Annotated in this window: 119 protein-coding genes, 4 tRNA genes, 1 pseudogene and 1 riboswitch (2 of these 125 only partly in view); of the genes and pseudogenes, 94 read left to right on the top strand and 30 right to left on the bottom strand. The window is 70.0% G+C overall.

The window, feature by feature from the left end; genetic code table 11:
* Window positions 1-463, top strand: partial view of an HAD family hydrolase gene (locus IE142_RS06565; protein ID WP_191884789.1) — the 3' portion only. It extends 347 nt beyond the left edge of the window; 463 of the gene's 810 nt are visible here — the last part of the coding sequence; its start codon lies off the left edge, out of view; the stop codon is at window positions 461-463.
* A gap of 16 nt (window positions 464-479) precedes the next feature.
* On the opposite strand, the gene IE142_RS06560 is transcribed toward IE142_RS06565, so the two are convergent.
* Entirely contained in the window at window positions 480-971 is a 492-nt protein-coding gene (locus IE142_RS06560; RefSeq protein ID WP_191884788.1) for a transglycosylase SLT domain-containing protein, read from the bottom strand.
* Window positions 972-975: 4 nt separating this feature from the next.
* Window positions 976-1143, bottom strand: a riboswitch (cyclic di-AMP (ydaO/yuaA leader).
* A gap of 698 nt (window positions 1144-1841) precedes the next feature.
* On the opposite strand from IE142_RS06560, the gene IE142_RS06555 reads away from it, so the two are divergent.
* From IE142_RS06555 to IE142_RS06535, 5 genes are all read left to right on the top strand, one after another.
* The gene (locus IE142_RS06555; RefSeq protein WP_043381182.1) at window positions 1842-2852 is read left to right on the top strand and encodes a polyprenyl synthetase family protein; all 1011 of its coding nucleotides are present in this window, start codon (window positions 1842-1844) and stop codon (window positions 2850-2852) included.
* A gap of 411 nt (window positions 2853-3263) precedes the next feature.
* A complete protein-coding gene (locus IE142_RS06550; protein WP_191884787.1) occupies window positions 3264-4478 on the top strand; it encodes a LolA family protein in 1215 nt (404 codons plus the stop codon).
* 40 nt (window positions 4479-4518) lie between these two features.
* Window positions 4519-5538: an ABC transporter ATP-binding protein gene (locus IE142_RS06545; RefSeq protein WP_191884786.1), complete on the top strand. Its 1020-nt coding sequence runs from the start codon at window positions 4519-4521 to the stop codon at window positions 5536-5538.
* The gene (locus IE142_RS06540) at window positions 5525-6409 is read left to right on the top strand and encodes an ABC transporter permease (RefSeq protein WP_191884785.1); all 885 of its coding nucleotides are present in this window, start codon (window positions 5525-5527) and stop codon (window positions 6407-6409) included. The genes IE142_RS06545 and IE142_RS06540 overlap by 14 nt, the downstream gene beginning before the upstream one ends.
* 424 nt (window positions 6410-6833) lie before the next feature.
* Window positions 6834-8192 (top strand): tetratricopeptide repeat protein, encoded by a 1359-nt coding sequence (locus tag IE142_RS06535; RefSeq protein WP_191884784.1) that lies wholly within the window; start codon window positions 6834-6836, stop codon window positions 8190-8192.
* A gap of 30 nt (window positions 8193-8222) precedes the next feature.
* Here the strand turns inward: IE142_RS06535 and IE142_RS06530 are convergent, their stop codons facing one another.
* Window positions 8223-9197 (bottom strand): M28 family metallopeptidase, encoded by a 975-nt coding sequence (locus IE142_RS06530; RefSeq protein WP_191884783.1) that lies wholly within the window; start codon window positions 9195-9197, stop codon window positions 8223-8225.
* Window positions 9198-9374: 177 nt separating this feature from the next.
* Complete coding sequence (locus tag IE142_RS06525) at window positions 9375-9845, bottom strand: VOC family protein (protein WP_191884782.1); 471 nt, start codon at window positions 9843-9845, stop codon at window positions 9375-9377.
* Between the two features lie 21 nt (window positions 9846-9866).
* Here IE142_RS06525 and IE142_RS06520 point away from each other — a divergent pair, with 21 nt between their 5' ends.
* Window positions 9867-10490, top strand: a complete 624-nt coding sequence (locus IE142_RS06520) for a CGNR zinc finger domain-containing protein (protein WP_191884781.1) — start codon at window positions 9867-9869, stop codon at window positions 10488-10490.
* A gap of 38 nt (window positions 10491-10528) precedes the next feature.
* Here the strand turns inward: IE142_RS06520 and rarD are convergent, their stop codons facing one another.
* The 7 genes from rarD to IE142_RS06485 all read right to left on the bottom strand — a co-directional run bounded on the left by rarD (window position 10529) and on the right by IE142_RS06485 (window position 19905).
* Window positions 10529-11587 carry an EamA family transporter RarD gene (gene rarD / locus IE142_RS06515; RefSeq protein ID WP_191884780.1) on the bottom strand — a complete coding sequence of 353 codons (1059 nt, stop codon included), beginning with the start codon at window positions 11585-11587 and terminating at the stop codon, window positions 10529-10531.
* A gap of 133 nt (window positions 11588-11720) precedes the next feature.
* The gene (locus IE142_RS06510; protein ID WP_191884779.1) at window positions 11721-12575 is read right to left on the bottom strand and encodes an SDR family oxidoreductase; all 855 of its coding nucleotides are present in this window, start codon (window positions 12573-12575) and stop codon (window positions 11721-11723) included.
* Between the two features lie 192 nt (window positions 12576-12767).
* Window positions 12768-13826 carry a 2-oxoacid:ferredoxin oxidoreductase subunit beta gene (locus tag IE142_RS06505; protein WP_191884778.1) on the bottom strand — a complete coding sequence of 353 codons (1059 nt, stop codon included), beginning with the start codon at window positions 13824-13826 and terminating at the stop codon, window positions 12768-12770.
* A complete protein-coding gene (locus IE142_RS06500) occupies window positions 13819-15747 on the bottom strand; it encodes a 2-oxoacid:acceptor oxidoreductase subunit alpha (protein WP_043381165.1) in 1929 nt (642 codons plus the stop codon). Before IE142_RS06500 ends, IE142_RS06505 begins: the two co-directional genes overlap by 8 nt.
* Before the next feature lie 271 nt (window positions 15748-16018).
* On the bottom strand, window positions 16019-16690 hold the full coding sequence (locus IE142_RS06495; protein ID WP_191884777.1) for a response regulator transcription factor: 672 nt from the start codon (window positions 16688-16690) through the stop codon (window positions 16019-16021).
* Between the two features lie 458 nt (window positions 16691-17148).
* Window positions 17149-18519 (bottom strand): sensor histidine kinase, encoded by a 1371-nt coding sequence (locus IE142_RS06490; RefSeq protein ID WP_191884776.1) that lies wholly within the window; start codon window positions 18517-18519, stop codon window positions 17149-17151.
* A gap of 147 nt (window positions 18520-18666) precedes the next feature.
* Window positions 18667-19905, bottom strand: coding sequence for a sensor histidine kinase (locus IE142_RS06485; protein WP_191884775.1), 1239 nt, complete (start codon window positions 19903-19905; stop codon window positions 18667-18669).
* Window positions 19906-20176: 271 nt separating this feature from the next.
* Here IE142_RS06485 and IE142_RS06480 point away from each other — a divergent pair, with 271 nt between their 5' ends.
* The 13 genes from IE142_RS06480 to IE142_RS06420 all read left to right on the top strand — a co-directional run bounded on the left by IE142_RS06480 (window position 20177) and on the right by IE142_RS06420 (window position 32404).
* Entirely contained in the window at window positions 20177-20611 is a 435-nt protein-coding gene (locus IE142_RS06480) for an NADH-quinone oxidoreductase subunit A (RefSeq protein ID WP_191885053.1), read from the top strand.
* Window positions 20602-21261, top strand: a complete 660-nt coding sequence (locus tag IE142_RS06475) for an NADH-quinone oxidoreductase subunit B (protein WP_191884774.1) — start codon at window positions 20602-20604, stop codon at window positions 21259-21261. Before IE142_RS06480 ends, IE142_RS06475 begins: the two co-directional genes overlap by 10 nt.
* Window positions 21258-22511, top strand: coding sequence for an NADH-quinone oxidoreductase subunit C (locus IE142_RS06470; RefSeq protein WP_191884773.1), 1254 nt, complete (start codon window positions 21258-21260; stop codon window positions 22509-22511). Before IE142_RS06475 ends, IE142_RS06470 begins: the two co-directional genes overlap by 4 nt.
* Complete coding sequence (locus tag IE142_RS06465) at window positions 22508-23476, top strand: complex I subunit 1/NuoH family protein (protein ID WP_191884772.1); 969 nt, start codon at window positions 22508-22510, stop codon at window positions 23474-23476. The genes IE142_RS06470 and IE142_RS06465 overlap by 4 nt, the downstream gene beginning before the upstream one ends.
* Before the next feature lie 2 nt (window positions 23477-23478).
* The gene (locus IE142_RS06460) at window positions 23479-24189 is read left to right on the top strand and encodes a 4Fe-4S binding protein (protein ID WP_191884771.1); all 711 of its coding nucleotides are present in this window, start codon (window positions 23479-23481) and stop codon (window positions 24187-24189) included.
* Window positions 24186-24830 (top strand): NADH-quinone oxidoreductase subunit J family protein, encoded by a 645-nt coding sequence (locus IE142_RS06455; protein WP_191884770.1) that lies wholly within the window; start codon window positions 24186-24188, stop codon window positions 24828-24830. The genes IE142_RS06460 and IE142_RS06455 overlap by 4 nt, the downstream gene beginning before the upstream one ends.
* Window positions 24830-25222 carry an NADH-quinone oxidoreductase subunit NuoK gene (nuoK, locus tag IE142_RS06450; protein ID WP_043381149.1) on the top strand — a complete coding sequence of 131 codons (393 nt, stop codon included), beginning with the start codon at window positions 24830-24832 and terminating at the stop codon, window positions 25220-25222. The genes IE142_RS06455 and nuoK overlap by 1 nt, the downstream gene beginning before the upstream one ends.
* Window positions 25219-27213 (top strand): NADH-quinone oxidoreductase subunit 5 family protein, encoded by a 1995-nt coding sequence (locus tag IE142_RS06445; RefSeq protein WP_191884769.1) that lies wholly within the window; start codon window positions 25219-25221, stop codon window positions 27211-27213. The genes nuoK and IE142_RS06445 overlap by 4 nt, the downstream gene beginning before the upstream one ends.
* Window positions 27214-27219: 6 nt before the next feature.
* On the top strand, window positions 27220-28794 hold the full coding sequence (locus IE142_RS06440) for a complex I subunit 4 family protein (protein ID WP_191884768.1): 1575 nt from the start codon (window positions 27220-27222) through the stop codon (window positions 28792-28794).
* Window positions 28791-30338: an NADH-quinone oxidoreductase subunit N gene (locus tag IE142_RS06435; RefSeq protein ID WP_191884767.1), complete on the top strand. Its 1548-nt coding sequence runs from the start codon at window positions 28791-28793 to the stop codon at window positions 30336-30338. The genes IE142_RS06440 and IE142_RS06435 overlap by 4 nt, the downstream gene beginning before the upstream one ends.
* Window positions 30339-30651: 313 nt before the next feature.
* Window positions 30652-31515, top strand: coding sequence for a zinc metalloprotease HtpX (htpX, locus tag IE142_RS06430; RefSeq protein WP_191884766.1), 864 nt, complete (start codon window positions 30652-30654; stop codon window positions 31513-31515).
* The gene (locus IE142_RS06425) at window positions 31512-31928 is read left to right on the top strand and encodes a YccF domain-containing protein (RefSeq protein WP_191884765.1); all 417 of its coding nucleotides are present in this window, start codon (window positions 31512-31514) and stop codon (window positions 31926-31928) included. Before htpX ends, IE142_RS06425 begins: the two co-directional genes overlap by 4 nt.
* A gap of 209 nt (window positions 31929-32137) precedes the next feature.
* Complete coding sequence (locus tag IE142_RS06420) at window positions 32138-32404, top strand: GlsB/YeaQ/YmgE family stress response membrane protein (protein ID WP_043381134.1); 267 nt, start codon at window positions 32138-32140, stop codon at window positions 32402-32404.
* A 79-nt stretch (window positions 32405-32483) separates the two neighbouring features.
* On the opposite strand, the gene IE142_RS06415 is transcribed toward IE142_RS06420, so the two are convergent.
* Entirely contained in the window at window positions 32484-32972 is a 489-nt protein-coding gene (locus IE142_RS06415; protein ID WP_043381130.1) for a YajQ family cyclic di-GMP-binding protein, read from the bottom strand.
* A 148-nt stretch (window positions 32973-33120) separates the two neighbouring features.
* Between IE142_RS06415 and IE142_RS06410 the strand changes: the two genes are divergently transcribed.
* A tRNA-OTHER gene (locus IE142_RS06410) sits at window positions 33121-33253 on the top strand.
* Window positions 33254-33357: 104 nt separating this feature from the next.
* Window positions 33358-33576: a hypothetical protein gene (locus IE142_RS06405; protein WP_191884764.1), complete on the top strand. Its 219-nt coding sequence runs from the start codon at window positions 33358-33360 to the stop codon at window positions 33574-33576.
* A gap of 82 nt (window positions 33577-33658) precedes the next feature.
* On the opposite strand, the gene IE142_RS06400 is transcribed toward IE142_RS06405, so the two are convergent.
* Window positions 33659-34315 carry an NAD(P)H-binding protein gene (locus IE142_RS06400; RefSeq protein WP_191884763.1) on the bottom strand — a complete coding sequence of 219 codons (657 nt, stop codon included), beginning with the start codon at window positions 34313-34315 and terminating at the stop codon, window positions 33659-33661.
* A gap of 296 nt (window positions 34316-34611) precedes the next feature.
* Window positions 34612-35865 (bottom strand): amidohydrolase family protein, encoded by a 1254-nt coding sequence (locus IE142_RS06395; RefSeq protein WP_191884762.1) that lies wholly within the window; start codon window positions 35863-35865, stop codon window positions 34612-34614.
* A 212-nt stretch (window positions 35866-36077) separates the two neighbouring features.
* Between IE142_RS06395 and IE142_RS06390 the strand changes: the two genes are divergently transcribed.
* The 10 genes and pseudogenes from IE142_RS06390 to IE142_RS36335 all read left to right on the top strand — a co-directional run.
* A tRNA-Thr gene (locus IE142_RS06390) sits at window positions 36078-36150 on the top strand.
* Window positions 36151-36196: 46 nt separating this feature from the next.
* Window positions 36197-36269, top strand: a tRNA-Met gene (locus tag IE142_RS06385).
* A 91-nt stretch (window positions 36270-36360) separates the two neighbouring features.
* Window positions 36361-36525 (top strand): 50S ribosomal protein L33, encoded by a 165-nt coding sequence (rpmG, locus tag IE142_RS06380; protein ID WP_003948671.1) that lies wholly within the window; start codon window positions 36361-36363, stop codon window positions 36523-36525.
* A gap of 139 nt (window positions 36526-36664) precedes the next feature.
* Window positions 36665-37117 (top strand): MaoC family dehydratase N-terminal domain-containing protein, encoded by a 453-nt coding sequence (locus IE142_RS06375; RefSeq protein WP_191884761.1) that lies wholly within the window; start codon window positions 36665-36667, stop codon window positions 37115-37117.
* Between the two features lie 8 nt (window positions 37118-37125).
* Window positions 37126-37554 (top strand): MaoC family dehydratase, encoded by a 429-nt coding sequence (locus tag IE142_RS06370; RefSeq protein ID WP_191885052.1) that lies wholly within the window; start codon window positions 37126-37128, stop codon window positions 37552-37554.
* Between the two features lie 105 nt (window positions 37555-37659).
* Window positions 37660-38235 carry a TetR/AcrR family transcriptional regulator gene (locus IE142_RS06365; protein ID WP_191884760.1) on the top strand — a complete coding sequence of 192 codons (576 nt, stop codon included), beginning with the start codon at window positions 37660-37662 and terminating at the stop codon, window positions 38233-38235.
* Window positions 38236-38353: 118 nt separating this feature from the next.
* Window positions 38354-39853 carry a DHA2 family efflux MFS transporter permease subunit gene (locus tag IE142_RS06360; protein WP_229830179.1) on the top strand — a complete coding sequence of 500 codons (1500 nt, stop codon included), beginning with the start codon at window positions 38354-38356 and terminating at the stop codon, window positions 39851-39853.
* A 30-nt stretch (window positions 39854-39883) separates the two neighbouring features.
* Window positions 39884-40264: a DUF3291 domain-containing protein gene (locus tag IE142_RS06355; protein ID WP_191884759.1), complete on the top strand. Its 381-nt coding sequence runs from the start codon at window positions 39884-39886 to the stop codon at window positions 40262-40264.
* An 80-nt stretch (window positions 40265-40344) separates the two neighbouring features.
* Window positions 40345-41400: a UDP-N-acetylmuramate dehydrogenase gene (locus tag IE142_RS06350; protein WP_191884758.1), complete on the top strand. Its 1056-nt coding sequence runs from the start codon at window positions 40345-40347 to the stop codon at window positions 41398-41400.
* 112 nt (window positions 41401-41512) lie between these two features.
* A pseudogene (locus IE142_RS36335) lies at window positions 41513-41699 on the top strand (TetR/AcrR family transcriptional regulator); the annotation flags it as partial.
* A gap of 350 nt (window positions 41700-42049) precedes the next feature.
* On the opposite strand, the gene IE142_RS06340 reads toward IE142_RS36335, so the two are convergent.
* Together IE142_RS06340 and IE142_RS06335 are read right to left on the bottom strand one after the other, a co-directional pair.
* Window positions 42050-43081: an adenosine deaminase gene (locus tag IE142_RS06340; RefSeq protein WP_043381104.1), complete on the bottom strand. Its 1032-nt coding sequence runs from the start codon at window positions 43079-43081 to the stop codon at window positions 42050-42052.
* Between the two features lie 123 nt (window positions 43082-43204).
* On the bottom strand, window positions 43205-44431 hold the full coding sequence (locus tag IE142_RS06335; RefSeq protein WP_191884757.1) for a pyridoxal phosphate-dependent aminotransferase: 1227 nt from the start codon (window positions 44429-44431) through the stop codon (window positions 43205-43207).
* Between the two features lie 225 nt (window positions 44432-44656).
* Here IE142_RS06335 and IE142_RS06330 point away from each other — a divergent pair.
* The 11 genes from IE142_RS06330 to IE142_RS06280 all read left to right on the top strand — a co-directional run bounded on the left by IE142_RS06330 (window position 44657) and on the right by IE142_RS06280 (window position 58815).
* A tRNA-Trp gene (locus IE142_RS06330) sits at window positions 44657-44729 on the top strand.
* Between the two features lie 108 nt (window positions 44730-44837).
* Window positions 44838-45125 (top strand): preprotein translocase subunit SecE, encoded by a 288-nt coding sequence (secE, locus tag IE142_RS06325; RefSeq protein WP_043381098.1) that lies wholly within the window; start codon window positions 44838-44840, stop codon window positions 45123-45125.
* A gap of 80 nt (window positions 45126-45205) precedes the next feature.
* A complete protein-coding gene (gene nusG / locus IE142_RS06320; protein WP_191884756.1) occupies window positions 45206-46039 on the top strand; it encodes a transcription termination/antitermination protein NusG in 834 nt (277 codons plus the stop codon).
* Between the two features lie 181 nt (window positions 46040-46220).
* The gene (rplK, locus tag IE142_RS06315; RefSeq protein ID WP_191884755.1) at window positions 46221-46655 is read left to right on the top strand and encodes a 50S ribosomal protein L11; all 435 of its coding nucleotides are present in this window, start codon (window positions 46221-46223) and stop codon (window positions 46653-46655) included.
* Between the two features lie 83 nt (window positions 46656-46738).
* Window positions 46739-47464, top strand: coding sequence for a 50S ribosomal protein L1 (gene rplA, locus IE142_RS06310; protein WP_100044830.1), 726 nt, complete (start codon window positions 46739-46741; stop codon window positions 47462-47464).
* Between the two features lie 146 nt (window positions 47465-47610).
* Complete coding sequence (locus IE142_RS06305; RefSeq protein WP_191884754.1) at window positions 47611-48405, top strand: SCO4651 family lipoprotein; 795 nt, start codon at window positions 47611-47613, stop codon at window positions 48403-48405.
* A 126-nt stretch (window positions 48406-48531) separates the two neighbouring features.
* Window positions 48532-49380, top strand: coding sequence for an SCO4651 family lipoprotein (locus IE142_RS06300; protein ID WP_191884753.1), 849 nt, complete (start codon window positions 48532-48534; stop codon window positions 49378-49380).
* Window positions 49381-49695: 315 nt separating this feature from the next.
* On the top strand, window positions 49696-50226 hold the full coding sequence (gene rplJ, locus IE142_RS06295; RefSeq protein WP_052839547.1) for a 50S ribosomal protein L10: 531 nt from the start codon (window positions 49696-49698) through the stop codon (window positions 50224-50226).
* Window positions 50227-50344: 118 nt separating this feature from the next.
* The gene (gene rplL / locus IE142_RS06290; protein ID WP_191884752.1) at window positions 50345-50731 is read left to right on the top strand and encodes a 50S ribosomal protein L7/L12; all 387 of its coding nucleotides are present in this window, start codon (window positions 50345-50347) and stop codon (window positions 50729-50731) included.
* Window positions 50732-51319: 588 nt separating this feature from the next.
* The gene (gene rpoB / locus IE142_RS06285; protein ID WP_043381080.1) at window positions 51320-54805 is read left to right on the top strand and encodes a DNA-directed RNA polymerase subunit beta; all 3486 of its coding nucleotides are present in this window, start codon (window positions 51320-51322) and stop codon (window positions 54803-54805) included.
* Between the two features lie 110 nt (window positions 54806-54915).
* Window positions 54916-58815, top strand: coding sequence for a DNA-directed RNA polymerase subunit beta' (locus tag IE142_RS06280; protein ID WP_100044826.1), 3900 nt, complete (start codon window positions 54916-54918; stop codon window positions 58813-58815).
* 77 nt (window positions 58816-58892) lie between these two features.
* Here IE142_RS06280 and IE142_RS06275 read toward each other — a convergent pair whose 3' ends face one another.
* Window positions 58893-60197 carry a putative hexosyltransferase gene (locus IE142_RS06275; protein WP_191884751.1) on the bottom strand — a complete coding sequence of 435 codons (1305 nt, stop codon included), beginning with the start codon at window positions 60195-60197 and terminating at the stop codon, window positions 58893-58895.
* A gap of 101 nt (window positions 60198-60298) precedes the next feature.
* Between IE142_RS06275 and IE142_RS06270 the strand changes: the two genes are divergently transcribed.
* The gene (locus tag IE142_RS06270) at window positions 60299-61345 is read left to right on the top strand and encodes a glycosyltransferase family 2 protein (RefSeq protein WP_229830177.1); all 1047 of its coding nucleotides are present in this window, start codon (window positions 60299-60301) and stop codon (window positions 61343-61345) included.
* Between the two features lie 413 nt (window positions 61346-61758).
* Here the strand turns inward: IE142_RS06270 and IE142_RS06265 are convergent, their stop codons facing one another.
* Window positions 61759-62736, bottom strand: a complete 978-nt coding sequence (locus IE142_RS06265; RefSeq protein ID WP_191884750.1) for a hypothetical protein — start codon at window positions 62734-62736, stop codon at window positions 61759-61761.
* The gene (locus IE142_RS06260; protein WP_191884749.1) at window positions 62663-62944 is read right to left on the bottom strand and encodes a hypothetical protein; all 282 of its coding nucleotides are present in this window, start codon (window positions 62942-62944) and stop codon (window positions 62663-62665) included. Before IE142_RS06260 ends, IE142_RS06265 begins: the two co-directional genes overlap by 74 nt.
* Before the next feature lie 735 nt (window positions 62945-63679).
* Between IE142_RS06260 and rpsL the strand changes: the two genes are divergently transcribed.
* From rpsL to IE142_RS06235, 5 genes are all read left to right on the top strand, one after another.
* A complete protein-coding gene (gene rpsL, locus IE142_RS06255) occupies window positions 63680-64051 on the top strand; it encodes a 30S ribosomal protein S12 (protein ID WP_003948652.1) in 372 nt (123 codons plus the stop codon).
* A 2-nt stretch (window positions 64052-64053) separates the two neighbouring features.
* A complete protein-coding gene (gene rpsG / locus IE142_RS06250; RefSeq protein ID WP_003974303.1) occupies window positions 64054-64524 on the top strand; it encodes a 30S ribosomal protein S7 in 471 nt (156 codons plus the stop codon).
* Between the two features lie 39 nt (window positions 64525-64563).
* Complete coding sequence (gene fusA / locus IE142_RS06245) at window positions 64564-66690, top strand: elongation factor G (RefSeq protein ID WP_043381067.1); 2127 nt, start codon at window positions 64564-64566, stop codon at window positions 66688-66690.
* A gap of 172 nt (window positions 66691-66862) precedes the next feature.
* Window positions 66863-68056: an elongation factor Tu gene (gene tuf, locus IE142_RS06240; RefSeq protein WP_043381065.1), complete on the top strand. Its 1194-nt coding sequence runs from the start codon at window positions 66863-66865 to the stop codon at window positions 68054-68056.
* A gap of 194 nt (window positions 68057-68250) precedes the next feature.
* Window positions 68251-69135 carry a hypothetical protein gene (locus tag IE142_RS06235; protein ID WP_191884748.1) on the top strand — a complete coding sequence of 295 codons (885 nt, stop codon included), beginning with the start codon at window positions 68251-68253 and terminating at the stop codon, window positions 69133-69135.
* A gap of 272 nt (window positions 69136-69407) precedes the next feature.
* Here the strand turns inward: IE142_RS06235 and IE142_RS06230 are convergent, their stop codons facing one another.
* On the bottom strand, window positions 69408-71870 hold the full coding sequence (locus IE142_RS06230; RefSeq protein WP_191884747.1) for an FtsX-like permease family protein: 2463 nt from the start codon (window positions 71868-71870) through the stop codon (window positions 69408-69410).
* On the bottom strand, window positions 71864-72610 hold the full coding sequence (locus IE142_RS06225; protein ID WP_191884746.1) for an ABC transporter ATP-binding protein: 747 nt from the start codon (window positions 72608-72610) through the stop codon (window positions 71864-71866). Before IE142_RS06225 ends, IE142_RS06230 begins: the two co-directional genes overlap by 7 nt.
* A gap of 179 nt (window positions 72611-72789) precedes the next feature.
* Here IE142_RS06225 and IE142_RS06220 point away from each other — a divergent pair, with 179 nt between their 5' ends.
* The 3 genes from IE142_RS06220 to IE142_RS06210 all read left to right on the top strand — a co-directional run bounded on the left by IE142_RS06220 (window position 72790) and on the right by IE142_RS06210 (window position 76182).
* A complete protein-coding gene (locus IE142_RS06220; RefSeq protein WP_191884745.1) occupies window positions 72790-74151 on the top strand; it encodes a sensor histidine kinase in 1362 nt (453 codons plus the stop codon).
* The gene (locus tag IE142_RS06215) at window positions 74121-74783 is read left to right on the top strand and encodes a response regulator (RefSeq protein ID WP_191884744.1); all 663 of its coding nucleotides are present in this window, start codon (window positions 74121-74123) and stop codon (window positions 74781-74783) included. The genes IE142_RS06220 and IE142_RS06215 overlap by 31 nt, the downstream gene beginning before the upstream one ends.
* Before the next feature lie 205 nt (window positions 74784-74988).
* Window positions 74989-76182: a hypothetical protein gene (locus tag IE142_RS06210; RefSeq protein WP_191884743.1), complete on the top strand. Its 1194-nt coding sequence runs from the start codon at window positions 74989-74991 to the stop codon at window positions 76180-76182.
* 135 nt (window positions 76183-76317) lie between these two features.
* Here IE142_RS06210 and IE142_RS06205 read toward each other — a convergent pair whose 3' ends face one another.
* The 6 genes from IE142_RS06205 to IE142_RS06180 form a co-directional block, all read right to left on the bottom strand.
* Window positions 76318-77703, bottom strand: coding sequence for a carbohydrate-binding protein (locus IE142_RS06205; RefSeq protein ID WP_229830174.1), 1386 nt, complete (start codon window positions 77701-77703; stop codon window positions 76318-76320).
* Window positions 77704-77818: 115 nt separating this feature from the next.
* A complete protein-coding gene (locus IE142_RS06200; protein WP_191884742.1) occupies window positions 77819-78766 on the bottom strand; it encodes a LysR family transcriptional regulator in 948 nt (315 codons plus the stop codon).
* 76 nt (window positions 78767-78842) lie between these two features.
* The gene (locus IE142_RS06195; RefSeq protein WP_191884741.1) at window positions 78843-79100 is read right to left on the bottom strand and encodes a hypothetical protein; all 258 of its coding nucleotides are present in this window, start codon (window positions 79098-79100) and stop codon (window positions 78843-78845) included.
* Window positions 79097-79444: a hypothetical protein gene (locus tag IE142_RS06190; RefSeq protein ID WP_029394273.1), complete on the bottom strand. Its 348-nt coding sequence runs from the start codon at window positions 79442-79444 to the stop codon at window positions 79097-79099. The genes IE142_RS06195 and IE142_RS06190 overlap by 4 nt, the downstream gene beginning before the upstream one ends.
* 110 nt (window positions 79445-79554) lie before the next feature.
* Window positions 79555-80361: a helix-turn-helix domain-containing protein gene (locus tag IE142_RS06185; protein ID WP_370466303.1), complete on the bottom strand. Its 807-nt coding sequence runs from the start codon at window positions 80359-80361 to the stop codon at window positions 79555-79557.
* 135 nt (window positions 80362-80496) lie between these two features.
* Entirely contained in the window at window positions 80497-80928 is a 432-nt protein-coding gene (locus IE142_RS06180; RefSeq protein WP_191884740.1) for an ATP-binding protein, read from the bottom strand.
* Window positions 80929-81084: 156 nt separating this feature from the next.
* Here IE142_RS06180 and IE142_RS06175 point away from each other — a divergent pair, with 156 nt between their 5' ends.
* Together IE142_RS06175 and IE142_RS06170 are read left to right on the top strand one after the other, a co-directional pair.
* A complete protein-coding gene (locus IE142_RS06175) occupies window positions 81085-81933 on the top strand; it encodes a helix-turn-helix domain-containing protein (protein ID WP_191884739.1) in 849 nt (282 codons plus the stop codon).
* Window positions 81930-82145 carry a DUF397 domain-containing protein gene (locus IE142_RS06170; RefSeq protein WP_191884738.1) on the top strand — a complete coding sequence of 72 codons (216 nt, stop codon included), beginning with the start codon at window positions 81930-81932 and terminating at the stop codon, window positions 82143-82145. The genes IE142_RS06175 and IE142_RS06170 overlap by 4 nt, the downstream gene beginning before the upstream one ends.
* On the opposite strand, the gene IE142_RS06165 is transcribed toward IE142_RS06170, so the two are convergent.
* Window positions 82093-82998 (bottom strand): helix-turn-helix transcriptional regulator, encoded by a 906-nt coding sequence (locus IE142_RS06165; protein WP_191884737.1) that lies wholly within the window; start codon window positions 82996-82998, stop codon window positions 82093-82095. The two genes, IE142_RS06170 and IE142_RS06165, sit on opposite strands and share 53 nt — an antisense overlap.
* Window positions 82999-83075: 77 nt before the next feature.
* On the opposite strand from IE142_RS06165, the gene IE142_RS06160 reads away from it, so the two are divergent.
* From IE142_RS06160 to IE142_RS06135, 6 genes are all read left to right on the top strand, one after another.
* Window positions 83076-83879: an SDR family oxidoreductase gene (locus IE142_RS06160; RefSeq protein ID WP_191884736.1), complete on the top strand. Its 804-nt coding sequence runs from the start codon at window positions 83076-83078 to the stop codon at window positions 83877-83879.
* Window position 83880: 1 nt separating this feature from the next.
* Window positions 83881-84090 (top strand): 4-oxalocrotonate tautomerase family protein, encoded by a 210-nt coding sequence (locus IE142_RS06155; RefSeq protein ID WP_043381037.1) that lies wholly within the window; start codon window positions 83881-83883, stop codon window positions 84088-84090.
* Between the two features lie 260 nt (window positions 84091-84350).
* Window positions 84351-85709, top strand: a complete 1359-nt coding sequence (gene gdhA, locus IE142_RS06150; protein WP_191884735.1) for an NADP-specific glutamate dehydrogenase — start codon at window positions 84351-84353, stop codon at window positions 85707-85709.
* Window positions 85710-85976: 267 nt separating this feature from the next.
* Window positions 85977-86180 (top strand): cold-shock protein, encoded by a 204-nt coding sequence (locus IE142_RS06145; RefSeq protein ID WP_019329653.1) that lies wholly within the window; start codon window positions 85977-85979, stop codon window positions 86178-86180.
* Between the two features lie 229 nt (window positions 86181-86409).
* A complete protein-coding gene (locus IE142_RS06140; protein ID WP_191884734.1) occupies window positions 86410-87900 on the top strand; it encodes a DEAD/DEAH box helicase in 1491 nt (496 codons plus the stop codon).
* Between the two features lie 80 nt (window positions 87901-87980).
* On the top strand, window positions 87981-88268 hold the full coding sequence (locus tag IE142_RS06135) for a CBS domain-containing protein (RefSeq protein ID WP_191884733.1): 288 nt from the start codon (window positions 87981-87983) through the stop codon (window positions 88266-88268).
* An 81-nt stretch (window positions 88269-88349) separates the two neighbouring features.
* Here the strand turns inward: IE142_RS06135 and IE142_RS06130 are convergent, their stop codons facing one another.
* Window positions 88350-88709, bottom strand: a complete 360-nt coding sequence (locus tag IE142_RS06130) for a hypothetical protein (protein ID WP_191884732.1) — start codon at window positions 88707-88709, stop codon at window positions 88350-88352.
* Window positions 88710-88757: 48 nt separating this feature from the next.
* The gene (locus tag IE142_RS06125) at window positions 88758-89114 is read right to left on the bottom strand and encodes a MerR family transcriptional regulator (RefSeq protein WP_043381031.1); all 357 of its coding nucleotides are present in this window, start codon (window positions 89112-89114) and stop codon (window positions 88758-88760) included.
* Between the two features lie 1176 nt (window positions 89115-90290).
* Between IE142_RS06125 and rpsJ the strand changes: the two genes are divergently transcribed.
* The 31 genes from rpsJ to truA all read left to right on the top strand — a co-directional run bounded on the left by rpsJ (window position 90291) and on the right by truA (window position 107662).
* A complete protein-coding gene (gene rpsJ, locus IE142_RS06120; protein WP_003948644.1) occupies window positions 90291-90599 on the top strand; it encodes a 30S ribosomal protein S10 in 309 nt (102 codons plus the stop codon).
* A 16-nt stretch (window positions 90600-90615) separates the two neighbouring features.
* The gene (gene rplC, locus IE142_RS06115) at window positions 90616-91260 is read left to right on the top strand and encodes a 50S ribosomal protein L3 (protein WP_019329642.1); all 645 of its coding nucleotides are present in this window, start codon (window positions 90616-90618) and stop codon (window positions 91258-91260) included.
* An 8-nt stretch (window positions 91261-91268) separates the two neighbouring features.
* Window positions 91269-91925 (top strand): 50S ribosomal protein L4, encoded by a 657-nt coding sequence (gene rplD / locus IE142_RS06110; RefSeq protein ID WP_043381026.1) that lies wholly within the window; start codon window positions 91269-91271, stop codon window positions 91923-91925.
* Window positions 91925-92344, top strand: coding sequence for a 50S ribosomal protein L23 (rplW, locus tag IE142_RS06105; protein WP_019329640.1), 420 nt, complete (start codon window positions 91925-91927; stop codon window positions 92342-92344). Before rplD ends, rplW begins: the two co-directional genes overlap by 1 nt.
* A 40-nt stretch (window positions 92345-92384) precedes the next feature.
* On the top strand, window positions 92385-93221 hold the full coding sequence (gene rplB, locus IE142_RS06100) for a 50S ribosomal protein L2 (protein ID WP_019329639.1): 837 nt from the start codon (window positions 92385-92387) through the stop codon (window positions 93219-93221).
* 12 nt (window positions 93222-93233) lie between these two features.
* Window positions 93234-93515, top strand: coding sequence for a 30S ribosomal protein S19 (gene rpsS, locus IE142_RS06095; RefSeq protein WP_003974263.1), 282 nt, complete (start codon window positions 93234-93236; stop codon window positions 93513-93515).
* A 44-nt stretch (window positions 93516-93559) separates the two neighbouring features.
* Complete coding sequence (rplV, locus tag IE142_RS06090) at window positions 93560-93907, top strand: 50S ribosomal protein L22 (protein ID WP_019329637.1); 348 nt, start codon at window positions 93560-93562, stop codon at window positions 93905-93907.
* Window positions 93907-94737: a 30S ribosomal protein S3 gene (gene rpsC / locus IE142_RS06085; protein WP_019329636.1), complete on the top strand. Its 831-nt coding sequence runs from the start codon at window positions 93907-93909 to the stop codon at window positions 94735-94737. Before rplV ends, rpsC begins: the two co-directional genes overlap by 1 nt.
* Before the next feature lie 5 nt (window positions 94738-94742).
* Window positions 94743-95162 carry a 50S ribosomal protein L16 gene (rplP, locus tag IE142_RS06080; RefSeq protein ID WP_019329635.1) on the top strand — a complete coding sequence of 140 codons (420 nt, stop codon included), beginning with the start codon at window positions 94743-94745 and terminating at the stop codon, window positions 95160-95162.
* Entirely contained in the window at window positions 95162-95386 is a 225-nt protein-coding gene (gene rpmC, locus IE142_RS06075) for a 50S ribosomal protein L29 (RefSeq protein WP_003974259.1), read from the top strand. Before rplP ends, rpmC begins: the two co-directional genes overlap by 1 nt.
* Complete coding sequence (gene rpsQ, locus IE142_RS06070) at window positions 95386-95673, top strand: 30S ribosomal protein S17 (protein WP_019329634.1); 288 nt, start codon at window positions 95386-95388, stop codon at window positions 95671-95673. The genes rpmC and rpsQ overlap by 1 nt, the downstream gene beginning before the upstream one ends.
* A gap of 131 nt (window positions 95674-95804) precedes the next feature.
* A complete protein-coding gene (gene rplN, locus IE142_RS06065) occupies window positions 95805-96173 on the top strand; it encodes a 50S ribosomal protein L14 (RefSeq protein ID WP_003992364.1) in 369 nt (122 codons plus the stop codon).
* Between the two features lie 2 nt (window positions 96174-96175).
* Window positions 96176-96499, top strand: a complete 324-nt coding sequence (gene rplX / locus IE142_RS06060) for a 50S ribosomal protein L24 (RefSeq protein ID WP_003992365.1) — start codon at window positions 96176-96178, stop codon at window positions 96497-96499.
* The gene (rplE, locus tag IE142_RS06055) at window positions 96499-97056 is read left to right on the top strand and encodes a 50S ribosomal protein L5 (RefSeq protein ID WP_019329632.1); all 558 of its coding nucleotides are present in this window, start codon (window positions 96499-96501) and stop codon (window positions 97054-97056) included. Before rplX ends, rplE begins: the two co-directional genes overlap by 1 nt.
* Before the next feature lie 5 nt (window positions 97057-97061).
* On the top strand, window positions 97062-97247 hold the full coding sequence (locus IE142_RS06050; protein ID WP_003948630.1) for a type Z 30S ribosomal protein S14: 186 nt from the start codon (window positions 97062-97064) through the stop codon (window positions 97245-97247).
* Between the two features lie 209 nt (window positions 97248-97456).
* The gene (gene rpsH, locus IE142_RS06045; RefSeq protein WP_007384075.1) at window positions 97457-97855 is read left to right on the top strand and encodes a 30S ribosomal protein S8; all 399 of its coding nucleotides are present in this window, start codon (window positions 97457-97459) and stop codon (window positions 97853-97855) included.
* Between the two features lie 24 nt (window positions 97856-97879).
* Entirely contained in the window at window positions 97880-98419 is a 540-nt protein-coding gene (gene rplF, locus IE142_RS06040) for a 50S ribosomal protein L6 (protein ID WP_043381017.1), read from the top strand.
* A gap of 3 nt (window positions 98420-98422) precedes the next feature.
* A complete protein-coding gene (gene rplR / locus IE142_RS06035) occupies window positions 98423-98806 on the top strand; it encodes a 50S ribosomal protein L18 (RefSeq protein ID WP_043381015.1) in 384 nt (127 codons plus the stop codon).
* A 43-nt stretch (window positions 98807-98849) separates the two neighbouring features.
* A complete protein-coding gene (gene rpsE / locus IE142_RS06030) occupies window positions 98850-99455 on the top strand; it encodes a 30S ribosomal protein S5 (protein WP_004927232.1) in 606 nt (201 codons plus the stop codon).
* Between the two features lie 2 nt (window positions 99456-99457).
* Window positions 99458-99640 (top strand): 50S ribosomal protein L30, encoded by a 183-nt coding sequence (rpmD, locus tag IE142_RS06025; RefSeq protein ID WP_003974250.1) that lies wholly within the window; start codon window positions 99458-99460, stop codon window positions 99638-99640.
* 2 nt (window positions 99641-99642) lie between these two features.
* Complete coding sequence (gene rplO / locus IE142_RS06020; protein WP_043381011.1) at window positions 99643-100098, top strand: 50S ribosomal protein L15; 456 nt, start codon at window positions 99643-99645, stop codon at window positions 100096-100098.
* A 241-nt stretch (window positions 100099-100339) separates the two neighbouring features.
* Entirely contained in the window at window positions 100340-101653 is a 1314-nt protein-coding gene (secY, locus tag IE142_RS06015; protein ID WP_043381009.1) for a preprotein translocase subunit SecY, read from the top strand.
* Window positions 101653-102306: an adenylate kinase gene (locus tag IE142_RS06010; RefSeq protein ID WP_043381007.1), complete on the top strand. Its 654-nt coding sequence runs from the start codon at window positions 101653-101655 to the stop codon at window positions 102304-102306. The genes secY and IE142_RS06010 overlap by 1 nt, the downstream gene beginning before the upstream one ends.
* Window positions 102307-102433: 127 nt before the next feature.
* Window positions 102434-103270, top strand: a complete 837-nt coding sequence (gene map / locus IE142_RS06005; RefSeq protein ID WP_191884731.1) for a type I methionyl aminopeptidase — start codon at window positions 102434-102436, stop codon at window positions 103268-103270.
* Between the two features lie 150 nt (window positions 103271-103420).
* Window positions 103421-103642, top strand: coding sequence for a translation initiation factor IF-1 (infA, locus tag IE142_RS06000; protein ID WP_003948620.1), 222 nt, complete (start codon window positions 103421-103423; stop codon window positions 103640-103642).
* Between the two features lie 69 nt (window positions 103643-103711).
* Complete coding sequence (rpmJ, locus tag IE142_RS05995; protein ID WP_003974245.1) at window positions 103712-103825, top strand: 50S ribosomal protein L36; 114 nt, start codon at window positions 103712-103714, stop codon at window positions 103823-103825.
* A gap of 188 nt (window positions 103826-104013) precedes the next feature.
* Window positions 104014-104394: a 30S ribosomal protein S13 gene (rpsM, locus tag IE142_RS05990; RefSeq protein ID WP_004984507.1), complete on the top strand. Its 381-nt coding sequence runs from the start codon at window positions 104014-104016 to the stop codon at window positions 104392-104394.
* 66 nt (window positions 104395-104460) lie between these two features.
* Entirely contained in the window at window positions 104461-104865 is a 405-nt protein-coding gene (gene rpsK / locus IE142_RS05985) for a 30S ribosomal protein S11 (RefSeq protein WP_003948617.1), read from the top strand.
* A gap of 114 nt (window positions 104866-104979) precedes the next feature.
* On the top strand, window positions 104980-106002 hold the full coding sequence (locus IE142_RS05980; protein ID WP_003966937.1) for a DNA-directed RNA polymerase subunit alpha: 1023 nt from the start codon (window positions 104980-104982) through the stop codon (window positions 106000-106002).
* A 157-nt stretch (window positions 106003-106159) separates the two neighbouring features.
* Window positions 106160-106666 (top strand): 50S ribosomal protein L17, encoded by a 507-nt coding sequence (rplQ, locus tag IE142_RS05975; protein WP_191884730.1) that lies wholly within the window; start codon window positions 106160-106162, stop codon window positions 106664-106666.
* Between the two features lie 141 nt (window positions 106667-106807).
* Complete coding sequence (gene truA / locus IE142_RS05970) at window positions 106808-107662, top strand: tRNA pseudouridine(38-40) synthase TruA (protein WP_191884729.1); 855 nt, start codon at window positions 106808-106810, stop codon at window positions 107660-107662.
* Window positions 107663-107789: 127 nt separating this feature from the next.
* Here truA and IE142_RS05965 read toward each other — a convergent pair whose 3' ends face one another.
* Window positions 107790-108686, bottom strand: coding sequence for a hypothetical protein (locus IE142_RS05965; protein WP_191884728.1), 897 nt, complete (start codon window positions 108684-108686; stop codon window positions 107790-107792).
* A gap of 74 nt (window positions 108687-108760) precedes the next feature.
* On the opposite strand from IE142_RS05965, the gene IE142_RS05960 reads away from it, so the two are divergent.
* The 3 genes from IE142_RS05960 to rpsI form a co-directional block, all read left to right on the top strand.
* A complete protein-coding gene (locus IE142_RS05960) occupies window positions 108761-109969 on the top strand; it encodes a glycosyltransferase 87 family protein (protein ID WP_191884727.1) in 1209 nt (402 codons plus the stop codon).
* 207 nt (window positions 109970-110176) lie between these two features.
* Window positions 110177-110620, top strand: a complete 444-nt coding sequence (rplM, locus tag IE142_RS05955; protein ID WP_043380986.1) for a 50S ribosomal protein L13 — start codon at window positions 110177-110179, stop codon at window positions 110618-110620.
* A 42-nt stretch (window positions 110621-110662) separates the two neighbouring features.
* Window positions 110663-110734: the beginning of a 30S ribosomal protein S9 gene (gene rpsI / locus IE142_RS05950; protein ID WP_043380984.1), read on the top strand. 441 nt of this gene lie beyond the right edge of the window; the window shows 72 of its 513 coding nt (coding positions 1-72); it begins with the start codon at window positions 110663-110665; its stop codon lies beyond the right edge, outside the window.

Genomic DNA, 110734 nt, shown 5'->3' with positions numbered 1-110734 from the left:
CGACGGCCTCACGCTCATCGAGCCCGGGTACCTGATGCCCCACCCGACGCTGCCCGCGGTGCGCGTCGACCGGCGCGACGAGCTGTGGGGCAAGCCGATCAGCAAGGTGCTGCTGCGCCACCCGGACCTGTCCGACGACGAGTTGGCGGCGACGGCGCGCGCGGTGGTCGGCTCCCTCGCCACGGTCACCATGTCCGGTCCGGGGACGGTGGAGCTCCAGCCGTGCGGCATCACCAAGGCGACCGGGCTGGCGCTGGCCGCCGAGCGCCTGGGAGTGAGCCGACGGCGGACCATCGCCTTCGGGGACATGCCCAACGACATCCCCATGTTCGACTGGGCGGCCCACGGCGTAGCGATGGCCGGCGCCCACCCCGAACTCAAGGCGGTCGCCGACGAGATCACCACGACGAACGAGGACGACGGCGTGGCCGTCGTCCTCGAACGGATCTTCAGTACCTCGTAGTACGGCTCGCCGCGGCTCAGTACGCGCCGAAGACGTTGTCCATCGAGCCGTACCGGTCGGCGGCGTAGTTGCAGGCCGCGGTGATGTTGGCGACCGGGTCGTACGGGTCCCAGGAGGTGCCGGGTACGTGGTACGCCTGGAAGGTCGGGTCGATCACCTGGAGCAGGCCCTTGGACGGGGTGCCGTTGACGGCGTTGATGTCCCAGTTGTTGATGGCGAGCGGGTTGCCGGAGGACTCCCGCATGATGTTGCGGTGGATGCCCTCGTACGACCCGGGGATGCCGTGCTGCGCCATGATGTCGAGCGACTCGCGGATCCAGCCGTCGAGGTTGTCGGGGTACGTCTTCGCCGTCGTGGTGGCGGTCGTGGCGGCCGCCGGGGTGGCCGCGGAGGCGCTGGTGGCGCCGATGAGCGGCAGGGCGAGCACCGCGGCGCCGGTGCCGGCGACGGCCAGCTTGCGGGCGAGGCGGCTGGTACGGGCGTGTCGGTTCAGACCGTTGGCAGACATGCTGAGTCCCTCTCCTTACGCCTGCGAGGTGAGCTGTCGGGTTCGGGCGGGGAGGTGCCCGGCCGGGCCCTGACGGGCACGGCTTCACCCCTAGCCGTTCCGGTGGTGACCGGTACGGCGACTTACCTGGGTCCCCCGCTCCTGCCTGCGAGTGTGTTGGCGGATGGCTGTGCGTCCGGGCGGTGGCAGGATTCGGCGTCCGCCCGACAGGCCGGGAACGTATGCGAGAGCACATGTCCGGAACAAGTGCAGGAATCACCCAACGCGCCTGTTGACCTTGGTCTGGGGTATTTGCGGTGCTTGATCCTTTGCGGCTGCCAAGCTTCAACTGGCTTGCGGGGCAAGGGAGGGCGCAGTCGGAGGCGGGGTTGCCTGCAGGTGGCGCGAAGTGAGCCAACTCACTGGACTCAACAAGAGTGCCAAAACGGGCATTAGGGTCAAGTGTGGGTCAATCGTCCGCAGGCGGTGAGGGCTTCGGGGTTTGGCTTCGGGATTGGCCGGCGGTCGGCCGGGTTGCCGCCGGGCGGCTCGAGGTCTCGGCCGTCGCCCCGTCCGGTGTTCGCCTGCTCGCCACGCGGGCAGGCGCTCGTGCGGGAGGGGCGGCCGAGTGGGTGACTCGCTCGGAGTGCGGGGCGTCGGGAGGGGTGATGTGATCTCCGGTGGCGACTTCTGGTCGCGGCGATGTCGGTCAATATCCGCTCATATCGACTGATCAAAAACATACCGCGCATGATCCGATACCGACCGGCCTGTAACGGTGGGCGCTAGCGGTGATCGAAACGTGACCGGATACGCTGACTTGAGTGGTGGCAGCGACCTATCGACAAACCAGGTAATCGCCAGTAGACACCAGCAGACAGGAGACCCCTCGTGACCGTCGTCGGGCCGTTCGGGCTGAGCGTGCGGGACCAGGCTCTGGAAGCCGATGTCCAGGCCGGATTGGTTGCGGTCGAGGAAGGGTTGCTTGAGGCAACCAAGAGCGAGGTGCCCTTCATCACGGAGGCCGCCCAGCACCTGGTGCGGGCGGGCGGAAAACGGTTCCGGCCACTGCTGGTGATGCTCTCGGCCCAGTTCGGCGACCCCTACGCCCCCGGCATCGTGCCCTCGGCCGTCGTCGTCGAGCTGACCCACCTCGCGACCCTGTACCACGACGACGTGATGGACGAGGCGGCCGTGCGCCGCGGAGTGCCCAGCGCGAACACCCGCTGGGGCAACTCGGTCGCCGTCCTCACCGGCGACTTCCTCTTCGCCCGCGCCTCCCAGATCCTCGCCGACCTCGGGCCCGAGGCGGTCCGCGTGCAGGCCCTGGCGTTCGAGCGGCTCGTCACCGGTCAGATCCTGGAGACGGCCGGCCCCCAGGACGGACGGGACCCGGTCGACCACTACCTGGACGTGCTGGGCGGCAAGACGGGGTCGCTGGTGGCGGTCTCCTGCCGGTTCGGCGCGATGATGTCCGGTGCCGACGAGACGGTCGTCGACGTACTCACCCAGTACGGGGAGCGGCTCGGTGTCGCCTTCCAGCTCGCGGACGACGTCCTGGACATCGCCTCCGACTCCCACGAGTCCGGCAAGACGCCCGGGACCGACCTGCGCGAGGGCATCCCGACCCTCCCGGTGCTGCGGCTGCGCGAGCGCGCGGAGCGGCTGGGGCTCGCCGAGGACGTCGCGCTGTCCGAGTTGCTCGACTCCGATCTGAGTGACGACGCCCGGCACGCCGAGGCGCTGCGCCTGCTGCGCGCCCACCCCGCACTGGAGCAGGCGCGCAAGGACACCGTCCGGTACGCCAGGGAGGCCCGGGCGGCGCTGGCCCCGCTGCGGGAGTGCGAGGCGAAGTCCGCGCTGGTGGAGCTGTGCGACGCCGTGGTGCACCGGGCGGGCTGAACGCCCGGTCTGAGTGACGTGCCTCATGGTGTGTGGTGGCCATCGCCACGGCCCGGTGTGTCCTGCGCCGCGATCATGGCCTCGGGTCTCGGGTCTCGGGTCTCGGGCCTCGGGCCTCGGGCCTCGTGTCTCGGTGCACTCGACGCCCTCGGCCCTGCCGGGCGGCGCGCCGGTGCGGGGGTCGCACCCCACCCCCTACGGGCCGGGGGAGTCGCCGCCCGTCCGTGTCATCCCGCAGGAGTACGCGGAGTTGAGCCCGCGGTCTGACGCTTCTTCCCGGCCGATTTGGTCAGATGGACACCACGGCAAACACCAATCCTCACCGATTCGGGTGAGAATGGCGGCTTACGGGTGAGACGACGAGTGCGAGGTCGCGAGACAGCCGCCGCCGACGACGGAGGTAGGGCACAGATGGCACCGATCGATTCCGACGACAACAGGACCGCCGGGGAGGGCGAGGATCTGCGCTCCGGACGGCGCAGGGCCGCGCGCTACGTCGTCCCGGTCGCGGTGATGGGAGTGGCGGCCGCGACGATCGGGCTCGTCCCCGCGATCGCCGACTCCGGGGACCCCGACCTTCCGAAGGTCACGGCGGAACAACTCATAGAGAAGATCGCCAAGTCGGACGTCGAGCAGCTGTCCGGCACGGTGAAGATCACCACGGACCTGGGTCTGCCGGACCTCGGTGGCCTGGAGAGTGGCCTGATGTCCGGCATGTCCGGTGCGCCGGGCGCGGCTGGTGGCGGGGACGGCTCCGCCGCGGACCCGTCGGCCAAGCTCACCGAGCTGGTGTCCGGCACGCACACGCTGCGGGTCGCGGCGGACGGCCCCGACCGGCAGAAGCTGTCGCTGCTGGAGAACGCCGCCGAGTACAGCCTGATCCACGACGGCAAGGACGTCTGGGGCTACGACAGCAAGTCCAACGAGGTCTACCACTCGACCGCCTCCGAGTCCGCCGGGCAGCCGGAGAAGGAGGCGCCGGCCACGCCGAAGGACTTCGCCGACCAGGCCCTCAAGGCGGTCGACGACACCACCTCCGTGACCGTCGACGGCACCGCGCAGGTGGCCGGCCGGGACGCGTACCGACTGGTGATCAAGCCCAAGCAGGAGGGCTCCACGGTCGGCGCCGTCAGCATCGCGGTGGACGCGAAGACAGGCATGCCGCTGAAGTTCACGCTCACCCCGAAGAGCGGCGGCGCCGCCGTCGTGGACGCGGGCTTCACCCAGGTCAGCTTCGCGAAGCCGGACGCGTCGACCTTCGACTTCACGCCGCCCAAGGGCGCGAAGGTCACCGAGGGCGACGAGATGACCGGGGCCCCGGAGCACGAGCGCGAGGCGGCCCGCGGCGACGTGGCCGAGGAACTGGACGGCCTGGAGGTCATCGGCGAGGGCTGGGATTCGATCGCCACCTTCGACACCGGTGGCCAGGGCCTGCCCACGGCCTCCGCGGGCGGTGACCTCGGCGGCTTCCTCGGCTCCTTCGGCGACCAGGTCAAGGGCGACTTCGGCTCCGGCACGGTCTTCAAGACCCGCCTGGTCAACGCCCTGATCACGGACGACGGCAGGGTCTACGCCGGTGCCGTCACCAAGGACGCGCTGGTGAAGGCGGCCGACGCGGCGCGGTAGACGCCGGCACGGAGCGGGGAGCGACGAGGAGAGGGAGCCGATGGCCGAACCGGCCGCCACGAAGCGGGAGCGCCCGGAGCGCACGGAGCCCCCCGGGCGCTCGGAGCACCGGGAGCGGGGGAGCGTGGAGGACGCGGTCATCGCCACCCGCGGGCTCACCAAGCGCTACCGCGGCGGACAGCTCGCCGTGGACGGTCTCGACCTGACCGTCCCGGCGGGCAGCGTCTTCGGCTTCCTCGGCCCCAACGGCTCCGGCAAGACCACCACCATTCGCATGCTGATGGGCCTGATCGAGCCGACCTCGGGCACCGCCCGCGTACTGGGCAGACCGATGCCGCGCGAAGCCCGCGCCGTACTGCCCGGGGTCGGCGCCCTCATCGAGGGCCCGGCCCTGTACGGCTTCCTCTCCGGCCGCGACAACCTGTTGCGCTACGACGCCGCCGACCCGGGCGCCGACCCGCGCACCCGGCGCGAACGCGTCGCGGAGGCGCTGGATCGCGTGGGCCTCTCGGCCGCCGCCGGCAAGAAGGCGAAGGCGTACTCGCTCGGCATGAAGCAGCGCCTCGGGCTCGCCGCTGCGCTGCTCCAGCCCCGTCACCTGCTCGTCCTGGACGAGCCCACCAACGGACTCGACCCGCAGGGCATGCGCGAGATCCGCACGCTGGTGCGCGAACTGGCCTCCGACGGCACCACCGTCTTCCTCTCCTCCCACCTGTTGGACGAGATCGAGCAGGTGTGCACGCACGCCGCCGTGATGGCGCAGGGGCGGCTGATCACCCAGGGCCCGGTCGCCGACCTGTCGGCCGGGGCGCGCGGCCGGCTGGTGGTGACCACGCCGGACGTGGCGGACGCGGCCCGGGTGCTGAAGGAGCAGGGGGCCGGTGACGTGGTCGTCGCCGAGGACCGGGTGACCGCGGAGCCCCCCGACCGAGACCTCGCCGACGTGAACACCGCGCTGGTCACGGCCGGCGTCCGGGTCCGCGGCTTCGCGGTGGAAAGGGCATCCCTGGAGGACGCGTTCGTGGCGCTGACCGGGGAGGGCTTCGATGTCGCGGGCTGAGACGCGGCGGCCGGTGCGCACCCCGAGCCCGCTGTGGACCTTCGGACTGCTCCGCAGCGAACTGTCGATCACCTTCCGGCGCTGGCGCACCCTCGCCCTGCTGGGTGTGCTGGCCGCCGTGCCGGTCCTGGTGGGCGTCGCCGTGAAGATCGAGACGAGCGACGGCTCCTCATTCGGCGGGGGAGGAGGCGGCGGCGAGGGGCCGGCCTTCATCTCGCAGATCAGCAACAACGGCCTGTTCCTGGTCTTCACCGCGCTCGCCGCGACCCTCCCGTTCTTCCTGCCGATGGCCGTGGGCGTCGTCGCGGGCGACGCGATCGCCGGCGAAGCGAGCGCGGGCACCCTCCGCTACCTCCTGGTCGCCCCGGCGGGCCGCACCCGCCTGCTGCTCACCAAGTACGCCACCGTGATCGCCTTCTGTCTCGCCGCGACCCTGGTGGTCGCCGTCTCGGCGCTCGTGGTCGGGGCGCTGCTGTTCCCGGTCGGCGATCTGATCACCATCTCCGGCACCCGGATCGGTTACGCCGAGGGCCTGGGACGCGCGTTCCTCATCGCCCTCGTCGTCGCCGCCTCACTCGTCGGCGTCGCGGCCCTCGGCCTGTTCGTCTCCACGCTGACCGGCAGCGGCATCGCGGCGATGGCGACCACCGTCGGGCTGCTGATCACCGTCCAGATCCTCGACCAGATCCCGCAGCTCGACGCGCTCCAGCCGTACTTCTTCTCGCACTACTGGCTGTCCTTCGCCGACCTGATGCGCGAACCGGTCTACTGGGACGACCTGACCAGGAACCTCGGCCTCCAAGCCCTCTACGCGGCGGTCTTCGGCTCCGCGGCGTGGGCGCGGTTCTCGGCGAAGGACATCACGGCGTGACGGCCGACGGCGCGACGCCGGGCGAGTTCGTGTGGATCAGTGACCAAGTCTCCATCGACTCCGGGCGGTGACCGGGTCCCGGAGGAACGCTTCCTCGTGGAGCGCGGTCGTGCCCTGTACGCCAAGGGCCCGGAGCGGGCGCATCAGCGCCGACGGTGTCCGGCAGGCCGGGCCGGACGTCCGCAGCAACGTGACTTCCACGCCGGCCCGGCCGGGAGCGGCCCGCCGGTGAGCGAGCCGTTCAGGGCGCCCCGGCGCGTGACACCGGGGCCTCTTGCAGCTGGAACGAGCCTGTGACACCCCGGTGACGCGAGAATCGCGGGCGAGCGGCGAAACTCGACGGTAGGTGTACGACAGGCATGACAGGCTCTGGACGGTACGGGCACGAAGCCGCCGACGGAAGCCGCCGATGAGTGGGGGAACGATGTCTCGACTCGGCCGCGACAGGCAACGGGAACACGACGGCGCCGAGCGTCCGCCCGGCCCTGCGGCGACGCCGATCGACGTCCGTGTGCCGGAGGCCGCCTCGGCCGATTCCGGCGCGCGCAGTGCTTCGGTCGACGGCTCACCGGTCTTCGCGGCGCCCGGCGAGGAGATCCACAACGCCGTCCTCGACCGCCTCCATCGCCTCGCCGTCGCCGCCGGTCACCCCGTTCTCGCCACGATCCGCGACGAGCGCATCGGATGTTCCGTTCCGCTCCGGGTCGACCCGGACGGCTCCAGCCACCTCGCGGGGGAGCCGCTGACGACGGCCTCCGAGCACAACGCCGTACGGCAGGACCGGCCCACCCACGTCCTGCGCTCGGTGGAACCGGTGCGGGAGGCCGCCTCCACGTTCCGCCTGGCGGCGGTGCCCGAGCCGCAACCGACGCCGGTCGGCGATTCCTCGCCGACCTTCACGCTGCGGGCCCTGCCCGGGGCTACGGGGACTGAGGAGAGGGCCGCGGCGCCCGGCACGGTGGTTCCTCCGACGGGGGAGTTCGGGCCGCCGCCCCGGATGGACGGTGGCGCCGCGACCGACGCTCCGGCGGACGAGGGAGCGCAGCCCACGACTGGGGCCGGCACCGGGGCCGACGCGTCGGCCGGACCCGAGGTGGCAGGCGCCGGCGCTCCGATGGCCGCCCGTGAGCCGATGGCGCCCGTTCCGGTGGCGGCCCGTGAGCCGGTGGCGCCCGTTCCGGTGGCCGCCCCCGTTCCACTCGTCGGCATCGATGCCGGTCCCGGACCCAAGCCCACCCCCACCCCCGCCCGCGGCTTCGACGCCGTGGCCGAGGCGGTGCTCGGCGACGAGCCGCTGACCGCCCCCGGTGACGCCACCGCCCCCGCGCTCCTCGCGGAGCCGACGGCCCGTATCAACGAGGCCGTCAAGGAAGGGCGTACGGAAGCCGCGGCCGCGCTGGCGGAGCAGGCCGTGGCGGACGCCTCCGAAACGCTGGGGCCGGAACACCCCGAGGTGCTCCGGCTCCGCGAACTCACCGCCTACATCGCCTACTTGTCCGGCGACCCCGACCGTGCGTTCCGCCTCTCCCTGGACCTGGCCCGGATCCACCGCCGCGCGGGCGACGCGGAGGCCGCGTACGGCAACGTCCAGAGCGCGGCCACCGCATGGCGCGCCGTACGTGACCCGGCGCGCGGCCTGGAACTCGGTCACGACCTGGTGGGCCTGTGGAGCGAGCTCGCCGCCGAGGACGGCCCGGCCGCCGAGGACGCCGAGGAACTGGCGTCGGCCCGCACCCGTATGGGCCGCCTCACCGAACGAGCCGCCCGCGTCCAGGCCGGCTGACCGGGTCCTGACCGGACGTCGACGTCGGCCCTACTGCGACAGCTCCCACATCGCGTACGCGATGGCGTCGCTGTTGCGGTCCAGGGCCGTGTCGTCGATGTTGGCCGTCGTGTCGCACGACGAGTGGTAGCACCGGTCGAACGGCTGGCCCGCGGCGCCGCCCCACTTGGCCGCCTGCGCGGCCGTCTTCCGGTAGTCGGCGCCGCTGAAGAGGCCGCCGACGGGAACGCCCGCGTTCTTGAAGGGGGCGTGGTCGGAGCGTCCGTCGCCCTGGGTCTCGATCTCCGTCGCGATGCCGAGGCCGGCGAAGTAGTCCTTGAAGGTCTTCTCGATGGTGGGATCGTCGTCGTAGACGAAGTAGCCGGGGTTGGGCGAGCCGATCATGTCGAAGTTCAGGTAGCCGCTGATCTTCGCGCGGCCGGCCGAGCCGAGGTTGCCGACGTAGTGGCGGGAGCCGACCAGCCCCAGCTCCTCGGCGCCCCACCAGGCGAAACGCAGGTGCTTGGCGGGTCGGTGGCCCGAGCGGGCGACGGCGAGCGCGGTCTCCAGGACGGCCGCCGAACCGGAGCCGTTGTCGTTGATGCCGGGACCCGAGGAGACGCTGTCCAGGTGTGACCCGGCCATGACAACCTGATTCGCGTCGCCGCCGGGCCAGTCGGCTATCAGGTTGTAGCCGGTGCGGCCGGACGCGGTGAACCGCTGGACGGAGGTGGTGAACCCGGCCGCGTCCAGCTTCGCCTTCATGTAGTCGAGCGACGCCTGGTAGCCGGGCCGGCCGTGGGCGCGGTTGCCGCCGTTCGCCGTGGCGATCGACTGCAGTTGCGCCAGGTGGGCCTTGACGTTGCCTATCGGTATGTCGGGCGCGGCGGCCGTCGAGGCGGGGGCGGTGGACTCGACGGGGTGCCCGGCGGCGGGTTCCGCACCGGCCACCGATCCGCCGGCCATCAGTGTGGCCACGGCGACGGCGCCGGCCGTCAGCGCACGCCCGGAAAGAGGGAGCTTCATGTGGGGGGCTCCGGATTCCTGGGGAGTCCCTGGGGAGCGGACTCCGCTGTGAATGGGGTGCCTGGATGGTGTGGCCGGGACTGACTTGCCGTCAAGACCGTTATCCGGCCACGCTGTTGCGCATACCGGAAGGCAGTGGTCGTGCGGCCGCGCGACCAGGCACCCTCCCCCGTCTCCCTAGTGCACGCAGAATTCGTTCCCCTCGGGATCCGCCATCACCACCCACTCCCCGCCGGGCTCCTTCACCTGCCGCAGCACGCTCGCCCCCAGTGCCTCCAGCCGGGCCACCTCCTCCTCGCGCCGCCCCCCGGCCGAGTGCACGTCGAGGTGGACCCGGTTCTTGCCGGTCTTGGCCTCCGGCACCCGCTGGAACAGCAGGCGCCGCCCCAGTCCCGTGCCGCTCTCCTCCTGGTACGGGTCTTCGGGGTGCCGTACGGCGGCCAGGTCCCGCCAGGCGCGTCGGCCGTGGGACTCGACGGTCAGCTCGGCCGGTACGGCGCCGAAGCCCAGCAGCTTCTCGATGAGCGCGCTGTTGTCCTCCACCTCGTAGTGCAGGGCGGCGGCCCAGAAGTCCGCCTGCGCGTGGGGTGCGGCAGCGTCGATGACGATCTTGAAGTGCAGGGGGGCGGGTCCCGAAGTCGATGTCATGTAACCAGTTATAGTGGTTACATGAGTGAGCGGGCAACGAGAACGCCGAAACCGTCCCCCGGACTGACGCTGCTGTCGTACGACGGCAAGCCGTACCGCTTCGACCCGGGGGCGCTCTGCCTGGAGTTGCTGACGACGGGCGGGCCGGGCGCCTATGCGCGCTGGGAGGTACTGCACGAGCCCGCGGACCTGGCGGCCTGGGTGGACCGCAGCCGGCTGCCGGACGGGCTGGACCTCGTTCTGGAACAGGCCGATGTGCGGCGGGCCCGGTCCCTGCGAGACGCCCTCTTCCTGCTCACCGCGGACCGCGCCCACGGACGTCCGCTGCGGCCCGAGCACCTGGACGCGGTCAACGCCGCAGCCGACGAGCCGCCGCTCGCCGCCCGTATCGAGGCCGACGGCACCCGCGGCTGGGCTCCCGGGGCCACGGGGGGCCGCCTGCTGTCGACGGTCGCGCGCGACGCGATCGAACTGTTCACCGGCCCGTACGCCGACCGCATCCGCGAGTGCGGAGCCCACGACTGCCGGTTGCTGTTCGTCGACACCTCACGCCCCGGGCGCCGCCGCTGGTGCGCGATGGAGCACTGCGGCAACCGCGAGAAGGCCAGGGCACACCGCGCCCGGCAGGCCCCCGAAGCGCACTGAAGCAGGCCGGAGTAAGGGAGATCCGGGGAAGGGGGGCGCTAGGACTTCCCCGCCGCCGGGGCGTCGAGTTGTTCGTTCTGTCCGTTCCCGGCGGAGTCCGGAGCCGGCACCCCGGAGGCCACGATCCCCGTATCCCGCCCGGTGCCGTCCTTGGCCGGCGGCACGCCGGCGCCCGCCCGGTCCAGTCCCGCCCTGAGTGCCCGGGCGTTCCAGCGGGCCGTACGCAGGGCGTCCCAGGTGAGCAGGGAGAGCGCCAGCCAGACCAGCGCGAAACCGGCCCAGCGCTCGGGCGGCATGGCCTCGCCGAAGTAGAGGATGCCGAGCAGGAACTGGAAGACCGGGGCCAGGTACTGCAGCAGTCCCAGCGTGGACAACGGCACGCGGATCGCCGCCGCGCCGAAGCAGACCAGGGGGATGGCGGTGACCAGACCGGTCGCGGCCAGCAGCGCCGAGTGCCCGAGGCCCTCGGAGGCGAACGTCGACTCGCCCTGCGCGCCCAGCCACAGCACGTAGCCGAGCGCGGGAAGGAACTGGATCGCCGTCTCGGCGGCCAGCGACTCGACGCCGCCGAGGTTGACCTTCTTCTTCACCAAGCCGTACGTGGCGAAGGAGAAGGCGAGGCAGAGGGAGATCCACGGCGGCCTGCCGTAGCCGACGGTCAGGACGATCACCGCCGCGAAGCCGGTGCCGACCGCCGCCCACTGCACGGGCCGCAACCGCTCCTTCAGCAGCAGCACGCCCATCGCGATGGTGACCAGCGGGTTGATGAAGTACCCGAGCGAGGCCTCGACGACATGGCCGCTGTTCACGGCCCAGATGTAGACGCCCCAGTTGACGGTGATGACCGCCGCGGCCACGGCGACCAGACCGAGCCTGCGCGGCTGCCGCAGCAGTTCCCCGGCCCAGGCCCAGCGACGTACGACCAGCAGTGCGACGGCGACGAACGCGAGGGACCACACCATCCGGTGGGCGAGGATCTCCCCGGCGCCCGCGGGCTTGAGCAGCGGCCAGAACAGTGGGACCAGGCCCCACATCCCGTACGCCGCGAAGCCGTTCAGCAGGCCTATGCGCTGCTCACTCCTGGACGACCCGGCCACGGGCACCTCCTTCTCGCACTCGGCATGCCGGGACGGATGCATGCCAGGACGAAGGTAGCGCCGCACCCGGCCTCCTGTCATGCCCGTATCGGTATACGGTCATGACAGGAGGGTGTGGGGCCTGCGGCGCAGGTCAGCTCTTGAGCGCTTCGGCGACGGCCTCGGCCAGCGGTGTGGTCGGGCGGCCGGTCAGCCGCGACAGGTCGCCGGTGGGGACGACGAGCTCACCCTCCTCGATGGCGGCGTCCACTCCCGCGAAGACCTCGGCCAGCGGGGCGGGCACTCCGGCGCCGGTGAGGATGCCGGTGTAGGCCTCGGTGGAGACGGGGGTGTAGGCGATCTCCCGGCCGGTCTGCCGGCTCAGCTCGGCGGCGTACTCGGCGAAGCTCCACGCTTCGTCACCGCCCAGCTCGTACGCCTTGTTCTCGTGGCCCTCGCCGGTCAGGACGGCGACCGCGGCGGCCGCGTAGTCGGCGCGGGAGGCGGAGGAGACGCGTCCCTCACCGGCCGCCTGCACGACGGCTCCGTGTTCCAGGACCGGGGCGAGCTGCTCGGTGTAGTTCTCGTGGTACCAGCCGTTGCGCAGCAGTACGTACGGCACGCCGGAACCGACCAGCACCTCCTCGGTTGCCCGGTGGTCGTCGGCGAGCGCGGCCGTGAGGCTGCTGGGGGCGCTGGTGTAGGCGAGCAGGGCGACACCTGCCCTCTTGGCCGCGTCGATCACGACCGTGTGCTGGCCGACGCGGCCCTTGTCGAACTCGTTGCCCGAGACCAGCAGCACGCGGTCGCCGGCCGCGAACAGGCCGTCGAAGGTCTCGGGGGCGTTGTAGTCGGCGACGGCGAGCCGTACGCCGCGTGCGGCGAGGTCGGCGGCCTTGTCGCGGTCGCGGACGACGGCGGTGATCCGGTCGGCCGGCACCTTTTCCAGCAGCTGCCGTACGACGTGGCGGCCGAGGTGTCCGGTGGCTCCGGTGACGACGATGCTCATGGCCTCGGTACTCCTTGTGGGGGTCGGTACCACTAACCATAAGTGGTGCGCTAACTGAGGGTAAGTGCCCACTTCAAGGTAAGGTACTTACCTCCACGTAACCCACAGGTCTCCATCGGGGCGTACGGAAGGGGCCCGGGCAGAACGCCCGGGCCCCTTCCGTACGCCGTGCACCACGGCCGGACTTCAGCCTCAGCCGACGACTGTCCAGGTGTCTCCGCCGGCGAACAGCGCGGCCAGATCGCCCTTGCCGTTCTGTTGGATCGCGGTGTCGAGCTGGTCGGCCATGAGGGTGTCGTAGACGGGCCGCTCGACGGAGCGCAGAACCCCGATGGGAGTGTGGTGCAGGGTGTCGGGGTCGGCGAGCCGGGACAGGGCGAAGGCAGTGCTGGGGGAGGCGGCGTGCGCGTCGTGGAGCAGGACGTCCGCCTCGTTGTCCGGGGTGACGGTAACGACCTTCAGGTCACCGGTTCCCGCGTCCCGGACGACGCCCTTCGCGCCGTCCGCGCCGAAACGGATCGGCTGCCCGTGCTCCAGGCGGATCACCGCCTCCTCGGCCTGCTGCTTGTCCTTGAGGGCGTCGAAGGCGCCGTCGTTGAAGATGTTGCAGTTCTGGTAGATCTCGACCAGGGCCGTGCCCGGGTGGTCGGCGGCCTGGCGCAGGACCTCGGTGAGGTGCTTGCGGTCCGAGTCCACGGTCCGGGCGACGAAGGACGCCTCGGCGCCGAGGGCGAGGGAGACCGGGTTGAAGGGGGCGTCCAGCGACCCCATCGGCGTCGACTTGGTGATCTTGCCGACCTCGGAGGTGGGGGAGTACTGCCCCTTGGTCAGACCGTAGATCCGGTTGTTGAAGAGGAGGATCTTGAGGTTGACGTTGCGGCGCAGGGCGTGGATGAGGTGGTTGCCGCCGATGGACAGGGCGTCGCCGTCGCCGGTGACGACCCAGACGGACAGGTCGCGGCGGGAGGCGGCGAGGCCGGTGGCGATGGCGGGGGCGCGGCCGTGGATGGAGTGCATCCCGTAGGTGTTCATGTAGTACGGGAAGCGGGAGGAGCAGCCGATGCCGGAGACGAAGACGATGTTCTCCTTCGCCAGGCCGAGCTGGGGCATGAAGCCCTGCACGGCGGCGAGGATGGCGTAGTCACCGCAGCCGGGGCACCAGCGCACTTCCTGATCGGACTTGAAGTCCTTCATGGATTGCTTGCCCTCGGCCCTGGGGACGAGTTGGAGCAGCGCGTTGGCGTCAGCCATCGATGGCCTCCTTCAGGACGGTGGCGAGCTGTTCCGCCTTGAACGGCATGCCGTTGACCTGGTTGTACGACTCGGCGTCGACCAGGTACTTCGCCCGGACGAGGGTGGCGAGCTGTCCGAGGTTCATCTCGGGGACCACCACCTTGTCGTACTTCTTGAGCACGTCGCCGAGGTTGTGCGGGAAGGGGTTGAGGTGACGCAGGTGGGCCTGGGCGATCGCCTCCCCGGCCGCGCGCAGCCGGCGCACGGCCGCGGTGATCGGCCCGTAGGTGGATCCCCAGCCGAGCACCAGGGTCTTCGCCCGGTCCGGGTCGTCGACCTCGATGTCGGGGACGGTGATGCCGTCGATCTTGGCCTGCCGGGTGCGGACCATGAAGTCGTGGTTGGCCGGGTCGTAGGAGATGTTGCCGGTGCCGTCCTGCTTCTCGATGCCGCCGATCCGGTGTTCCAGGCCCGGCGTGCCCGGTACGGCCCAGGGGCGGGCGAGGGTGTGCGGGTCACGCTTGTACGGCCAGAAGACCTCGGTGCCGTCGTCCAGGGTGTGGTTCGGCCCTTGCGCGAACTGCACCGTCAGGTCCGGCAGTTCGCCGGTTTCCGGGATGCGCCACGGCTCGCTGCCGTTGGCCAGGTAGCCGTCGGAGAGCAGGAAGACCGGGGTGCGGTAGGTCAGCGCGATCCGCGCGGCCTCCAGGGCGGCGTCGAAGCAGTCGGCCGGTGTGCGGGGGGCGACGACCGGGACCGGGGCCTCGCCGTTGCGCCCGTACATCGCCTGCAGCAGGTCGGCCTGCTCGGTCTTGGTGGGCAGGCCGGTGGACGGGCCGCCGCGCTGGATGTCCACGACCAGCAGCGGCAGCTCCAGCGAGACCGCGAGCCCGATCGTCTCGCTCTTGAGCGCCACACCCGGACCGGACGTCGTCGTCACGGCCAGCGAACCGCCGAACGCCGCGCCCAGGGCCGCCCCGATCCCGGCGATCTCGTCCTCGGCCTGGAAGGTGCGCACACCGAAGTTCTTGTGCCGGCTCAGCTCGTGCAGGATGTCCGACGCCGGCGTGATCGGGTACGAGCCGAGGAACAGCGGCAGGTCGGCCTGGCGGGAGGCGGCGATCAGGCCGTAGGCCAGGGCCAGGTTCCCGGAGATGTTGCGGTAGGTGCCCGGCGGGAACGCCTTCGCCGCGGGAGCCACCTCGTAGGAGACCGCGAAGTCCTCCGTGGTCTCACCGAAGTTCCAGCCCGCCCGGTACGCGGCGATGTTCGCCGCCGCGATGTCCGGCTTCTTCGCGAACTTCGACTTCAGGAACTTCTCCGTGCCCTCCGTGGGCCGGTGGTACATCCAGCTCAGCAGCCCGAGCGCGAACATGTTCTTGCTGCGCTCGGCCTCCTTGCGGGTGAGGTCGAACTCCTTGAGCGCCTCGACGGTCAGCGTCGTCAGCGGCACCGGATGCAGGTGGTAACCGTCGAGGGACCCGTCCTCCAGCGGTGAGGTGTCGTATCCCACCTTCTGCATGGCCCGCTTGGTGAACTCGTCCGTGTTGACGATGATCTCCGCCCCACGCGGCATGTCGCCGATGTTCGCCTTCAGCGCCGCCGGGTTCATCGCCACCAGCACGTTGGGGGCGTCACCGGGGGTGAGGATGTCGTGGTCGGCGAAGTGCAGCTGGAAGGACGAGACACCCGGCAGTGTGCCGGCGGGCGCCCGGATCTCGGCCGGGAAGTTCGGCAGCGTCGACAAGTCATTGCCGAACGACGCGGTCTCCGAGGTGAAACGGTCACCGGTGAGCTGCATACCGTCACCCGAGTCCCCCGCGAACCGGATGATCACCCGGTTCAGCCGGCGGACATCCTTCGCCCCGGCCGGTTGGCGCTGCTCTCCTACGACGGTTCCGTCGGCCTGCTCCGCTGGGCTGCTGACCTGGCTGGTCACTGAACTGGACCTCCCTCGAGGCGGCTGTCCGGCCAGTGGTCTCCCACCGACCATCCCAGGATCAACCCTACGTCCGCCGGGCTTCACTTCCGGTGGACATTCGCATGATGGACACGACCACGAGATGGCCCCCCGCCCCGATATCACACGGTTTTCCCGCCTCCCGGCGCCTGTGAGGACGCTCCCGGCCCGTGCTTCGGTTTCTCTCTCCGTCGGATGACCGGCCGGGTCGGCGGCCCGGCCGGTGCTTCCGGGGCGTGGGCAGCCGGTGTCAGGAATTGAGATACGTGAGGACGGCGAGCACCCGCCGGTGATCACCGTCGCTCGGGGACAGCCCCAGCTTCAGGAAGATGTTGCTGACGTGCTTCTCCACCGCCCCGTCGCTCACCACCAGCTGCCTTGCGATCGCCGAGTTCGTCCGGCCCTCGGCCATGAGCCCCAGGACCTCCCGCTCCCGCGGGGTGAGCCCGGCGAGCACGTCCTGCTTGCGGCTGCGCCCGAGCAACTGCGCGACTACCTCCGGGTCCAGAGCCGTACCGCCCCCGGCCACCCGCACCACGGCGTCCACGAATTCCCGCACCTCGGCCACCCGGTCCTTGAGCAGATAGCCGACGCCCCGGCTGGAACCGGCCAGCAGCTCCGTGGCGTAGCGCTCCTCCACGTACTGGGACAGCACCAGCACGCCGAGACCGGGGTGTGCCTTGCGCAGCTGGACCGAGGCGCGCACGCCCTCGTCGGTGTGTGTCGGCGGCATCCGTACGTCCGCCACCACGACGTCCGGCAGCTCGCCCTGCGCGTCCAGCTCGGTGATGACCTTGATCAATGCGTCACCGTCGCCGACGCCGGCCACAACCTCGTGCCCCCGGTCGGTCAGCAACCGGGTCAGCCCCTCTCTGAGCAGCACTGAATCCTCGGCGATGACCACCCGCACCCTGTCCTCCACGATTCTCGGCCCCCCACAGCCCGTCCACCGCACGGCCCGCGCGGCCCATGCCGCGTCCACCAACCCGTCCGTGTGAGGGGACCAGCATTCCAGCATCGGAGGCCGAATGCGTTCGAGCAACGGGAAGAGGCCGGGAAGCACGGACGGTAGGCCCGGTCCGGCTGCCCGGCGGCCGGTTTCCGATCATGTCGTCCGGGACTTTCTCCTCCTCCCTGACCGGACCCGGCCCGGTCAGGGAGGGGGAGAACCGGCGAGGGCCGGGTCGGTCGGGAGCGAAAGGGGCCGAAGAGGGCGACCAGCCGATGCCGGGAAAGCGCGGGCGACCAACCGATACGGCATCCGCCCGCACCGCACCGCCCGGCCCCGCCCGGCACGTGCGGCCCCGCCCGGCACGTGCGACGCGGGGCGTTCCGGTGGCCGGCCACTGGCTCGTTCCAGCGGCCGGCCACCGGCTCGACTCAGTGGCCGGTCACCGGCTCGCTCCGCCACGGCAGTTCCGCCGTCACCCGTGTCGGGCCTCCGGCCGGCGAGTCCACCACGAGGATTCCGTCCACGGCGTCGAGCCGTTCCGCCAGGCCGGCCAGCCCCGAGCCGGCCGAAACGTCCGCGCCGCCCACGCCGTTGTCCACGACCTGGAGCATCAACCGGTTCTCCACGCGCCAGACCTCGACGAAAGCCGCCGTGGCCCGCGCGTGCTTGCTGACGTTCTGCAGCAGTTCCGAGACGGTGAAGTAGGCGATGCCCTCGATCGCCGACGCCGGTCGCTCCGTCAGGTCCACCTCCACCCGCACCGGAACGGTGCAGCGCGAGGCGACCGAGGAGAGCGCCGCGTCGAGGCCGCGGTCGGTCAGAACCGCGGGGTGGATGCCCCGGGCCAGATCCCGCAGCTCCTGGAGCGCCGTCTTCACCTCTCCGTGCGCCTCGTCCACCATGACGGCCGCCGCCCGCGGGTCCTCCTTCAGCTTCTCCTTGGCCAGTCCTAGATCCATGGCCAGGCTGACCAGGCGGGCCTGGGCCCCGTCGTGCAGGTCGCGCTCGATGCGCCGCAGGTCGGCCGCGGCCGTGTCGACCACGACCCCGCGGTCCGATTCCAGCTCGACCACCCGAGTGGCCAGCCGCGACGGTCCGAGCAGCCCGTGCACCATCACCCGGTCCACCATCGTCAGTGCCCGGACGATCCACGGCGTCGCCAGCGTGAACAGCAGGCCGACCAGCGCGGTCATGGTGATTTCGAACGGGTTGTCCAGGTAGATCCGGTGCGTCTCGTCACCGTAGAGCTGGAGCCCGTCCTGACCGGCGTACATCGGGAACACCCAGAACCACAACGGGTACGTCAGCATGGCCCACCCGAACGCCCAGACGTTCACGGCGACGACGAACGAGAACACCGACCACGGGAACTGCAGCACCGCGTACAGCAGGCTCCGCCAGGACGCGCCGCTCTTCAGGACGGCCCCCATCCGACCCATCGCGCCCTGCTTCTTCATCCGCAGCGGCTCCGGGTCGGACACCCGCAGCCCCAGCAGGGCACGGGCCCGCGCCCGCTCCATCGCGCCGAACCCCCGGCAGCCGGCGAGCGCCGCCGCCAGCACCGGCACCCCAAGGAACGTCACCAACAGGCCCGCCCCCAGCGACACCATCGTGACGGCGTAGGTGAAGAGGAGTATGCCGATCGGCAGGCTCAACAGCACATAGCCGAACTCCCGCCAGCTGCGCGCCTCGAACGGCGCCCGCAGCCCCGCCGGCAGCCGGCGGCGCCGCTCGGCGGTGTCCTCGGGAAAGCCGGACCCGCTCCCGAACCCGTAACTGTGTCCGTAATCCGTGGCCATCGGTGCCGTCCTTCTCCTCGTCCTAGGGCTGTGCTGTCGTAACTCCACCCTCCTCGACCGCACGCCCCCGGGCCATGGAGCCCGTCGGCGTCTCGAAAGGGGGGTTTTCCCCACCTCCGGAGCGCGTGCCGGCCCTGCCGCGCTCCTTCAGAGCCTGCGGACGGCGCCGGAAGCGCGCGCGGTGGTGTCGACGTCGGTGCGGTCGCGCCACGGCAGCTCGGCGGTGACCGTCGTCGGGCCGCCCTCCGGCGAGTCGACGACGAAGAGACCGTCGACCGAGGTCAGCCGGTCGGCCAGGCCTTTCATCCCCGTACCGCCGTCGAGGCGTGCGCCCCCGCGGCCGTCGTCGCCCACCTGTATGAGCAGCCGGTCCGAGGACCGCCACACCTCCACGGAGGCGGACTTCGCCCGACTGTGCTTGCTGACGTTCTGCAGCAGTTCCGAGACGGTGAAGTAGGCGATGCCCTCGATGGCCGCGGCAGGGCGCTCCGAGAGGTCGACGGTCACCCCGACCGGCACGGTGCAGCGTGAGGCGACCGAGGAGAGCGCCGCGTCCAGGCCGCGGTCGGTCAGGACCGCGGGGTGGATGCCGCGTGCCAGATCCCGCAGCTCCTGCAGGGCCAGCTTCACCTCGCCGTGCGCCTCGTCGACCATGGCCGCCGCCGCGTCGGGATCCTCCAGCAGCTTCTCCTTCGCCAGGCCCAGCCCCATGGCCAGGTTGACCAGGCGGGCCTGGGCCCCGTCGTGCAGGTCGCGCTCGATGCGCCGCAGATCGGCCGCGGCCGTGTCCACCACGATCCCCCGGTCCGACTCCAGCTCGGCGATCCGCCGCTCCAGCTCGTCGGAGGGGGACAGCAGCCCGCGCACCATCGCCCGGTCCGCGTTGGCCAGGCCCCGCGCGATGAACGGCAGCACCGGCCACAGCACGAACAGTGACGTCAGCGTGACGACGAAGGTCAGAATGCCCCAGGGCAGCCGTATGAAGTCGTAGAGGACGGTGCGCCAGCCCACCGGGTCCTTCAGCGCCATCCACAACTGGGGGAAGAACCCGCCCCCGCCGCGTATCGGCAGCCGGCTCGGCTCGTCCACCCGCACCCCGAGCAGGGCCCGGGCCCGAACCCGCTCCAGCTTGCCCAGCTGCCGCGCACCCATCAGCCCCGCGGCCAGCAGCGGGAACCCGATCACCGTGACCGTCAACCCGACCCCGATGGAGAGCGTCGTCACGACGTAGACGAACCCGAGCAGTGACGCCGGGAAGTTCGCCAGCAGGTGGGCGATCTCCATCCAGGTGTGCCGGTCGTAGGCGAAACGGGCCGGCGGCGGGCGGTCACCGGCCGCGGTGGCGGCGGTCCCGCGCGGGGTCGTTGTCGAGAGGCGTTCGGTCATACGAGTCAGCGTGCCGTGCGGCGCTACGCCGCGCCATGAGGTGGACCGCCAGGATGCACTGAGGAAAACCCCACCCCCGGAGTCACCCCGTGTCCCAAGGTGTGACGGGCTGCTTACCGTCTCTTTATCAGGGCCTAGACTCCCGTGCGTACAGATCGTCGAACAGCGGCGTTCACGACCGGGAGCGCGGGAAGCGCAGGGAGCGAGGACGGACGTGCCGGAACCGACCGCCGGTGCCGTGACCGCCGGCGATGTGCCCGTGGAGACCGCCATCCACGCCACCGCCGCCCACACCACCGCCACCACCACCGCCGCCGACGCGACCGTCGGCCTCGCGGTGGACTACTTCCAGTCCTACTCGGTCGTCGGGCTGCTCGCCGTCGTCGGCGTACTCTTCGTAGCCGTCGCCTTCGGAGCCGGGCGCCTGCTGCGGCCCATGGTCCCTACGCCCGAGAAGCTGCTGACGTACGAGTGCGGCGTCGATCCCGTCGGCGAAGGCTGGGCCCACACCCAGGTCCGCTACTACGTATACGCGTTCCTCTACGTCATCTTCGCAGTCGACTCGATCTTCCTCTTCCCCTGGGCGACGGTCTTCGCCGATCCTGGTTACGGAGCGACAACCCTCGTGGAGATGTTCGTCTTCCTCGGCTTCCTCGCCGTGGGCCTGCTCTACGCATACAAGAAGGGCGTCCTGTCGTGGACGTGAACCCTGCCGAGAATCCCGCCGGGAACGCTGCTGAGCTCGTGCTGCTCCCCGAGCCCAAGCGGCTCGGCGCCCTCGCACGCCTCGCCCCCGAGCCGATGAAGGTCGTCCTGAACTGGGGCCGCCGGTACTCACTCTGGGTCTTCAACTTCGGCCTCGCCTGCTGCGCCATCGAGTTCATCGCCGCGTCGATGGCCCGCCACGACTTCATCCGGCTCGGCGTCATCCCCTTCGCGCCGGGCCCCCGCCAGGCCGACCTGATGGTGGTGTCCGGCACGGTGACCGACAAGATGGCGCCGGCCGTCAAGCGCCTGTACGAGCAGATGCCCGAGCCGAAGTACGTCATCTCCTTCGGCGCCTGCTCCAACTGCGGCGGCCCTTACTGGGACTCCTACTCAGTGACGAAGGGCGTCGACCAGATCATCCCCGTCGACGTCTACGTCCCCGGGTGTCCGCCCCGCCCCGAGGCGCTGCTCCAGGGCATCCTCAAGCTCCAGGAGAAGATCGCGCGGGAGTCACTGGGAGAGCGGTACGGCACGTCGCACCGGCCGTCGGCGGCCGCGCTGCAGAGCGGCCTGGTACGGCCGCCGGGGTCGGACGCCGGTACGGGCACGGGCACGGGAACCGGTTCGGACTCGAGGGAGGCCCGATGACCGCCGTCGGCTGGCTGCCCGCCGACGCCACGGAACTCTTCGGCACACAGGCCACGGCCGAGGAGTCGTACGACGTCCTGACCGTGGACGTGCCGCCGGCGACCTGGATCTCCGCGCTGGAGACCGCGCGGGACCGGCTGGGCTGCACCTACTTCGACTGGCTGAGCGCGGTCGACGAACCGGGCACGGGCTTCCTCGTCGCGGCTCACGTGGTGGCGCTGGGACCCGTACGCCGGCTGCTGCTGCGCACGACGGTCCCGCACGGGTCCCCGGTCCTGCCCAGTGCCGTCACGGTCTACGCGGGCGCGGCCTGGCACGAACGCGAGACCCACGAGATGTTCGGTGTCGCCTTCGAGGACCATCCCGCGCTGGACCACCTGCTCCTGCCCGAGAGCTTCGAAGGCCATCCACTGCGGAAGGACTTCGTCCTCGCCGCCCGCGTCGCGAAGGCCTGGCCGGGGGCCAAGGAGCCCGGTGAGTCGGACCACGGCGGTCCGCGTCGCCGGCAGATGCTGCCGCCGGGCGTCCCCGATCCCAACGAGTGGGGCCCGCTGAAGGGCCAGCTGCCTCCCGCTCCGGCCCGCCCCGCACGGGGAGCGGGACGTGCGGCGGGGGAGCGTCCGGCCCGCGCGGCGGGTGACCGCCCGGTCCGCCGTGCCCGTACGGCGGCGGAGGGCTCGGCCAGTCAGGCCGCACCGGCGCCCCGGCGGGCGCGCAGCGCGAGCGAGGGTTCCGCCTCCCAGCGGACGGGCGTGCCGGAAGCCGAGCCCGCCCCGGAGACCGACGCGCGTTCGGGAACCGGGCAGGCGGCCGCCGGGCCGGCCACCCCGACGCGACGCGCGCGTACCGCCGGTGAGGGCTCGGCGTCGCAGCGAGCGGCCTCCGACGCCCGTACGCCGGACACGGACACGCAGGCCCCCGGCCCCACCGACGACCCCACGGGCACGTCCCCGGGTCCCGAGGCACCGGCCCCCGCCCCGAAGCCGACGGCCCCCGCGACCCCACGCAGCCCGGACGCCCCGTGGCACCACGCCCGCCCCGCCTTCGACGGTGCCGAGCCCGAGCCGGGCGACGGCGCGGAACGGCAACCGGACAGCTCCTCGGACGAGCCCAACACCTCGGACGAGCCGCGGAACTCCGACGATCCCCAGGACCCGGAGAACGACGAGGACCAGAACCAGAACCAGGGCCGGAACCAGAACCAGCACCGGAGCCAGAACCGCCCGACTCCCCCAGGAGGCCCGCAGTGAACGACGTACTAGACGTCACCCTGCGCCTCCTGATCGTCTTCGCCGTCTTCCTCGCCTTCCCCCTGATCGTCGGCCAGACCGAGCACAAGGTGATGGCCCACATGCAGGGCCGCCTCGGCCCGATGTACGCCGGCGGCTTCCACGGCTGGGCCCAGCTCGTCGCCGACGGCGTGAAGTTCGCGCAGAAGGAGGACGTGGTCCCGGCCGACGCGGACCGCCGCATCTTCCAACTCGCCCCCGCCGTGGCCCTGCTGCCGTACCTCCTCGTTCTCCTGGCCATCCCGATCGGCCCCGGAGAGGGCGCGGTCGGCCAGGTCGTCGACGCAGGCATCTTCTTCGTACTCGCCGTCATGGGCGTGGGCGTCCTCGGCTCGCTCATGGCGGGCTGGGCCTCCGCCAACAAGTTCTCCCTCCTCGGCGGCCTGCGCACCGCCGCCCAACTCCTCGCCTACGAACTCCCGATGCTGCTCACCGCGGCCTCGGTTGCCATGGCGGCCGGTACCGTCTCGCTCGTCGGCATCCTCGACGCCTTCGAGTGGTGGTGGCTGCCCTGGCAGATCGTGGGCGCGATCGTCTTCTTCGTCGCCGGGCTGGCGGAACTCCAACGCCCGCCGTTCGACATGCCGGTCGCCGACTCGGAGATCATCTTCGGCGCCTACACCGAGTACACCGGCCTGCGCTTCGCCCTGTTCCTCCTCGCCGAGTACGCCGGAATCGTCGTTCTGTGCGGCCTGACCACCGTCCTCTTCCTGGGCGGCTGGCACGGCCCCCGGGGCGCCGACGGCCTCGGCTGGGTGTGGACCCTGCTGAAGACGGCCGTCCTCGCCTTCGTGGTGATCTGGCTGCGCGTGACCTACCCGCGCCTGCGCGAGGACCAGCTCCAGAGGCTCTCCTGGACCCTCCTCGTCCCGCTCTCCCTCGCCCAGATCGCCCTCACCGGCATCGTCAAGGTGGTGATCCAGTAACCATGCCCCCCATCCCCGGCTCCGGTCTGGCCAAGGGCCTGGCCGTCACCCTCCGCACGATGACGAAGAAGACCGTCACCGAGCAGTACCCGGACGCCCAGCCCGAGCTCCCGCCCCGCACACGCGGCGTGATCGGCCTGTTCGAGGAGAACTGCACGGTCTGCATGCTGTGCGCCCGCGAATGCCCGGACTGGTGCATCTACATCGACTCCCACAAGGAGACGGTCCCGGCGGCGACCCCGGGCGGGCGCGACCGCAGCCGCAACGTCCTCGACCGCTTCGCCATCGACTTCTCCCTGTGCATGTACTGCGGCATCTGCATCGAGGTCTGTCCTTTCGACGCCCTGTTCTGGTCCCCGGAGTTCGAGTACTCCGAGACCGACATCCGCGACCTCACCCACGAACGCGACAAGCTCCGCGAGTGGATGTGGACGGTGCCGGCGCCGCCCGCCCTCGATCCCGGCGCGGAGGAGCCGAAGGAACTCACCGCAGCCCGCAAGACCGCCGACAAGATGGCGGCCCGGCAGGAGGTGGCCCAGGCCACCGAGCGGCACGCCGACGAACAGGCCCGCGCAGCGGAACGGCCCACCCGCCCGATGGGCGACTCCAAGCAGCAGACGGACCAGCCGCGCACGGACCACCCGAGGCCGGATCGGAACCAGCCGTACCCGAGCCCGAAGCCGGACCGACCGGAACAGGAGGGCCGGGAATGACCTCCGCAGCGACCCTCGGTCACCTCGCCGCGGACTCCACGACCGCGGCCGCCGAATCGCAAGGCTTCCTCTCCCCGACCGGCGTCGAGGTCGCATTCCTCCTCGTCGGCCTGGTCACCTTCGGCGCCGCCGTCGTCACCGTCACCACCCGGCAGCTGGTCCACGCAGCCCTGTGGCTGGTGGTGGCCCTCGGGGGCCTCGCCGTCGAGTACCTCCTCCTCACCGCCGAGTTCATCGCCTGGGTACAGGTCCTCATCTACGTCGGTGCCGTCGTCGTCCTCATCCTCTTCGGCCTGATGCTCACCAGAGCCCCCATCGGCCGCTCCCCGGACGCCGACTCCGGCAACCGCTGGGCCGCCCTCACCGTGGCCGTGGCCGCGGCCGCGGCCCTGGTGTGGGTCGTCGTCGACGCCTTCCGCACGACCTGGATCGACCTGGACGGCCCGGCCGCCGGCTCCACCGCCGTCACCGGAGCGAGCCTGTTCCAGAACTGGGTCCTGCCCTTCGAAGCCCTCTCGGTCCTCCTCCTCGCCGCCCTGGTCGGCGCCATCGTCCTCTCCCGCAGAGCCAAGGCGAACCACGTGACCGAAGCCGGTCGGCCGACCGGTCCGAACGGTTCCGGCAAGGACGGTGTCCGCTGATGCACCTCGCCTATCCAGCCGTTCTCTCCGTCCTCCTGTTCTGCACGGGCCTGTACGGCGTCCTCGCCCGCCGCAACGCGATCCTCGTTCTGATGTCGGTCGAGCTGATGCTCAACGCCGTCAACCTCAACCTGGTCGCCTTCGACGTCTGGCTCAGCAAAGCAGCCGAGGAGACCCTGCACTCCGGCCAGGCCCTGACCCTGTTCACCATCGCCATCGCGGCCGCCGAGATCGGCATCGGTCTGGCGATCGTGCTCGCCGTCCACCGCAACCGCGGCACCTCGGACATCGACAAGCTCCGCGACACCGCCGAGGGCCCCGACGGCGAGGACCCCGGCACCGGCGCCTCCGCGACCGGACCGGCCGCCGAGAAGGCTGAGGCCACCGCGTGACCACGACCACCCTCGCCGTACTCGTCCCCGTCCTCCCGTTCCTCGGGGCAGCCGCCGGACTGCTGCTGGGCCGCTCGGCACCCGGCTTCGCCCGCCCGCTCGCCGTCCTGCCGACCCTGGCGGCGCTCGTACTCGCCGTACCGGTGGCGGCCCGTCAGGGCGGCGGCCGTGCCGTCGACGCCGTCACCGAGCTGACGCCCACCGGTTCGGTCCCCGTCGAACTCGCCCTGCACATCGACGGCTTCGCGGCCCTGGTCGCCGTCCTGGTCGGCTGCGTCGCCACCTGCGTGCAGATCTACTCGACGGGCTACCTGCGCGACGACCCGCGCTACCCCTCGTACGCCGCTCTCGTCTCCCTCTTCACCTCCGCCATGTTCCTCGTCGTCTACTCGGGCGACCTGATGGTGCTGCTGGTCGGCTGGGAGATCATGGGCATCTGCTCGTACTTCCTGGTCGGCCACTACTGGGAGACCTCGGAGGCCCGTGCCGCCTCCCTCAAGGCCTTCCTGGTGACCAAGCTCGGTGACGTCCCCTTCCTCATCGGACTGCTGGCGCTGGCCACCGAGGCAGGCTCATTCCGCATCACCAAGATCCTCGGCGCGGTCGCGAGCGGCTCGCTCGAACACCCGACGCTGATCGCCCTGCTGCTCCTGGCCGGTGTGGCGGGCAAGTCGGCGCAGTTCCCGCTGCACACCTGGCTTCCCGACGCGATGGCGGGCCCGACGCCCGTCTCCGCGCTCATCCACGCCGCGACGATGGTCGCCGCCGGTGTCTACTTCATCGCCCGGCTCCTTCCGTTCTTCCAGGCCTCACGGGCCGCAATGGTCGTCCTCGCCGTCATGGCCGCCGTCACGATGCTCGGCTCGGCGCTCGCCGCACTCGCCCAGGACGACATCAAACGCGTCCTCGCCTACTCGACCATCGGCCAGCTCGGCTACATGACCGGCGCCCTCGCCACCGGCGACCGCGGGGCCGCCGTCTTCCACCTCCTCACCCACGGCGCCTTCAAGGCGCTGCTGTTCCTCGCCGCCGGCGTGATCATCCACGCCGCCGGCACCAACTCACTGGCCGCCATGTCCCGCATGCGGGGCCTGCGGGACCGCGTCCCGGACGCCTACTGGACGATGACCGTGGCGCTGCTCGCCCTCGCCGCGATCCCGCCCTTCAGCGGCTTCTTCTCCAAGGAGTCCGTCCTCGTCGTCGCGGAGCACGTCGCCACCGGCCACACCGGGAACGCTCCCGGCGCCGCAGGCTGGACCGTCCTCCTCGCCGGCCTGGTCACCGCCCTGCTCACCGCCGCGTACGCGACGCGCCTGTGGCTGCTGGCCTTCCGCGGGCGGGGCGCCGAGGCGCCCGACCACGGCCGACAGCCGGTGGTCATGAATGCCGTGCTCTGGCTGCTCGCTGTCCCGTCACTCGCTCTCGGCGGCCTCGCCTTCCGTCTGCTCCCCGACTGGTTCGACGGCCACGACCTCACCCCGACCCTCACCACCTCCGTGCTCGGCACGGGCGTGGCCCTGGTCGGCGGCATCGTCACCTACGGCGCATGGCGTCACACCACGGCGCGCGCGGCCCGCCTCCCCCTGGGCGCTGTCGCGGCCCACCCGGAGGGCGACGCCGCGCTCGTGGAGGCCGAGGCCATCGCCAGCCACACACCGGCTTACGGAGACATCGCCCACGCCCCCGACCCGTCGGACCCCGGACGGCTCCTGCTGGGCCCGCTGCACCGGCACGCGGCCGTCGGCTTCCACCTGGACGCGGTGTACACAACCCTCTTCGTCCGCCCGGTCCGGGCCGGCGCGAGTCTCGTGCGGTTCCTCGACCGAGAGGTCGTCGACACCTACGTACGGGGGGCGGGCACGCTGCCGCGTGTGCTCGGGACCGCCGTACGCCGTGCCCAGACCGGCAATGTGCAGACCTATGTGAGCGCGCTGCTCGCCGGCACCGTCGTCCTCGCGGTCGCCGCCGTCCTCGTCGCCACGGGAGCGTGAGCAGGCGTGATCGATATCAACGAGTCCGTGATGCAGTTCCTTCTGGCATTGGCCGTCGTCGGCCCGCTCATCGGCGCCGCCGCCGCTCTCCTGCCGGCCCCGCCCGGGCTGAAGGGGAAGTCCCCCGACCGGGCCGTCCTGCGGCACGGCGTCACCGTCACCGGTGCCGTCCTCGCCGCCGTGATCGTCCTCGCGCTCGGGTTCGACCACGACCATCCGTCGAAGATGCAGGCCGGCACGGACATCAGCTGGATCCCCGCACTCGACGTGCGCATCCACCTCGGCATCGACGGCATCTCCCTCCCCCTGCTGGTCCTGACCGCGCTGCTGACCTTCCTCTGCGCGCTCTACTCGTACTTCAAGATGCCGTCGGGCCCGAGCCCGAAGGCGTTCGTCGCACTGCTGCTCGTCCTCGAGTCCGGCACCCTCGCGACCTTCGCCGTCCTCGACCTGATCCTGTTCTTCCTCGCCTTCGAGATGGTCCTCATCCCGATGTACTTCCTCATCGCCCGCTGGGGCGGCGAGGGACGGGCCGGGGCGGCATGGAAGTTCATCCTCTACACCCTCCTCGGCTCCGTCGTCATGCTGCTCGGCCTGCTTCTGATCGGAATCACGGCGGGCACCTTCGACATGGTGGCACTCGCCACTGACAACGGCCGGTCGCTGACCACCTCCGTGCAGGTCATCGCCGTATTGGCGATCGGGATCGGGCTCGCGGTCAAGACCCCGATGTGGCCGCTGCACAGCTGGCTGCCCGACGCCCACACCGCCGCCCCGACCGTCGGCTCGGTCCTGCTGGCCGGCGTCCTGCTGAAGATGGGTACGTACGGTTTCGTCCGTATCCTCCTCCCGGCCGCTCCGGACGGCTTCCACACGTTCGCGCCGTACCTCGCCGCCTTCGCGGTCGTCGGCATCATCTACGGCTCCCTGGCCTGCCTGGCCCTCGCCAAGAAGGGCGCGAAAGGCGACCTCAAGCGCCTCATCGCCTACTCCTCCGTCGGCCACATGGGCTTCGTCCTGCTCGGCATCGCCACCATGACCCCGACCGGCGTGAACGGCGCCCTGTTCGCCAACATCGCCCACGGGCTCATCACCGGCCTGCTCTTCTTCATCGTCGGCGCCCTAAAGGACCGCACGGGCACCACCGACCTCGACACCCTCGCGGAGGAGACCGGCGCCGCCCTCTACGGCAAGGCACCGCGCCTCGGCGGCCTCCTCGCCTTCGCCGCTGTCGCCTCCCTCGGCCTGCCGGGTCTGGCCGGGTTCTGGGGCGAGATGCTGGCCCTGTTCGGCGCCTTCGACCCGCACGACGACCTCAGCCGCCCCGCCTTCCTCACCTTCATGGCGATCGCCGCGTTCGGCACGCTGCTGACCGCCGCGTACATGCTGATCGTGGTCCGCCGCGTCTGCATGGGCGCCGTACCGCGCGAAGCCCCGAAGCTCACCGACGTACGCACCTACGAGTTCGCCGCCTGGACACCGCTCGTCGCCCTCACCGTCCTCGCCGGACTGTGGCCCAAGACCCTTCTCGGGCTGACCGACCCGGCCGTGCAGCAGCTCCTCTCAGGAGGCACCCGATGAGCTCCCCGGCCCAGCCGCTCGCCGAGGCCGCGTCGCAGCCACTGGCCCAGAACCTGGTCCAGTCCGTCGACTGGCTCGCCATCGCGCCGCCCACCATCACGGCGGTCGTCGGACTCGTCGTCCTCGTCACCGACCTGTTCGTCAAGGACGCCCGCAAATCCCTGCTCGGCTGGATCTCGGTCGCCGGACTCGCCGCCTCCGCGCTGATGCTGCTGCCCCTGGTGAACGGCGACCGCTCGACGTTCTGCCTGACCGGCGACGTCGATGTCTGTAGCTACACCGCGGACACCTTCACCCTCGCCATCCAGTTCCTGGTGCTCGGCGGCGCCCTGGTGACCGCCCTGCTCTCGGTCACCGCCGTGAAGGACGCCGACCGCGGACTCCCCGAGGGCGAGTTCTGGTTCCTGCTGCTCTCCTCCGCGGCCGGCGCCGCCCTCCTGCCCGCCTCCCGCGACCTCGCGACCCTCATCGTCGCCCTGGAAGTCGCCTCCCTGCCCGCATTCGCCCTCGTGGGCCTGCGCCAGGGCGACCGCCGGTCCTCCGAAGCGGCCCTGAAGTTCTTCCTGTCCTCCGTCACCGCGACCGCGGTCAGCCTCATGGGCATCAGCTTCGTGTACGCCTCCACCGGCACCCTCTACCTCACCCAGGTGGCCGAACGCATCCAGGCCGTGGACGGACAGCTCACCACGCTCGCCCGGACCGGCGTCGTCCTCACCCTCGTCGGCTTCGCCTTCAAAACGGCCGCCGTGCCCTTCCACTTCTGGGTGCCCGACACCTATGTGGGCGCACCCCTGCCGATCGCCGCCTACCTGTCCGTCATCGGCAAGGCGGTCGGCTTCTCCGGCCTTATCCTCGTCACGGTCATCGCCCTCCCGTCCTACGCCGACGTCTGGGGACCGGCCCTAGCGGCGCTGGCGGCACTCACCATGACCGTCGGCAACGTCGGCGCCCTGCGCCAGCAGGCCACGCGCGCGTACAGCGCGGTACGCCTGCTCGCCTGGTCGTCCGTCGGGCAGGCCGGATACCTCCTGGTGCCGATCGCCGCCGCCGCGTACTCCGACGACCCGGAACGCTCGATCGGCTCCACCGTCGCTTACGCCCTCATGTACGCCGCGGTGAACCTCGGCGCCTTCGCGGTCGCCGCGCTCGTGGGCCGAACGCGGGCCCGGAACCGCGTCGCCGACTACCGCGGTCTGTACGCGTCCAACCCGCTCACCGCCCTGCTCCTGGCCTTCTTCCTGCTCTGCCTCGCCGGACTGCCGCCGGGCATCATCGGCCTCTTCGCCAAGGTCACCGTGTTCTCCGCGGCCGTGGACGCCGGGCTCGGCTGGCTGGCCGTCGTCATGGCGGTCAACGTCGTCATCGCGCTGTTCTACTACCTCCAGTGGACGGCCCTGCTGTTCCGGACCCCCGAGCAAGGGGCCGCCGGACACCACTTCCCCGTCCCCCTCACGGCCGCGATCACCGTGACCGCGGTCGCCGCCGTCGCACTCTCGGGCGCGCCCCAGCTGATCCTGCGCTTCGCCGACACCGGCCTCTTCTGAGAACCGGCCGCTCCGGCCGCGCGCGATCGGTGGACGGCCGTCACGCGCGCGAGCGGTCGACGGCTGCCGCGCGAGCGTGGGGCACCCGACCTCCACGCGCGCGTACCCGCGACCACACCCGTCACCCGTACGGACCACGCGCGCCGCCGCGGGCGCCGGGGAACTGGACGCCCTCGCCTGGCGTTGACCAGTACGGAAGGGTCCACTGGGTGTGATGCCACGGCACCGGTGGCATCGGCGACCAGAAGCAACCACAGCGAGCGACACCAGCAAGCCAAAGGGTTCCCCTGCTGCACCACTTGGAGGGCGTACCGTGCACCGCCGGCACAACGGGCTCAGGACCGCAGTACTCCTCGGGGGACTGTCCGCGCTCATCATCGTCATCGGCAGCTTCTTCGGCCGAGCGGGGCTCGTCGTCGCCGTCCTCGTCGCCCTGGGCACGAACGCGTACGCGTACTGGAACAGCGACAAGCTCGCTTTGCGCGCGATGCGAGCCCGTCCGGTCAGCGAGTTCGAGGCCCCGGTGCTCTACCGCATGGTGCGGGAGCTCTCCACGCAGGCCCGCCAGCCCATGCCCCGCCTGTACATCTCACCGACGGAGGCGCCGAACGCCTTCGCGACCGGCCGCAACCCGCGCAACGCGGCCGTGTGCTGTACCGAGGGCATCATGCGGCTGCTCGACGAGCGCGAACTGCGCGGCGTCATCGGCCACGAGCTCAGCCACGTCTACAACCGAGACATCCTCATCTCCTCCGTCGCCGGCGCCCTCGGCTCGGTGATCATGTTCCTGGTCAACTTCGCCTGGCTGATCCCGATCGGCCGCTCCAACGACGATGACGGACCCGGTTTGCTGGGCATGCTCCTCATCATGCTCCTCGGTCCGCTCGCCGCCGCCGTCATCCAACTGGCGATCAGCCGTTCCAGGGAGTACGAGGCGGACGCATCCGGCGCCCAGCTCACCGGAGACCCGATCGCCCTGGCCGCGGCCCTGCGCAAACTCGAACTCGGCACCAAGCAGCTCCCGCTGCCCCCGGAGCCCCGGATCGAGACCGCGAGCCACATGATGATCGCGAACCCTTTCCGCCCCGGGCAGGGCCTCTCGAAGATGTTCTCCACCCATCCGCCGATGGCGGAGCGAATCGCCCGACTCGAGAAGATGGCAGGTCGTCAGCAGTGAAGACCATCCTCAACGTCGTCTGGCTCGTACTCAGCGGCTTCTGGCTGTTCCTCGCCTACGTGGTCGCGGGTGTGCTGCTCTGCATCACGATCATCGGCATCCCGTTCGGCATAGCCGCATTTCGCATCGGCGTCTACGCCCTGTGGCCCTTCGGGTACACGGCGGTCGAGCGCCGGGACGCCGGAGCCCCTTCCTGCATCGGCAACGCGCTGTGGCTGGTCCTCGCCGGCTGGTGGCTCGCCATCGGCCACATCGTCACCGGCCTCGCGCTGTGCGTCACGATCATCGGCATCCCGCTCGGCATCGCCAACTTCAAGCTGATCCCGGTCTCTCTGCTCCCGCTGGGGCGCGAGATCGTACGGACGGACCAGCCGTTCGCGGCCACCGCCACCAAACAGCGGACCGGCTGGTAGGAGCCGCCGTTCTCCACAGGCGCGGAGTTGTCCACAGGCCCGCCCGCCTGCCCGTCGCGACCCGCACCATGAACCCATGACCACCGAACACCGAAACCACCGGACGCGCTCCGGACGTCCTTCCCACCAAGAGGACACGATCGCGCGCGGAGGACGAGCCCACAGCACCGGGCCGGCGCGGGCACAGCGAGAAAGGGCAGGGTCAGGGCATGACCGTCATCAGCTGGATCATCCTGGGACTGTTGGCCGGGGCCATCGCCAAGTTCCTGCTGCCGGGCCGCGACCCGGGAGGGCTCGTCGGCACGACCCTCATCGGCATCGCGGGCGCGTTCATCGGCGGCTGGATATCGGCCCGCTGGCTGGACCACCCGGTCAGCAAGGACTTCTACGACGGAGCCACGTGGGCGGCTGCGATCGGCGGTTCCCTGGTGCTGCTGATCGCCTACCGGCTCCTGTTCGGCAACTCACGAGACTGACGCCGACCGGACACGCGGGCATACGGAAGGGCGGGCCCACCGCCGGCACCCGACCCTCCCGTTACGACCGCTCGTCAGATCACCGGTAGTTCACGAACTGAAGCGCGAAGTCGAAGTCCTGGTTCTTCAGCAGGGCGATCACGGTCTGCAGGTCGTCCCGGCTCTTGGACGAGACCCGCAGCTCGTCACCCTGCACCTGGGCCTTCACACCCTTGGGGCCCTCGTCACGGATGAGCTTGGCCACCTTCTTCGCGTTGTCCTGGGAGATGCCCTCCTGGATCGACGCGAAGATCTTGTACTCCTTGCCGGAGAGCTGGGGCTCGCCCGCGTCCAGAGCCTTCAGCGAGATGCCGCGCTTGATCAGCTTGGACTGGAAGACGTCGAGAATGGCATTCACCCGGTCCTCGGAGTTGGCCTCCATGAGGATCTTCTCCCCGGACCACGAGATCGAGGCGCCCACGCCCTTGAAGTCGTAGCGCTGCGAGATCTCCTTGGCGGCCTGGTTGAGGGCGTTGTCGACCTCCTGCCGCTCGACCTTCGAGACGATGTCGAAACTGGAGTCGGCCATGTCCTGTGGCTCCTTGTATCTGGGTGCGTGTCGGGCCGCGTATCGGCTCCGTACCGGCGTGCGTCAACGGCCGCCGAGCTCCGCAGAGGTCCCCGGCCGCATCCGGACAAGCCTAGCCACCCGCCGTCCTTCGGGTGGCGATCAATCGGGTGGCGAAGCACCCCTCCACATCAGGTATTGTTTACGTCGTTGCCACGGAGCACCGCCGAGAGGCGGTTCGAAGGGCGGCAAACCCCGGCGGTGTGGCTCAGCCTTCCCAGGTTCGAATCCTGGCGCCGCCACACGGGAACGAAAGAGCCCTGTGACCTGTCCGAACAGCAGGTCACGGGGCTCTTCGTCATGTGCGGTGCCGAAGAGGTGTGCGCGTTCCGGGCAGACTGGGGGCATGCCACCGTCCTCCCGCCGCCGAATCTGCCCCCAGTGCCGTCGTGAGATCGCCGTCGTCGCGGGGCGGTACGCGCGTCACGATCCGCCCGGCGCGCGGGGGAGCGGCGAGCTGGTCTCCTGCCCCGGGTCGCGTGGGCCGGCACAACTCGGAGCGGTCCAGCCGTCCTTGGACGGGTACGTCGTCCCCGACTTCCCCGGGCAGCTGCCCCTGTTCTGACCGGTGTGCGGGAGCACCCGCGTGACCGTACGCGCGGCCACCCACGTGACCCGGACGCGTCGGCACCCGCGTCCTCGGACCCTCAGTTCCCGGCCACCGACTTCACCGCCACAGACACCGGTGCCGAGCCCGCGATCAGCTCCAGGATCAGGCCGGCCGTGGCCGGGGTGTCGACCAGCTCCGCCAGCACGGCGGCCACGTCGTCGCGGGGCACGGGTCCGCGGCCGGTCCGTGCCTCCAGACGGACCAGCCCGGTGCCGGCGTCGTCCGTCAGTTGGCCGGGCCTCAGGATCGTCCAGTCCAGTCCGTCCAGTGAACGCACGTGCGCGTCGGCCTCGCCCTTGGCGCGCAGGTACACGTCGAAGATCTCGTCCCCCTGGTGCTCCGGGTCGGCGCCCATGGAGGACACGACCACGAAGCGCCGCACGCCCGCACGGACCGCCGCGTCGGCGAAGAGGACGGCCGCCGCCTTGTCCACCGTGTCCTTGCGGTTCGCCCCGCTCCCGGGGCCCGCGCCCGCGGCGAAGACCGCCGCGTCCGCGCCCCGCAGCCGCTCCGCGACCTCCTCGACCGAGGCCGACTCCAGGTCCAGTACGACCGGTTCGGCGCCGGCCGCACGCAGGTCGTCGGCCTGCTCGGCCTTGCGGATGATGCCCGCCACCTCGTCTCCCCGCGCGGCGAGCAACCGCTCCAGCCGCAGCGCGATCTGACCATGACCACCAGCGATGACAATGCGCATGTCTTCGACCGTACGCCGCGACGGTCGCCCGCGCCGCACGAGTTGTGCCGCCTTCCACCGGCCGCCCGACCCGCTGCCCGTCTGTGCGCTGCCGCGCGACATCGGTGCGCTCGTGCCGTGCCTGCCGTGCTGCCCTCACGCCGGCCTCATCCGGGGCGGGTGCCGCACTTTCCCGGCACCACACTCGCTGCCCGGCTCTCGCGGCTGCCCGGCCCTCCCCGGCCTCCCCGGCAGGCCCTTCGCAGCCCCCTGGCCGGGCCCCTCGCGGCCCCGTACCTACAGGCCGACCCGGCCCGTCAGGCCCTCCCGAGCCGCCCACGTCCCTGCCGCGGCAGCCCCAGGTCCGTCGCGTTCGCCGAGTCGCCGTACTCGCGTACCGCGCTGGTACGTGCCACCACGCGCCCCCGGTGGACCACGATCCGGCCGTAAGCGAGGGACAACGCCCCTGCCAGCCGGTCCCCGCGCACCGCGAGGAGTTCGGCCGGGAAGCCCGCCTCGACCCGCACGTCGGGCAGGCCCAGGGCCGTACGCGCCGCCGTGCTCACCGCGTCGTAGGCGTCCTCGGGACGCAGTCCGTGGCGTGAGGCCAGCAGGTACGCCGCATCCAGGGGGTCACCGCGCCCGACCGGATTCGACACGTCCCGCAGGGCACCGCTCCCGGCGGTGACCCGCACCCCGGCCGCCCGCAGCAGCCGTACCGGAGCCGTGCCGTCGCGGCCCCCCACGGCCCCGCAGGGGCCCTGCGGCAGGCACGCCACGGTCACCCCGGCCGCCGCGAGGCGTTCCGCCGCTCTGGCGGCCACGTCGGACGGCAGCCGACCCAGGCCGTCGCAGGGGCCGAGGGTCACCCCGGGGCGCAGCCCACCGGCCATCGCCGCCAGCCGGGCCAGCCGTGCCGGGTCGGCGGCGTCCGTGTGCAGGTCGACAGGGCAGCCGTGTTCGGCGGCGACCTCGAGGACCGCTTCGACGTACCCCGCCGGATCGGGGTCCAGGTCCGGGCACCCGCCCACCACGTCCGCGCCCATCTTGACCGCGTCCCGCAGCAGCGCCAGTCCATCCGCCCCGGCCGCCCCGGTCAGCACCCTCGGCATCGCCACCGCGGTCAGATCGGTCAGCCCGCGCAGCGAGCGCCGGGCCCGCAGTACGCCGGTCAGCGAGCCGAGTCCCGGTACGTCCCCCACGCGTACGTGTGCCCGCAGCGCGGTCGCCCCGTGCCCCAGCTGGAGCAGGGCGGCCTCGGTGGCCCGGCGCTGGACGTCCTGCGGGTCGCAGGAGGCGGGGCCGGGAGTCTCCGCCGTCAGCGCGGTGTCGCCGTGGAGGTGGGGGTCAGCGGGGGCGGGCAGCAGCAGGTAGCCGCCGAGGTCGACGCGGGTGCCGGGGCCGCAGGCGTGGGCCGGTGCCAGACTGCCGGCCGTGCCGACCGCCTCGATGCGACCGCCGTGCAGGCGTACGTCCACGGTCCGGCCGTCGGTGAGGCGTGCCCCGGCCAGCAGGAGCGTGCCGGGGCCGGCGGAGCCCGAGGGGGAGGGCTGCAACTGGCTGTCGGGCATCGCGCTCCTCTGGGCTCGGGGCTGCGCAGTGGGGGACGCAAGATCACGCAGAGTGAGTCGAGCCTAGGACGGTGATCACCCTGTGGCGCGGAGGAGCGCAATAGTCGTACCGGTGCGGTCCGCCCCGCCGCGGTGGTCGGTACGGGCCGGGGCAGGGGCGGCGAAACGGATTTGGGCGAACGGCGGGCGACCGTGTAATGTCTTCATCGCTCGCCCCAATAGCTCAGTCGGCAGAGCGTCTCCATGGTAAGGAGAAGGTCAACGGTTCGATTCCGTTTTGGGGCTCTGGTGTGAGAGGTTCCCGCCGCAAGGCGGGGCCCGATCGCATCACAGCGGTGTAGCTCAGTCGGTAGAGCAAGCGGCTCATAATCGCTGTGTCACCGGTTCAAGTCCGGTCACCGCTACTCTCAGTAGCCGATTGCGGGGTCGGTCCTTCAGTCGGCTACTCTTTCTTGCGTTAATTCCATCAATCCGTTCGTCAAGGAGTGCACTCACGTGGCTGCCACCGACGTCCGCCCGAAGATCACGCTGGCCTGCGTGGAGTGCAAGGAGCGGAACTACATCACCAAGAAGAACCGGCGTAACAACCCGGACCGACTGGAGATGAAGAAGCACTGCCCGCGTTGCAACGCGCACACCGCGCACCGCGAAACGCGATAAATCAGGCTCGTACGCGAGGCCGTCCCCGACACACCGGGGGCGGCCTCACGTCGTTTGGTCACCTGCGGCAGACAGCAGGGTGACCGAGCAGCAGTGGCCAGCAGCAGGTCGACAGACACCATCAGGAGGTGCCGAGCCCATGGCGCTCGACCAGTCCTTCGTGGGGCGGACCTATCCGCCCACCGAGCCCTACGAGGTGGGCCGGGAGAAGATCCGTGAGTTCGCGGAGGCGGTGGGTGACGCGAATCCGGCGTACACGGACACGGAGGCCGCGAAGGCGCTCGGCCACCCGGACGTGATCGCGCCGCCGACCTTCGTGTTCTCCGTCACCTTCCGGGCGGCCGGACAGGTCATCGCGGACCCGCAGCTCGGCCTGGACTACAGCCGGGTGGTGCACGGCGACCAGAAGTTCGCCTACTCCCGTCCCGTGCGCGCCGGTGACCGGCTGAGCGTCACCTCGACCATCGAGGCGATCAAGTCGATGGCGGGCAACGACATCCTGGACATCCGCGGTGAGGTGCACGACGAGGCCGGCGAGCACGTCGTGACCACCTGGATCAAACTGGTGGCCCGCGCGGCCGAGGAGGCGTGAGCGTTCCGATGACGGCGAAGATCTCTTACTCCGACGTCGAGGTCGGCACCGAGCTGCCCGCCCAGAGCTTCCCCGTGGACCGCGCCACGCTGGTCCGGTACGCGGGAGCCTCCGGCGACTTCAATCCCATCCACTGGAACGAGAAGTTCGCCAAGGAGGTCGGCCTCCCGGACGTGATCGCGCACGGCATGTTCACCATGGCCGAGGCGATCCGCGTGGTCACCGACTGGACCGGTGACCCGGGCGCGGTCGTCGAGTACGGCGTCCGCTTCACCAAGCCCGTCGTCGTCCCCAACGACGACAAGGGTGCACTCATCGAGGTGAGCGCCAAGGTCGCGGCCAAGCTCGACGACAACACCGTCCGCGTCGACCTGACGGCGATCAGCGCCGGCCAGAAGGTGCTGGGCATGTCCCGCGCGGTCGTGCGGCTCGCCTGACGGTCCAAGGCGTAAGGGGCGTACCCAGGGAGGTGCGCCCCTTACGCGTATCCACGTCCCGTCGGCGCTTGACGTAGTTAGTGATTGAGTACTAACTTACGCTCCATGGTCAGGATGAGCGCAGAGGAGCGGCGCGAGAGTGTCATCCGCGCGGCGATGAGCGAGTTCTCCCGGGGCGGCTACTACGGCACGTCCACCGAGGCCATCGCCAAGCGGGTGGGGGTCTCCCAGCCGTACCTCTTCCGGCTCTTCCCGGGCAAGAAGGCGATTTTCCTGGCGGCTTCGCAGCGGTGCCTCCAGGAGACGCGCCAGGTCTTCGTGGAGGCCTCGGAGGGCCTCCACGGCGAAGAGGCGCTGCACGCCATGGCGGACGCCTACACGCGACTGATCGCCGAGCAGCCCGAAAGGCTGCAGATGCAGTTGCAGACGTATGTGGCGGTGTCGGCGGCCGAGGCCGCCGGGGACCACGAGTTCGGCGAGATGGTGCGCAAGGGCTGGATGGAGATCTTCGACGCCGTCCATGTGCCGCTCGGTGGCGACGTGAACGGGACGACGACTTTCATGGCGTACGGCATGCTCGTCAACGCCCTGTCCGGCATGGGCTTCCCGCCGGAGCACCGGGTCTGGGAGGGCTTCTACCTCTCGGCGCGGGCGAAGCCGGACCAGGGCGACGAGGCCTAGGCCCGCGGCGTCCGCGCGGGGGCGGCCCTTCGGCATGCCCGCGAAAGTTAGTCATCAATAACTAAATAACTCATCGTCGGAGAGAAGTCCGACACAGCGTGCACCCTCTGGGGGAGAGATGTCACAGCAAGGCGCACGACCGGGCACCCGCCGTGGGGGAACGGCCTGGGCCCTCGTCATCACCAGCGTCGCCGGATTCATGGCGGCCCTGGACAACCTCGTCGTCACCACCGCCCTGCCCTCCATCCGCGAGGACCTGGGCGGGGCGCTGCACGACCTCGAATGGACCGTGAGCGCCTACACGCTCACCTTCGCCGTGCTGCTGATGTTCGGCGCGGCCCTCGGCGACCGCTTCGGCCGCCGCAAGCTCTTCCTGGTCGGCATCGCCGTCTTCACCGCCGCGTCCGCCGCCGCGGCCTTGGCACCCGGCCTCGACTCGCTCATCGCCGCCCGCGCGGTGCAGGGCGTCGGCGCGGCGATCATGATGCCGCTGACACTGACCTTGCTGACGGCCGCCGTGCCCGCCGAACGGCGCGGGATGGCGTACGGCATCTGGGGCGCCGTCAACGGGCTCGCCGTCGCCTCCGGCCCGCTGGTCGGCGGCAGCCTCACCGAGCACATCTCCTGGCAGTGGATCTTCTGGTTGAACGTTCCGCTGGGCCTGGCCCTGCTGCCGCTCGCCCGCCTCCGCCTCGCCGAGTCGCACGGCACCGGCGCCCCTCTGGACGTCCCCGGCACACTGCTCGCCAGCGGTGGACTCTTCGGCATCGTCTACGGGCTGGTCCGCGGTCCGGTCGACGGCTGGACCGGCCCCGTGGTGCTGACCAGCCTGTTCGCCGGCGCCGCGCTGCTCGTCGGTTTCGTCCTCTACAGCACCCGGGCGAAGAACCCCATGCTCCCGATGCGGCTGTTCCGCTCCCGTGCCTTCGCCGGCGTCAACGCGGCGAGCCTGCTGATGTTCCTGGGGATGTTCGGCTCGATCTTCCTGCTCGCCCAGTACCTGCAGGGGGTGCTCGGCTACACGCCCACCGAGGCGGGGCTGCGCATGCTGCCCTGGACCGGCATGCCGATGCTGGTCGCGCCGATCGCCGGCATCCTCTCGGACCGGATCGGGGGACGCCCGGTCGTCGCGGCCGGCCTCTTCCTGCAGGCGGCCGGCCTCGGCTACCTCGCCTCCGTGGTCACGGCCGACGCCTCCTACGCCGTCCAGCTGCCCGGCCTGATCATCAGCGGCATCGGCATGGCCCTGTTCTTCGCCCCGGCGTCCGCCCTGGTGATGTCCAGCGTCGTCGCCAAGGAGCAGGGCATCGCCTCGGGCGCCAACAACGCCCTGCGCGAGGTGGGCGGCGCGCTCGGCATCGCGGTCATGTCCTCGGTCTTCGCCGCCCGAGGCAGCTACGAGTCCGCGCAGTCCTTCGTCGACGGGCTGCGGCCCGCGGTGGCGGTGGGCGCCGCGGTCGTGGCCCTCGCCGGTGTCGCGGCCTTGCTGATCCCGGCCCGCCGCCGCGACGCGGACACGCCCACGGGCCACGCCGCGAGCCTGCCGCCCGCCGGACAGGCACCCGCTTCCGCCGCCGAACCGGCATCCCTTCCCACCGCCGAAGCGACCACCCGCTGACCCGCTCGCACGACGCGAAAGGAGCCCGACATGCCCACCCTGCCCTGGACCGTGCCGAACCAGCCGCCGCCGGGGACCGAGGTCCACGTCTTCGCCTCCCGCTTCGAGACGCGCACCCTGTGGGGAGCGCTGAAGTCCCTGGCCCGCACACCGGGCGTGTGGCGGCAGGTCAAGGCCGCGCCCGGTGCGTACGGCGCCACGCTCAAGGCCGAACCGTTCAAGCGCACCTTCTGGACCCTGTCCGCCTGGGAGTCGCCGGCGGCCCTCAAGGCCTTCGCCCGCTCCGGAACCCACGCGCCCACCTCCCGCGGCCTGTCCGCGCAGATGCGGGACTCCGAGTTCGCCACCTGGCCGGCGTCGAGCGACGACCTGCCCGTGGACTGGGCCGACGTACGAAGGCGCCTCGCCTGAACCGAGGAACGCCCCGGCCGACCGGCCGGGGCGTTTCCCGCTGCCCAGCCCTGTCAGTGCCGTCTCGTACTCTTGACCGCGTGCAGGAACTCCACGACGCCCCGCTCGCCCCGCTGACCACCTTCCGGCTGGGCGGCCCCGCGACCCGCCTGATCACGGCCACCACCGACGCCGAGGTGATCGCCGCCGTCCGCGAGGCCGACGACGCCGGTACGCCACTGCTGCTCATCGGCGGCGGGTCCAACCTGGTCATCGGCGACAAGGGGTTCGACGGCACCGCCCTGCACATCGCCACGCGCGGCGTCCTTCTCGACGGCACGACGCTCGACATCGCGGCCGGCGAGATCTGGACCGACGCCGTGGCCCGCACCGTCGAGGCCGGACTCGCCGGCGTCGAGTGCCTGGCCGGCATCCCGGGCTCCGCGGGCGCGACCCCCATCCAGAACGTCGGCGCGTACGGCCAGGAGGTCTCCTCGACGATCACCGAGGTCACCGCGTACGACCGCAGGAGTCGCGAGACGGTCACCCTCACCAACGCCGACTGCGCCTTCTCCTACCGTCACAGCCGCTTCAAGGCCGAGCCCGAGCGGTACGTAGTCCTGCGTGTCCGCTTCGAACTGGAGGACGCCGCCGGGCTCTCCGCGCCCCTCCGCTACGCCGAGACCGCCCGCGCCCTGGGCGTGGAAGCCGGGGATCGGGTGCCGCTGACCGCCGCCCGCGACACCGTGCTGGAACTGCGGGCCGGCAAGGGCATGGTCCTGGACCCGGAGGACCACGACACCTGGTCGGCCGGGTCGTTCTTCACCAACCCGATCCTCACGGACGAAGAGTTCCCCGCCTTCCGCGCGCGCGTGGCCGAACGCCTCGGCGACGCCGCGGAACCACCCGCCTTCCCCGCGGGCGAGGGCCGGATCAAGACCTCCGCCGCCTGGCTGATCGACAAGGCGGGATTCACCAAGGGCTACGGCACCGGCCCCGCCCGCATCTCCACCAAGCACACCCTCGCCCTCACCAACCGCGGCGAGGCGACCACGGAGGATCTGCTCGCCCTGGCCCGCGAGGTCGTCGCCGGTGTCCGGGAGGCCTTCGGCGTCACGCTGGTCAACGAACCGGTGACGGTCGGCGTCAGCCTCTAGCCGCAGGCCCGTTCCCCCCCCCGGAACCGTTCAGTAGGCCACACCCACACCCTGCTTCACGGTGCCCGCGTCCTCGGCCGTCGCGAGCATCGCGTGAGCGACGTCGGCACGGCAGCGGGACGCGGGGCGGGTGCGCGCCGAGGCGGACACCAGCGGCGGCGTCGCTGCTGCTGGGGGCCTGTGCGCAGCGGGCGTTCGCCTACGACGCGACGAGGGAGGGCGATATGCCGCCGGCCGACGCGTTCGCGGGGCGACTGGTCCGGACGGTGCTGGTGGGTATCGACGGGGTGGGTGGGTGACGGCACCCGGCGCGCTCTTCGCGCCCGGCGGGGGGCGGGGGCGGGTGTCGCTGCCCGGCGTGGCGGGATGCCCCCACTCTCCGGCTCCGCACGAGCGGGAGGTGCCCCCACCGCCCACCCGTGCCGCCCGTGGGGGCACCTCCCGGGCCCTCAAGGCACTGGGGGAGTCACGACTGCCCGCACGCCGTTCAGTCCTGTGGCCGACCGGTTTCGCGCCGTTCCGAGGACGGACACCCCCGGCGCGGCCCCGCCCCACAACCACCGAACGCGCTACGCGCCCGCCCACCGGCTCCGCAGCGGCGCCGCAGGCATCCCCGCCACCAACCCGCACAGGCCGCCGCAGGCGCCCCCTACCCCGCCAGCCACTCGTCCACCCCCGCCAGCAGCTTCCCCTTCACGTCCTCCGGCGCAGCCGACCCCCGCACCGACTGCCGTGCCAGCTCGGCCAGCTCCGCGTCCGTGAACCCGTGGTGGTCCCGTGCGATCTCGTACTGCGCCGCCAGCCGCGCCCCGAACAGCAGCGGATCGTCCGCGCCCAGCGCCATCGGCACCCCCGCCTCGAACAGCGTCCGCAGCGGCACGTCCTCCGGCTTCTCGTACACCCCCAGCGCCACGTTCGACGCCGGACACACCTCGCACGTCACCTGCCGGTCGGCCAGCCGCTTCAGCAGCCGTGGATCCTCCGCGGCCCGTACCCCGTGCCCGATCCGGTCCGCCTCCAGGTCGTCCAGACAGTCGCGTACCGACGCAGGCCCGGTCAGTTCACCGCCGTGCGGAGCCGACAGCAGCCCGCCCTCCCGCGCGATCGCGAACGCCCGGTCGAAGTCCCGCGCCATGCCCCGCCGCTCGTCGTTCGACAGCCCGAACCCGACGACCCCCCGGTCCGCGTACCGCACGGCCAGCCGGGCCAGCGTCCGCGCGTCGAGCGGATGCTTCATCCGGTTCGCCGCCACCAGCACCCGCATCCCGATCCCGGTGTCCCGCACGGTCGTCTCCACCGCGTCCAGGATGATCTCCAGCGCCGGGATGAGCCCGCCCAGCCGGGGAGCGTACGAGGTCGGGTCCACCTGGATCTCCAGCCAGCCCGACCCGTCCCGCAGATCCTCCTCCGCGGCCTCCCGCACCAGCCGCTGGATGTCCTCCGGCTCCTGGAGGCACGACCGCGCCGCGTCGTACAGCCGCTGGAAGCGGAACCAGCCCCGCTCGTCCGTCGCCCGCAGCTTCGGCGACTCACCGCGTTCCAGCGCCTCGCTCAGCGAATCGGGCAGCCGCACGCCGTGCTTGTCGGCCAGTTCCAGCAGGGTCGTGGGCCGCATCGACCCGGTGAAGTGCAGGTGGAGATGGGCCTTCGGCAGTTCAGAGACTTCACGTACACGCTCCATTCCGTGATCCTGCCGCACGACACGCCCGACCCGACAGCACTTTCCCCGTACGTGGTCTTGCTCGCACAAACGAACAGGGCCACACCTCGACGTCGAGGTGTGGCCCCGCTGAAAGAGCGACGGTCAGTCCTGCGCCTCCGCCAGCAGCTTCTGGATCCGGCTCACCCCCTCCACGAGGTCCTCGTCCCCGAGCGCGTACGACAGCCGCAGGTACCCGGGCGTACCGAACGCCTCACCCGGCACCACGGCGACCTCCGCCTCCTCCAGGATCAGCGCGGCCAGCTCCACCGTGTCCTGCGGACGCTTGCCGCGGATCTCCTTGCCGAGCAGCCCCTTCACCGACGGGTAGGCGTAGAACGCGCCCTCCGGCTCCGGGCACAGCACGCCGTCGATCTCGTTGAGCATCCGCACGATCGTCCTGCGGCGCCGGTCGAAGGACTCCCGCATCTTCGCCACGGCGTCCAGGTCGCCGGAGACCGCGGCCAGCGCCGCCGCCTGGGCCACGTTGGAGACGTTGGACGTGGCGTGCGACTGGAGGTTCGTGGCGGCCTTGACGACGTCCTTCGGGCCGATGACCCACCCGACCCGCCAGCCGGTCATCGCGTACGTCTTGGCGACGCCGTTGACCACGATGCACTTGTCGCGCAGCTCGGGCAGGACCGCCGGCATGGACACCGAGGAGGCGTCGCCGTAGACCAGGTGCTCGTAGATCTCGTCCGTCAGCACCCACAGCCCGTGCTCGACGGCCCACTTGCCGATCGCCTCGGTCTCGGCCTCGGTGTACACGGCGCCCGTCGGGTTCGACGGCGACACGAAGAGGACGACCTTCGTCTTCTCGGTGCGTGCGGCCTCCAGCTGCTCCACGCTCACGCGGTAGCCGGTGGTCTCGTCGGCGACGACCTCGACCGGGACACCGCCGGCCAGCCGGATCGACTCCGGGTACGTCGTCCAGTACGGCGCCGGGACGATGACCTCGTCACCCGGGTCGAGGATCGCGGCGAACGCCTCGTAGATGGCCTGCTTGCCGCCGTTGGTGACCAGGATCTGCGACGGGTCGACCTCGTAGCCCGAGTCGCGCAGCGTCTTCGCGGCGATCGCGGCCTTCAGTTCGGGCAGGCCGCCGGCCGGCGTGTAGCGGTGGAACTTCGGGTTCTTGCAGGCCTCGATCGCGGCCTCGACGATGTAGTCCGGGGTCGGGAAGTCGGGCTCACCGGCGCCGAAGCCGATCACCGGACGTCCGGCGGCCTTGAGGGCCTTGGCCTTGGCGTCCACGGCGAGGGTGGCGGACTCGGAGATCGCACCGACCCGGGCGGAGACCCGGCGCTCGGTGGGAGGGGTTGCAGCGCTCATGGGCCCATCGTTCCAGACCGGAAACTTCCCGGGCACAGGGGTTTCACGGACTGAACAGGACCGGCACCGGACCGGGCGGAGGCCTGAACATCAGTCCGGACGCGCTTTCTGTTCGACGCCCGGCCGTTGAGCACGTACACTCTCACCTCGTTGGCCTCCAGCGGTCCGCGCTCATCCGGTGCACACCGAGCATCCGGGCGGATGCGGTACGTTGGGGACACACAAAGGGTCGTAGCTCAATTGGTAGAGCACTGGTCTCCAAAACCAGCGGTTGGGGGTTCAAGTCCCTCCGGCCCTGCTACACACACCTTCGCCAGGATGTGTGCGCATGTACGTACAGCAATGCACCGCCGTGCGGCTCAGACCGGGCGCGGCACGGCCACGACCCGGAATCAGGTGAGGACGAGTGACGGACGCCGTGGGCTCCATCGACATGCCTGATGCCGAGGACGAGGCTCCGGACTCCAAGAAGAAGTCCCGCAAGGGCGGCAAGCGCGCCAAGAAGGGCCCGCTGAAGCGGCTGGCGCTCTTCTACCGCCAGATCGTCGCGGAGCTGCGCAAGGTTGTCTGGCCGACTCGCAACCAGCTGTCGACGTACACCACCGTGGTGATCATCTTCGTGGTCATCATGATCGGCCTGGTGACTCTGATTGACTATGGCTTCTCTCACGCCGCCAAGTACGTCTTCGGCTGAGTCGAGAGCGAAGGGCGCCGAGGTACCCGGCGCCCCTTTCGCGTGTTCCACCCCTATGTATCCAGGAAGAAGCAGCCACCGTGTCTGACCCGAACGTGAACGACGCCATCGAGCCGGTCGAGTCCGTCGAGGACGAGCTCGGCACCGTCGAGGGCGCCGACAACGAGGACACCCAGGTCTCCGCCGAGACCGAGGCTGCCGACGACGCCGCCGCGGACGCGGACGAGACCGTCGAGGCCCAGGACGAGACCACCGAAGAGGCCGACGAGGCCGAGGCGGAGGCCGAGGAGCCCGAGCTCGACCCGATCGAGGCGCTCCGCCGTGAACTGCGCGTCCTCCCCGGCGAGTGGTACGTGATCCACACCTACGCCGGTTACGAGAACCGCGTGAAGACCAACCTCGAGCAGCGCGCCGTCTCGCTCAACGTCGAGGACTACATCTTCCAGGCCGAGGTGCCGCAGGAAGAGGTCGTCCAGATCAAGAACGGCGACCGCAAGACGATCCGCCAGAACAAGCTGCCGGGTTACGTCCTGGTCCGCATGGACCTGACCAACGAGTCCTGGGGCGTCGTCCGCAACACCCCCGGCGTCACCGGCTTCGTCGGCAACGCCTACGACCCGTACCCGCTGACGCTGGACGAGATCGTCAAGATGCTCGCCCCGGAGGCCGAGGAGAAGGCCGCCCGCGAGGCCGCCGAGGCCGAGGGCAAGCCGGCTCCGCAGCGCAAGGTCGAGGTCCAGGTCCTGGACTTCGAGGTCGGCGACTCGGTCACCGTCACCGACGGCCCGTTCGCGACGCTGCAGGCCACGATCAACGAGATCAACGCCGACTCGAAGAAGGTCAAGGGCCTCGTCGAGATCTTCGGCCGCGAGACCCCGGTCGAGCTCAGCTTCGACCAGATCCAGAAGAACTAGCCCTTCCAGGGCCAGGGCTTCTGGCGCACAGCTTCCGAGCAGGTCGGACGGGCCCAGGTTGCCTGTCTGACCTGCTCGGTTTTTGGCCGCACATCCATACCCGTTATCGTTGTGCGGTATGCCTGTGTCCGGGTGGTCCCCGTACGCGGGCAGGACCCGAATCGAAAGGACCCGGAGAGCTATGCCTCCCAAGAAGAAGAAGGTCACGGGGCTCATCAAGCTCCAGATCCAGGCCGGTGCCGCCAACCCGGCTCCGCCGGTCGGCCCCGCGCTGGGTCAGCACGGCGTCAACATCATGGAGTTCTGCAAGGCCTACAACGCCGCGACCGAGTCGCAGCGTGGCTGGGTCATCCCGGTGGAGATCACGGTCTACGAGGACCGCTCCTTCACCTTCATCACCAAGACGCCGCCGGCCGCCAAGATGATCCTGAAGGCCGCGGGCGTGGAGAAGGGCTCCGGCGAGCCGCACAAGACCAAGGTCGCGAAGATCACGCGTGACCAGGTCCGCGAGATCGCCACCACCAAGATGCCCGACCTCAACGCCAACGACCTGGTCGCCGCCGAGAAGATCATCGCCGGCACCGCGCGTTCCATGGGCGTCACGGTCGAGGGCTGACCTCCACCCCGTAAGCAAGCAGCAGTAGTGGCAGGGCCTGCTCGGCCCGGACCACGACTCCTAAGAAGCCAACAGGAGCAGTAGTGAGCAAGCGCAGCAAGTCTCTCCGCGCTGCGGACGCCAAGATCGACCGGGACAAGCTCTACGCCCCGCTCGAGGCCGTCCGTCTCGCCAAGGAGACCTCCACGACCAAGTTCGACGGCACCGTCGAGGTCGCCTTCCGCCTGGGTGTCGACCCGCGCAAGGCCGACCAGATGGTCCGTGGCACCGTGAACCTCCCGCACGGCACCGGTAAGACCGCCCGGGTCCTGGTCTTCGCGACCGGTGACCGTGCCGAGGCCGCGCGTGCCGCGGGCGCCGACATCGTCGGCGCCGACGAGCTGATCGACGAGGTGTCGAAGGGCCGCCTGGACTTCGACGCCGTCGTCGCCACCCCGGACCTCATGGGCAAGGTCGGCCGCCTCGGCCGCGTGCTCGGTCCCCGTGGTCTCATGCCGAACCCGAAGACCGGCACCGTGACCCCGGACGTCGCCAAGGCTGTCAACGACATCAAGGGCGGCAAGATCGAGTTCCGCGTCGACAAGCACTCGAACCTGCACTTCATCATCGGCAAGACGTCGTTCGACGACACCAAGCTGGTGGAGAACTACGCCGCGGCGCTGGAGGAAGTCCTCCGTCTGAAGCCGTCGGCCGCCAAGGGCCGCTACATCAAGAAGGCCGCCCTCAGCACCACGATGGGCCCCGGCATCCCGCTGGACTCCAACCGCACCCGCAACCTCCTCGTCGAGGAGGACCCGGCCGCGGTCTGAGCCAACGGCTCGTCCGACCGGTTCACGGGCCCCGCACCTTCCGAGGTGCGGGGCCCGTTCCCTTTTCCGTACGGGTGTCGCAGCTCTGCGTTAACGTGCGGGGCAGAACCCGTGCACGGGTGCAGGGGGGCACAGGGGGTGGGCGGATGAGAAGTACGACGGCACGCCGTACGGCCGTATCGATCGCGGTGACGGCCGCGCTGGCCTGCGTCACGGCCTGCACCTCCGTCGGCGGGCCCAGCGACTCCAGGGCGTCCGCCGACCCGTCGGCCGAGCCCCTGCATGCCGTCGAGCGGGCCACCGCGCGGGCGGGTTCGGCGAAGGTCGAGTCCACGACCGTCATGGGCGGCGAGCTCTCCCTGGACGCCACGGGAGCACTCGGCTGGAACGGCGGTCTCACCGGCACCCTGAAGATCACCTACACGGGTGGGACGACCGCCGAGACCATGCGCCGACTGGGCACCACGGCTATGGAGGCCCGGTACCTGCCCGACGCGTACTACGCCCGGATGGGCGACGAGTTCGCCGACCGGGTGGGCGGCAGAAACTGGATCAAGTACGGGTACGCCGACCTGGAGGACCTCGGCAGCGGTGCGGCCGGTTTCGCGGAGGGCATGCGCGAGACCACGCCCGACCGGACGGTGAAGCGACTGCTGGCCTCCGGCGACGTACGCAGGGTGGGCGAGGAGACGACCCGGGGCCGGCGCACCACGCACTGGAGCGGCACCGTGGACGACGCCACCGAGCAGACCGTCGACATCTGGGTGGACGACCGGGACCTGCTGGTCAAGAAGGTCGAGCGGGGGCGGACGGAGACCGGGGAGCTGACCCAGACCGCGTACTACAGCGACTACGGCGTCGCCGTGTCCGCCGAGCGCCCGCCGGCCTCCGACACCGCGGACTTCGCGGAGTTGCTGCGGCAGACGCCGGACGACAGCTGAACCACGGAAATCACAAGACGGTTCGAACCATTCCGGATACGCTCGCGTCCTTGCTGTGGAGAAGCGGTCTCCGTGCTGTGGAGAAGCCGTCTGTCTCCCTTGTTCATTGATCCCGTGGGGGAACGCATGAAGACTTCCGTACGCATGCCCGTCGGCGCCGGACTGGCCGCGCTGCTGCTCGCCGCCGGTGCGGTCGGCTGTTCCAAGGGGGACGAGACGGCGGAGTCCCCGAAGGTGACGCCGGCGGCGGCCGTCGCCAAGGCGGCCAAGAACACGGAGGAGATCGACTCCCTCCGCTACCGGATGACGGGGCGGGCCCCCGAGGAGGGGCGCGTCGAGGCCGAGGCCCAGATGCAGATCAAGCCCACGATCGCGATGACCATGAAGATGACCGCACTCGACCAGGGCGCAGACGCCAAGGCGGAGATCCGGATCGTCGACAAGGCCATGTACATCGGCGGGGGAGCCGAGGCCGCCAAGGAGATGGACGGCAAGAGCTGGATCAAGTTCGACCTGGCCGCGATGGGCGCCGACAAGGAGCTGAACCAGCTCGGCGGAGCCTCCCAGGCCGACAAGAACCCGGCGACGGAGTCCACCTTCCTCACCGGCGCGAAGGACGTGGAGAAGGTCGGCACCGAGACCGTCGAAGGTGTCGAGACCACCCATTACAAGGGCACCGTCACCCTCGCCGACCTGGAGAAGTCCCTCGAGGGCGAGGACAAGGCGACCCAGGAGAAGCGGCAGCAGAGCCTTGAGCAGTACGAGAAGATGGGCGTCGACAAGCTCACGATGGACATGTGGATCGACGGCGACGACCAGACCAAGCAGTTCCGGATGCGGGGGGACGCCGACAAGGGCCCCCTGGACCTGACCATCACCTTCCTCGGGATCAACGAGCCGGTGAAGGTCGCCGCGCCGCCGGCGAAGGACACGGTCGACCTGGCCGAGATGATGCAGGAGTCCCAGCAGGGCTGAGCCTTCGGCGGCCCGTCGCCCGGGTCGCCGTACGGGCGGATTTGCTCGACACTGACCCGTTCACGTACGCTCTCCCACGAAGCCAAAGACCGCTGGTCGTTGCCGTGTGCTCGCGAGAGTCACGGTGGCCGAAGGATCCGCTGAACTGCGGACGACCCGCGCAGGTGACTGTGGATGAACTCCCGGAGTGCCCGCCTGGTGCGGATGCCGACCGGTCGAGTCACGCCCCGTGCGCCTGCGCCGGGGCGTTTCGTTTTCCCCAGTCCTCCTTCGGGTCCGCGCGGTCCGAATCACCCGGAAGGAGGCCGAGGCTCTATGGCGACGCCCGAAAAGGCTGCCGCGGTTGCCGAGCTGACGGACAAGTTCCGCAGCTCCAACGCCGCCGTGCTGACCGAGTACCGCGGTCTCACCGTGGCGCAGCTCAAGACGCTGCGCCGGTCGCTCGGTGAGAACGCCCAGTACGCCGTGGTGAAGAACACGCTGACCAAGATTGCGGCCAACGAGGCCGGGATCACGCTCGACGACCAGCTCTTCGCTGGTCCGACGGCCGTCGCCTTCGTCACCGGTGACCCGGTGGAGTCGGCGAAGGGTCTGCGCGACTTCGCCAAGGACAACCCGAACCTCGTCATCAAGGGCGGTGTCCTTGACGGCAAGGCGATGTCCGCCGACGAGATCAAGAAGCTCGCGGACCTCGAGTCCCGCGAGGTTCTGCTCTCCAAGCTGGCCGGTGCCTTCAAGGCGAAGCAGTCCCAGGCTGCCTCCGTCTTCCAGGCGCTGCCGTCGAAGCTCGTCCGCACCGTGGACGCGCTCCGTGCCAAGCAGGACGAGCAGGGCGGTGCCGAGTAATTCGGCTCGCTTTCTGATCCGGGCCGCCTGAGCGCGGCACGGGTCGCAGCGGGCCCGACGTACGCCCGCCTCACCCCGTACATCCGGCACCTGCCGAATTAGTGGAAGGACCGCCATCATGGCGAAGCTCAGCCAGGACGACCTGCTCGCCCAGTTCGAGGAGATGACCCTCATCGAGCTCTCCGAGTTCGTGAAGGCCTTCGAGGAGAAGTTCGACGTCACCGCCGCCGCGGCCGCCCCGGTCGTCATGGCCGGTGGCCCGGGTGCCCCCGCCGCCGAGGCCCCCGAGGAGAAGGACGAGTTCGACGTCATCCTCACCGGCGCCGGCGACAAGAAGATCCAGGTCATCAAGGTCGTGCGTGAGCTGACCTCCCTGGGTCTGAAGGAGGCCAAGGACCTCGTCGACGGCACCCCGAAGCCGGTCCTCGAGAAGGTCAACAAGGAGGCCGCTGACAAGGCCGCCGAGTCCCTCAAGGGCGCCGGCGCCTCCGTCGAGGTCAAGTAAGACCGCACCGGCACCACGGATCCGTCAGGGTCTGTAACGCCGTAGCACCGAAGAGCGATCATCCATCCGGGTGGTCGCTCTTCGGCGTACCGGGGGTCCGGCGGCGGCTGCCTTGCGCGCGTCGCGCCGAAGAGTATGGTGATCTTCGTCGTGCCGTCTCCGGGGCCCTGAGAGCCGCTGGAGGCAACCGGTTCGGGCCAAGGGGGGCCTTGACGAACCGCACGCAGCGCGCAATTCTCAGGGCGTCGTCAAAGGATCCGAATCCGAGGCATGGATCGACGGCGAAGAGGGCAGTATCTGGGTGCGTTGAGGGCGAGGCCTTGCCGCACAGGTGGTGAGAACAACGAGGAGCGAACACGGTCCCCGAGAACCGCACTGGACATCAGTGTGCCAAGTGGCTACACTGACCCTTTGCGCTGCCTGTTAGCTGCCCCCTGCCCGTCACCAGGGGTCTGCCCTCGCCCGAGCACTGACGACCAGAGCATGCCTGACCTGGCTCTTCAGCCATAAAAGGCACTCCCTGTCTTCGTGCACGGAAGAGGCACCGGTACGCGCGTAGTGAGTCCGAGCCCTCGGAAGGACCCCCTCTTGGCCGCCTCGCGCAATGCCTCGACCGCGAATACGAACAACGCTGCCAGCACCGCCCCGCTGCGCATCTCCTTTGCAAAGATCAAGGAGCCCCTCGAGGTTCCGAACCTTCTCGCGCTGCAAACCGAGAGCTTCGACTGGCTCCTCGGCAACGACGCCTGGAAGGCTCGCGTCGAGTCGGCTCTGGAGTCCGGTCAGGACGTCCCCACCAAGTCCGGTCTGGAAGAGATCTTCGAGGAGATCTCGCCGATCGAGGACTTCTCCGGGTCGATGTCGCTGACGTTCCGCGACCACCGCTTCGAGCCCCCCAAGAACAGCATCGACGAGTGCAAGGACCGTGACTTCACGTACGCGGCCCCGCTCTTCGTCACCGCCGAGTTCACCAACAACGAGACCGGCGAGATCAAGTCCCAGACGGTCTTCATGGGCGACTTCCCGCTCATGACCAACAAGGGCACCTTCGTCATCAACGGCACCGAGCGTGTCGTCGTGTCGCAGCTGGTCCGTTCGCCGGGTGTCTACTTCGACTCCTCCATCGACAAGACGTCCGACAAGGACATCTTCTCCGCCAAGATCATCCCGTCCCGGGGTGCCTGGCTGGAGATGGAGATCGACAAGCGCGACATGGTCGGTGTGCGCATCGACCGCAAGCGCAAGCAGTCCGTGACCGTCCTGCTCAAGGCGCTCGGTTGGACCACCGAGCAGATCCTCGAGGAGTTCGGCGAGTACGAGTCCATGCGCGCCACCCTGGAGAAGGACCACACCCAGGGCCAGGACGACGCGCTGCTCGACATCTACCGCAAGCTGCGTCCGGGCGAGCCCCCCACGCGTGAGGCCGCGCAGACGCTTCTTGAGAACCTGTACTTCAACCCGAAGCGCTACGACCTCGCCAAGGTCGGCCGCTACAAGGTCAACAAGAAGCTCGGCGCCGACGAGCCCCTGGACGCCGGCGTTCTGACCACCGACGACATCATCGCCACCATCAAGTACCTGGTGAAGCTGCACGCCGGTGAGACCGAGACGGTCGGCGAGTCGGGCCGGGAGATCGTCGTCGAGACCGACGACATCGACCACTTCGGCAACCGCCGCATCCGCAACGTCGGCGAGCTGATCCAGAACCAGGTCCGTACGGGTCTCGCCCGTATGGAGCGCGTCGTGCGCGAGCGCATGACGACCCAGGACGTCGAGGCGATCACGCCGCAGACCCTGATCAACATCCGGCCGGTCGTCGCCTCCATCAAGGAGTTCTTCGGCACCAGCCAGCTGTCCCAGTTCATGGACCAGAACAACCCGCTGTCCGGGCTGACGCACAAGCGTCGTCTGAACGCCCTCGGCCCGGGTGGTCTCTCCCGTGAGCGGGCCGGCTTCGAGGTCCGTGACGTTCACCCGTCGCACTACGGCCGCATGTGCCCGATCGAGACGCCCGAAGGCCCGAACATCGGTCTGATCGGCTCGCTCGCCTCGTACGGCCGGATCAACCCGTTCGGTTTCATCGAGACGCCGTACCGCAAGGTCGTCGACGGCCAGGTCACCGACGAGGTGGACTACCTGACCGCCGACGAGGAGGACCGCTTCGTCATCGCGCAGGCCAACGCCACGCTCAACGACGACATGCGGTTCGCCGAGGCCCGCGTCCTGGTCCGCCGTCGTGGCGGCGAGGTCGACTACGTCCCCGGTGACGACGTCGACTACATGGACGTCTCGCCGCGCCAGATGGTGTCGGTCGCGACCGCCATGATCCCGTTCCTCGAGCACGACGACGCCAACCGTGCCCTCATGGGCGCGAACATGATGCGTCAGGCGGTGCCGCTCATCAAGAGCGAGTCCCCGCTGGTCGGCACCGGCATGGAGTACCGCTCCGCCGCCGACGCCGGCGATGTGGTCAAGGCCGAGAAGGCGGGTGTGGTCCAGGAGGTCTCCGCGGACTACATCACCACCACCAACGACGACGGCACGTACATCACGTACCGCCTGGCCAAGTTCTCCCGGTCCAACCAGGGCACCTCGGTCAACCAGAAGGTCATCGTCTCCGAGGGCGACCGCGTCATCGAGGGCCAGGTCCTCGCCGACGGTCCGGCCACCGAGAACGGCGAGATGGCGCTCGGCAAGAACCTGCTGGTCGCGTTCATGCCGTGGGAGGGTCACAACTACGAGGACGCGATCATCCTGTCGCAGCGCCTCGTGCAGGACGACGTCCTCTCCTCGATCCACATCGAGGAGCACGAGGTCGACGCCCGTGACACCAAGCTCGGCCCCGAGGAGATCACTCGGGACATCCCGAACGTCTCCGAGGAGGTCCTCGCCGACCTCGACGAGCGCGGCATCATCCGCATCGGTGCCGAGGTCGTCGCCGGCGACATCCTCGTCGGCAAGGTCACGCCCAAGGGTGAGACCGAGCTGACCCCGGAGGAGCGCCTGCTCCGCGCGATCTTCGGTGAGAAGGCGCGCGAGGTGCGCGACACCTCCCTGAAGGTGCCGCACGGTGAGATCGGCAAGGTCATCGGCGTCCGCGTCTTCGACCGCGAGGAGGGCGACGAGCTGCCGCCGGGCGTGAACCAGCTGGTCCGCGTCTACGTCGCGCAGAAGCGCAAGATCACCGACGGTGACAAGCTCGCCGGCCGTCACGGCAACAAGGGCGTCATCTCCAAGATCAACCCGATCGAGGACATGCCGTTCCTGGAGGACGGCACGCCGGTCGACATCATCCTCAACCCGCTGGGTGTCCCGTCCCGAATGAACCCGGGACAGGTCCTGGAGATCCACCTCGGCTGGCTCGCCAGCCAGGGCTGGGACGTCTCCGGCCTCGCGGACGAGTGGGCGCAGCGCCTCCAGAACATCGGCGCCGACAAGGTGGAGCCGCGTACCAACGTGGCCACGCCGGTCTTCGACGGTGCGCGTGAGGACGAGCTCGCCGGTCTGCTGGAGCACACCATCCCGAACCGCGACGGCGAGCGCATGGTGCTCCCGTCCGGCAAGGCCCGGCTGTTCGACGGCCGCAGCGGTGAGCCGTTCCCGGACCCGATCTCGGTCGGGTACATGTACATCCTCAAGCTGCACCACCTGGTCGACGACAAGCTGCACGCCCGGTCGACCGGCCCGTACTCGATGATCACCCAGCAGCCGCTGGGTGGTAAGGCCCAGTTCGGTGGCCAGCGGTTCGGCGAGATGGAGGTGTGGGCACTCGAGGCGTACGGAGCGGCCTACGCCCTCCAGGAGCTGCTGACCATCAAGTCCGACGACGTGACCGGCCGCGTGAAGGTCTACGAGGCCATCGTCAAGGGCGAGAACATCCCTGAGCCCGGCATCCCCGAGTCCTTCAAGGTGCTCATCAAGGAGATGCAGTCCCTGTGCCTCAACGTGGAGGTGCTGTCCTCGGACGGCATGTCCATCGAGATGCGTGACACCGACGAGGACGTCTTCCGCGCTGCGGAGGAGCTCGGCATCGACCTGTCACGGCGCGAGCCGAGCAGCGTCGAAGAGGTCTGACGGGAGTCCGGCCCGGAGGTTCAGCGATGAAGATCCCTGAGCCTCCGGCCGGCCCCAGGACCCCCGTATCAGACCCCAAGACTTACAACCCTGAGAGGGATTGACGCATAGTGCTCGACGTCAACTTCTTCGACGAGCTCCGGATCGGTCTGGCCACCGCTGACGACATCCGTCAGTGGAGCCACGGCGAGGTCAAGAAGCCCGAGACCATCAACTACCGCACACTCAAGCCCGAAAAGGACGGACTCTTCTGCGAGAAGATCTTCGGTCCGACCCGGGACTGGGAGTGCTACTGCGGCAAGTACAAGCGCGTCCGCTTCAAGGGCATCATCTGTGAGCGCTGTGGCGTCGAGGTCACGCGCGCCAAGGTGCGCCGTGAGCGGATGGGCCACATCGAGCTCGCCGCCCCCGTCACCCACATCTGGTACTTCAAGGGCGTCCCGTCGCGGCTGGGCTACCTGCTCGACCTCGCCCCGAAGGACCTCGAGAAGGTCATCTACTTCGCCGCGTACATGATCACGTACGTGGACGAGGAGCGCCGCACCCGCGACCTGCCGTCGCTGGAGGCCCACGTCTCCGTCGAGCGCCAGCAGATCGAGAACCGTCGCGACGCCGACCTTGAGGCCCGCGCCAAGAAGCTCGAGACGGACCTCGCCGAGCTGGAGGCCGAGGGCGCCAAGGCCGACGTGCGCCGCAAGGTGCGCGAGGGTGCCGAGCGCGAGATGAAGCAGCTGCGCGACCGTGCGCAGCGCGAGATCGACCGCCTCGACGAGGTGTGGAACCGGTTCAAGAACCTCAAGGTCCAGGACCTCGAGGGCGACGAGCTGCTCTACCGCGAGCTGCGCGACCGCTTCGGCACCTACTTCGACGGCTCGATGGGCGCCGCCGCGCTGCAGAAGCGCCTGGAGTCCTTCGACCTCGACGAGGAGGCCGAGCGCCTCCGCGAGATCATCCGCACCGGCAAGGGCCAGAAGAAGACCCGTGCGCTCAAGCGCCTCAAGGTCGTCTCCGCGTTCCTGCAGACCAGCAACAGCCCCAAGGGCATGGTGCTGGACTGCGTGCCGGTCATCCCGCCGGACCTGCGTCCGATGGTGCAGCTGGACGGTGGCCGCTTCGCGACCTCCGACCTGAACGACCTGTACCGCCGCGTCATCAACCGCAACAACCGCCTGAAGCGGCTTCTCGACCTCGGCGCGCCCGAGATCATCGTGAACAACGAGAAGCGCATGCTCCAGGAGGCCGTGGACGCGCTCTTCGACAACGGTCGTCGTGGCCGCCCGGTGACGGGTCCCGGCAACCGTCCGTTGAAGTCCCTCAGCGACATGCTGAAGGGCAAGCAGGGTCGTTTCCGTCAGAACCTGCTCGGTAAGCGTGTGGACTACTCCGCGCGTTCCGTCATCGTCGTCGGCCCGCAGCTGAAGCTGCACCAGTGCGGTCTGCCCAAGGCGATGGCGCTGGAGCTCTTCAAGCCGTTCGTGATGAAGCGCCTGGTCGACCTGAACCACGCGCAGAACATCAAGAGCGCCAAGCGCATGGTCGAGCGCGGCCGCACGGTCGTGTACGACGTGCTGGAAGAGGTCATCGCGGAGCACCCGGTTCTGCTGAACCGCGCGCCCACGCTGCACCGCCTCGGCATCCAGGCCTTCGAGCCGCAGCTGGTCGAGGGCAAGGCCATCCAGATCCACCCGCTCGTCTGCACCGCGTTCAACGCGGACTTCGACGGTGACCAGATGGCCGTCCACCTGCCGCTCTCCGCGGAGGCGCAGGCCGAGGCCCGCATCCTGATGCTGTCCTCGAACAACATCCTCAAGCCGGCCGACGGCCGTCCGGTGACGATGCCGACCCAGGACATGGTCCTCGGTCTGTTCTTCCTCACCACCGACGGCGAGGGCCGCGACCTCAAGGGCGAGGGCCGTGCCTTCGGTTCCGCCGCCGAGGCGATCATGGCGTTCGACGCGGGCGACCTGTCGCTCCAGTCGAAGGTCGACATCCGCTTCCCGGTGGGCACCATCCCGCCCCGCGGCTGGGAGCCCCCGGCCCGCGAGGAGGGTGAGCCGGAGTGGCAGCAGGGTGACACCTTCACCCTGAAGACCACGTTGGGCCGCGCGCTCTTCAACGAGCTGCTGCCCGAGGACTACCCCTTCGTCGACTACGAGGTCGGCAAGAAGCAGCTCTCCGAGATCGTCAACGACCTCGCCGAGCGCTACCCGAAGGTCATCGTGGCGGCGACGCTCGACAACCTGAAGGCGGCCGGCTTCTTCTGGGCCACCCGTTCCGGCGTGACCGTGGCCATCTCCGACGTCGTCGTTCCCGAGGCGAAGAAGGAGATCGTCCGCGGCTACGAGGCGCAGGACGAGAAGGTCCAGAAGCAGTACGAGCGCGGTCTGATCACCAAGGACGAGCGCACGCAGGAGCTCATCGCGATCTGGACCAAGGCGACCAACGAGGTCGCCGAGGCGATGAACGACAACTTCCCGAAGACCAACCCGATCTTCATGATGGTGAACTCGGGTGCACGAGGCAACATGATGCAGATGCGTCAGATCGCCGGTATGCGTGGTCTGGTGTCGAACGCGAAGAACGAGACGATCCCGCGTCCCATCAAGGCCTCCTTCCGTGAGGGCCTGTCCGTGCTGGAGTACTTCATCTCCACGCACGGTGCCCGTAAGGGTCTGGCGGACACCGCTCTGCGTACCGCCGACTCGGGTTACCTCACGCGTCGTCTGGTCGACGTCTCCCAGGACGTCATCATTCGGGAGGAGGACTGCGGCACCGAGCGCGGTCTGCGGCTGCGGATCGCCGAGCGCGGCGCCGACGGTGTCCTGCGCAAGACGGACGACGTCGAGACCAGCGTCTACGCCCGCATGCTCGCCGAGGACGTCGTCATCGACGGCAAGGTCATCGCGCCGGCCAACGTCGACCTCGGTGACGTGCTCATCGACCAGCTGGTGCGCCACGGTGTCGAGGAGGTCAAGACCCGCTCGATCCTGACCTGCGAGTCCCAGGTCGGCACCTGCGCCATGTGCTACGGCCGCTCGCTGGCCACCGGCAAGCTCGTCGACATCGGTGAGGCGGTCGGCATCATCGCCGCCCAGTCCATCGGTGAGCCCGGTACCCAGCTGACGATGCGTACCTTCCACACCGGTGGTGTGGCCGGTGACGACATCACCCAGGGTCTGCCGCGTGTCGTCGAGCTCTTCGAGGCCCGTACCCCGAAGGGTGTCGCCCCGATCTCCGAGGCCTCCGGCCGCGTCCGGATCGAGGAGACCGAGAAGACCAAGAAGATCGTCGTGACCCCGGACGACGGCAGCGACGAGACGGCGTTCCCGATCTCGAAGCGTGCCCGTCTGCTGGTCTCCGAGGGCGACCACGTCGAGGTGGGCCAGAAGCTCACCGTGGGTGCCACCAACCCGCACGACGTGCTGCGCATCCTGGGTCAGCGTGCCGTCCAGGTCCACCTGGTCGGCGAGGTCCAGAAGGTCTACAACTCGCAGGGCGTGTCGATCCACGACAAGCACATCGAGATCATCATCCGGCAGATGCTGCGCCGCGTGACGATCATCGAGTCCGGCGACGCCGAGCTGCTGCCCGGCGAGCTGGTCGAGCGGTCGAAGTTCGAGACCGAGAACCGTCGTGTGGTCCAGGAGGGCGGTCACCCGGCCTCCGGTCGTCCGCAGCTGATGGGTATCACCAAGGCCTCGCTGGCGACGGAATCCTGGCTGTCGGCCGCCTCCTTCCAGGAGACGACCCGAGTCCTGACGGACGCGGCGATCAACGCCAAGTCCGACAGCCTCATCGGCCTCAAGGAGAACGTCATCATCGGTAAGCTCATCCCGGCCGGTACGGGTCTGTCCCGCTACCGCAACATCCGGGTCGAGCCGACCGAGGAGGCCAAGGCCGCGATGTACTCGGCCGTCGGCTACGACGACATCGACTACTCGCCGTTCGGCACGGGCTCCGGCCAGGCCGTTCCGCTGGAGGACTACGACTACGGTCCGTACAACCAGTAAGCGAGCTGTCGCTTGATCGCATGAAGGGCGGTCACCCCCATGGGGTGGCCGCCCTTCGGCGTGTGTGCGGGACGGGTCTACGGCACGCCCAGCTCGAAGATGACGTAGTGCGCGTACCAGCCGGAGGCGAGCGCGGCCGTGGTGAAGAAGACCGCGAGGCTCGGGAGCCTCAGGCGGGCCAGGGCCGCGGCCGGGGCGAGGAGCAGCGGAAACGCCGGCAGCAGGTAGCGCATGGTGTTGCCGAACATCTGCTGGGTGCCGAGGACCGTGATGATCGTCGCCAGGGTGTAGGCGACGAGGACCAGCGGGGGCTTCTTGCGCAGCATCAGGGCGATCAGGAAGGGCAGCGCCAGGACCAGCTGGAGGGAGAGCAGGTCCGGGGTCGAGAAGGCGAAGACGTAGTCACCCTTGCCCACCGCGAGGTTGCGCAGCACGTCCAGGGTGTAGGCGCCGTAGTCGAAGAAGTGCGCCCAGCCCTCGCGCTGGAGGGTGAAGTACGCGGTGGCCTCGCCGGTGCTGTAGCCGACCCAGGCGATGTAGCCGAGCAGGCCGAGGGGGGCCACGGCCATGGCGTAGACCGGGCCTCGCACCCCGTGCTCGCGCCGGCCGGACGGGCGCCCGACGGTCACCAGCGCGGCCAGCCCCACGGCGCCGATGAGGACGGCGGAGGTGGGGCGGTTCAGGCCGGCGGTGAAGGCCAGCACGCCTGCGGTCAGCCAGCGGCCGGTCATCACGGCGTGGCAGGCCCAGGCGGCGATGGCGACGAACAGGGACTCGGAGTAGACCGCCCACTCGACGCCGGCGCCGGGAGCGACGGCCCACAGGCCGGCGGCGACGGTGCCGGCGCGGGCCCCGGCGACCAGGCGGACCACGGCGAAGATGCCCGCTGCGGCGACGAACGAGAAGACGACGGAGACGAGGATGCCGGAGCCGTACAGGCCGAGGCCGGTGGTCTCCGAGACCATGCGGATCAGGGCCGGGTAGAGGGGGAAGAAGGCGACCGAGTTCTGCTGGACCGTGAAGAGGCCCTCGCCGCCGAGCCGCACCAGGGAGGGGCTGTAGCCGTGTTCGGCGACCTGGAGGTACCACCACCCGTCCCAGGTGGCCAGGACGTCCCACCAGTGGGCACCGCCGCCGAAGCGCGGGTTCTTGCCCTTGTAGTCCCCGGCGTACTCCAGCAGGGAGGCGAAGACCGCGAGGCCGACCAGCTTCGTGACGGCGTACAGGGCGAGCGCGGGGAGGTAGGGACGGGCGGCGTCCGGGAGGGCCGGGCGCCAGGCTCGCCGGTCCCGAGACGGGCCCCGCGGTCGGGATCCGTCGGACAGCCCGTCCGGGGCGCCGCGCGACTCGTCGGTCACCGTGTCGTCGGCAGCCGTGTCCATGGCTGTCATCCCCCTCGGTCCACCCTCAAGCGTCAATTGCTGCCATAAGATCGCACAAGAGTCGCACATCTGTGCTCAGTGTTCGGGAGAGGGGAGGCGCGGTGCCCGAGATACCGGACGCGGAACGGCAGGAGCCGGTCGTGCTGTCGGTGGTCATTCCGATGTACAACGAGGAAGAGGTCCTGCCCGCGCTGGTCAGCAGGTTGCGGCCGGTCCTCGACGAACTGGGCGTCCCGCACGAGGTCGTCGCGGTGGACGACGGCAGCGTGGACCGCACGGCGGAGCTGCTCGCCGCCTTCCGGCTGGGCTGGCCGGAGCTGCGCGTGGTCGCGCTGCGGCGCAATTCCGGTCACCAGGCGGCGCTGACCGCCGGTCTGGACCGGGCGGCGGGCGCCTACGTCGTCAGCCTCGACGCCGACCTCCAGGACCCGCCGGAGAAGATCCCCGAGATGCTGGCGCTGGCCCGCGCCGAGGGTCTCGACATCGTCTACGGCGTCCGTGCCGACCGCAGCAGCGACACCGGCTTCAAGCGCTGGACGGCCGGCGTCTACTACCGCCTGATGCGGCGCCTGGCGGGCCCGTCGGTCACCGCGCAGGCCGGTGACTTCCGGTTGCTCAGCCGCGCTGCCGTCGACGCCCTGAAGGCGCTGCCGGACCAGCAGCGGGTCTACCGCCTCCTCGTGCCCTGGCTGGGCTTCCCGAGCGGGCAGGTGGCGTACGAGCGCGCACCGCGCAGCGCCGGCCGCACCAAGTACCCGCTGGGGCGGATGATCCGCCTCGCGGTCGACAGCGTCACCGGTTTCTCCGCAGCCCCGCTGCGCATCGCCACCTGGCTGGGCGCCGGCGCCTTCCTGGTCTGCCTGGGCCTGCTGGTCTACACCCTGACCGCCTTCGCGCTGGGCCGGACGGTGCCCGGCTGGACCTCCCTGTTCACCGGGATCGTGTTCATCGGCGCCGTCCAGCTGATCTGCGTCGGTCTGCTCGGGGAGTACGTCGGGCGCATCTACACGGCGGTGCAGAACCGGCCGACGTACTTCGTCCGGCACGACACGGCGGCCGCCCCCTCCTCCGGCGGAGGTCCGCCCGGCGACGGGGCGGTGGCCGGCGTGGGACCGGGTGAGCCCCGCGTGCCCCTGCCGCGGTGCTGAGTCGCCTGGCGTGCCCGCGTCCGCTTCCGCCCGGGCGGCCCTGAGCATCGGCTCGAAGGCGCTGTCCAGGGCCAGCGGTCAAAGCGGGGGTGCAGCGTGGCTCATGGGCCGTACCTAGGGCACGTCCCGCCAGGTCACCCCGTGCGGGGCTTCCGCGCGATCCCGTTGAGCACCGTGCGGTCGGCCACGCTTGCGGGCCCGCAGCGATTCGGGCAGCAGGGGCCGAACGAAGACCCACGCCGCGCCTTTGGCGTGCTGTGCGGGGCTCCTCAGCGGCCGAGGCCGGTGCCCGGCTCGTAGGCGGCGCGCAGCAGGGTGAGCGCCTCGCCGTGCAGCGGATGCTGTCAGCGCAGCAGTCGGGTGGTCCGGGGAAGGGACATCGTTTCTCTGCGGGGATCGGTCGGACCGGGGCGTCACTGGGTGCGGAGCACCGAGATCAGCAGGCCGTCGGTGGGACTCGGGGACAGGAAGACGCCGGTGCTCTTCAGGGTCAGGTCGGGGACGAGGGTGCCCTCGGGCAGGAGCCGGGGGGTGCCGGTGGAGAGGTCGACCTCGGCCGTCTGCCCGTTGATCCCGCGGGTGTCGTCGAGCGTGCCGTAGGCGGTGCCGCCGTCGGCGATCGACCGGACGTACACGCCCGCCTTGCGTTCCTCACTCGCGTCGAGGCAGTGGCCGCCGCGCTGCTGGAGGTCGAAGGCGACGGTGCCGGCGGCGACGAAGCGGCCGTCGGGGGAGGCGACGGCCCTCTCGCCGTCCGGGCGGTCGCAGACGATGCTGGTCTCCAGCTTGCCCGTGGTCGCGTCGTGCAGGGCGGTCAGGGGCCGCATGACACTGCCGGACTCGGCCTGCCACCGGGTGAGCAGACGACCGCCGGTGACGCCAACGAACTCGTTGCTTCCCGTGTCGTCCGGGTGCTTGGCGCCGGGCGGGGCCGCGTCGCGGATGTCCCAGGCGCCGGGCATTGACACGGCGCCCTGTGACCGGTCGGAGACGACCCAGCCCTTGTCGGTGATACGGCCGATGCCCTCGGCGCAGGCGTCCGCGCAGCGGTCGAGCGGGCCGCTGGTGACATCGACGACGACGGCCTCCTTGTCGGTGTTTGCCGACTCCCAGTGGACCTCCAGGCCCGTGCCGAAGTCGGCCACCTGGAGGTGGTCCTCGCCGAGTGCCGACACCTCGACGGGAATGTCGATCTCGCGAGCCGGGGCCACCGCGCTGCCCGAGGCGTCGGCCGGGAAGACCAGGAGACGGACGGACTGCTTGCCCTTGTTGAGGGCGTCCCCGCCGGTCTCGCCGTGGGCCCACAGCACGACGTACTCACGTCCGTCCTGGACGGCCGTCGCCACGGAGGGCAGCTGCACCGAGTGCCTCGGCAGGTCGCCGGCTTCCATGGGGGAGGGTGGCTCCCAGGGCCTGCTCGTGAAGCGGACCGTACGCCTGGACGACGTACCCGTCCTCCGTGGTGTCCACATAGGCGACCGTGTCGGTGCGAGTGCCGACGGCTACCAGGGGCTGCGCCGAGTAGTCCTCGGGCATCCAGCCCAGCGTGTGCTGCCAGCCCGGCTTCGGGTCGTAGGCGGAGGGGACCGGCAACAGCACCGACGGACCTTCCGGGCCGGGGGAGGCATCGGCGGACGGTGTGGCGGAGCTCTTGCTCCCGTTCTTCGTGTCCGGGGAACCGGGACACCGCCTCCAGGTGCTCCCACCGGCGCGGGCACCAGGGCGCGCCGGGGCGGGTCTCCTGGCCGTGGACGGGGAGCAGCAGGGAGTGCACCCAGGTCACCAGCATCCGCAGTTGCTCCGCGTACGCGTCACCGTCGAGGTACAGGACGAACAGCGGCCCTGCGGGTAGGGCGGGGCCTGTTCGGGCAGAGGTTCGGACTTCAGCGGACGCTTTCCTTGCCGACGGCGCGTTCGGTGATCGCCTGGACCTCGGCCCGACCCGCGGTCCAAATGCGGTCCGGCGTCCGCCTCCTGGTGCCAGGGGCGCAACTGGCCCAGCGCGCCGGGAGGCCGGCTGGCTGAGGCCCGCCGGACAGCCGTCCCGGCCACGGAGGGATACGGGCGGAACGGTACAATCCGGGCTTCGCTGCCGGTCCCGCCCATTTGTTTTGACCGCAGCGAGTGCGGTAGGTACGCTCAGACCTTGTGCCTGGGGTGTGCCCTGGCCCTCGTGCGTGCCTGCAACCGCGGTGAGGGTCGTGAACGGCCACCGCAATCCGCGCTCCTCCTCCGTCTGGCGGCGGGGTTTCGCGGCTTCGACACACCCGACCGCGTGGGTCGGCGACGTTCCAGGTTAGCTTCACCATTCGGCACACAGAAACCGGAGAAGTAGTGCCTACGATCCAGCAGCTGGTCCGCAAGGGCCGGCAGGACAAGGTCGAGAAGAACAAGACGCCCGCACTCGAGGGTTCCCCTCAGCGCCGTGGCGTCTGCACGCGTGTGTTCACGACCACCCCGAAGAAGCCGAACTCGGCCCTGCGTAAGGTCGCGCGTGTGCGTCTGACCAGTGGGATCGAGGTCACCGCTTACATTCCGGGTGAGGGGCACAACCTGCAGGAGCACTCCATCGTGCTCGTGCGCGGCGGCCGTGTGAAGGACCTGCCGGGTGTTCGCTACAAGATCATCCGCGGTTCGCTTGACACCCAGGGTGTGAAGAACCGCAAGCAGGCTCGCAGCCGCTACGGCGCCAAGAAGGAGAAGTAAGAATGCCTCGTAAGGGCCCCGCCCCGAAGCGCCCGGTCATCATCGACCCGGTCTACGGTTCTCCTCTGGTGACCTCCCTGATCAACAAGGTGCTGCTGAACGGCAAGCGCTCCACCGCCGAGCGCATCGTCTACGGCGCCATGGAGGGCCTGCGCGAGAAGACCGGCAACGACCCGGTCATCACGCTGAAGCGCGCTCTCGAGAACATCAAGCCGACCCTCGAGGTCAAGTCCCGCCGTGTCGGTGGTGCGACGTACCAGGTGCCGATCGAGGTCAAGCCCGGTCGCGCCAACACCCTCGCGCTGCGCTGGCTGGTCGGTTACTCCCGCGCCCGTCGCGAGAAGACCATGACCGAGCGTCTGCTCAACGAGCTCCTCGACGCCTCCAACGGCCTGGGTGCCGCTGTGAAGAAGCGCGAGGACACGCACAAGATGGCCGAGTCCAACAAGGCCTTCGCGCACTACCGCTGGTAGTCGCTACCCACATCGAGACCGAGAGAAGACTGAAGCCTTATGGCTACCACTTCACTTGACCTGGCCAAGGTCCGCAACATCGGGATCATGGCCCACATCGACGCGGGCAAGACGACCACCACCGAGCGGATCCTGTTCTACACGGGTGTGTCGTACAAGATCGGTGAGGTCCACGACGGCGCTGCCACGATGGACTGGATGGAGCAGGAGCAGGAGCGTGGCATCACGATCACGTCCGCTGCCACCACCTGCCACTGGCCGCTCGAGAACAACGACTACACGATCAACATCATCGACACCCCGGGGCACGTCGACTTCACCGTCGAGGTGGAGCGTTCCCTGCGTGTGCTCGACGGTGCCGTGACCGTGTTCGACGGTGTCGCCGGTGTGGAGCCGCAGTCCGAGACGGTGTGGCGTCAGGCCGACCGTTACGGCGTGCCGCGCATCTGCTTCGTCAACAAGCTGGACCGTACCGGCGCCGAGTTCCACCGCTGCGTGGACATGATCTCGGACCGCCTGGGCGCCCAGCCGCTCGTCATGCAGCTCCCGATCGGTGCCGAGGCCGACTTCCAGGGCGTCGTGGACCTCGTCCGCATGAAGGCGCTCGTGTGGTCCGCCGACGCGGCCAAGGGCGAGATGTACGACACCGTCGACATCCCGGCCACGCACACCGAGGCCGCCGAGGAGTGGCGCGGCAAGCTGGTCGAGGCCGTCGCGGAGAACGACGAAGAGATCATGGAGCTGTTCCTGGAGGGCCAGGAGCCCACCGAGGAGCAGCTGTACGCCGCGATCCGCCGCATCACCATCGCGACCGGCAAGTCCGACGACACCACCGTCACCCCGGTGTTCTGCGGCACCGCGTTCAAGAACAAGGGCGTCCAGCCCCTGCTCGACGCGGTCGTGCGCTACCTGCCGACCCCGCTCGACGTCGAGGCCATCGAGGGCCAGGACGTCAAGGACCCCGAGGTCGTCATCAAGCGCAAGCCGTCCGAGGACGAGCCGCTGGCCGCGCTCGCGTTCAAGATCATGAGCGACCCGCACCTCGGCAAGCTCACCTTCGTCCGGGTCTACTCGGGCCGCCTGGAGTCCGGCACCGCGGTGCTGAACTCCGTCAAGGGCAAGAAGGAGCGCATCGGCAAGATCTACCGCATGCACGCCAACAAGCGTGAGGAGATCGAGTCGGTGGGCGCCGGCGACATCGTCGCCGTCATGGGCCTGAAGCAGACCACCACCGGTGAGACGCTGTCCGACGACAAGAACCCGGTCATCCTGGAGTCCATGGACTTCCCGGCGCCGGTCATCGAGGTCGCGATCGAACCCAAGTCCAAGGGCGACCAGGAGAAGCTGGGTGTCGCCATCCAGCGTCTCGCGGAGGAGGACCCCTCCTTCCAGGTGCACACCAACGAGGAGACCGGCCAGACCGTCATCGGCGGTATGGGCGAGCTTCACCTCGAGGTGCTGGTCGACCGGATGAAGCGCGAGTTCAAGGTCGAGGCCAACGTCGGCAAGCCGCAGGTCGCGTACCGTGAGACGATCCGCAAGACCGTCGAGCGCGTGGACTACACCCACAAGAAGCAGACCGGTGGTACCGGTCAGTTCGCCAAGGTGCAGATCGCGATCGAGCCGATCGAGGGCGGCGACGCCTCGTACGAGTTCGTGAACAAGGTGACCGGTGGCCGCATCCCGAAGGAGTACATCCCTTCGGTGGACGCCGGCGCTCAGGAGGCCATGCAGTTCGGCATCCTGGCCGGCTACGAGATGACGGGCGTCCGCGTCACGCTCATCGACGGTGGCTACCACGAGGTCGACTCCTCCGAGCTCGCCTTCAAGATCGCCGGTTCGCAGGCCTTCAAGGAGGCCGCGCGCAAGGCTTCGCCCGTGCTCCTGGAGCCGATGATGGCCGTCGAGGTCACCACGCCCGAGGACTACATGGGTGAGGTCATCGGCGACATCAACTCCCGCCGTGGCCAGATCCAGGCCATGGAGGAGCGTGCGGGCGCCCGCGTCGTCAAGGGCCTCGTGCCCCTGTCGGAGATGTTCGGCTACGTCGGCGACCTCCGCAGCAAGACGTCGGGTCGCGCAAGCTACTCGATGCAGTTCGACTCCTACGCCGAGGTTCCCCGGAACGTCGCCGAGGAGATCATCGCGAAGGCCAAGGGCGAGTAACGGGCTACTCCGTTTAACGGACCCCGTTCACACGCTTTAGGCTTGACCCCGGAGCCTGCAAGAGGCATTCCGCCGCCAACCCGGCGGAATGCCCCCTGGCCCGGGTTTCCCAGCAAAGATCACCTGGCGCCGATGAGTAAGGCGTACAGAACCACTCCACAGGAGGACCCCAGTGGCGAAGGCGAAGTTCGAGCGGACTAAGCCGCACGTCAACATCGGCACCATCGGTCACATCGACCACGGTAAGACGACCCTCACGGCCGCCATTACCAAGGTGCTGCACGACGCGTACCCGGACCTGAACGAGGCCTCGGCCTTCGACCAGATCGACAAGGCTCCCGAAGAGCGCCAGCGCGGTATCACCATCTCCATCGCGCACGTCGAGTACCAGACTGAGTCGCGTCACTACGCCCACGTCGACTGCCCCGGTCACGCGGACTACATCAAGAACATGATCACGGGTGCGGCGCAGATGGACGGCGCCATCCTCGTGGTCGCCGCCACCGACGGCCCGATGCCGCAGACCAAGGAGCACGTGCTCCTGGCCCGCCAGGTCGGCGTTCCGTACATCGTCGTCGCCCTGAACAAGGCCGACATGGTGGACGACGAGGAGATCCTGGAGCTCGTCGAGCTCGAGGTGCGTGAGCTCCTCTCCGAGTACGAGTTCCCGGGCGACGACGTTCCCGTCGTCAAGGTCTCCGCTCTGAAGGCCCTCGAGGGCGACAAGGAGTGGGGCAACTCGGTCCTCGAGCTCATGAAGGCCGTGGACGAGGCCATCCCGGAGCCCGAGCGCGACGTCGACAAGCCGTTCCTGATGCCGATCGAGGACGTCTTCACCATCACCGGTCGCGGTACGGTCGTCACCGGCCGCATCGAGCGTGGTGTCCTCAAGGTCAACGAGACCGTCGACATCATCGGCATCAAGCAGGAGAAGACCACCACCACGGTCACCGGCATCGAGATGTTCCGGAAGCTCCTCGACGAGGGCCAGGCCGGTGAGAACGTCGGTCTGCTGCTCCGCGGCATCAAGCGCGAGGACGTCGAGCGCGGCCAGGTCATCATCAAGCCGGGCTCGGTCACCCCGCACACCGAGTTCGAGGCGCAGGCCTACATCCTGTCCAAGGACGAGGGTGGCCGCCACACGCCGTTCTTCAACAACTACCGTCCGCAGTTCTACTTCCGTACGACGGACGTGACCGGCGTCGTGACCCTCCCCGAGGGCACCGAGATGGTCATGCCGGGTGACAACACCGAGATGAAGGTGGAGCTCATCCAGCCCGTCGCCATGGAAGAGGGCCTGAAGTTCGCCATCCGCGAGGGTGGCCGGACGGTCGGCGCCGGCCAGGTCACCAAGATCAACAAGTAAGTCCGCTTGCTTGTCGGTCCGATGACCTGACATGGGCTGATGCCTGGGAAGGGGCCCGTACGACTTCGGTCGTGCGGGCCCCTTTCGCGTTTGCGGTCGGGGGGCGTCAACCACGGGGGTGGAGAGGTCACTCGATCGCGGGCACCGTGGGCATATGTGTCTGGCAAGGTCAGCCGCTCTCCTGGATTCGCCGCATGGTCAGTTCATCCCACGAGGCGCTGCACCGGATCTTCCAGGAGGATCCGGCGCTCTTCGCCCGTGCCGTCAAGGCGCTCGACGTCTCCTTCGCCGAGCCGGTCTCCGCGGTTCCCCTCACCACGGACCTCACCGAGAACCGTCCGGTGGAGCGACGCGTCGACACGCTGCTGCGCATGGAGACCGGCGACAACGGCAGCTTCCTGCTCGCCGTCGAGTCACAGGGCAGGCAGGATCCCGACAAGCCCGCGAGCTGGGCCTACTACCTGTCGCACCTGCACGCCAAGTACCGGCTGCCGCCGGTCCTGCTGGTCGTCTGTGCCGACCGGCGTACCGCGGCCTGGGCGGCCCGGCAGGTCGACATCGGTCCGCCGCAGTGGCCCTCGCTCACCGTGCGTCCACTGGTCCTCGGGCCGGACCAGCTGCACGTGATCGACAGCCCCGACGAGGCGGCGCGTGACATCCCGCTGACCGTCCTGTCCGCAGCGCTGCACCGCCGGGATCCTGACGCCGGTGCCATACTGAAAGCGCTGGCATCGGCCTTGAAAGGCCTGACGGCCCACGACGAGAACACGGCAAGCATCTTCATCGAGCTCACGGAACAAGGCCTCGGCAAGACGCCGGCCGCGGACCTCTGGAGGCAGATCATGGCCGCCGACCTTTCCTTCTTTCAGTCGGAGACCGCGCAGAGTCTCAGGGCGGAGGGGCGGGCCGAGGGGCGTGCCGGTGCTCTTCTGCTGTTGCTCGACCGGCGGGGTGTCTCGTTGTCGGAGGGGGAGCGGGCGCGCATCGTGGGGTGTTCCGACGTGGAGGTGTTGGACGTCTGGTTGACGCGGGCGATCACGGCCTCGTCGGCGGCGGAGGTGTTCGGGGAGGGGGAGTGAGCCGTATGGCTGCCGATCTTTCCTTCTTTCAGTCGGAGACTGCGCAGAGTCTCAGGGCGGAGGGGCGTGACGAAGGGCGGGCCGAGGGGCGGGCCGGTGCTCTTCTGCTGTTGTTGGACCGGCGGGGCGTCGAGGTTTCGGAGGAGGAGCGGGCGCGCATTGCCGGGTGCGGCGACATGGGTGTGTTGGACGTGTGGTTCACGCGGGCGATCACTGCCTCGTCGGCGGCAGAGGTGTTCGAGCCCGAGGGAAGCCCTGTGGTGGGCCAGGAGTCACTCCCGTACTCCCGCCGATTCCGCCGCGTGGCGTCGCAGGACCAGGCCCGCCGGGATCACCGAGGCGGTGACGGCGAGTACCGCGCAGGTCGCGACTACGCCGGCCAGGGGCGTCCAGGGCAGGTCGGGGGCGCTGTGCACCGACAGGAGGCGTAGCGCCGCCCACATTCCGGCCAGATTGAGCACGGCCACGATCAGACCCAGGACCGCGCCGACCACGACGACCGTCAGCGACTCCGCGCCCACCAGCCTCAGCACCTGCCACCTGGTGGCCCCCGCCAGCCGCAGCACGGCCAGGTCGCGCGTCCGGTCGGAAGTGGCCATGACCATGGTGTTGACCAGGGAGATTCCGGTGTAGAGCAGGGCGATGCCGAGGACCAGCAGGAGGCCCGCCCGGGTCGTGCCGTTGGTCTGCGGGGAGGTGGCCGCCACCCACTCGTCCCTGCTCGCCACCTGACCGCCGGACGGCCCCACCGCGTCGCGCAGCCCGTCGGCCACCGCACCGGCGTCGGCGTCGGCCGCGACGGTGACGTCGACCCGGTCGACCGGGGCGCCCGGGGCGTTGGCGGAGGTGACGTAGGCGCCGTTGTCACCCGTACCGGTGGTCATCACGGCGGCGATGCGCAGCTTCCGCTCCGTGCCGTCGCCGAGCCACACCCGCACGCTCTCGCCGACGGAGTGCCGTTCCCACTCCTCGTTGACGATGATCGAGCCGTCGTCGAGGTCGGTCACCCTGCCCGCCCCGAGCGGCAGCCGGGCGGTGGCCGACAGTGCCGCGGGGTCGGCGACGGCCCGCGCGTCGGACCTGACCAGCGCCACGCCCTCCTCCAGGACGTACACGGCGGTCGAGGAGGCCGGGGAGACCGTGGCCGCCCCCGGCACCGCGCGCAGCCGGTCGACGGTCTCCGCGTCGAAGCCGCCGTCACCCGGCGCCTCGACCACGAAGTCGGCGGTGGTCCGCTCGCGCGTCTCGGTCGCGCCGGCCTCGTTCAGCGTCGCGGTGGCGCCGAGCAGCGACCCGGCCAGAGCGACCGTCACCAGCACCGGCGCCGCGACGGCCGCCGTGCGGCGCACCCCGGCGGCGGCGTTCTCCCGCACCAGCATCCCCGCCGCGCCCGGCAGCCGGGCGGGCAGCCAGGTCAGCAGCCGGGTCAGCGGGCGCACCACGACGGGGGCGAGCAACGCGACGGCGGTGATCAGCAGCATGGGCCGGGTCACGTACGTCTTGCGGTGCAGCAGGTCTCCGGGATCGCCGGCCAGTGCGATGCCGAGCGTCACCAGCGCGGTCAGCAGCAGGCCCCCGCCGGACAGCCACCGTCCCCGGGGCATGGTCCGGGTGTCCACGGACACCTCGCGCAGTGCCTGCGCGGGGCCGGTCCGGCCGGCCCGCCAGGACGCGGTGACCGCGCCGCACAGGGCGACGAGCAGCCCCGTCCAGAAGGCCGTGTGGTACGGCCAGGTGTGGTCGCCGATGCTGAACCACGCCGGTGCCAGGCCCTCGTCGACGACCCACGCGGCCAGGAGCGGGGCACCGTACGAACCGAGCGCGCAGCCGGCCGCCGAGGCGACCGCCCCCACCGCCAGCCCCTCGGCCAGAACCGTCCGGCGGACCTGTCCGGGCGTCGCCCCGGCGGTGCGCAGCAGCCCGAACTCCCGCCGCCGCTGCGCCACCGCGAAGGCGAAGGTGGACGCCACGACGAACACCGACACGAAGGCGGAGACGCCGCCGGCCGTGCCGAACAGGGCGTTCATCGCGGTCATCGCCTCGCTGTCCCGCTCGGGGTCGGCGTCGGCGTACCGGCGTTCGTCGCCGGTGAGCACCCGCACGCCCGCGCTGCCGCGCACCGCGTCCCGCACCGCCGAGGCGTCCGCGTCGACCACGAGTTGGAGGCTTACGGGGGAGAGCCGGGCGGCCTCGGCGTCGGTGTAGAAGACGGCGTTCTCGAAACCGCGGTCGGGCACGGTGCCCACGACCTCCACGACGCCCCGGTCCGTGCGGAGCCGTTCGCCGGGCGCGGCCCAGTCGCCGGTGACGACGACCTCGCCGGCGGCGCGCGGCGCGCGGCCCGCGTCGATCCCGTACGGGGCGAACGCGGCGGTCGACCACGGGTGGCCCACGAGGTCCCCCGGCCCGCGCTCGGCCCGTACGGCGAAGGACCGGTCCTCGACGACCCGGCCGAGCCGCCGCAGCTCCGCGACCGTCCCGGCGGGCACGGCACGCGGCTGGGCGAGCCTCTCCGTGCGGTCGCCGACCGGCGTGGGCACCCGCAGTGCGTCCTGCCCCCGCACCACGACCGGCGCGGCGGCGAACCGTTCCGGTGCGCGGTCGGGAGCGTCCAGCGAGGAGGCGAGCGCCAGTCCTGTCACCGATAGCAGCGCGACCCCCAGGGACAGGGCGACGAAACTGCCGACGAGGGTGGCCCAGCGGGTGCGCAGGGTGTGCAGGGTGACGGTCAGCACGGGGCGGCCTCCAGCCGGGTCATGCGGGTGGCGATGGCGTCGGCGTCCGCCCCGGCCAGTTCACCGGCCGGCCGGCCGTCGACGAGGAAGACCACGCGGTCGGCGCGGGCGGCGGCCACCGGATCGTGCGTCACCATGACGACCGTCTGGCCCTCGCGGTCGACCATGCCGCGCAGCAGGGCCAGGACGTCCCGTCCGGTCCGCGAGTCCAGGGCACCGGTCGGCTCGTCGCCGAACAGCACCTCGGGCCGGGTGATCAGGGCGCGGGCCAGCGCGACGCGTTGCTGCTGGCCGCCGGACAACTCGGCGGGCCGGTGCCGGCCGCGGTCGGCGAGACCGACCTGGGCGAGCGCCTCGCGGACCCGGGACCGGGAGGGGCGGCGGCCGGCCAGGCGCAGGGGGAGGGCCACGTTCTGCGCCGCGGTCAGCGAGGGCAGCAGGTTGAACGCCTGGAAGACGAAGCCGATGCGCTCGCGCCGCAGCAGGGTCAGCCTCCGCTCGCTCAGCCCCGTCAGCTCCGTGCCGCCGACGACCACCGACCCCGATGTGGGCCGGTCCAGGCCGGCGGCGCACTGGAGCAGCGTCGACTTGCCCGAGCCCGAGGGGCCCATGACGGCGGTGAAGGTGCCCCGCGGGAAGGCGAGGGAGACCTCGTCCAGAGCGGTCACCGCGCTGTCGCCCGCGCCGTACCGCCTGCTGACGGAGCTCAGTCGGATCGCGTGGATCGTGTGGTCGGTCATCTGTCCCCACTCGTCGGGCACCGGTCCGCCCGGTGTCTTGATCGGTGCCCTGACGAAACCGCGCGGGGCCGCTCCGGCGCAGTGCGGCAGGGGCGAGAACCGGGGTATGGCAGGCCCTACCCCCTTCCTCCGCCCAGGCCGATGGCCGCGACGCGCACCGCAGTCCTACGGTGATCGGCATGCGTCCCCGAAACGTGTGGCAGGCCATGTCCGCCCCCGGCTTCCTGCTGTCGGCGTGGCCCTGGCGTGCGGTCGCCTACCTGCTGACCGGCGCGTTCGCCGGTGCCGTGACTTTGGTGGGGCTGGTGGTCGTGGTGACCGTCGGGGGAGCCCTCTCCGTCGTCGTGGTGGGACTCCCGCTCCTGGTGCTCACCGCCCTCGCGGGTCTCCCCGTGGCCCGGCTGGAAAGGCTCCGGCTGCGCCTGGCCGACCGCGCCCCCGCACCCGGCCTACCCCGGCGGCAGCCCACCGCCTACGGTCCCTGGCCCTGGCTCACCACCCGCCTGCGCGAGCCCGCGAGCTGGCGGGACCTGGGCCACGCCCTGCTGCTCGCCACGGTGCTCTGGCCGCTGGACGCCCTCGTCGTCACCGCGGCCCTGGCCCTTCCGCTCGCCACCCTCGCCACGCCCCTGCTGATGGCGACCGTCGGGGACGGCGAGGAGGCGAAGGTGCTCAAGCAGTGGACGGTCACCACCTGGCCGACGGCGTTCGGAGCGGCGGTACTGGGACTGCTTCTGCTCGTCCTGGGCGCCTACGCGCTGGGCCTGGCGGCGGGCGCACGGGCCGCCCTCACCCGCGTACTCCTGGGCGCTCCGCGCGATGCGACCCTGGACGCCCGCGTCGTCGAACTCACCCGCTCCCGCGTCCGGTTGGTGGACGCCTTCGAGGCCGAGCGCCGCCGCATCGAACGCGACCTGCACGACGGCGCCCAGCAGCGCCTGGTCGCCCTGACGATGACCCTGGGCCTGGCCCGCCTCGACGCGCCGCCCGGCCCGCTCGCCGACCAGTTGGCCAAGGCCCACGGGGAGGCGGGCCGTGCCCTGGAGGAGCTGCGCGAGCTGATCCACGGCATCCACCCGAAGGTGCTCGCCGACCACGGCCTGGCGGCGGCCGTGGAGGACGCCGCCGACCGCTCCGCCGTCCCCGTGGACGTCCGCCTGGAGCTGCCCGGCCGCCTGCCCCGGGCCGTCGAGGCCGCCGCCTACTTCGTGGTCTGCGAAGCCCTCGCCAACGTGGCGAAGCACAGCGGCGCCGACCGGGCGAAGGTGACCGGCGGACACCGCGACGGACGGCTGCGCCTGCAGATCCGCGACAACGGCCGGGGCGGCGCCGAGGACCGTGCCCGGGTCGGTGCTGCCGAGCCCGGTGCCGAGCCCGGTGCCGATGTCGATGCGGAGGCCCGTGCGGGCAGCGGCCTGACCGGACTCGCCGACCGGGTGTCGGTCCTGGATGGCAGAATCTCGCTGTCCAGCCCGCCGGGCGGACCGACCCTGTTGCGCGTGGAGATCCCTTGCGAGTGGACGACCGAACCCTTCGCGTAGTACTGGCCGAGGACAGTGTCCTGCTGCGGGACGGTCTGACGAGCCTGCTCGCCCGCTTCGGGCACGAGGTCGTGGCGTCGGTGGGTGACGCGGAGGCGCTGGTGGCGGCCGTCGCGGAGCACGCCCCGGACGTCGTCGTCACCGACGTGCGCATGCCGCCCGGCTTCCAGGACGAGGGCCTGCGCGCGGCGGTGGGGTTGCGGGAGCGGCGCCCCGGTCTGCCCGTCCTCGTCCTCAGCCAGTACGTACAGCGGTCCTACGCCGCCGAGTTGCTGGACTCCGGCGACGGCACCGGCGTCGGCTACCTGCTCAAGGACCGCGTCGGCCAGGTCGAGGAGTTCGTCGAGGCGCTGGCCGAGGTGGCGGACGGCGGCACGGTCGTCGACCCGGAGGTGGTACGCCAGTTGCTGCGCCGCCGCCGGGACCCCCTGGCCCGGCTCAGCCCGCGCGAGCGGGAGGTGCTGGCGCTGGTCGCGGAGGGCAGGTCCAACGGGGCCGTCGCCCGCCAGCTCGTCGTCTCCGAGGCGGCCGTGGGCAAGCACATCGGCAGCATCCTGGCCAAGCTGGACCTGCCCCCGGCGGACGACACGCACCGCAGGGTGCTGGCGGTGCTGGCGTTCCTGCGGGCGTGACCCGGGCGGCGGGCAGCGGACGGAAGGCAGCGGACGGAAGGCAGCGGGCGGAAGGCAGCGGGCGGAAGCGGGGCGTGTACGGGTTCGGTCACGAATTCCGCACAGCTGTGCACTTCTCCTCCGCATGGCGACACGATTGATCACCGCGAGCCCGGCCCCGTGCCGCCCCTGATCACCCGTCACCCGTCACCCGGAAAGTGAGTCCGTGAGTACCGTCCCGCCTCCCGACCGCCCCGACGACGACCCGGCCCCGTCCCTCTCGGACGAGCAACTGGAGTCCTTCCTGCGGGAGGCCGCCGAGGGCGGTGGCGCGGCCGCTCCCAAGGAGCCCTCCGCCCGTGCGCGGATGGTGGCCCGGCGCCTGCACGAGGAGGACGAGGCCGCGCGGCGCGCCCGGGGCGGCCGCAAGCGCGGCGAGCAGGGCCCGCCGCAGGCCACCCCGCCCGGATGGCGTACGGGCCCGGCGACGCAGCTCGGAAACGGCGGCTCCCGCCGGCGCCGCGTGGGCGCGGTCGTCGGCGTACTGGTGCTGGCGCTGCTCGCGGTCGTCGCCGTACGCCCCTCGCTGGTGACGGACCTGTTCCCCGGTGGCGAGGACGGCTCGGACGGACCGCTTGCCGCCGAGTCCGCGCAGCCGACCGGCGCTCCCGCGGACCCCGCCCGGTCCGGACGGGCCACCCGCGAGCACCCCTTCCGCGGCTCCCCGGCCGAGCAGTGGGCCGAGGGCGCCGACGCCATCGAGGTACCGGAGGCGAAGGCGCTGTCCGGGATGAGCGAGAAGGACGTGGCGTTCGCGCTGCGCCGCACCAAGGACCTGCTGGTCGCCGCGAACCTGAACCCCGCCGTACTGCGCGGGGAATGGCCGGAGGAGGCCCTGGCGGTCCTGGACCCGAAGCAGCCGGAACTGCTGCCGAAGCTGCGCCGGTCCCTGCGGGAGCCGGACGAGGACCACGACCCGCTGCGGATGTTCACCCGCTTCGACCCCGACGAGGTCCGCCTCGCCGGGGACGTCGTCAAGGTCCGGGGCCGCATGGAGCTGTCCGCCGGGGAGGAGGGCGTCGTGAAGGTCGACGCGGACTACACCTTCGTCTACCCGCTGGTACGGGCCCAGGAGGACGACGGGCGGGTGGCGCGCACGATCGTCCGGCGTGTGCTCACCCTGACGCTGAACGACCCGGCGCGATGGAACGTGACCGAGGGCAGGCTGCTGGTGGAGAAGTACTTCTCCGAGCACGGGAACACCGCCTGCGGTGTCGACGACGGCTATCTGCACCCCGGGTTCGGCGACGACGCGGCCGGCGGTGACCCGGCCACCGGGCCCCTGACGGACCCGTACGACCGCAGCAAGCCCCTCACGGGCACCGAGCCGGACGAGTGCGGCAAGGCCACCCGCACCTGACCGCCGGTCGTGACCGACGTGACCGGGCCCGGGCGCTCTCCCTTCGCGCGGCCGGGCCCGTCCCCGTCGTCCCCCGTGGGCCGTACCCCCCCGCGGGCCGTCCCAGGGGCCGTCCCCCGTGGGTCACTCAGCCGTTCACACGCGCTGCCACAGCGCCGGAACGTTCGGCGGTTCCCAGCCCGCGTGGGCCTGGTGCCCCTGAATGCAGCGGTAGGTGGCGCCGCCGTGCGTCACCGTGTCGCCCGGCTGGTAGACGGTGCCGGCCGCCCAGGTGCCGCCCTCACCGGGCGGCGGCTCCTCGGGACCGCCGTCGTCGGTGGTCTTCAGGGTGAGGCCGTAGTTCTGGAGCAGCGGGTTGATCGGCTGGAAGAACGTCGTGCCGCCGCTGCGGCAGTCACCGGAGCCGCCCGAGGTGACGCCCTGCGCCTGGCTGCCGGAGATGTACGAGCCGCCCGAGTCGCCGGGCTCGGCGCACACCGTGGTGCGGGTGACGCCGGTGATGGTGCCCTCGGGGTAGGTCACGCTGGTGTTGTGCTGCTGGACGGTCCCGCAGTGCCAGCCGGTGGTGGAGCCGGAACGGCACACGGACGCCCCGACCGGCGCCTGGGTGGACCCGGTCACCTGGACGTTCTGGCCGCCGGCGCCGCTGACGTACGGAGTGGCCCGCCAGTTGGAGTTGACCGCCACCCACGCCATGTCCCGGCCCGGGAAGACCGAGCCCTGGAAGGTGCCCTGCGCCACCCGGTTGTACCCGGTGGTGCTCGCCCCGGTCCGCCCGCAGTGGCCTGCCGTGGCGAAGCCCTCCTGGCCGCCCTTGGTGACGGGGAAGCCGACCGAGCAGCGCCCGCTGTTGTTGATGTAGTACGCCTCGCCGCCCCGCAGGTCGTACAGCGGACGCGGCTTCTCGGCCGTGCTCTCGACGCGCGCGAGCCCGGCGCCGATCCCGGCCGCGTCGAGGAGGACACGGGCGGCGGACGGCCGTACGGCCTGCACGGTGACCGTGTTCGTCCGTACGTCGACGTACCGGACCGGCGCGTCGGCGGCGTCCCCGTCCCGCACCGCGGCGGCCCGGTCGAGGCGGGACTTGGCCGCGTCCAGGTCGGCGAGCGAGTGCCGTACGACCTTCGCCACGGCGCCCTGCGCCTCGATCGCCGCGACGTCGGCCGCGTCGGTCGTCGCCACGGTCAGCGTGCCGGACTCGGCGCCCCGCACCCACGCGCCCGCGAAGTCGGCGCCGAGCGCGGCACGGAGCCGGCCCGCGACGGCACCCGCGTCGGCCTCGTTGGCGAGACGGCGCTCGGCCTGCCGCCGGTCGAGGCCGAGGTCGCGCTCCATGGCCCGGAGCAGGGCGGGCGGCGCGGCGTCGGTGCGCAGGGTCTGCGCGGCGGTGGGGGCCGTCGCGTCGGGGGCCGTCCCGGCGCTCGCGGAGCCGCTGAGCCCGGCCACGAGCAGGGCGGCCGTCGCGGCGACGGCGGCGCCCACGGCTCTGGTGTGCCGGTGACGGTGGGGGATGGGTGGCATGGGGGATCTCCTCGGTTTCGGTGGGGAGGTGCCGAAACCGTAGGGAGGGCCGACCGGGTGCCGTAAGACGTCGGCCGGCCCTCTCCCCGGCGTTATGGAACCTTGCACGGGCGGCTCAGGGCACCCGGTGCGCCGCCATCCACTCCGTGTAGCTGTCGCTGCTCGCCGCCACCCCCGCGTGCGCCATGCGGGCCTGCGCCAGCACGGTCGCGGCGGTGTCCGCCCGCCCCGTCACCGCGTGCCAGCCCAGCAGGTGCCGCCAGGCCAGCGGCGTGCCGGTGAGCGGCCGGGTGACGATGCCGGGGGTGGTCGGGAAGGTCGCCCGGCACAGCCCGACCGCCCGCCCCACCTGCACCAGATGCACCAGTGAGGCGGTGTCCGTCTCGTACATGCGGCGCGGCGTGAACCCGGCGCGGGCGCACGACGCGGTGAAGCAGTCGCCGAAGCAGCCGTCACCGGGTACGCAGGCCCACTCCTCGTCCGCCAGCTCGGTCAGGTCCACCTCGGCCCGCCGGGCGAGCGGGTGCCGCTCGGGCACCATCACGAACACCGGGTCGACGGCGACCTCCCGCCACACCAGCCCCGCCGCACCGGGCGGCGCGGCGGAACCGCACGTCCCGGCGAGCGCGAAGTCCAGCCGCCCCTCGGCCAGTTGCTCGGCCAGCTCACGTTCCGACCACGACGTACAGGTCGTCATCCGGGCGTCCGGCGCCACGTCCGCCAGCCGGTCCACCAGGGCACCCAGCAGCGGCCCGTGCGTCCCGCCCAGCCGCAGGTGCCGTGCGGTACGCGGCGCTCGCGCGAACCGCGTGGCCTCCTGCTGCAACTCGGTCACCGCGGGCAGCACGATCCGGCTCCGCTCCAGTACCAGTTCCCCCAGCGCGGTGGCCCGCACTCCGTGCCGGCCCCGCTCGAACAACGCCCCGCCGAGGGCCCGTTCGATCCGCTTGAGCTGTGCGCTCAACGCGGGCTGCGCGAGCCCGAGCACCGTGGCCGCCCTGGTGAGGCTGCCGGCGTCGGCGATGGCCCGGACCGTCCTGAGATGCCGCAACTCCAGCTCCATGAGGGGAGCTTGCGACGGGGGAGGGGCGGGGGCAAGAGGTTGGTCCGGACCTGTGACGGTCAGCTCGCGTGAGGTTTCAGAAGCCCAGGTGGGTGATCTGCACGACGTAGACGCGTTCGGCCCGCACGACGATCTGGTAGGTGAACATGCCGCCGGGAACCGCGATGTCCCCGCCCTTCGGGTCGCCCCCTGTGTGCGAGCGACCGTGCAGATACTGCGCTTCTGCCGCTCTGACCAGCTCGGCGGCCTTGCGTTCCACCTCGGTGAGGAAGGCGGTCGGCGCTGTACGGGCGGCTTCCTCCGCGCCGAAGGCGTACTCCCAGGCCCAGCTCAAGCGTGAACAGCCTTCATCGCTTCGTCCAGTACGGCACTCAGCTCTCGCAGCGCCTCCCGGGCAACGTCCGCGTCCTCGTGTTCCAGGTTGTTCTTGGCATGGGCGTGTCGGGCAGCGAGGTCGGGCCGTCGCGCGATCTCGATGTCGCGGGCCCAGGTCAGCACCCAGCTCCGCACGGGGCTGAGCGACTGCCACTCCACGGCCTTGGCGAAGGCTTCGTCCTTGGTCCGCTGCATCTCCGGAAGGCGCTTCGGATCGACGGCGGCAAGCGCGGCCCGCAAAGCGTCCGGCGTCTGCTCGGGGCGGGGGACCAACCCGTGCCCGTGATCGGCCTGCGTGCTCATGGAGACCTCCCGGGAGTGCACTGGCCAGGGTAGCCGTCCGGGGCGATTGGGGTACTGAGACGCGAACATCGTGAGGTGTTTCTCCTGGTCAGCGAGGATGAGAGGGGACATCAGGCGGGGACGCCCCCGCTCGGGGCCGCCGTCGTACGGCAGTCGCGGCACAGGCCCGGCTCCGGGGCGCGGAAGCCGCGGTCGCAGCCGTCGCGGTTGTGGAGCGGGAGTCTGGCCGGTGGCGGCGGCGCCGGGGCGCGCAACGGCGCCGGGGGCGTAAGCCGGTCGGACAGGCGGTGGGCCAGGAGGGCGGCCGGGCGGTGCAGGGGTTCGTCCGGCAGGTCGGCGGTGAGGGCGCGGCGTACGGCGCTGGGGAGGACGTCCCGTTCCAGCCAGGCGGCGACGCCGGGGGCCAGGTGGGCGGTGTCGGCGGTGGAGAGCAGCAGCCGGGAGTCGTGTCGGCGCAGGTCGGTCAGGAGGTCGACGGCTGTCCGGAGGAGGCCGGGGACCTTGCAGTCGGGCTGCGGCACGGTGGGGAGCGCCTTGCGCGGGCGCGGTTCGCGGGGCCTGGAGGGTCGGTCCGGCGTCGCGGGTCGTGCGGGCCGGCGGTCGGGGCATCCGGTGTCGGCCGCCTCATGGTGGGGCGCCTTCGGCCGGTGGCCCGGCCGGTCGCCCGGCTGGTTGCAGGAGACCGTGCGGGTGACGATGCGGCCGGTGGGCGTGCGGACGCGTTCGCGGCGCAGGTAACCGTGCGTCTCCAGCTCGCGCAGGGCGGCGGCGATGCGGGTCGGGCCCTCGGGGAAGCGGGCGGTGAGCGACTTGATGTCGGCGCCCGCGCCCGTGGGCAGCGACTGGATGTGGCAGGCGAGGCCGATCGCCAGGAGCGACAGCTCCTTGTGCTGGACCAGGTGGTTGCCGATCACCACGAAGCGGGTGGTGTGGCGGGTGTTCTCGTGGACGATGCCGCCGCCGTGGTGACGCGTACGGGTCGGGTTGGCGGCAGAGTGGGGTTCTTTCTCCCCCGGTTCTTTCCTCGGTAGGGCGCCGACGGCACCGGAACCTCAGAAGCTGGGTTCCGGTGACGCGCACCGCAGTTCCGCCCACACCGTCTTGCGCGGGAAGCGGCCCTCCGTTGCACCCCAGCGGTCCGCCAACGCCTCGACCAGCAGCAGGCCACGGCCGGATTCGGCGTCGGGGGCGGGTGTCTGCGGGTGGGGGAGTTCTTCGCCCCGGGTGTCGGTGACCTCGATGCGGAGGGTGTCGCCGACGACGTAGAGCGTGAGCCGGAAGTCGCGGCCGGGGACGCGTCCGTGCGCCGCCGCGTTGCTCGCCAGTTCGGCGATGAGCTGGCGGGCCGGGTCCAGGGGGAGGCCCCATGCGCGGAGCTGTTCGGCGCCCAGCAGGCGGGCGAGGCGGGCGCCGCGTGGCGTGGGGGAGAGCTGCACGCTGAAGTTGCGGACGCAGGCGGGGAGTTCGGCGGATTTCTGGTTCACGTCACTCAGCGTGGCGGTGTGTGCGTACCGTGAGAAGTGACTCAGCGGGTACGTACGGTCACTGTCCGGTCGTTGTCCGGTGGTGTCGGTGCTGTCGGGTGGGGCCTGCGGGTAGGGCGCTGGGGCAACGCTGGGAGCACGACGAAGGGGCGCGGGATGACGGTCGAGACGGACGAGCCGGGGTGGGAGGTGGACCCCGACGACGAGTGGGGCGTCGCGGTCATCGCCACGGTGGGGCGGCAGTTGAAACTCCGCCGCGAGGCGGTGGGCATGCGGGCCGCCGACTTCGGCGTGGCGGTCGGGTACGGGGAAGACCTCGTCTACAAGGTCGAGGGCGGCAAGCGGATTCCCCGGCAGGAGTATCTGGACAGGGCCGACGAAGTGCTGGGCGCGGGCGGGCTCATCGCGGCGACCTGGGAGGACGTGAAGAAGGTCCGGTACCCGAAGAAGGTGCGGGAGCTGGGGAAGCTGGAGGCGAAGGCGGTTGAGATCGGGGGGTACGAGTGCAACATCATCGCTGGGTTGTTGCAGACGCCGGAGCACGCCAGAGCGGCGATCGAGGCGGCACAGCCTCCGTACTCGCAGGATGATGTGGACCGGATGGTGGCCGGTCGCATTGCCCGGCAATCCGTCTTCGAACGTGATCCCTCGCCTGCGATCAGCTTCGTGCTGGAAGAGGCGCCGCTGAGGCGCCCGCTTGGGGGCACAATGGTGTGGCGACAGCAACTCGAACGCCTGCTGGAGGTGGGTCGGTTGAGGAATGTCTCACTTCAGGTGATGCCGACGCACCGCGAGGTCCACTCCGGACTGGACGGAAGGATCGAGCTGCTGAAGTTCGCGGACGGTACGGCGGTGGGTCGTTGCGACGGTGTGTTCAACGGCCGTCCCGTTTCTGACCCAAAGCAGCTCAGGGTCCTTGAACTGCAATATGGCACCATCCGAGCCCAAGCCCTCCCGCCTGGGGAGTCGCTGGCCTTTATCGAGCAACTGCTGGGAGAGACATGATGCGCAAGACCCTCGCCGGGGATGCCCCCGAACTGGCGTGGTTCAAGAGCAGTTACAGCGGCGGCAATAACGGCGAGTCCTGCGTCGAGATCGCGGCCACCCCCGGCACCATCCACGTCCGCGACTCCAAGCACGTAGAGGGCGGCCCCCGCCTGGCCCTCACCCCGACCGCCTGGACGACCTTCCTCCCGTACGCGTCGGAGCGGCGCTGACCACCTCCTGCGTCCCCACCACCCCCAGCAGCTCCAGCAACCCCGCGCTCTCCGTCCCCACGGCCGGTGTGAACCAGAGCAGCCGCTGCCGCCCGTCCTCGCTGAAGAGGTTGAGGCAGTTGACCTCGATGACGCCGATCGTGGGATGGACGATCCGCTTGCGGTCGTCCCGCCGGAAGGCCACGTCGTGGTCGGCCCACAGCGCGGCGAACTCGGGGGAGACGGCGAGCAGCGTACGGATCATCGAGCCGACCTCGGCGTCCTTCGCGTCCCTCCGCGCCGCCGCGGCCCGCAGGTCGGCGACGAGGGCGCGGGACTGGCTCTCGTGGTCGGCCTCGGGATACAGGAGCCGCGTGTCGGGCTCGGTGAACCACCGGTGGACGAAGCTGGCCCGGGGCCCCCGTAACCCGGACTGGTCCCCGACCAGCGCCACGGCCAGCGGATTCTGTACGAGGGTGATGTGCAGGTCGGTGATCACCTGCGCCGGGGTCGAGGTCATCCGCCCGAGGAGGTCGAGCATGCCCGGGTGCACGTGCGAGGCGGCGCCGCCCTGCACGGGCACCGGCCGGTCCGCCAGCCGGTACAGGTAGTCCCGCTCGTCTGCGGAGAGCCGCAGCGCCCTCGCCAGCGCGGCGATCATCTGCTCGGACGGCTGCGACCCGGCCCCGCGCTCCAGCTCGTTGTAGTAGTCCACGGACGCGCCCGCGAGCTGGGCGACCTCCTCGCGGCGAAGTCCCGGGACCCGGCGGCGCGGCCCTGCCGGAAGCCCGACGTCGGACGGGCGGATGCGCTCCCGCCGCGACCGCAGGAACGCTCCCAGCTCGGCGTACTTCACAGCGCTCATGCCCTCCATTCTGCGCCGGGCCGGGCCGCCGACCCATGGGATGACATCCCCTGGTTGCGTGCGCGGGCCGGGCGCATCGTGGACCCATGACCACGAACACCAACGAGAAGACCCCGGCACCCGAGGACACTCCCGTACCCGCTGACACCCCCGCCGCCGCGGACACGCGCGTCGCCGTCGTCACCGGTGGATCACGCGGCATCGGCCGTGCGGTATCCGAGAAACTCGCCCGGGACGGCCTGGCCGTCGTCGTGAACTACGCCCGCGACGCGGCGTCCGCCGAGGAGACGGTGGCGGCGATCACCGGGGCCGGCGGGAGGGCGGTCGCCGTACCGGCGGACGTGGCGGAGGAGAAGGAGGTCGCCGCCCTGTTCGACAGGGCGGAGGCGGAGTACGGCGGCGTCGACGTCGTCGTGAACTCGGCCGGCCGCATGGCCCTGTCCCCGATCGCCGACCTGGACCTGGACGCCCTGGACGCCATGCACCGCACCAACATCCGCGGCACCTTCGTGGTCGCCCGGGAGGCGGCCCGTCGTCTGCGCTCCGGAGGCTCCTTCGTGGGCTTCTCGACCTCCGTCGTCGGCACGCAGTTCCCGACCTACGGGGCGTACGCGGCGAGCAAGGGCGCGGTGGAGGCGATGACGTTGATCCTCGCCCGTGAGCTGCGCGGACGAAACATCACCGTGAACGCGGTCGCCCCCGGCCCCACGGCCACCGACATGTTCCTCACCGGCAAGACCGAAGAGCAGATCGACCAGCTCGCGAAGACGTCGCCCCTGGAGCGGCTGGGCACCCCGGAGGACACCGCCGAGGTCGTCGCCTTCGTTTCCAGCCCCGCGGGCCACTGGGTGAACGGCCAGGTCCTGCGCGCCAACGGGGGGATGGTCTGACATGCCCTTCGCCCACTTCAAGGTCCCCGAGGGCACCCTCACCCCGGAGGACAAGCGGAAGATCGTCGAACGCACCACCGACCTCTACGCGGAGATCTACGGCGAGCGCGCCCGCCCCACCACCGTCGTGCTCGTCGACGAGGTCGCCGACGGCGGGTGGGGCGTCGCGGGGAACGTCCTCACGGCTGCGATGCTGAACGCCGACGCGTGACGGAGCGGCCCGAGCAGCCCAGGTGACCTCCGTCCCTTACATCATGAAAACTCCCGATATGCAAAAGCGCGGTCTCACATAGTGGTCGCGTGGGGCGCCGAGTGCTGGCCAGGACGTTTACATGGGCGTAACACTGAAGTGTCCCGCGCGCGGCAACGGCGCCGAGCGCCCACCACCGGACCGACCGGACCGTGTGGCCTTCCCCGGCCCCCGTGCCGAACCCTCGGTCTCCGGTGCCAGCCGTGCCAGAAAGGACCCCTGTGACGACCCGACGCGAGACGCAGACCAGGCTCGACCAGCTCCTCACGGAGATCGAACACCGCAACCCGGCCCAGCCCGAGTTCCACCAGGCCGCCCACGAGGTCCTGGAAACGCTCGCGCCGGTCGTCGCGGCCCGCCCCGAGTACGCCGAACCCGGCCTCATCGAACGGCTGGTCGAGCCGGAGCGCCAGGTCATGTTCCGGGTGCCGTGGCAGGACGACCAGGGCCGCGTCCACGTCAACCGGGGCTTCCGCGTCGAGTTCAACAGCGCGCTGGGTCCGTACAAGGGCGGCCTGCGCTTCCACCCGTCCGTGAACCTGGGCGTCATCAAGTTCCTGGGCTTCGAGCAGGTCTTCAAGAACGCGCTGACCGGCCTCGGTATCGGCGGCGGCAAGGGCGGCAGCGACTTCGACCCGCACGGGCGCAGCGACGCGGAGGTCATGCGGTTCTGCCAGTCGTTCATGACGGAGCTGTACCGGCACATCGGCGAGCACACCGACGTGCCGGCCGGTGACATCGGCGTCGGCGGCCGGGAGATCGGCTACCTCTTCGGCCAGTACCGCCGCATCACCAACCGCTGGGAGGCCGGCGTCCTCACCGGCAAGGGCCAGGGCTGGGGCGGCTCGCTGATCCGCCCGGAGGCGACGGGGTACGGCAACGTGCTCTTCGCGGCGGCGATGCTGCGCGAGCGCGGTGAGGACCTGGAGGGCCAGACGGCGGTCGTGTCCGGCTCGGGCAACGTCGCGATCTACACGATCGAGAAGCTGGCCGCCCTCGGCGCGAACGCCGTCACCTGCTCGGACTCCTCCGGCTACGTCGTCGACGAGAAGGGCATCGACCTCGAACTGCTCAAGCAGATCAAGGAGGTCGAGCGCGGCCGGGTCGACGCGTACGCCGAGCGTCGGGGCGCCTCGGCGCGCTTCGTGCCGGGCGGCCGCGTCTGGGACGTCCCGGCGGACATCGCCCTCCCGTCGGCCACGCAGAACGAACTCCGCGAGAACGACGCCGCGACCCTGATCCGCAACGGCGTCAAGGCGGTCTCCGAGGGCGCCAACATGCCGGCGACCCCCGAGGCCGTCCACCTCCTCCAGAAGGCCGGCGTCGCCTTCGGCCCCGGCAAGGCGGCCAACGCGGGCGGCGTCGCGGTCAGCGCCCTGGAGATGGCCCAGAACCACGCCCGTACGTCCTGGACAGCGGCGCGCGTAGAGGAGGAGCTGACCCGCATCATGAACGACATCCACACCACCTGTCACGAAACCGCCGAGCGCTATGACGCCCCCGGCGACTACGTCACCGGCGCGAACATCGCGGGCTTCGAGCGCGTGGCGGACGCGATGCTGGCGCAGGGTGTCATCTGACGAATTCGTCGAATTCCGGCACCATAAATCTGTACCCGCGGGGTGAGGATTTCACGGAAGGGGCGCACAGTTTCCCTGTCGCGCGCACCGGAGTGAAATTACGGAGCATGCACGAGCCGCCGCAACGTGCTACTGTCGTTATCAGTTGCAGTTGTGGTTCCCGAAGTTTTTGACACCGGTCTTCTTTTCCGGTCGGGGTAATCATCGCGGCGACACGGCGTCCGTAAAGTGCGGACGCCGATGCACTGCCCCGAAGGAGAGCAAGACATGGCTACTGGCACCGTGAAGTGGTTCAACGCGGAAAAGGGCTTCGGCTTCATCGAGCAGGACGGTGGCGGCGCCGATGTGTTCGCCCACTACTCGAACATCGCCGCCCAGGGCTTCCGCGAGCTGCTCGAAGGCCAGAAGGTGAGCTTCGACATCGCGCAGGGCCAGAAGGGCCCGACGGCCGAGAACATCGTCGTCGCCTGATTTTTCGGCGCGCCCTCGGGCGCGCACTTCGTAGCTGGGGCCCGCATCCCTCGGGGTGCGGGCCCCAGCTGCATTCATGTTTCGCGGTGAATACCGCTGCGGAGCGACTGCGCGGAATCCACGGACTCACTAAGAGGGATTCCCGTTCCATTCGGCTCGTTCTTGCGATTCCCCATGCGCTCCTGCTGCGGGATTTCCTTGATACGTGCCGTATCGAGGAAGGTTCAGCATGAACCGCACACGCACGAACGACCGTTCCGCTCGAACCCGCAACGGCGCCGCCGTCCCGGGCAGGAACGGCAAGCGATTCGGATCTCCGACCCCGAGCCGTTCCGCCGGGCCGAACCGCGATCGTGGCCGGGCCCGCCGGCCCGCGCCCCAGGGCGAGTTCGCCCTCCCCGAGACCATCACCCCGGCGCTGCCCGCCGCGGCGGACTTCGCCGAACTGGACATGCCCGCGGAGCTGCTGGCCGCACTCGGCGTGCAGGGCGTGACGGTCCCGTTCCCGATCCAGGCCGCGACCCTGCCGAACTCCCTCGCCGGCCGCGACGTCCTCGGCCGCGGGCGCACCGGTTCCGGAAAGACCCTCGCCTTCGGGCTGGCCTTGCTGGCCCGCACGGCCGGGCGGCGGGCCGAGCCCCGGCAGCCGCTGGGACTGGTCCTCGTACCGACGCGTGAACTGGCACAGCAGGTCACCGACGCGCTCACCCCGTACGCCCGGTCGGTGAGGCTGCGGCTGGCCACGGTGGTCGGCGGGATGCCCATCGGCAGGCAGGCGTCGGCGCTGCGCGGCGGCGCCGAGATCGTCGTCGCCACCCCCGGGCGCCTCAAGGACCTCATCGAACGCGGCGACTGCCGGCTGGACCAGGTCAGGATCACCGTCCTCGACGAGGCCGACCAGATGGCCGACATGGGCTTCATGCCGCAAGTCACGGCGCTCCTCGACCAGGTGCGCCGCGACGGCCAGCGCATGCTGTTCTCCGCCACCCTCGACCGCAACGTCGACCTGCTCGTGCGCCGCTACCTGAGCGACCCCGTCGTGCACTCCGTCGACCCCTCGGCGGGCGCGGTCACGACGATGGAGCACCACGTGCTGCACGTCCACGGCGCCGACAAGCACGCGGCCACCACCGAGATCGCCGCCCGCGACGGCCGGGTGCTCATGTTCCTGGACACCAAGCACGCGGTCGACCGCCTCACCGAGCACCTGCTGAGCAGCGGGGTACGGGCCGCCGCGCTGCACGGCGGCAAGTCGCAGCCGCAGCGCACCCGTACGCTGACGCAGTTCAAGAACGGGCACGTGACCGTGCTGGTGGCGACCAACGTCGCGGCGCGCGGCATCCACGTCGACAGCCTGGACCTCGTCGTCAACGTCGATCCCCCGACCGACCACAAGGACTACCTCCACCGCGGCGGCCGCACGGCCCGCGCCGGTGAGTCGGGCAGCGTGGTCACCCTGGTCACCCCGAACCAGCGCCGCGCCATGACGCGCCTCATGGCGACGGCCGGGATCGTCCCGCAGACCACCCAGGTCCGCGCCGGCGCGGAGGCCCTGCACCGCATCACCGGCGCCCAGGCACCCTCCGGCGTCCCGGTCGTCATCACCGCGCCGGTCGTCGAGCGCCCCAAGCGGCGCGCCGCCTCACGCGGCCGGCGCGGTCCCGCCGCGGCGGCCCGGCGAGCGCCCGCACGGCGCTCCGCCACCGACGCCGCGGCCTGAGAACCGCCCCCAGGCCCAGAACGGCTCAGAGGCCCAGAGGCCGGACCGGAACGCCGACCCAACTCCGCAGGAGGCACTTCTTGACGTTGCTCCAGACGCACCCCGGCTCCACACGCGCCCACACCGCGCCCAGGACGGTCACCGACGCGGTGGACACGACCGGGCCTCAGGTCTGGGACGACATGACGGTCGAGGTGGCACTGGCCGTCATGGCCGCCGCCCGCACGGCTCACCTCGTCATCCGTGACGCGGACGGCCGACGCACCGGCATGGTCACCCGGGACCGGCTCACCGCCGTGCGCGACGGCTCGGGGTACACGGACCGGATCCGCCTGCGCGACATCGCCGGGTCCTGCGCTTCCCTCTGAGCGGCAGAAAAGGGTGAGGGCCCACCGGTCTGCCGGTGGGCCCTCACCCTTTTCCACGCCACGATCCGGCGCGGATCCGGGTCACTGGTCGGAGTAGCTGAAATCCCCCACGGTCCAGGCACTGACGTCCTCGATCGCCACGCGGTACATGCCGCCGGTCTCGGGGATGCCCATCGTCCCCTGGAGGATCCGGGCGACGTGGAAGTGCAGGTGGGTGGGTGGCCCGCCCTTGCGCGCGGGGGTGTCGAAGACGGCGGAGAACTCGGCCAGGTCCGTGGAGCCGGTCAGTACTTCGGACACCCGCTGCCGCCACACTGCTTCGGGGGCCAGGCGACCGGTGATCACGGCACCGTCGGTGACCACGGTCAGGGACATCCGACTGCTCCGCCCGGACTCCACGAGGGCGGCGATGTCAACGATCAGCTCGTCAGGCTTCGGCATGAGACCGCAATGTACCGGTCCGCGCGGGCCGGCCGGGAGGCGGTGGGGCTACTCGGCGGTACGGGCACTCCCCGTCCTGCCGCCGGAGGCCCCGGCCTGGCCGCGGCGCAGCTCGTCGTTGATGCGCTGGGCCTCTTCGAGCTGGTCCTCCAGGATGATGATGCGGCAGGTCGCCTCGATGGACGTTCCCTGGTCGACCATCTCCCGGGCGCGCGCGGCGATACGGAGCTGGTAGCGGGAGTAACGGCGGTGCCCGCCCTCGGAACGCAGCGGCGTGATCAGGCGCGCTTCACCGAGGGCCCGCAGGAAGGCCGGGGTGGTCCCCAGCATCTCGGCCGCCCGTCCCATGGTGTACGCGGGGTAGTCGTCGTCGTCGATGCGGTCGAGCGGTGTGTCTGCGGTCATCTGCACCTCTGTAGGGGAACTGCGTCGGGGAGCCGAGTCGGGGGAACGCGTCGAGGGGCCTTGGTGCCGTACGGCACCAAGGCCCCGAGGATTTGTAACACCATCCGCCGGCTTACTGCACGGCCGGCCTTCCTGGGGATCGCGGATGCGTGACCGTGGGACCACCTTCCGTTCCGGGGTCTGCGGTACCCGGTGAGAACGTTCTCTCCCGGGCGATCCTGATGGCGTCCTCCTCCTTCTCCCGTGGTTGTACCTGTCGGTGCTGCATGCGGGCAGTTCGTCTCTGCCGCGCCTCACGGACTTCTCGTCTACATCCCAACGGTAACCCCGACGACTGCCGAATGTCTACAGTGGTCACCACAGATTTCCCTCCAAACGAGTGACCGATTGTCTGCACCGTGCCCTTCGGGGGGGTGCCCGGGCAAAGCCCTGCGCCCGACGGCTCGGTCGATGGAGCGGAATGGCGGTAACTTGCGGCGGCTCGGCAGGAGGCCGTTCTGGGCAAGAGCGTCCCGACGCCCACCCCGCTCACCTGCGGCGATCCGCTGGGAACGGAAGGGCGTGTACGCACGCGCGGTGCAGTCCCACATCGTGCTTCCCCACAGCGTCGACCGCCCGTACCAGGCGATCTCGGAGACAAGGGCGGTGGCGACGAGTTCGCCTTCGTCTGTCGCCCCTCGCGACGAGGTGTTCGTGTGGGATCGCGAAACGGACGGCCGGAGCCTGTACGGGCGTTTCCTTCAAGCGACCGAGGCACGAACGCCGCGAGGTGTACCCCGCGATCACGTGGGGTACAGTCATCCGCTTCGATTGGCCAGCGACGCGCCCCGTATGGCAGACTAGCGGGGTTGCTCGGTCGAGTGCCGATGCTGCGCGCCTCCCGCCGGGAGGACCGGAAGCGAGTCCCACAGTACTCGTCGCCTCTGATCAGAGGCGGACGTACGGGAATCTTCCGGGAAGTGTCAGCGGGGTACCGGCCAGGCGCCCGGTGGGCCTCTCGCCCCCGGTCCGCGGTACCGGAAGGGCCCGCACCTCCCAGAGCAGGGATGTTCGAACAAGGGACATCTGTGTCAGCGGGAGTGCGACACGCCCGACCGCGTGGGTCGGAGGGGGAGCGGGACTGCAAGGAACCGCCGGGTACCAGAGCGTTACGAGAGACAGGACTACGAAGTAGCCATGGCGGGACAGAAGATCCGCATCCGGCTCAAGGCCTACGACCACGAGGTCATCGACAGCTCGGCGAAGAAGATCGTCGAGACGGTGACGCGTACTGGTGCGTCGGTCGCGGGCCCGGTGCCGCTGCCCACTGAGAAGAACGTGTACTGCGTCATCAAGTCGCCGCACAAGTACAAGGACTCGCGCGAGCACTTCGAGATGCGCACGCACAAGCGCCTGATCGACATCCTCGACCCGACCCCCAAGACCGTTGACTCTCTGATGCGACTCGACCTCCCGGCCGGTGTCGACATCGAGATCAAGCTCTGAGGGCGGTGATCTGAAGATGACCAAGCAGATCAAGGGCATCCTGGGCGAGAAGCTCGGCATGACGCAGGTGTGGGACGAGAACAACCGTGTTGTTCCGGTCACCGTCGTCAAGGCCGGCCCCAACGTCGTCACCCAGGTCCGCACGAACGACGTCGACGGCTACGAGTCCGTCCAGATCGCGTTCGGCGAGATCGACCCGCGCAAGGTGAACAAGCCCCTCAAGGGCCACTTCGCCAAGGCCGACGTCACCCCCCGCCGCCACCTCGTCGAGATCCGCACGGCCGACGCCTCCGAGTACACGCTCGGCCAGGAAGTCACCGCCGAGGTCTTCGAGGCCGGCATCAAGGTGGACGTGACCGGCAAGAGCAAGGGCAAGGGCTTCGCCGGTGTCATGAAGCGTCACAACTTCAAGGGCCTCGGCGCCGGACACGGCACCCAGCGCAAGCACCGCTCGCCCGGTTCCATCGGTGGCTGCGCCACCCCGGGCCGCGTGTTCAAGGGCCTCCGCATGGCCGGCCGTATGGGCAACGAGCGGGTCACCACCCAGAACCTGACCGTCCACGCCGTTGACGCGGAGAAGGGTCTGCTGCTCATCAAGGGCGCGGTTCCCGGTCCGAACGGCGGCCTCGTCCTGGTCCGCACCGCGGCCAAGGGGGCCTGAGGTAACCGATGAGCACTGTTGACATCCTTTCGCCGGCGGGCGACAAGGCCGGCACCGTCGAGCTCCCCGCGGAGATCTTCGACGTTGAGAAGGTCAGCATCCCGCTGATCCACCAGGTCGTCGTCGCGCAGCTGGCCGCTGCCCGTCAGGGCACGCACAAGACCAAGACCCGTGGCGAAGTCCGCGGCGGTGGCAAGAAGCCGTACCGCCAGAAGGGCACCGGCCGCGCCCGTCAGGGCTCGACCCGCGCGCCGCAGTTCGCCGGTGGTGGCGTCGTGCACGGTCCCGTGCCGCGCGACTACTCGCAGCGCACCCCGAAGAAGATGAAGGCCGCGGCCCTGCGCCACGCCCTCACCGACCGGGCCCGCCACAACCGCATCCACGTCGTCTCCGGCGTCGTCGAGGGCGACAGCCCGTCGACGAAGGCCGCCCGGACGCTGTTCGGCAAGATCTCGGAGCGCAAGAACCTGCTCCTGGTCGTCGACCGCGCCGACGAGGCCGCGTGGCTGTCCGCCCGCAACCTGCCCCAGATCCACATCCTGGAGCCGGGCCAGCTGAACACGTACGACGTTCTCGTCTCGGACGACGTGGTCTTCACCCAGGCCGCCTTCGAGTCCTTCGTGTCCGGCCCGAAGGCCAATGACACCGAAGGGAGCGAGGCCTGATGGCCATCCGTCACCCCGCCATCGCCTCCAAGGCCGCGAAGAAGGCCAAGGAAGCGCGCGTCAAGAAGGCGCGTCGGCACGCCGCCGAAGGCAAGAACACCGTCGTCACCCCGGCGAGCAAGGCGTTCACGGACCCCCGTGACGTGCTGCTGAAGCCGGTCGTGTCCGAGAAGAGCTACGCGCTCCTCGACGAGAACAAGTACACGTTCATCGTCGCGCCGGGCTCCAACAAGACCGAGATCAAGGAGGCCGTCCAGGCGGTCTTCTCGGTCAAGGTCACCGGGGTCAACACGATCAACCGCCAGGGCAAGCGCAAGCGGACCCGCACGGGCTTCGGCAAGCGTGCCGACAGCAAGCGCGCGATCGTGACCCTTGCCGAGGGCGACCGTATCGACATCTTCGGCGGTCCGACCTCCTGACGGAGGTCCGGATCGTCCGAAATCGGACGAGGACTGAGAAATGGGAATCCGCAAGTACAAGCCGACGACGCCGGGCCGCCGTGGCTCCTCCGTCGCCGACTTCGTCGAGGTCACGCGGTCCACGCCGGAGAAGTCGCTGGTCCGCCCGCTGCACAGCAAGGGCGGCCGTAACAACGCCGGTCGTGTGACCGTTCGCCACCAGGGTGGCGGACACAAGCGCGCCTACCGCGTGATCGACTTCCGTCGTCACGACAAGGACGGCGTGCCGGCGAAGGTCGCGCACATCGAGTACGACCCCAACCGCACCGCGCGCATCGCGCTGCTGCACTACGCCGACGGCGAGAAGCGCTACATCCTCGCCCCGCGCAACCTGCAGCAGGGCGACCGCGTCGAGAACGGTCCCGGGGCCGACATCAAGCCGGGCAACAACCTGGCCCTCCGCAACATCCCGGTCGGTACCACGATCCACGCGATCGAGCTCCGTCCCGGTGGCGGTGCCAAGTTCGCCCGCTCCGCCGGTGCCTCCGTGCAGCTGCTCGCGAAGGAGGGCCAGATGGCCCACCTGCGCATGCCGTCCGGAGAGATCCGCCTGGTCGACGTGCGCTGCCGCGCCACCGTCGGCGAGGTCGGCAACGCCGAGCAGAGCAACATCAACTGGGGCAAGGCGGGTCGCAAGCGGTGGCTGGGCGTTCGCCCGACCGTCCGTGGTGTGGTCATGAACCCGGTGGACCACCCGCACGGTGGTGGTGAGGGCCGGACCTCCGGTGGTCGTCACCCCGTGTCCCCGTGGGGCAAGAAGGAAGGCCGTACTCGTTCGCCCAAGAAGGCGTCGAACAAGTACATCGTCCGCCGCCGCAAGACGAACAAGAAGCGCTAAGGACGGGTTGAGATGCCTCGTAGCTTGAAGAAGGGACCCTTCGTCGACGACCACCTGATCAAGAAGGTGGACACGCAGAACGAAGCCGGTACCAAGAACGTCATCAAGACCTGGTCCCGTCGCTCGATGATCGTCCCGGCGATGCTCGGCCACACGATCGCGGTGCACAACGGCAAGACCCACATCCCGGTGTTTGTCACCGAGTCCATGGTCGGCCACAAGCTCGGCGAGTTCTCGCCGACGCGCACCTTCCGGGGTCACGTCAAGGACGACCGGAAGTCGAAGCGCCGCTAGTCAGCGGGGTGTGAAAGACCATGACAAACACTGAAGGGACAACCATGGAAGCCAGGGCCCAGGCGCGGTACATCCGCGTCACGCCCATGAAGGCCCGCCGCGTGGTGGACCTCATCCGTGGCATGGATGCCACGGAGGCTCAGGCGGTCCTGCGTTTCGCCCCGCAGGCCGCGAGCGTGCCGGTGGGCAAGGTGCTGGACAGCGCCATTGCCAACGCCGCGCACAACTACGACCACACCGACGCCGACAGCCTCTACATCTCCGAGGCCTACGTCGACGAGGGCCCGACCCTGAAGCGGTTCCGTCCGCGCGCCCAGGGCCGCGCCTACCGGATCCGCAAGCGGACCAGCCACATCACCGTGGTCGTCAGCAGCAAGGAAGGAACCCGGTAATGGGCCAGAAGGTAAACCCGCACGGGTTCCGGCTCGGTGTCACGACCGACTTCAAGTCGCGTTGGTACGCCGACAAGCTGTACAAGGACTACGTCAAGGAAGACGTCGCCATCCGTCGGATGATGACGTCCGGCATGGAGCGCGCCGGCATCTCCAAGGTCGAGATCGAGCGCACCCGTGACCGCGTGCGTGTGGACATCCACACCGCTCGTCCGGGCATCGTCATCGGCCGCCGCGGCGCCGAGGCCGACCGCATCCGCGGTGACCTCGAGAAGCTCACCGGCAAGCAGGTCCAGCTGAACATCCTCGAGGTCAAGAACCCCGAGACCGACGCTCAGCTGGTTGCCCAGGCCGTCGCCGAGCAGCTCTCCTCCCGCGTCTCCTTCCGCCGTGCCATGCGCAAGAGCATGCAGTCGGCGATGAAGGCCGGCGCCAAGGGCATCAAGATCCAGTGCGGTGGCCGCCTCGGCGGCGCCGAGATGTCCCGCTCGGAGTTCTACCGCGAGGGCCGTGTGCCCCTGCACACGCTCCGCGCGAACGTGGACTACGGCTTCTTCGAGGCCAAGACGACCTTCGGCCGCATCGGTGTGAAGGTCTGGATCTACAAGGGCGACGTCAAGAACATCGCCGAGGTCCGCGCCGAGAACGCCGCCGCCCGTGCGGGCAACCGCCCGGCCCGTGGTGGCAACGACCGCCCGGCCCGTGGTGGCCGCGGTGGCGAGCGTCGCGGGCGCAAGCCGCAGCAGCAGTCGGCTCCGGCCGCCGAGGCCCCCAAGGCCGAGGCGCCCGCCGCTGCCGCTCCGGCTGAGAGCACCGGAACGGAGGCCTGACCGTCATGCTGATCCCCCGTAGGGTCAAGCACCGCAAGCAGCACCACCCGAAGCGCCGTGGTCTGGCCAAGGGCGGTACACAGGTTGCGTTCGGCGAGTACGGCATCCAGGCCCTCACGCCGGCGTACGTGACCAACCGCCAGATCGAGGCGGCCCGTATCGCGATGACCCGCCACATCAAGCGTGGCGGCAAGGTCTGGATCAACATCTACCCGGACCGCCCGCTCACGAAGAAGCCTGCCGAGACCCGCATGGGTTCCGGTAAGGGTTCTCCGGAGTGGTGGATCGCGAACGTGCACCCGGGTCGGGTCATGTTCGAGCTGTCCTACCCCAACGAGAAGATCGCCCGTGAGGCGCTGACTCGTGCGGCCCACAAGCTGCCGATGAAGTGCCGGATCGTCAAGCGCGAGGCAGGTGAAGCGTGATGTCGGCCGGTACCAAGGCGTCCGAGCTGCGCGAGCTGGGCAACGAGGAGCTTCTCGCGAAGCTCCGCGAGGCCAAGGAAGAGCTGTTCAACCTCCGCTTCCAGGCGGCCACGGGTCAGCTCGAGAACCACGGCCGGCTGAAGGCCGTCCGTAAGGACATCGCGCGGATCTACACCCTGATGCGTGAGCGCGAGCTGGGCATCGAGACGGTGGAGAGCGCCTGATGAGCGAGAGCAACGTGACTGAAGAGACGAAGGCCGCCCGCGGCTTCCGCAAGACCCGTGAGGGTCTGGTCGTCAGCGACAAGATGGACAAGACCGTCGTCGTCGCCGTCGAGGACCGCGTCAAGCACGCGCTGTACGGCAAGGTCATCCGCCGTACCGAGAAGCTCAAGGCCCACGACGAGCAGAACGCCGCCGGTGTCGGCGACCGCGTCCTCCTCATGGAGACCCGGCCGCTGTCCGCGACGAAGCGCTGGCGCGTCGTCGAGATCCTCGAGAAGGCCAAGTAGGTAATTCGCGCAAGCGAATACCAAAAGTAACGCCTGCGGGGCAAACCCACGCAGGTCAGTTCCGCCAGGCTCGGCAGGGGTCCTCGTACTGAGGCCCCTGTCGGGAACCGGCAGACAAACAGGAGATAGACGTGATCCAGCAGGAGTCGCGACTGCGCGTCGCCGACAACACTGGTGCGAAGGAAATCCTTTGCATCCGTGTGCTCGGTGGCTCCGGTCGCCGCTACGCGGGCATCGGTGACGTCATCGTCGCCACCGTCAAGGACGCGATCCCCGGTGGCAACGTGAAGAAGGGTGACGTCATCAAGGCGGTCATCGTTCGCACCGTCAAGGAGCGTCGCCGTCCGGATGGCTCGTACATCCGCTTCGACGAGAACGCCGCCGTCATTCTGAAGAACGACGGCGACCCCCGCGGCACCCGTATCTTCGGCCCCGTCGGCCGTGAGCTGCGCGAGAAGAAGTTCATGAAGATCATCTCCCTCGCGCCGGAGGTGCTGTGAGCATGAAGATCAAGAAGGGCGACCTGGTCCAGGTCATCACCGGTAAGGACAAGGGCAAGCAGGGCAAGGTCATCGCGGCCTTCCCCCGCGAGGACCGCGTCCTGGTCGAGGGTGTCAACCGGGTCAAGAAGCACACCAAGGCCGGGCCGACCGCTCGCGGTTCGCAGGCCGGCGGCATCGTGACCACCGAGGCCCCGATCCACGTCTCCAACGTCCAGCTGGTCGTGGAGAAGGACGGCAACAAGGTCGTCACGCGCGTCGGTTACCGCTTCGACGACGAGGGCAACAAGATCCGCGTTGCCAAGCGGACGGGTGAGGACATCTGATGGCTACCACCACCACTCCGCGTCTGAAGACGAAGTACCGCGAGGAGATCGCCGGTAAGCTGCGTGAGGAGTTCTCGTACGAGAACGTCATGCAGGTTCCGGGCCTCGTCAAGATCGTGGTCAACATGGGTGTGGGCGACGCCGCCCGCGACTCCAAGCTGATCGAGGGCGCCATCCGCGACCTCACCACGATCACCGGTCAGAAGCCGGCCGTCACCAAGGCCCGCAAGTCCATCGCGCAGTTCAAGCTGCGTGAGGGTCAGCCGATCGGTGCCCACGTCACGCTCCGTGGCGACCGCATGTGGGAGTTCCTGGACCGCACCCTGTCGCTCGCGCTGCCGCGCATCCGCGACTTCCGCGGCCTGTCCCCCAAGCAGTTCGACGGCCGTGGCAACTACACCTTCGGTCTCACGGAGCAGGTCATGTTCCACGAGATCGACCAGGACAAGATCGACCGCGTCCGGGGTATGGACATCACCGTGGTCACCACGGCGACCAACGACGCTGAGGGCCGCGCGCTCCTTCGTCACCTCGGCTTCCCGTTCAAGGAGGCGTGAGCGAGATGGCGAAGAAGGCTCTGATCGCTAAGGCTGCTCGCAAGCCCAAGTTCGGTGTGCGTGGCTACACCCGCTGCCAGCGCTGCGGCCGCCCGCACTCCGTCTACCGCAAGTTCGGCCTGTGCCGCGTGTGCCTTCGTGAGATGGCTCACCGTGGCGAGCTGCCGGGCGTGACCAAGAGTTCCTGGTAATCCGGTAATCCCGGGTTATTCAGACTCTCGGTAAGCATCTGGGTCGGCAGGGGCCCGTCCTCGCATGCCTTAGGCTTGTGGGGTTGGGCGTCTGCCGCCCGTACGACTTACTACGCCGTAGGTCCACCGCGCCGCACCCGTCCCGTCTCGGATCGGGGAGAGGGATGGCGCACCAGGAAACCCCGGCGAGAGAGGCCGAAGGCCAATTCATGACCATGACTGATCCGATCGCAGACATGCTTACGCGTCTGCGGAACGCGAACTCGGCGTACCACGACTCCGTGACGATGCCGGCGTCCAAGATCAAGTCTCACATCGCGGAGATCCTCCAGCAGGAGGGCTTCATCACGGGCTGGAAGGTCGAGGACGCCGAGGTCGGCAAGAACCTCGTCCTCGAGCTGAAGTTCGGCCCGAACCGTGAGCGCTCCATCGCGGGCATCAAGCGGATCTCCAAGCCCGGTCTCCGGGTGTACGCGAAGTCCACCAACCTGCCCAAGGTGCTGGGCGGCCTCGGCGTGGCGATCATCTCCACGTCGCACGGGCTCCTCACCGACAAGCAGGCCGGCAAGAAGGGCGTGGGTGGGGAAGTCCTCGCCTACGTCTGGTAGCGGAAGGGAACGGAGGAAACAGCTATGTCGCGCATCGGCAAGCTCCCCATCGCGGTTCCCGCCGGCGTGGACGTCACCATCGACGGCCGTACGGTTTCGGTCAAGGGCCCCAAGGGCACGCTGACCCACACCGTCGTGGCACCGATCGACATCGCCAAGGGTGAGGACGGCGTTCTGAACGTCACCCGCCCCAACGAAGAGCGTCAGAGCAAGGCCCTGCACGGCCTGTCCCGCACGCTGGTGGCGAACATGATCACCGGCGTGACCCAGGGTTACGTGAAGAAGCTCGAGATCAGCGGTGTCGGTTACCGCGTTGTCGCCAAGGGTTCGAACCTGGAGTTCTCCCTCGGGTACAGCCACCCGATCACCGTCGAGGCCCCCGAGGGCATCACCTTCAAGGTGGAGTCCCCGACCCGCTTCTCGGTCGAGGGCATCGACAAGCAGAAGGTCGGCGAGGTTGCGGCCAACATCCGCAAGCTGCGCAAGCCCGACCCGTACAAGGCCAAGGGCGTCAAGTACGAGGGCGAAGTCATCCGCCGCAAGGTCGGAAAGGCGGGTAAGTAAGCCATGGCATACGGGCAGAAGATCCTCAAGGGCGACGCCTACAAGCGCGCCGCGATCAAGCGCCGTCACATCCGGATTCGCAAGAATCTCTCGGGTACGGCGGAGCGTCCGCGTCTGGTCGTTACTCGCTCGAACCGCCACATCGTGGCCCAGGTGATCGACGACCTGAAGGGTCACACCCTCGCGTCGGCGTCCACCCTGGACTCCTCGATCCGCGGTGGCGAGGCGGACAAGTCCGCGCAGGCCAAGCAGGTCGGTGCCCTGGTCGCCGAGCGCGCCAAGGCCGCCGGTGTCGAGGCCGTCGTGTTCGACCGTGGTGGTAACCAGTACGCCGGGCGCATCGCCGCCCTGGCGGACGCCGCCCGCGAAGCCGGACTGAAGTTCTGAGCCGGTTCCGTATCGCTAGCGGAAACAGAGAGAGGTAATTCCAATGGCTGGACCCCAGCGCCGCGGTGGCGGTGCCGGTGGCGGCGAGCGGCGGGACCGGAAGGGCCGTGACGGCGGCGCAGCTGCCGCCGAGAAGACCGCTTACGTTGAGCGCGTCGTCGCGATCAACCGTGTCGCCAAGGTTGTGAAGGGTGGTCGTCGCTTCAGCTTCACCGCGCTGGTCGTGGTGGGCGACGGTGACGGCACCGTGGGTGTCGGATACGGCAAGGCCAAGGAGGTGCCGGCCGCCATCGCCAAGGGCGTTGAGGAGGCCAAGAAGCACTTCTTCAAGGTCCCCCGCATCCAGGGCACCATCCCGCACCCCATCCAGGGTGAGAAGGCTGCCGGCGTCGTGCTGCTCAAGCCCGCGTCCCCCGGTACCGGTGTTATCGCCGGTGGTCCGGTGCGCGCCGTGCTCGAGTGCGCCGGTATCCACGACGTGCTGTCGAAGTCGCTCGGCTCCGACAACCAGATCAACATCGTGCACGCGACCGTGGAGGCCCTCAAGGGCCTGCAGCGTCCCGAGGAGATCGCGGCCCGCCGTGGTCTGCCGCTCGAGGACGTCGCCCCCGCGGCTCTTCTCCGTGCGCGTGCCGGGGCGGGTGCGTAATCATGGCGCAGCTCAAGATCACGCAGGTCAAGTCCTACATCGGCAGCAAGCAGAACCACCGTGACACCCTGCGTTCCCTTGGTCTCAAGGGGATCAACACGCAGGTCGTCAAGGAGGACCGCCCCGAGTTCCGCGGCATGGTGCACACCGTCCGCCACCTCGTGACGGTCGAGGAGGTCGACTGATCATGGGTGAGCAGAACCCGCTCAAGATCCACAACCTCCGTCCCGCCCCGGGCGCCAAGACCGCCAAGACCCGTGTCGGTCGTGGTGAGGCGTCGAAGGGTAAGACGGCCGGTCGTGGTACGAAGGGTACGAAGGCCCGTTACCAGGTTCCGGAGCGCTTCGAGGGTGGCCAGATGCCCCTCCACATGCGTCTTCCGAAGCTGAAGGGCTTCAAGAACCCGTTCAAGACCGAGTTCCAGGTCGTGAACCTCGACAAGCTGGCCGCGCTGTACCCCGAGGGTGGCGAGGTCACCGTCGAGGGTCTGGTGGCCAAGGGTGCCGTTCGCAAGAACAGCCTCGTCAAGGTCCTCGGCCAGGGCGAGATCTCCGTGGCACTGCAGGTGACGGTCGACGCCGTCTCCGGCTCCGCCAAGGAGAAGATCACCGCCGCCGGCGGCACCGTCACCGAGCTCGTCTGAACTACTCAGGCGTGTCGATGACATGAGCGATCCCAACCGGGGATGCCCCACAAAAGGGGTATCCCCGGTTGGTCGTTCCAAGGGAAGTGCTCCCGCCGGTAAGGTGGCCTGCGCTGCCCTCTTTCACGGGTGCGTCACATGGGGCACCCTGGGCGGCAGTTGACCGTTACTTACTTTGTCGTCAGTCGAACCTCAAGACCGTCACCCTTGACGCAGTAGCGCGGGGGTCGCAGGAGGCACCGTGCTCACCGCGTTCGCCCGGGCGTTCAAGACGCCCGACCTGCGCAAGAAGCTGCTCTTCACGCTCGGCATCATCGTGGTCTACCGGCTCGGTACCCACATCCCCATTCCAGGCGTCGACTACAAGAACGTCCAGGAGTGCGTGGACCAGGCGTCCGGCAACCAGGGCCTCTTCGGCCTGGTCAACATGTTCAGCGGTGGCGCCCTGCTGCAGATCACGGTCTTCGCGCTCGGCATCATGCCGTACATCACGGCGAGCATCATTCTGCAGCTGCTGACCGTGGTGATCCCGCGCCTGGAGGCCCTGAAGAAGGAGGGCCAGGCCGGCACGGCGAAGATCACGCAGTACACCCGCTACCTGACCATCGCCCTCGCGATCCTCCAGGGCACCGGCCTCGTCGCCACCGCCCGCAGCGGCGCCCTGTTCTCCGGCTGCACCGTCGCCGGTCAGATCGTTCCCGACCAGGCCATCTTCACCACCATCGTCATGGTCATCACCATGACCGCCGGTACGGCCGTCGTCATGTGGCTCGGCGAGCTGATCACCGACCGCGGCATCGGCAACGGCATGTCGATCCTGATGTTCATCTCGATCGCCGCGACCTTCCCCTCCGCCCTGTGGGCCATCAAGCAGGAGGGCGACCTGGCGGGTGGCTGGATCGAGTTCGGCATCGTCATGCTGGTGGGCTTCGTCATGGTGGGCCTGGTGGTCTTCGTCGAGCAGGCCCAGCGCCGCATCCCGGTGCAGTACGCGAAGCGCATGATCGGCCGCCGCTCCTACGGCGGTACCTCGACGTACATCCCGCTCAAGGTGAACCAGGCGGGCATCATCCCCGTCATCTTCGCCTCTTCGCTGCTCTACATCCCGGCGCTGATCGTCCAGTTCTCCGGCTCGCAGGCGGGCTGGGCCGTGTGGATCCAGAAGAACCTGGCCGACCCCGAGGCCGCGCCGCACATCGTTCTGTACTTCCTCCTGATCGTGTTCTTCGCCTTCTTCTACGTGGCGATCTCGTTCAACCCCGAGGAAGTCGCGGACAACATGAAGAAGTATGGTGGGTTCATCCCGGGCATCCGGGCTGGCCGACCGACCGCTGAGTATCTGAGCTACGTACTCAACCGGATCACCTGGCCGGGTTCGCTGTATCTGGGCCTGATCTCTCTCGTACCGACAATGGCGTTGGCCGGTTTCGGGGCAAACCAGAACTTCCCGTTCGGCGGGACCAGCATCCTGATCATCGTGGGTGTCGGTCTCGAGACGGTGAAGCAGATCGAGAGCCAGCTCCAGCAGCGCAATTACGAAGGGTTCCTCCGCTGATGCGAATCGTCCTCGTCGGGCCGCCGGGTGCTGGGAAGGGTACGCAGGCCACCCGCCTTGCCGAGACGCTGCACATCCCGCACATCTCCACGGGCGACCTGTTCCGCGCGAACATCAGCCAGCAGACCGAGCTGGGCAAGCTCGCCAAGTCCTACATGGACGCCGGCAACCTCGTGCCGGACGAGGTCACCATCGCCATGGCGAAGGACCGCATGGAGCAGCCCGACGCCGAGGGCGGCTTCCTGCTGGACGGCTTCCCGCGCAACGTCTCCCAGGCCGAGGCGCTGGACGAGCTGATCGAGACCGAGAACATGAAGCTGGACGCGGTGCTCGACCTGGAGGCTCCCGAGGACGAGGTCGTCAAGCGGATCGCCGGCCGGCGCGTCTGCCGCAACGACTCGTCCCACGTCTTCCACGTGACGTACACGCCGCCGAAGCAGGAAGGCGTCTGCGACGTCTGCGGCGGCGAGCTGTACCAGAGGGACGACGACTCCGAGGAGACGGTCCGCAAGCGGCTCGAGGTCTACCACACGCAGACCGAGCCGATCATCGACTACTACAAGGCCCAGGGCCTGGTGGTCACCATCGCGGCGACGGGACCGGTGAACGAGGTCACGGGCCGCGCGCTGGAGGCGCTCAAGCGCGACCAGTAGATCTTCGTCCCGGCTGCAGCCGCGGTCCCTGGCTCGGGGGCCGCGGCTGAGTTGTGGGTGCGGAGGTCACCGCCCGTATCGTTGGAAGCGTTTCCGTCCCCTCCGGTCCAGAAAGGCCGCAGTCCCCATGGTGCAGATCAAGAGCCCCGAGCAGATCGCCAAGATGCGTGAGGCGGGGCTGGTCGTCGCCGCCATCCACGCGGCCACCCGCGAAGCCGCCGTGCCCGGCGCCACGACCAAGGACCTGGACCAGGTCGCCCGCAAGGTGCTCGCCGAGCACAACGCCAAGCCGAACTTTCTCGGTTACGGCGGTTTCCCCGCGACCATCTGCACATCCGTGAACGAGGTCGTCGTCCACGGCATCCCCTCCGACGACGTGGTCCTCAAGGACGGCGACGTCATCTCCATCGACTGCGGCGCGATCATCGACGGCTGGCACGGCGACGCCGCCTACACGGCCTTCGTGGGCTCCGGTCACTCCCCGGAGCTGGTCGAGCTCTCCCGGGTGACCGAGGAGTCGATGTGGGCGGGCATCGCGGCCATGAAGCAGGGCAACCGGCTCGTGGACGTCTCCCGGGCCATCGAGACGTACATCCGCCGCCAGCCGAAGCCCGGCGGCGGCAAGTACGGGATCATCGAGGACTACGGCGGCCACGGCATCGGCACCGAGATGCACATGGACCCGCACCTGCTGAACTACGTCGACCGCAAGCGCGGCAAGGGCCCCAAGCTGGTCCCCGGCTTCTGCCTGGCCATCGAGCCCATGGTCTCCCTCGGCACCCCGCGCACGGAGGTCCTCGAGGACGACTGGACGGTCATCACGACGGACGGCACCTGGTCCTCCCACTGGGAGCACTCGGTGGCCCTGACGGAGCAGGGCCCGCTGGTCCTGACGGCGGTCGACGGCGGCAGGGCGAAGCTGGCGGAGCTGGGGATCACTGCCGCTCCCGACCCCCTCGCATAACGATCAGGTACCCGGGGCAGACTTCCCCGTTTCGCCTTTCCGGGTTCGCTGACGTAGACTGACTCGTCGGCTCTGGTGCACCCGCATGTCCGCATGCGACCGCTACATCGCACGGGAGTCGATCAAGGTAGTCGATTCGAAGGGCGAAGCGTGGCCAAGAAGCAAGGTGCCATCGAGATCGAAGGCACTGTCGTCGAGTCTCTTCCGAACGCCATGTTCAAGGTGGAGCTCCAGAACGGCCACCAGGTCCTGGCACACATCAGCGGCAAGATGCGCATGCACTACATTCGCATCCTCCCTGACGACCGGGTCGTGGTGGAGCTGTCTCCGTACGACCTGACCCGTGGCCGGATCGTCTACCGGTACAAGTAGATCTTGCCCACGCCCCGCGCACCCTGTGCGTGGGACCGCCGGCAACTGACCCGGAGAACCTCACATCCCATGAAGGTCAAGCCGAGCGTCAAGAAGATCTGCGACAAGTGCAGGGTGATCCGCCGTCACGGCCGGGTCATGGTCATCTGCGACAACCCGCGCCACAAGCAGCGCCAGGGCTGACGCCTGACCGTTCCCTCCGCGATTCGCAGGACTTCGCGCGACGCGAGCTGAATATGTTCATACGCAGGACCCGGGCGCCCAGGTGCCCGACACCCCCGGTTCGGAGGCCGGGGACCCGATCCGTACCTCATACGGCGGCCGGGATCCGGTTCTGTGGAAGACCTCCGACAATCAACTGGAGCCATTGAATGGCACGCGTTTCCGGTGTTGACATCCCGCGCGAAAAGCGCGTGGAGATCGCCCTCACCTACGTGTTCGGCATCGGCCGGACCCTGTCGCAGCAGACGCTCGCTGCCACCGGCGTGGACCCGAACACCCGTGTTCGCGACCTCTCCGAGGAGCAGCTCGTCGCGATCCGCGAGTACGTCGACAACAACATCAAGACCGAGGGTGACCTCCGTCGCGAGATCCAGGCCGACATCCGCCGCAAGGTCGAGATCGGTACCTACCAGGGTCTCCGTCACCGTCGCGGTCTGCCCGTCCGCGGTCAGCGCACCAGCACGAACGCCCGTACCCGCAAGGGCCCGCGTCGCGCCATCGCCGGCAAGAAGAAGCCGGGCAAGAAGTAGTCCGCAGCGGACTCGCCGTCCAGCGGTCTTCGCTGTAGGACCGACCACCTCCCGTAGGAGTTATAGATGCCCCCCAAGGGTCGTCAGGGCGCTGCCAAGAAGGTGCGCCGCAAGGAAAAGAAGAACGTCGCTCACGGCCACGCGCACATCAAGAGCACGTTCAACAACACGATCGTGTCCATCACGGACCCGACCGGCAATGTGATCTCCTGGGCCTCCGCCGGCCACGTCGGCTTCAAGGGCTCCCGGAAGTCCACGCCGTTCGCCGCGCAGATGGCCGCCGAGTCGGCTGCCCGCCGCGCCCAGGAGCACGGCATGCGCAAGGTCGACGTGTTCGTCAAGGGCCCGGGTTCCGGTCGCGAGACCGCCATCCGCTCCCTGCAGGCGACCGGCCTCGAGGTCGGCTCCATCCAGGACGTCACGCCCACCCCGCACAACGGCTGCCGTCCGCCGAAGCGTCGTCGCGTCTGATCTCGCTTCACCAGGGTTTCCGGGCGGTACGGCTCTTTCGGGTCGTATCGCCCGTACCCTTGCAGTACTAGTCGGGCGTCAAATAGCGGGCGCCCCTGACTGAAGGATCACCACATGCTGATCGCTCAGCGTCCCTCGTTGACCGAAGAGGTCGTCGACGAGTTCCGCTCCCGGTTCGTCATCGAGCCGCTGGAGCCGGGCTTCGGCTACACCCTCGGCAACTCCCTCCGCCGCACCCTCCTGTCGTCGATCCCCGGCGCTGCTGTCACCAGCATCCGCATCGACGGTGTCCTGCACGAGTTCACCACCGTGCCGGGCGTCAAGGAGGACGTCACCGACCTGATCCTCAACATCAAGCAGCTGGTCGTCTCCTCGGAGCACGACGAGCCCGTCGTGATGTACCTGCGCAAGCAGGGCCCGGGTCTGGTCACCGCCGCCGACATCGCGCCCCCGGCCGGTGTCGAGGTGCACAACCCCGACCTCGTCCTCGCCACGCTCAACGGCAAGGGCAAGCTGGAGATGGAGCTGACCGTCGAGCGCGGTCGCGGCTACGTCTCCGCCGTGCAGAACAAGCAGGTCGGTCAGGAGATCGGGCGCATCCCGGTCGACTCGATCTACTCGCCGGTCCTCAAGGTCACGTACAAGGTCGAGGCCACGCGTGTCGAGCAGCGCACCGACTTCGACAAGCTGATCGTCGACGTCGAGACCAAGCAGGCGATGCGTCCGCGCGACGCCATGGCCTCCGCCGGTAAGACGCTGGTCGAGCTGTTCGGTCTCGCCCGCGAGCTGAACATCGACGCCGAGGGCATCGACATGGGCCCGTCCCCCACGGACGCCGCCCTGGCCGCCGACCTGGCGCTGCCGATCGAGGAGCTGGAGCTCACCGTTCGGTCGTACAACTGCCTCAAGCGCGAGGGCATCCACTCCGTGGGCGAGCTCGTGGCCCGTTCCGAGGCGGACCTGCTCGACATCCGCAACTTCGGTGCGAAGTCCATCGACGAGGTCAAGGCCAAGCTCGCGGGTATGGGGCTTGCGCTGAAGGACTCGCCTCCCGGGTTCGACCCGACCGCCGCGGCCGACGCCTTCGGTGCCGACGACGACGCGGACGCGGGCTTCGTGGAGACCGAGCAGTACTGAGAGCTCGGGCCTTCCGGTCCCGACTGGGGTGCGACACCGCCCCGTGCCCTTCCGGGGCGCCCCTCGGGGCCGCCCCGGATCTCCGACAGGCGACCGCCTGCTCGGATACTGACCCCGGTACCTGATACGGCCGGGGCAGACACCTAGGAGAAACATCATGCCGAAGCCCACCAAGGGTGCCCGTCTGGGCGGCAGCGCCGCGCACGAGAAGCTGCTCCTCGCGAACCTCGCGAAGAGCCTCTTCGAGCACGGCAAGATCACGACCACCGAGGCGAAGGCGCGCAAGCTGCGTCCGTACGCCGAGCGTCTGGTCACCAAGGCGAAGAAGGGCGACCTTCACAACCGCCGTCAGGTGCTCCAGGTGATCACGGACAAGAGCATCGTCCACACGCTCTTCACCGAGATCGGCCCGCGCTACGAGAACCGTCCCGGTGGCTACACCCGGATCACCAAGATCGGTAACCGCCGTGGCGACAACGCGCCCATGGCCGTCATCGAGCTGGTCGAGGCGCTGACCGTGGCGCAGCAGGCCACGGGTGAGGCTGAGGCCGCCACCAAGCGTGCCGCCAAGGACGCCGAGGCCGCTCCGGCTGCCGAGGAGACCAAGGTCGACACGGCCAAGGCCGACGACGAGGCCGCGGCCGAGGAGTCGAAGGACGCGTAAGCGTCTGCCGGGTGGCTGTGCGATTGAGGCCGCGGCTTTCATCGTGGTTGTTCGCGCAGTTCCCCGCGCCCCTTCAGGGCGTTGCGGGTCCGTTCCTTTCGAGGGGCGGGCCCGTTTTTTCTTTGGTGAGAGGATCTCCGGGTGAGTGACGAAGTAGAGGCCGGGTTCGTGCGGGTGCGGCTGGATCTCTCGTATGACGGGAGTGAGTTCTCCGGCTGGGCCAAGCAGGCCGGCGGGCGGCGGACCGTGCAGGGGGAGATCGAGGACGCGCTGCGGACCGTCACGAGGTCCGGGGAGACGTACGAGCTGACCGTGGCGGGGCGGACCGACGCGGGTGTGCACGCCCGGGGGCAGGTGGCGCACGTCGACCTGCCGCGGGAGGTGTGGGCCGAGCACCACGTGAAGCTGCTCAAGCGGCTCGCCGGGCGGCTGCCCAGGGACGTGCGGGTCTGGGCCCTGCGCGAGGCACCCAGCGGCTTCAACGCCCGGTTCTCCGCGATCTGGCGGCGCTACGCCTACCGGGTCACGGACAACCCTGGCGGCGTCGACCCGCTGCTGCGCGGCCACGTCCTGTGGCACGACTGGCCGCTCGACGTGGACGCCATGAACGAGGCCGCCCGCGGACTGGTGGGGGAGCACGACTTCGCCGCCTACTGCAAGAAGCGTGAGGGCGCCACCACCATCCGGACCCTCCAGGAGCTGAGCCTGGTACGCGGGGACGACGGGGTCATCACCGCCACCGTGCGGGCCGACGCCTTCTGCCACAACATGGTGCGCTCGCTGATCGGCGCGTTGCTGTTCGTCGGGGACGGCCACCGCACGCCCGACTGGCCCGCCGAGGTGCTGGCCGCCGGCGTACGGGACTCGGCGGTGCACGTCGTACGGCCGCACGGGCTGACGCTGGAGGAGGTCGGCTACCCGGCCGACGAGCTGCTGGCGGCCCGGAACAGGGAGGCGCGGAACAAGAGGACGCTGCCGGGGAGCGGTTGCTGCTGAACGCACGGTGCGGACGTGCCCGAGTCCGGCCGGGCCGTCTCCCGAAGGCCGTCGCCGACTTCGCCGCCGCGCCGCGGGCACGAGGCATGTGAACACGCTCGCGGGAAGTGACTGACGAGTCGGTGCCTCAGCCCGCCTCGGCCGCCGCCGACGCCTGGGCCTCGCCGCGCCGCCGGATCTGACGGAAGGCGAACTCGGCCAGGTCGTCGCCGGCCTTGAACACCTCCGTGGTCTTCTCCGTCACGTCCTTGCCGTCGGTGAAGCCCGCGACGGTGAAGTAGGCGTAGCGACCGTAGGAGTTGGTCGTGGAGCGGCAGACGGCGCCGGTGCAGAAGGACTTCACGCCGCCGCCCGACAGGGAGCGGATGATGCTCCTCTCGTCGGCCTGCTGCTTGGCCTTCGCGGCCTGCGCCTCGGTGTCGAAGACGGCCACGCCGACCGTCACCGCCACGTCCCCCTGGGTGTAGGTGACCCGCATCATGCGGGTGCAGCCGTTGTCGGTGAGGACCTTCGGCAGCGTCTTCTGGGCGGCGGAGCCGCAGGTCCGGGTGTCCGCCGTCGGGCCCTTCTTGTAGACCGTCTCGCCCATGGTGAGCTGGGTGCCGGGGAAGAGCAGGTCGGGGCCGAGCGGAGCCTTGTCCTTCTTGACGCTGGAGACGAAGTCCTTCGGGTCCAGCGGCGGGGGTGCGCTGGTCGGCGCGAACGAGGGGGCGGTGGCCGACGCGCTGGGTATGTCCGCCGTCGCGGGGAGCCGGGAGGAGGGGCCGTCCGACGCCGGCCCGGAGCCGTTCGCCGAGACCACGGCCACGGCGACGGCGGTGGCGATCGCCACGGTGGCCAGGGCGCCGCCACCGATGAAGAGCAGCCGACGGCGCTTGGCGCGGGCTTCGGAAGCCTCGGCGAGGGCGGCCCAGTCAGGAGTGTTGTCGGCCTGGCCACTGTTCCAGGGCTGCTGGGACGGCTGCTGCGATTGCGGTTTCCAGGGATCCCACTGCGACTGAGGTCCCCCCTGCCCAAAGCTCATGGGCGGCATCTTAGACGGGCTGTGCGGCGTGCTGGTGCGGCTCCCGGGGCCTCGCAGCGCCTAGCGTTCCGTCCATGCGGACGGGCAAAAGCGACATCTCCGGCTGGTTGGTGCGACCGGCGGGCGGGCCCCTGTGGGCGGTGCTCGTGGCGGTGCTGGCGGCGTGCGCGGGACACGCGGCGCGCGTGACCTCGGACGGGGGGATGGACAACGCGATCGTCGTGCGGGCCGCCCGCACCTGGCTGGCCGGCGGCTCCCCGTACGACGATCCGCACTTCCTCTATCTCCCGAGCGCGGTCCTGGCCGCCGCCCCGCAGGCGATGCTGCCCCCGGCGGTGCTGCGGTGGCTCGTGCCGTGCGCGGTGACGGTCCTGCTGGCGGTGGGCTGGGCGTGCGCGCTGCGGCTGCACCGGGTGCCGCTCGGCAGCCGGCTCGCGGTCCTCGGGCTCACCGGGTTCGCGGCGGGCTTCGCTCCGTTCGGGCACCTGGTGCGCCTCGGCAACTGGACGGTGACGGCGGCGGTGGCCCTGCCCCTGTCCCTGCTGCTGGCGAGCCGGGGGAGGTGGACGGTGGCGGGGGTGGCCGTCGGCGCGGCCGTGGCGCTCAAGCCGCTGCTCGCGCCCGTCGTCCTCCTCTTCCTGTTCGCCGGGCGGTGGCGGGCGCTGGCGGCGGCGGTGGCCCTGCCCGTGCTCGCCTCCGGGGCGGCGGCGCTGCTGATGCCCGACCCGGCCGGCTTCTTCACCCGCACCCTGCCCTTCCTCCTGCACGGCGACGACGGCTTCGTCCGGCTGTACGAGGCGTCCCCGGTGGCCGTGCTGCCCCGGCTCGGGGTGCCGGAGGCGCTCGCCCAGGGCCTCGCGGCGGCGGCGGCCGTCGCCGGGGTGCTGTGCGCGTACGTCCGCTGGCGCCGCGCGGACCCCGGGCCGCTGCGGCTCGCGGAGACCGGCGGCGGCCTGATGCTCGCGGCGTTCCTCGTCTCCCGGCCCTCCTACGACCACTACCTCCTGGTCGTTCTCCCGTTACTGCTCGCCGGACTGCCGTACGCAGGGTCGGCGACCCGCGAGGTCTGGTTCTGGATCTCCCTGGTGCCCCAGGTGCCGGGGCTGACCTGGCCCTGGCTGGAGTCGGAGAAGAGGCGGGCCTTCAAGGACGCGTTCACGCTGTGTGTGCTGGCGGTGACGGTCGCCCGGCAGGCCCGGGGCGGGGCGGAGGCGAGCGGCAGTGACGACCCGCGCGCCGAGCCCGGGGCGGCGCCCGCTCCGGTCGCGGCGGCTCCGTTTTGACCAGGCTGCGCCACCCCGGGTACGCTGCACAGTCGTATGTGTATTGGCTTGCTCATTCTCACGTGAGGGGCCCTTACACCGGTCCACCGGGACCGATGACCAGCGACCAGCACGCGGTTTGCGTCACCGCGGTGCGGTCAGGGCTGTCGTGATCGTCTTCGGTGACCTTGTCAGGACCATTCACTGAAGAAGCGAAGGCTACGAACCGTGCGTACGTACAGCCCCAAGCCCGGCGATGTGACGCGCCAGTGGCACGTCATCGACGCTCAGGACGTCGTCCTGGGTCGTCTCGCCACGACCGCCGCCACCCTGCTGCGTGGCAAGCACAAGCCGATCTACGCGCCGCACGTCGACGCTGGTGACTTCGTCATCATCATCAACGCCGACAAGGTGCACCTCTCCGGCAACAAGCGGACCCAGAAGATGGCGTACCGCCACTCCGGCTACCCGGGCGGTCTGCGCTCGGTGCGCTACGACGAGCTGCTGGACAAGAACCCGGAGAAGGCCGTGGAGAAGGCCATCAAGGGCATGCTCCCCAAGAACTCCCTGGGCCGTCAGATGCTCTCGAAGCTGAAGGTCTACAAGGGTGACCAGCACCCGCACGGCGCGCAGCAGCCGCAGCCGTTCGAGATCACCCAGGTCGCGCAGTAAGTCCGGCCACCCCCTAAGACTGAAGAGAATCTGAGGAGCATCGTGGCCGAGACCACTGCCGAGCAGCCGCTCGAAGAGATCGACATCGACAGCTACACCACCGAGTCCGAGGTC

This window comes from Streptomyces mutabilis, assembly GCF_014649815.1.
GTDB classification, from domain to species: domain Bacteria; phylum Actinomycetota; class Actinomycetes; order Streptomycetales; family Streptomycetaceae; genus Streptomyces; species Streptomyces mutabilis.
The sequence above is the reverse complement of the archived record's forward strand: the minus strand, read 5'-3'. Positions and strand labels throughout refer to the sequence as shown.

What these genes read in the sequence shown, in the direction of transcription:
- IE142_RS06560 (WP_191884788.1), bottom strand. Translation starts at nt 971, where the DNA reads ATGTCTGCCAACGGTCTGAACCGACACGCCCGTACCAGCCGCCTCGCC.
- IE142_RS06550 (WP_191884787.1), top strand. Translation starts at nt 3,264, where the DNA reads ATGGCACCGATCGATTCCGACGACAACAGGACCGCCGGGGAGGGCGAG.
- IE142_RS06545 (WP_191884786.1), top strand. Translation starts at nt 4,519, where the DNA reads ATGGCCGAACCGGCCGCCACGAAGCGGGAGCGCCCGGAGCGCACGGAG.
- IE142_RS06540 (WP_191884785.1), top strand. Translation starts at nt 5,525, where the DNA reads ATGTCGCGGGCTGAGACGCGGCGGCCGGTGCGCACCCCGAGCCCGCTG.
- IE142_RS06535 (WP_191884784.1), top strand. Translation starts at nt 6,834, where the DNA reads ATGTCTCGACTCGGCCGCGACAGGCAACGGGAACACGACGGCGCCGAG.
- IE142_RS06530 (WP_191884783.1), bottom strand. Translation starts at nt 9,197, where the DNA reads ATGAAGCTCCCTCTTTCCGGGCGTGCGCTGACGGCCGGCGCCGTCGCC.
- IE142_RS06525 (WP_191884782.1), bottom strand. Translation starts at nt 9,845, where the DNA reads ATGACATCGACTTCGGGACCCGCCCCCCTGCACTTCAAGATCGTCATC.
- IE142_RS06520 (WP_191884781.1), top strand. Translation starts at nt 9,867, where the DNA reads ATGAGTGAGCGGGCAACGAGAACGCCGAAACCGTCCCCCGGACTGACG.
- IE142_RS06510 (WP_191884779.1), bottom strand. Translation starts at nt 12,575, where the DNA reads ATGAGCATCGTCGTCACCGGAGCCACCGGACACCTCGGCCGCCACGTC.
- IE142_RS06505 (WP_191884778.1), bottom strand. Translation starts at nt 13,826, where the DNA reads ATGGCTGACGCCAACGCGCTGCTCCAACTCGTCCCCAGGGCCGAGGGC.
- IE142_RS06490 (WP_191884776.1), bottom strand. Translation starts at nt 18,519, where the DNA reads ATGGCCACGGATTACGGACACAGTTACGGGTTCGGGAGCGGGTCCGGC.
- IE142_RS06485 (WP_191884775.1), bottom strand. Translation starts at nt 19,905, where the DNA reads ATGACCGAACGCCTCTCGACAACGACCCCGCGCGGGACCGCCGCCACC.
- IE142_RS06470 (WP_191884773.1), top strand. Translation starts at nt 21,258, where the DNA reads ATGACCGCCGTCGGCTGGCTGCCCGCCGACGCCACGGAACTCTTCGGC.
- IE142_RS06460 (WP_191884771.1), top strand. Translation starts at nt 23,479, where the DNA reads ATGCCCCCCATCCCCGGCTCCGGTCTGGCCAAGGGCCTGGCCGTCACC.
- IE142_RS06455 (WP_191884770.1), top strand. Translation starts at nt 24,186, where the DNA reads ATGACCTCCGCAGCGACCCTCGGTCACCTCGCCGCGGACTCCACGACC.
- nuoK (WP_043381149.1), top strand. Translation starts at nt 24,830, where the DNA reads ATGCACCTCGCCTATCCAGCCGTTCTCTCCGTCCTCCTGTTCTGCACG.
- IE142_RS06435 (WP_191884767.1), top strand. Translation starts at nt 28,791, where the DNA reads ATGAGCTCCCCGGCCCAGCCGCTCGCCGAGGCCGCGTCGCAGCCACTG.
- IE142_RS06420 (WP_043381134.1), top strand. Translation starts at nt 32,138, where the DNA reads ATGACCGTCATCAGCTGGATCATCCTGGGACTGTTGGCCGGGGCCATC.
- IE142_RS06415 (WP_043381130.1), bottom strand. Translation starts at nt 32,972, where the DNA reads ATGGCCGACTCCAGTTTCGACATCGTCTCGAAGGTCGAGCGGCAGGAG.
- IE142_RS06405 (WP_191884764.1), top strand. Translation starts at nt 33,358, where the DNA reads ATGCCACCGTCCTCCCGCCGCCGAATCTGCCCCCAGTGCCGTCGTGAG.
- IE142_RS06400 (WP_191884763.1), bottom strand. Translation starts at nt 34,315, where the DNA reads ATGCGCATTGTCATCGCTGGTGGTCATGGTCAGATCGCGCTGCGGCTG.
- IE142_RS06395 (WP_191884762.1), bottom strand. Translation starts at nt 35,865, where the DNA reads ATGCCCGACAGCCAGTTGCAGCCCTCCCCCTCGGGCTCCGCCGGCCCC.
- IE142_RS06375 (WP_191884761.1), top strand. Translation starts at nt 36,665, where the DNA reads ATGGCGCTCGACCAGTCCTTCGTGGGGCGGACCTATCCGCCCACCGAG.
- IE142_RS06370 (WP_191885052.1), top strand. Translation starts at nt 37,126, where the DNA reads ATGACGGCGAAGATCTCTTACTCCGACGTCGAGGTCGGCACCGAGCTG.
- IE142_RS06365 (WP_191884760.1), top strand. Translation starts at nt 37,660, where the DNA reads ATGGTCAGGATGAGCGCAGAGGAGCGGCGCGAGAGTGTCATCCGCGCG.
- IE142_RS06360 (WP_229830179.1), top strand. Translation starts at nt 38,354, where the DNA reads ATGTCACAGCAAGGCGCACGACCGGGCACCCGCCGTGGGGGAACGGCC.
- IE142_RS06355 (WP_191884759.1), top strand. Translation starts at nt 39,884, where the DNA reads ATGCCCACCCTGCCCTGGACCGTGCCGAACCAGCCGCCGCCGGGGACC.
- IE142_RS06340 (WP_043381104.1), bottom strand. Translation starts at nt 43,081, where the DNA reads ATGGAGCGTGTACGTGAAGTCTCTGAACTGCCGAAGGCCCATCTCCAC.
- IE142_RS06335 (WP_191884757.1), bottom strand. Translation starts at nt 44,431, where the DNA reads ATGAGCGCTGCAACCCCTCCCACCGAGCGCCGGGTCTCCGCCCGGGTC.
- rplK (WP_191884755.1), top strand. Translation starts at nt 46,221, where the DNA reads ATGCCTCCCAAGAAGAAGAAGGTCACGGGGCTCATCAAGCTCCAGATC.
- IE142_RS06305 (WP_191884754.1), top strand. Translation starts at nt 47,611, where the DNA reads ATGAGAAGTACGACGGCACGCCGTACGGCCGTATCGATCGCGGTGACG.
- IE142_RS06300 (WP_191884753.1), top strand. Translation starts at nt 48,532, where the DNA reads ATGAAGACTTCCGTACGCATGCCCGTCGGCGCCGGACTGGCCGCGCTG.
- rplJ (WP_052839547.1), top strand. Translation starts at nt 49,696, where the DNA reads ATGGCGACGCCCGAAAAGGCTGCCGCGGTTGCCGAGCTGACGGACAAG.
- rplL (WP_191884752.1), top strand. Translation starts at nt 50,345, where the DNA reads ATGGCGAAGCTCAGCCAGGACGACCTGCTCGCCCAGTTCGAGGAGATG.
- IE142_RS06275 (WP_191884751.1), bottom strand. Translation starts at nt 60,197, where the DNA reads ATGGACACGGCTGCCGACGACACGGTGACCGACGAGTCGCGCGGCGCC.
- IE142_RS06265 (WP_191884750.1), bottom strand. Translation starts at nt 62,736, where the DNA reads ATGGAAGCCGGCGACCTGCCGAGGCACTCGGTGCAGCTGCCCTCCGTG.
- rpsG (WP_003974303.1), top strand. Translation starts at nt 64,054, where the DNA reads ATGCCTCGTAAGGGCCCCGCCCCGAAGCGCCCGGTCATCATCGACCCG.
- fusA (WP_043381067.1), top strand. Translation starts at nt 64,564, where the DNA reads ATGGCTACCACTTCACTTGACCTGGCCAAGGTCCGCAACATCGGGATC.
- IE142_RS06235 (WP_191884748.1), top strand. Translation starts at nt 68,251, where the DNA reads ATGGTCAGTTCATCCCACGAGGCGCTGCACCGGATCTTCCAGGAGGAT.
- IE142_RS06225 (WP_191884746.1), bottom strand. Translation starts at nt 72,610, where the DNA reads ATGACCGACCACACGATCCACGCGATCCGACTGAGCTCCGTCAGCAGG.
- IE142_RS06220 (WP_191884745.1), top strand. Translation starts at nt 72,790, where the DNA reads ATGCGTCCCCGAAACGTGTGGCAGGCCATGTCCGCCCCCGGCTTCCTG.
- IE142_RS06205 (WP_229830174.1), bottom strand. Translation starts at nt 77,703, where the DNA reads ATGCCACCCATCCCCCACCGTCACCGGCACACCAGAGCCGTGGGCGCC.
- IE142_RS06200 (WP_191884742.1), bottom strand. Translation starts at nt 78,766, where the DNA reads ATGGAGCTGGAGTTGCGGCATCTCAGGACGGTCCGGGCCATCGCCGAC.
- IE142_RS06190 (WP_029394273.1), bottom strand. Translation starts at nt 79,444, where the DNA reads ATGAGCACGCAGGCCGATCACGGGCACGGGTTGGTCCCCCGCCCCGAG.
- IE142_RS06175 (WP_191884739.1), top strand. Translation starts at nt 81,085, where the DNA reads ATGACGGTCGAGACGGACGAGCCGGGGTGGGAGGTGGACCCCGACGAC.
- IE142_RS06170 (WP_191884738.1), top strand. Translation starts at nt 81,930, where the DNA reads ATGATGCGCAAGACCCTCGCCGGGGATGCCCCCGAACTGGCGTGGTTC.
- IE142_RS06165 (WP_191884737.1), bottom strand. Translation starts at nt 82,998, where the DNA reads ATGGAGGGCATGAGCGCTGTGAAGTACGCCGAGCTGGGAGCGTTCCTG.
- IE142_RS06160 (WP_191884736.1), top strand. Translation starts at nt 83,076, where the DNA reads ATGACCACGAACACCAACGAGAAGACCCCGGCACCCGAGGACACTCCC.
- IE142_RS06155 (WP_043381037.1), top strand. Translation starts at nt 83,881, where the DNA reads ATGCCCTTCGCCCACTTCAAGGTCCCCGAGGGCACCCTCACCCCGGAG.
- IE142_RS06145 (WP_019329653.1), top strand. Translation starts at nt 85,977, where the DNA reads ATGGCTACTGGCACCGTGAAGTGGTTCAACGCGGAAAAGGGCTTCGGC.
- IE142_RS06140 (WP_191884734.1), top strand. Translation starts at nt 86,410, where the DNA reads ATGAACCGCACACGCACGAACGACCGTTCCGCTCGAACCCGCAACGGC.
- IE142_RS06130 (WP_191884732.1), bottom strand. Translation starts at nt 88,709, where the DNA reads ATGCCGAAGCCTGACGAGCTGATCGTTGACATCGCCGCCCTCGTGGAG.
- IE142_RS06125 (WP_043381031.1), bottom strand. Translation starts at nt 89,114, where the DNA reads ATGACCGCAGACACACCGCTCGACCGCATCGACGACGACGACTACCCC.
- rpsJ (WP_003948644.1), top strand. Translation starts at nt 90,291, where the DNA reads ATGGCGGGACAGAAGATCCGCATCCGGCTCAAGGCCTACGACCACGAG.
- rplC (WP_019329642.1), top strand. Translation starts at nt 90,616, where the DNA reads ATGACCAAGCAGATCAAGGGCATCCTGGGCGAGAAGCTCGGCATGACG.
- rplD (WP_043381026.1), top strand. Translation starts at nt 91,269, where the DNA reads ATGAGCACTGTTGACATCCTTTCGCCGGCGGGCGACAAGGCCGGCACC.
- rplW (WP_019329640.1), top strand. Translation starts at nt 91,925, where the DNA reads ATGGCCATCCGTCACCCCGCCATCGCCTCCAAGGCCGCGAAGAAGGCC.
- rplB (WP_019329639.1), top strand. Translation starts at nt 92,385, where the DNA reads ATGGGAATCCGCAAGTACAAGCCGACGACGCCGGGCCGCCGTGGCTCC.
- rpsS (WP_003974263.1), top strand. Translation starts at nt 93,234, where the DNA reads ATGCCTCGTAGCTTGAAGAAGGGACCCTTCGTCGACGACCACCTGATC.
- rplV (WP_019329637.1), top strand. Translation starts at nt 93,560, where the DNA reads ATGGAAGCCAGGGCCCAGGCGCGGTACATCCGCGTCACGCCCATGAAG.
- rpsC (WP_019329636.1), top strand. Translation starts at nt 93,907, where the DNA reads ATGGGCCAGAAGGTAAACCCGCACGGGTTCCGGCTCGGTGTCACGACC.
- rplP (WP_019329635.1), top strand. Translation starts at nt 94,743, where the DNA reads ATGCTGATCCCCCGTAGGGTCAAGCACCGCAAGCAGCACCACCCGAAG.
- rpmC (WP_003974259.1), top strand. Translation starts at nt 95,162, where the DNA reads ATGTCGGCCGGTACCAAGGCGTCCGAGCTGCGCGAGCTGGGCAACGAG.
- rpsQ (WP_019329634.1), top strand. Translation starts at nt 95,386, where the DNA reads ATGAGCGAGAGCAACGTGACTGAAGAGACGAAGGCCGCCCGCGGCTTC.
- rplX (WP_003992365.1), top strand. Translation starts at nt 96,176, where the DNA reads ATGAAGATCAAGAAGGGCGACCTGGTCCAGGTCATCACCGGTAAGGAC.
- rplE (WP_019329632.1), top strand. Translation starts at nt 96,499, where the DNA reads ATGGCTACCACCACCACTCCGCGTCTGAAGACGAAGTACCGCGAGGAG.
- IE142_RS06050 (WP_003948630.1), top strand. Translation starts at nt 97,062, where the DNA reads ATGGCGAAGAAGGCTCTGATCGCTAAGGCTGCTCGCAAGCCCAAGTTC.
- rpsH (WP_007384075.1), top strand. Translation starts at nt 97,457, where the DNA reads ATGACCATGACTGATCCGATCGCAGACATGCTTACGCGTCTGCGGAAC.
- rplF (WP_043381017.1), top strand. Translation starts at nt 97,880, where the DNA reads ATGTCGCGCATCGGCAAGCTCCCCATCGCGGTTCCCGCCGGCGTGGAC.
- rplR (WP_043381015.1), top strand. Translation starts at nt 98,423, where the DNA reads ATGGCATACGGGCAGAAGATCCTCAAGGGCGACGCCTACAAGCGCGCC.
- rpsE (WP_004927232.1), top strand. Translation starts at nt 98,850, where the DNA reads ATGGCTGGACCCCAGCGCCGCGGTGGCGGTGCCGGTGGCGGCGAGCGG.
- rpmD (WP_003974250.1), top strand. Translation starts at nt 99,458, where the DNA reads ATGGCGCAGCTCAAGATCACGCAGGTCAAGTCCTACATCGGCAGCAAG.
- rplO (WP_043381011.1), top strand. Translation starts at nt 99,643, where the DNA reads ATGGGTGAGCAGAACCCGCTCAAGATCCACAACCTCCGTCCCGCCCCG.
- IE142_RS06010 (WP_043381007.1), top strand. Translation starts at nt 101,653, where the DNA reads ATGCGAATCGTCCTCGTCGGGCCGCCGGGTGCTGGGAAGGGTACGCAG.
- map (WP_191884731.1), top strand. Translation starts at nt 102,434, where the DNA reads ATGGTGCAGATCAAGAGCCCCGAGCAGATCGCCAAGATGCGTGAGGCG.
- rpmJ (WP_003974245.1), top strand. Translation starts at nt 103,712, where the DNA reads ATGAAGGTCAAGCCGAGCGTCAAGAAGATCTGCGACAAGTGCAGGGTG.
- rpsM (WP_004984507.1), top strand. Translation starts at nt 104,014, where the DNA reads ATGGCACGCGTTTCCGGTGTTGACATCCCGCGCGAAAAGCGCGTGGAG.
- rpsK (WP_003948617.1), top strand. Translation starts at nt 104,461, where the DNA reads ATGCCCCCCAAGGGTCGTCAGGGCGCTGCCAAGAAGGTGCGCCGCAAG.
- IE142_RS05980 (WP_003966937.1), top strand. Translation starts at nt 104,980, where the DNA reads ATGCTGATCGCTCAGCGTCCCTCGTTGACCGAAGAGGTCGTCGACGAG.
- rplQ (WP_191884730.1), top strand. Translation starts at nt 106,160, where the DNA reads ATGCCGAAGCCCACCAAGGGTGCCCGTCTGGGCGGCAGCGCCGCGCAC.
- IE142_RS05965 (WP_191884728.1), bottom strand. Translation starts at nt 108,686, where the DNA reads ATGAGCTTTGGGCAGGGGGGACCTCAGTCGCAGTGGGATCCCTGGAAA.
- IE142_RS05960 (WP_191884727.1), top strand. Translation starts at nt 108,761, where the DNA reads ATGCGGACGGGCAAAAGCGACATCTCCGGCTGGTTGGTGCGACCGGCG.